The following is a 115,343-nucleotide window of genomic DNA, read 5'->3' as shown; positions in this document are numbered from 1 at the left end:
GCCCGATCCGGCGTCTCGATCGCGACGGTGTCGCGCACCCTGCGCGAGCCGCACCGGGTCTCGGCCGACACCCGCGAGCGCGTGCTCGCCGCAGTCAGCGATCTCGGCTACCGGCCCAACCGCGCCGCCGCCAGTCTGCGCCGCGGCCGCACCGGGGTCATCGCCCTCGTGGTGCCCGACATCGAGAACCCCTACTTCTCCTCCCTCACCAAGGGGGCACAGGCCATCGCCCGGTCGCGCGGCTACGGCCTCGTCGTGGTGGACACCACCGAGCAGGCCGACGTCGAGGCGGAGGAGATCGCGGCGCTGCGGCCGCAGATCGACGGCATCATCCTCGCGTCGTCGCGGCTTCCCGATGCCCGCCTGGCCGAGGCCGTCGACGGCATCCGCTGCGTGCTCATCAACCGCGACCTCACCGCCGCCGGTCTGCCGGTGCCCACCGTCACCATCGACGAGCGGGCGGGTGGCGCGGCGGCCATCGGCCACCTGAGCGGCCTGGGGCACCGCCGCATCGCGTACGTCGGCGGTCCCGTGAGCTCGTGGTCGCAGCAGCGACGCGTGCAGGGCGTGCGGCAGGCGGCGCAGGATGCCGGAGTGACACTGCTGGAGGTGGGCAGCTTCGCCGCCGACGCCGACGGAGGGCGCGCGGCCGCCGAGGCGGCGCTCGCCGAGGCGCCGACTGCCGTGATCGCGTACAACGACCTGGTGGCGCTGGGTCTGCTCGCCCAGTGGTCGGAGCGTCGCCTGCGGGTGCCCGAGGACGTCAGCCTCGTCGGCTTCGACAACACCTTCGTCGCCGAGCTGTCGTCGCCGCGGCTGACCAGCGTCGGCGCGGATCTGCGGGCGTTCGGAGAAGAAGCCGTCGGTCTGCTGCTCGAGCACGTGGACGGCCCCCGCGACGAAGCCGGCGCGCACCGCGAGCTGTCGCCGCGGCTCGTCGTGCGCGACTCCACCGCGGCCGTCGCCGCGCAGTGACGGGAGGGCGAGGGAGCGGCCCGGCCGCACCCTCGCCCGGGCCGATCAGTCGACGGGGAACAGCGACAGCGTCATGGTCGCCCGGTAGGTGCCCGAAGGCGTCTCCACCGGCAGGTCCAGGCGCAGGCCCGCCGTCAGCGCCGTCGACCCCGCCCGCCCATCGGAGTCGGCGCCGGCCAGCCTCGCGGGGGAGGAGAGCCCGGGGCCACCCTGCGGGGCGGTCGCCACGGTGCCGCCCGCGGCCACGCCCGGTCTGGGGGTGACCACGCGCGGCGTCCAGCCCAGGTGCGACGACGCCACGGTGGCTTCGTCGGCGGTGAAGTCCCCTACCTGGCCGGTGACCTGCCAGCCGCCGCCGTCCGCCTGCGCGTCGGTGCGGGAGTCGGTGACGGTGACCGTGGGGAGCGCGCCGTCGAACCGCAGGCTGGTGCCGGCGTTGCGGACTTCGCTCAGCTCGACGCGGTCGCCGTACTCCGCCACCGTCAGTGCCAGCGTGCCCGGCTCCTGCCCCTCGGGCACGGTGGCCTCGATCGGGATGCCGTCGCCGGAAGGCGCCTCGGGATCGACGACCAGCGTGACCAGGGACCGCGCCGGCAGGGCCAGCGCGGTGGTGCCGTCGGCGGTCGTGGCGATGCCCTCCATCTCCTCCAGCCGGTGCTCCTGGCTGTTGACGAACGCGCGCGGCTGCGTCGCCAGGTCGATGTCGGTGCTCACCGGAGACGAGGTGGTGTTGAGCAGCTGCACGACGCGCGTCCCGTCGGCGTTGTCGAAGGCGGCGACCTTCAGTCCGTCGACGGCGTGGACCGCGTCGAAGCGGGTCGCGCCCGGGCGGATGAAGCGGCTGAAGGCCGCCATCCCGTACAGCCGTGCGCCGACGGTGAAGGTGTCGTTCTCGACGTCCACGATCATGAGCGACCCCGACCCGCCCTGGCTCACCCCCAGCCACCAGAGATAGCCGGTGGCGTTGGCGCGGGTGAGCGTGTCCATCATGTGGTCGACCATGCGGATGCCGTCCGACCCCGCGCCGGTCGGCCCGTCCCAGTCGGCGTTGAATTCGGTCAGGCCGGCCACCGAGGCGGCCCACTCCGACATCCACAGCGACTTGTCGGTCTCGAACGCGGTGTCGGACCGGCTCGCGTACGAGTGCGCCGTGAGGACGTCGACCCACCGGGAGGCCTCCGCGTCCTCCAGCAGGGCGCTGTGGTAGTTCTTCCCCTGGTTCCAGCCGAACGACTCGCAGCACAGCACGTCGTAGCCGGCCGCATCGGCGACAGGGCCGAGCACCTTGGTGAAGTCGGCCGCCTGGGCCGGTGTCAGCCGCATCGCCTCGTACGACGTCGTGTAGTCCGGCTCGTTGGTGAAGGCGAGGCCGTCGATCTCCACCCCCTCCTGCTTGTAGAAGTCCGCCCAGGCCACGAGGTAGTCGGCGTAGGCGGCCCGCCAGTCCCCGCTCGCGCAGTCGGTGCCGGGGACTCCGCAGAGGACCCCGCCATCGGTGGGGATGCCGTTGGTCTTCATGTAGCCGGGGGCGCTCCAGGCGTTGCCGTAGATGTACTCGACCCCGGCCGCCTCGGCCTCCTGCGCGAACCAGACCTGGCCGTTGTCGTAGCCGTCCCACCGGTAGTCGGGTGCCGCGTCCGGGCCACCTGGATCCTCCGGCTGGATGGAGACCATCACGTCGTACGTGTCGTGGGTCTGCGCGCCGATGCCCAGTCGCAGGATGGACGGATCCACGCCGCTGTCTCCGAGCAGCAGTTCGACGGCCTCGGCCTTCTTCTCGTCGGACAGCAGGTTCAGGCGATGCGTCCGCTGGAACGCCGCCGAGTATCCGAATCCGTCGATCGTCTGCTGCGTGTTCTGTGGCTGCAGGTCGATGGCGGTGGGGCCGGGATCGGCCGCGGCAGCGCTCGGGACGACGAGCGCCGCGCCGACGAGGAGGAGGGTGCTCACCAGGGACAGAGTCTTCTTCACTTCGCAGTCTCCTTCGACGCGGTGGGAATGTAAACGTTAACCTAGGGGTGCCGTCGTCTGCGGTCAAGGGTGCCGGACGTGGCCGCCGACAGGGTGGCGCGTGGTGCGCCGTCGCACTGGACGCGGCATCCGTTCTGCTATACGTTGTCGTTAACAACATTTAGCGCGACCAACGAAGGAGCGTCATGCCCACCCCCACCCGCGACGACAAGTTCTCGTTCGGACTCTGGACGATCGGCTACAACGGCGCCGACCCGTTCGGCGGCCCCACGCGCCCCGCGCTGGACGTCGTGCACGCCGTGGAGAAGCTCGCCGAGCTCGGCGCGTACGGCCTCACCTTCCACGACGACGACCTGTTCGCCTTCGGCTCCAGCGATGCCGAGCGCCAGACGCAGATCGACCGCCTGAAGGGCGCCCTCGCCGATACCGGCCTGATCGTGCCGATGGTCACCACCAACCTCTTCTCCGCTCCGGTGTTCAAGGACGGCGGCTTCACGTCCAACGACCGGGCCGTGCGGCGCTTCGCCCTGCGCAAGGTGTTCCGCCAGCTCGACCTCGGTGCCGAGCTCGGTGCGAAGACGTTCGTCATGTGGGGTGGCCGCGAGGGTGCCGAGTACGACTCGGCCAAGGACATCCGTGCGGCCCTCGAGCGGTACCGCGAAGCCGTCAACCTGCTCGGCGACTACGTCACCGACAAGGGCTACGACATCCGGTTCGCCATCGAGCCCAAGCCGAACGAGCCCCGCGGCGACATCCTGCTGCCGACGCTCGGTCACGCGCTGGCGTTCATCGACTCGCTCGAGCGCCCGGAGCTGGTGGGGCTGAACCCCGAGGTCGGCCACGAGCAGATGGCGGGGCTCAACTTCGCCGCCGGCATCGCGCAGGCGCTGTACCACGGCAAGCTCTACCACATCGACCTCAACGGTCAGCGGGGCATCAAGTACGACCAGGACCTCGTCTTCGGTCACGGCGACCTGCACAACGCGTTCGCGCTGGTCGACCTGCTGGAGAACGGCGGCCCCGGCGGCGTCCCCGCCTACGACGGCCCCCGCCACTTCGACTACAAGCCCTCGCGCACCGAGGACGAGAACGGTGTCTGGGACTCGGCGGCTGCGAACATGCGCACCTATCTGCTGCTCAAGGAGCGCGCCGCGGCCTTCCGCGCCGACCCCGAGGTGCAGGAGGCGCTCGCCGCCGCTCGCGTCGACGAGCTCTCGGTGCCCACGCTCGGCGAGGGGGAGTCGTACGACGACTTCCTCGCCGACCGCTCGGCGTACGAGGACTTCGACCCGTCGGTGTACTTCGGCGGCAAGGGCTTCGGCTTCGTGAGGCTGCAGCAGCTGGCCACCGAGCACCTGATGGGTGCCCGCTGACGCGATGACGACAGGCGGGGCGTCGCTGCGGCGGCGCCCCGCCTCGTCCGCGCCGGGGTTCGAAACGAGAGAGGGAGCCGACATGGCACTGGTGATGGGTGTCGATTCGTCGACGCAGTCGTGCAAGGTGGTCGTGACGGATGCCGCGACGGGCGCCATCGTGCGGGAGGGGCGCGCCGCCCACCCCGACGGCACGAGCGTGGACCCGGCGGCGTGGTGGGAAGCGCTGCAGGCGGCGATCGCCGCGGCGGGGGGTCTCGGCGACCCCTCGTCGTCCGACGGCGTGGTCGCGTGGGCCGTCGGGGGGCAGCAGCACGGCATGGTGGCGCTCGACGCCGACGGCCGGGTGGTCCGTGACGCGCTGCTGTGGAACGACACCCGCTCGGCGGGCGCGGCGGCCGACCTCATCGCGGAGTTCGGCGCGGAGGAGCTCTCCCGGCGCACGGGGCTCGTGCCGGTGGCATCCTTCACCATCACCAAGCTCCGCTGGCTGCGCGACCATGAACCCGACAACGCCGCACGGGTGGCCGCGGTGGCGCTGCCGCACGACTGGCTCACCTGGCGGCTGCGCGGCTTCGGCCCGGCCGGCGAGTCGCCGCTGGGGCCGCAGCTGGACGAACTGGTGACCGACCGCTCCGATGCTTCCGGCACCGGGTACTGGGATCCCGAGACCGGCGGGTACGACCGTGAGCTGCTCATCGCCGCGCTCGGCCACGACGCGGTGCTGCCGCGGGTGCTCGGTCCGCGCGAGAGCGTGACCGACGCCGCCGGTCGGCTGGTGGGCGCCGGTGCCGGCGACAATGCCGCGGCTGCGCTGGGCGCGGGCGCCCGCACCGGGGACGTGGTGGTGTCGATCGGCACGAGCGGCACCGTCTTCGCCGTCAGTGCCGAGCGCACCGTCGACCCCACCGGCACGGTCGCCGGGTTCGCCGCCGCCGACGGCGGGTTCCTGCCGCTGGTGGCGACCCTCAACGCCTCACGCGTGCTCGACGCGATCGGCCGGCTCCTCGCGGTCGACCACGCCGAGCTGTCGCGCCTGGCGCTGGCCGCTGCGCCCGGCGCGGGCGGTCTCTCCCTCGTGCCGTACTTCGAGGGCGAGCGCACCCCGAACCTGCCGGATGCCACCGCGTCGCTGACCGGCATGACGCTGGCATCCACGACCCGGGAGAACCTCGCCCGCGCCGCGGTGGAGGGGATGCTCGCCGGGCTCGGCGCCGGCCTCGACGCGCTGCGCGGCCTCGGCGTGCCGCTCGAGCGCGCCCTGCTGATCGGCGGAGGCGCACGGTCGCAGGCGGTGCGCGAGATCGCGCCGCAGGTGTTCGGCATGCCCGTGCAGGTCCCGGAGCCCGGCGAGTACGTCGCCCTCGGCGCCGCCCGGCAGGCGGCGGGGCTGCTGCGCACCTGACCCCGCCATGGCGGCGGGCGCGCGGCCGCTCACAGCGGACGCCTCATTGGGCGTCGTAGGGTCGTGACATGGCCATCCCCGTGGGCGAGGAGCCCGTGTCCCTGTCGGCGCGGGAGCTGCGCGACCTGCGTGACGACCTGCAGCGGTTCCTGCTGGAGTACCGCTTCGGCCTGCAGGAGGTCGAGACGAAGATCTCGATCCTGCGCGACGAGTTCGCGCTGATGCACGACTACAACCCCATCGAGCACGTGAGCAGTCGCGTCAAGACGCCCGACAGCCTCGTGGCGAAGGTGGCGCGCAAAGGCGTCGACACGTCTTTCGAGAGCATCCGCACCCACATCACCGATGTCGCCGGGGTGCGCATCACCTGCAGCTTCCGCGCCGACGCCTACCGACTGTTCGATCTGCTCACCGCGCAGCCCGACATCACGGTGATGGAGGTCAAGGACTACATCGCCGAGCCCAAGCCCAACGGCTACAAGAGTCTGCACGCCATCGTCTCGGTGCCGGTGTACCTGTCCACGGGTCCCGTGCAGGTGCCGGTGGAGATCCAGTTCCGCACGATCGCCATGGACTTCTGGGCGAGCCTCGAGCACAAGATCTACTACAAGTACGCGCAGCAGGTGCCCGACTCCCTGCTGGACGAGTTGAAGGATGCCGCCGACTCGGCCTCGGCCCTCGACGAGCGGATGCAGCGGCTGCACCAGGAGCTGCACGGCGAGCGGCGCCGCCCGCCGCAGATCCGCCCGGTCTGAGCGCGGCGCGCCCCCGTCCGGGCAGAATGGGCGGGTGGCGGACGACGACCTCGACGACGTGGCGGCGGAGCTCTACGCCCTCACGCCGGCAGAGTTCACCGCCGCCCGCAACGCCCGCGCGGATCGGGCGTCGGGGGACGCCGCCCGGGCCATCCGGGCTCTGCGCAAGCCCGTCGTGGCCGCCTACGCCGTCGACCTGCTCGCGCAGGCGGGCGCGCTCGGCGAGGCGCTGGAACTGGCCGCCGCGCTCCGCGAGGCCCAGGACGACCTCGATGCCGCCGAGATGACCCGCCTGGGCAGGCAGCGCCGCGCGCTCGTCGCGGCCCTCTCCCGGCAGGCCGCCGACCTGGCCCGCGACCGCGGGGTCGCCGTCAGCGCGGCTGCCCTCGGCGACGTGGAGTCGACGATCGACGCCGCGGTGCGCGACGACGCGGCCGCAGCGGCGGTGCTGACGGGCCGCCTGGTGCGCCCGCTCGCAGCGACGGGGGTCGACCCGGTCGACCTCACCGACGCGGTCGGCGGCTCCATCCCCGGCATCGCCGATCGGCCGGCGAGGCCGCCGGCGCCGCGCGACGACCTGGCCGAGCGCCGCGCGCGCCGCGCCGCCGAGAAAGCGCTGCGTGAGGCCGAGCGCGCGGCGGCCGACGCCGACCGCCGTCTCGGCCGCGTCGAGGCCGCCGTCGCCAAGGCGCGGGAGCGGGCCGGACACCTCGCCGAGCGCACCGATGAGCTGCGGGCCGAACTCGAGCGACTTCAGGCGGATGCGGCGAGGGCTGAGGCCGCCGTCGCCGCGGCGGAGGACGAGCGCACGGCTGCCGCCGAAGGGGCGCGCGCCGCGCGTCGCGTCGCCGACGAGGCCCGCCGCGCCGTGGATGCTGCGACCCGGCCGTCCGGAAAGGGGACGGGCGAGTGAGCGAACCGACGCCGACCGCGCAGATCGTCGCCGACGCGCGTGCGCGACTGGCGGGGCTCCCGCGCGAGCGGCTGGGCGCGGCGCCTCCCGCGCGGCGCCTGCGCCTCTTCCCGCGCGCCCCGCGGCTCGTGCCGGTCGGCGAGGCATGGCACCTGGGGGTGCTGCTCATCACCGACGACGCGGTGCTGGCCACCGGCGACATCGTCCGCGCGCGCCGTGAGGTGCGCCGCGGGTACACGGCCCAATCGCAGCGGGAGCGCGCCGAACTGGCCGCCGCCGCGTTCCGTGGTGGTTTCGCCGAGGGGGAGACCGTGCACGTGGGGTGGCGGCGCATCGACCTGGAAGCCGTCGCCGACGGCGCGGCATCCGGTCCGCTGGCGATCGTCGACGGCGCCCCGGTCGTGCGGTGGAGCGCGGCCGGCGGCTACCGCGCGCTGACGGACTACCTCGCCGAGCGCATCGCCCTGCTGCGCGAGCCGCCCACCGGCGCCACCTGACAGGCGGGGGCACGCAGGGCTTTGTCAAGCGCTCCGGGCCATGTTCTCGGCCGGTCTATCGTGTGAACGTGCAGACATGGCCTGGATCCGCCTACCCGCTCGGAGCGACGTTCGATGGCAATGGGACGAACTTCGCGATCTTCAGTGAGGGGGCGGAGCGCGTCGAACTGTGCCTGTTCGGGGACCGCGGCAGGGAGACCCGGGTGGACCTCGTCGACGTCGACGCCTTCGTCTGGCACGCCTACCTGCCCAACGTCCAGCCGGGCCAGCGGTACGGCTACCGGGTGCACGGCCCGTACGATCCGGCCACCGGCAAGCGCTTCAACCCGAACAAGCTTCTGCTCGACCCGTACGCCAAGGCCGTCGACGGTCAGGTGACGTGGGGTCAGGAGGTGTTCGCCTACCCGTTCGGCGACCCCGACGGGCGCAACGACGCCGATTCCGCCGCGCAGATGATGAAGGGCGTCGTGGTGAACCCCTTCTTCGACTGGTCGGGGGACCGCCAGCCGAAGACGCCCTACGCCGAGACCTTCATCTACGAGGCGCACGTGAAGGGGCTCACCCAGCTGCACCCCGACATCCCGGATGACATCCGCGGCACCTACAGCGCGATCGCGCATCCGGTGATCATCGAGCACCTGAAGAAACTCGGCGTCACGGCGATCGAACTCATGCCGGTGCACCAGTTCGTCAACGACTCCACCCTCGAGGACAAGGGGCTGTCGAACTACTGGGGCTACAACACGATCTCGTTCTTCGCCCCGCAGAACACCTACTCCGCGACAGGTCAGCGCGGCCAGCAGGTGCAGGAGTTCAAAGGCATGGTGCGGGCGCTGCACGCGGCCGGCATCGAAGTCATCCTCGACGTGGTCTACAACCACACCGCCGAGGGCAATCACCTCGGCCCCATGCTCTCGATGCGCGGCATCGACAACGAGGCCTACTACCGCCTCGAGGACGACGACAAGCGGTACTACACCGACTACACCGGTACCGGCAACAGCATGAACGTCGGCAGCCCGCACACGCTGCAGCTGATCATGGATTCGCTGCGCTACTGGGTGCTGGAGATGCACGTCGACGGCTTCCGCTTCGACCTGGCGGCGACCCTGGCCCGGGAGTTCTACGACGTCGACCGCCTGGCGGCGTTCTTCGAGCTCGTGCAGCAGGACCCGGTGGTCTCCCAGGTCAAGCTCATCGCCGAGCCGTGGGACATCGGTCCCGGTGGCTACCAGGTCGGCAACTTCCCGCCGCAGTGGACGGAGTGGAACGGCAAGTACCGCGACACGGTGCGCGACTTCTGGCGCGGCGAGCCGCAGGCCCTGGGCGAGTTCGCCTCGCGCATCACCGGCTCGGCCGACCTGTACGAGCACTCCGGCAGGCGGCCGGTGGCATCCATCAACTTCGTCACCGCCCACGACGGGTTCACCCTGCGCGATCTGGTGTCCTACAACGACAAGCACAACGACGCCAACGGCGAGAACGGCCGGGACGGCGAATCGCACAACCGGTCGGAGAACTTCGGCGTCGAAGGCCCCACCTCCGTTGCCGAGGTCCTCTCGGCGCGCGCGCGCCAGCAGCGCAATTTCATCGCCACGCTCCTGCTGAGCCAGGGGGTGCCGATGCTGCTGCACGGCGATGAGCTCGGCCGCACGCAGCAGGGCAACAACAACGGCTACGCGCAGGACAACGAGCTGACGTGGGTGCACTGGGATGCCGTGGACCAGCCGCTCGTGGAGTTCACCTCCGCGCTGGCTCGTCTGCGCCGCGAGCACCCCGCCTTCCGGCGCAGCCGCTTCTTCGACGGCCGCCCGGTGCGGCAGGAGGAAGGGGCGCCTGTACCCGACATCGTCTGGCTGCGCCCGGACGGCACCCGCATGCAGCCCGAGGACTGGGACTCGGGCTTCGGCCTGGCCATCGGCATGTTCCTCAACGGCAACGGCATCCGTGAACGGGATCGCCGCGGCGAGCGGATCACCGACGACGATTTCCTGGTGCTCTTCAACGCCGGCGACGAGACCGTCGACTTCGACATCCCCGACCGCGAGTTCGCCCCGAGCTGGGACGTGATGGTCGACACCGCGGGCCTGCTCGCCGACAGCGCGACGATCGAACCCGGTGGCACCGTGCCGGTGCAGGGGCGGTCGCTCGTGGTGCTGCGTGAGCACTCGCTGCCGGAGGTCGAGCCCGATCACTCCGTCGCGGCGTCGCTCGCGGCGACGACCGGTGTGATCGACGAGATCCCGGCGGCCTCGCCGCGCAGTGAGGCGAGCCGGTGACGCCCGCCACCTCCACCTACCGGCTGCAGATCCGGCCGTCGTTCGACTTGGATGCCGCAGCGGACCTCACCGGCTACCTGCGCCGACTCGGGGTCGACTGGGCGTACCTGTCGCCGCTGCTGCGCGCCACGACCGGCTCCGACCACGGGTACGACGTCGTCGACCCCACCCAGGTCGATCCCGCCCGAGGCGGCGCCCAGGGTCTGCACCGCTTCGCCGGAGCCGCCCGCGCCGCCGGCCTCGGCATCCTCATCGACATCGTCCCCAACCACATGGGCATCTCGCAGCCGGCGGAGAACCCCTGGTGGTGGGACGTGCTGCGCCGGGGGCGGGAGAGCGAGCACGCGGGCGCGTTCGACATCGACTGGGAGTACGGGCAGGGGCGCGTGCGCGTGCCGATCCTCGGCGCGGAGCCGGCGGAGGTCATCGCCGCCGGCGAGATCATCGTCGACGCCGATGCCGACGTCGTGCGCTATCACGAGCACGCGCTGCCGCTGGCTCCCGGCTCCCTCGACGGGCTCGACCCCGCCGACGTCGCCGCGGTCCTCGCGCGACAGAACTGGGAGCTGATCTTCTGGCGGCGGGAGGCGGCGGAGCTGAACTACCGCCGCTTCTTCGCCGTGACGACCCTCGCCGGGCTGCGCGTGGAGGACCCCGAGGTGTTCGAGCGGTCGCACGCCGAGATCCTCCGCTGGGTGCGCGAGGACCTCGTCGACGGGCTGCGGGTGGACCACCCCGACGGGCTCGCCGACCCCGGCGCCTACCTCGACCGGCTCGCCGCGGCCACCGGCGACCTGCCCGTGCTCGTGGAGAAGATCCTCGAGCACGCCGCGACCGACCACCCCGAGGCGCTGCCGGGCTGGTGGCGCACGACCGGCACGACCGGCTACGACGCGATGGCCGAGATCGACCGGCTGCTCATCGACCCGGCGGGCGAGGCAGGGCTCGACCGCCTCGACGCAGCACTCCGCGCGGAGAGCGGCCTGCCGCCCCTCACCGGCTACGCCGACCTGATGCATGACACCAAGCGCATGATCGCCGACACGATCCAGCAGGCCGAGATCGCGCGCCTCGTGCGCACGCTGCGCGCTGAGGCCGCGGGGGAGGCGGCCGCGGCCGATCCCGCGCTCGCCGACGACGCGCAGGTGACTGACGCCCTGGCCGAGCTGCTGGCGAACTTTCCGGTGTACCGCTCTTACCTGCCCGCCGGCATCGAGCACCTCGACCACGCCGTCGCCGAGACCGCGCGCCGCCGGCCCGACCTCGCCGCGACCGCCCTGGCCCTCGCGGCGCTCGTCTCGCGCCCGGGCACGGAGCTGGCGCGCCGGTTCATGCAGACCACCGGGCCGGTCATGGCCAAGGGCGTGGAGGACACCGCGTTCTACCGCATGACGCGCCTGGGCACCCTCACCGAGGTGGGCGGCGATCCGTCGGTGTTCGCCCTCGACGTCGAGCGCTTCCACACCGCGCAGGCGCGGCGGCAGGCGCAGTGGCCGCACGCCATGACGTCGCTGTCGACCCACGACACCAAGCGCGGCGAGGACGTGCGCGCCCGCCTGTCGGTGCTCGCCGAGATCCCGGACCGCTGGGCCGAGGTCCTGCAGCGGCTGCGGGGCGTGGCATCCACCGGTCACGGACCCTTCGACTCCCTGCTGTGGCAGGCGATCATCGGCGCCTGGCCGGCGAGCGCCGAGCGGCTGCACGCCTACGCCGAGAAGGCGGCGCGCGAGGCGGCCGAGCGCACGGGCTGGTGGGACCCGGATCCGGCCTTCGAAGGGCGCATGCACGCCCTGGTCGACGCGGCCTTCGACGGCGCGCACGAGATCGTGGACTCCTTTGCGACCGAGATCGCGATGCCGGGATGGTCCAACTCGCTGGCCGCGAAGCTGGTGCAGCTGACCGCTCCCGGCGTGCCCGATGTCTACCAGGGGTCGGAGCTGTGGGAGACCTCGCTCGTCGACCCCGACAACCGGCGCCCCGTGGACTTCCCCGCGCGCGGTCGTCTGCTGGCACGCATCGACGAGGGGTGGATGCCGCGGGTGGACTCCAGCGGTGCGGCGAAGCTGCTGGTCGTCTCGCGGGCGCTGCGGCTGCGCCGCGACCGACGCGAGCTGTTCACCCACTATCGACCGGTCACGGCGGTGGGCGCGGCATCCGACCACCTCGTGGCGTTCGACCGGGGCGGTGCGATCACCCTCGCCACCCGTCTGCCGGTGGCGCTCGCCGCCCGCGGCGGCTGGGGCGACACCGCGGTGATGCTCCCGGCGGGGCCCTGGCGCGACGAGTTCACCGGGCGCATCATCGAGGGCGGTGCCGCGTCGGTCGGCGACGTGCTGGCGACCTACCCGGTGGCGCTGCTGACCCCTGCCACCGATGCGGGGAGCGACGAGAGGAGACGGGCATGAGCGTCGACGTGTGGGCGCCGCGGGCGCAGCGCGTGCGGCTGCGCCGCGAGGGCGCGGACGACCTCGACCTGATCGCGGGCGACGACGGGTGGTGGGCGGCCGACGTCGACCTCGCCGACGGTGAGCGGTACGGCTTCGTGCTCGACGACTCGGACGCGGTGCGGCCCGATCCCCGTTCGCGGCGCCAGCCCGATGGCGTACACGGCACGTCGGCGCACGTGGACGTGTCGCAGTTCACCTGGACCGACCACTCCTGGACGGGCCGGCAGCTGGCCGGCGGACTCGTGTACGAGATGCACGTGGGCACGTTCACGCCCGAGGGCACGCTGGATGCCGCGATCGGCCGTCTCGACCATCTGGTCTCGCTCGGGGTCACCCACGTGGAGCTGCTGCCGGTGAACGGCTTCAACGGCGTGCACAACTGGGGCTACGACGGCGTGCTCTGGTACGCCGTGCATGAGGCGTACGGCGGTCCCGACGCCTACCGCCGCTTCGTGGACGCCGCCCACGCGGCGGGCCTGGCCGTCGTGCAGGACGTCGTGTACAACCACCTCGGCCCGAGCGGCAACTACCTCCCCGAGTTCGGACCGTACCTGCGCGATGCGTCCCGCAACACCTGGGGGATGAGCATCGACCTCGACCAGGATGCCGTGCGCTCGTTCATCGTCGAGAACGCGATGATGTGGCTCGGCGATTACCACGTCGACGGGCTGCGCCTGGATGCCGTGCATGCCCTGCACGACGACCGTCCGCGCCACGTGCTGCAGGAGATCGCCGAAGCGGCCGACGCGCTGTCTGCTCATCTCGGCCGGCCGCTCACCCTGATCGCCGAGTCCGACCTGAACGACCCGACGCTGATCCTCCCGCGCGAGGCCGGCGGCTTCGGCCTCACCGCGCAGTGGAGCGACGACTGGCACCATGCCGTGCACGTCGCCCTCACCGGGGAGACCAGCGGCTACTACGCCGACTTCGCGGCGCTGGAGGCGCTGCCGAAGGTGTGGACGCGCGGATTCTTCCACGACGGCACGTATTCCTCGTTCCGCGGGCGCGACCACGGGCATCCGCTGCCGGCCGAGGTGCCCACGTGGCGCCTCGTCACCTTCGCCCAGGACCACGATCAGATCGGCAACCGGGCCGAGGGCGACCGCCTGACGGCGACCCTGCCGCCCGAGCGCCTCGCGATCGCGGCGGTGCTCACCCTCACGGCGCCCGGCACGCCCATGCTGTTCATGGGTGAGGAGTGGGGGGCATCGACGCCCTGGCAGTTCTTCACGTCGCATCCCGAGCCCGAGCTCGCCGAGGCGACCGCCAAGGGTCGCACGGAGGAGTTCGCGCGCATGGGCTGGGACGAGTCGCTCGTGCCGCACCCGAACGACCCCGAGACGTTCCGCCGCTCGAAACTGGACTGGTCGGAGCACCTGTCCGACGGGGTGGCCTCCGCGCCGCACCGGCGCCTGCTGGAGCTGTACCGCGACCTCGCGCGGCTGCGCCGGCGGCGGCCGGAGCTGACCGATCCGGCATCCGCAGGCCTCACCGCCGACGCGGCCGACGGCCCCGGCGGCCGCCGCTATCGCCTCGGACGCGATTCCCTGACGGTCCTGGTGAACCTCTCCGCCGAGACGTGGACGGTCGGCCTGACCGCGGGCGATGTCGTGCTGCTGACGACGGATGCCGGCAATGCCGTGACCGAGGGCGCGCTCACCGTCGCCCCCGACTCGGCGGTCGTCGTCGGCCCGCCCCTTCCCTGAGGCCGCCGCCCTGTCAACCCCGTGCTCCGGCGGCGATCGCCGCCTAGCGTGAGGGGATGAGCGCCACGACCACGACTCGTCCTCGGGCGGCGGAAGCCGAGGCCCGGCCCGCCGACCTCGTCCGCCAGATCGCCGTCATCAGCGCGGTGGTCTTCATGCTGATCTCCGCCGTCGTGGGGGTGGGCGTGCTGGGCGGTACGCCCGTGGAGGATGTGCAGGGCGGGTCGCTGGATTCGGACGCGTCGTATCTCGCCCCGGCCAGCCAGGCGTTCTCCATCTGGAGCGTCATCTACGTGCTCATGACCGCCTACGCGATCTGGCAGGCACTGCCGTCGCAGCGCGCCGACGCGCGCCAGCGGCTACTGGGCTGGTGGATCGCCCTCACCGCCGTGCTGAACGGACTGTGGCTGGTCGCCGCGCAGTTCGCCACCCTCCCGCTCACGGTGCTGGTCATCGTGCTGCTGCTGATCGCCCTCGCGTGGACCTTCCGCCTCGCGGTGTCGATGCCGCCGCGGGGCGTGCGCCAGGCGCTGTTCACCGACATCACGGTGGGACTGCACCTGGGATGGGTGGCGCTGGCCACGGTGGCGAACACCGCCGCGTGGCTCACCACGATCGCACCGGCGGAGTGGGAGCAGGCGGCGGAGCCGGTGGGCATCGCGGTGCTCATCGTCGTCGCGATCATCGGCGCGGGCATCGCGATCGCCAGCCGCGGCCGCATCGCCCCGGGCCTCGCGATGGGATGGGGACTGACGTGGATCGGCATCGGCCGGTTCGCCGATGAGCCGGTCAGCGATCCGATCGCCTTCGCCGCATGGGCCGCGGCCGCCGTGGTCGTGCTCACCCCCATCGTGGTGACGGCGGTGCACTTCTCCCGCAACCGCGCCTGACAGGCGGCGTCAGGCGCCGAATGCGCGTGCGAACTGCTGCAGCAGGCGCACCGGCTCGGTGAGGGAGGCCCGCACCACCCGCGCGGCGATGGCGTCGTAATCGTTCGCGGAGAAGTACCCGTCGTCGCGGTAGACCGCCATGCGCTCGGTGAACGCGCTCCCGGTGGGCTCGGGGTGGAACTGGGTGGCGTAGAGGGTGTCGCCGACGCGGTAGGCCTGCACCGGACAGGCGTCGTTCGTGGCGAGCAGCGTCGCACCGGGGGGCACGTCGCCCGACCCCTCCTTGTGCGCGGTGAGCGCCGTGAACTGCGCGGCGAGACCACCGAAGACGCGATCGGATGCTGCCGCGGGAGTGAGTCGGATGACACTGGGTCCGGTGTCCTCGGGGTAGGCCCTCGAGACCTCGCCGCCCAGCATGCGCGTGACGATCCCGATGCCGTAACAGGTGAACAGCGCCCCGGTGGCTGCGGAGGCGGCGCGCTCGGCGATGCGCTCGAGATCGCCTTCGACCCTCAGCTGCACGTCGGTCTTCGTCGAGCGCGGGTCGGTGACGTTGAAAGGGCTGCCGCCGACGACGAAGCCGGCGTACCGGTCGAAGGCGTCGGCGGGGAGCCCATCGCGCACGAGGTCGATGCGCTCGAGGTCGTCACGGCGCATCGCCGCGCGGAAGGAGGCGTACTCCCCGGCGGCGGCGCCCGCCTGCGGTCGCGCACACACGTACGCCAGCGTCACCATGCCGTGATCCTAGCCGCGGGACGAGTTCGCCGTACGACCGCGCACGATGCCGATGAACGTCTCGACGAGGGGCGTCGTCGCCTCCGTCGGCCAGGCGAGCGCCACCGGCGACGTCGGTCCATCCCGCAGCGGGCGGAAGGTGATGTCACGGCGGTGATGCAGTCGGGCGAGCGACATGGGAACGATCAGGATGCCGACGCCCGCCGCCACCGTCTCCACCGCCTCCGCGGTGTCGGTGGGCGCCGCGAACGAGGGCGGGACGGCCCCGGGCACCTTCGCGTCGACCACGGCGTCGTCGGGGACGATCAGCACCTCGCCGGCGAGGTCCTCGAGCGTCAGCTCCTCGGCGGCGGTGAGGTGCGAGTCAACGGAGCAGACGACGACGGGCTGCTCATCGTAGAGGGGGATGGCCGAGAGCCCGACGGCATCGATCGGCGTGCGCACCAGGGCGGCGTCGACCTCGCCCGAGGTGAGGGCCTCGCGCTGCCCGGCCACCGTCAACGGCACGAGCTCCAGCGGGTTGCGCGGCATCCGCTGCGTCCAGAGGTCGATCCACTTGCCGGGGGTGGCGCCGGGGATCGCGCCGAGGCGGAACGGGCCGGGCGCCACGGCCGCCTCGGGGGAGGGCTCGGCGCGCGGCGCCGCAGGGCGTTGCGGCCGGTGCGCGCCCTTCGCCGCCTTGCCGGCCTGCGCGGCCTTCGCGCCCTTGCCGGCGGGCCGTGCGGCGGGCCGGCGGGGGGTGCCGTGGGATCGTCCGCTGCCGCCTCGTGCCATTACAGAAGCGTAGCCCGCGCGCTAGGGTCACGGCATGGCGATCGCAGGAATCGTGGTGGCGGCGCTGGCGGCGGTGCTGCACGTGGTGATCTTCACGATGGAGAGCGTCCTGTGGACGCGCCCGCCTGTGTGGCAGCGCTTCGGAGTGGCAGACCAGGCGGCAGCGGAGACGACGCGGTCGATGGCCTACAACCAGGGCTTCTACAACCTCTTCCTGGCGGTGGGGGCGGCGCTGGGGGCGGTGCTGTACGGCGCCGCAGGCGCGGGTGGGGACACGCCGATGGCCGTCGCCGGTTACACGCTCATGCTTTTCAGCCTCGGTTCGATGCTCGCCGCCGCTGTCGTGCTCGTCACGACGGGGGCACGCTACCTCCGTCCGGCCGCCGTGCAGGGCACCCTGCCGCTGATCGGCATCGTGCTGCTGCTCGTGGCGCGCTGAGGGGCCTCAGCCGCACGCCCCCCACATCCCGGTGCCCGCCTGCTGGGCGGCGGCGACCGAGGCGGCCAGCGTGGCCGCGTGCGTGGTGTTCGGGGCGATGCTCAGCGTGTCCGCGGCGCCGGCCGCGGCCAGTTCGAGGTTCACGAATCGCCCGTCCGGAGTCCACAGGTAGCGCAGCAGCCGGTCGTACCGGTCGCGGTCCTCCACATCGGGGGCCGCCCAGACGGTGGAGCCCGGCGGGATGAGCGCCGCGAGGGCATCGGTGGCCTCGGGCGCCCAGCACTGCGTGGGATCCATCTCCGGGGTGTCGATGCCGATGAGGCGGATGCGCAGTGACTCGCCGTCGCCACCGGGTGCGACGGCGCGGATGGTGTCGCCGTCGACGATGCGCTCGACCGTGAGCGCGACGGCGTCGGCGGGCAACGGCACCGCCACCGGGGCGGCCTCGACAGGAGCGACATCGCGGGGCTCGGGCACCCCGACGAGGGCATCGGACGGCCTCGGCGTCAGCGAGTCTGCTCGGTCCTCCGGCTCGGCGAACTGTTGCCAGAGGCCGAAGACCAGGGCGAACACCACGAGCATCGCCGCCATCGTGGTGAGGATGATGCGGGTCACGTCGCGAGCCTATCGGCGGCGGCGGATGCCGCGTGACCGGCGCCGGCGAGGCTCAGCGGCCAGGCCGGGCGCCCGGGCTAGGCCGCGAGACGCAGCCCGCGACGGTCGGTGGCGACCCTCTCGCCGTCGCCGACGATCTCGCCGTCGCCGATGAGCGACCCGGTGACCACCTGCGCGTGAGCGCCGACAGAGGTGCGGATGCCGATCTTCGCGCCCGCACCGATCGCGGCTCCCGAGCCCACGTGGGCCAGTTCTGCGATCTCGACGTTCGGGCCGATGACGGCGTCGGGTTCGATCCACGCACCGCGACGGATGCGCACACCCGCGCCGACTTCGCAGCCGGGCTCGACGTACGCTCCTGCTTCGACGAGCGCCGTCGCGTCCACCTTCGCCCCGTGCGCGATCAGCCCGCGCCCATTGACGTGCTTGCGGTAGCGCAGCGTCTCGCCGCGGTCGTTCTCGATGTCGACGTAGTTCTTTCCCACAGTCCCCTCCTGCAGCGCCTGTTGGCGCCGGACTTGGAATAACGCCGATCCAGAGGGATTCATTCCCGCACATGGACATCCTGCGAGGATGGGGGTGTGACTGAGACCGGGCCCTCGCTGGTGTTCGACCGCACGCAGGTGGTGCACAGCGTGCCCGAGGACATTCTGGGCATGCTGACCGGCACTTTCACGGCATCCTTCGGGCTGTTCCTGCTCAACGCCTCCGAGGCGGTGACGGGCGGCACGGCGGGCCTGTCCCTGCTGCTGGGCTTCGCCACCGCATGGCCGTTCTGGCTGCTGTTCGCCGTGATCAATCTGCCGTTCGCGGTGCTGGCGATCTGGAAGAAGGGGTGGCGGTTCACCCTGCGTACGGTCGTCGCGATCGCGCTCGTGTCGGGGTTCTCCGTCGTGCATGAGGCGTTCTTCGCGATCGCGGAGCTGAACCCGGTCTACGGCACGCTGGCCGGCAACCTCATGTGCGGCATCGGGCTGCTCATCGTCTTCCGCCACGGCGGGAGCCTGGGCGGGTTCAACATCGTCGCCCTCGTCGTGCAGGACGCCACGGGCTTCCGTGCCGGCTGGACGCTCATGGTCTTCGACGTGCTCGTCGTGCTGTCCGCACTGCTGGTGGTGCCGTGGCCGAACGTCGTGCTCAGCGCGCTCGGTGCGGTGCTGCTGAACCTCGTCCTGGCGCTCAACCACCGTCCCGGGCGGTACATCGGTCGATGACGACGGCGGGCGCGCGGCCCGTCAGTGCTGGCAGACCGGACACCAGAACACGTTGCGATCCGAGGTGGGCCGCGCGCCGAGCGAGCTCGAGCGCACGAGGGTGCCGCACCGGCGGCAGGGTTTGCCGTCGCGGCCGTAGACCCACATTCCCTGCCCCGGGCGCGCATCGCCGGTGAACACCCGCCGCGATCGATCGCGGTTGGTGCGGATCATGCGTGCGCCGGTGTCGATCACCCCGGCGACGTCGACCGTCGAGGCGGGGGTGTCGGGCAGGATGCCGCGGACGAACAGCACCTCGTTGGCGTACACGTTGCCGAAGCCGGCGACGTTGCGCTGATCCAGCAGCGCGACGTGCACGGCCCTGTCGTCCGCCGCGAGACGGCGCGCGGCTTCGGCGGCGTCCCAGTGATCGCTGAGCGGATCAGGCCCGAGGTGGCCGACGACCCTGTCCTCGGCGGAGGTCGGCAGCACCTCGACCATCGCCAGGTCGAAGCCGACGGCATCCGCCTCGGCGGTGCCGACGATCGCCCGCGCGGTGTACCCGGGGCGGCGCCACCGGCCGTCGGGGGAGTAGACGTGCCACTCGCCCTCCATCTTCAGGTGGGAGTGGAGGCTCATGGCGCCCGCCCGCAGCAGCAGGTGCTTGCCGCGGGCGACGACGTCGTGCACCGTCTCACCGCGCAGATCCGCGGTGGCGCTGCCGGGCACCCGGATGTCGAACCGCGTGATGACCCCGCCGGCGAGGGCGTCGTTCAGGCGCCGGGCGGTGCGGAAGACGGTGTCGCCCTCAGGCATCCGTCGCCCCGCGTGCGCCCGTCGGCGCCGTGCCGTGCGGGGAGCGCAGCGCCGTGCCCGCCGTGACCTTGCGCAGGGTCAGCCCGCGCGTCGCCTCGACGAAGCCGGCGGTCCGGAGGGCGCGGCCGACCGCGGTGCCGTAGACGAACTCGCCGTTGACCTGCTCGATCGTCAGGGTGTCCAGCCGCCGCGCGCGCGCCGTGGCGACGAGGTCGGCGGCCGCGGCGGAGAGCGCGGCCTCGTCGTCGGTGAACGCCAGCGCCGATCGGCCGCCGCGCTCGAGGTAGAGAGTGAGGGTGCCGTCGACGAGCACCACGAGACCCCCCGCCTTGCGGCCGGGGCGGTGGGAGACGCCGTCCAGCGCCGGCCAGCCCAGCGCCGCGCCGTACGGGTTGGCCGGGTCGGTGGCCGCGAGGGTCACCGCGCGCAGCGGCGGCGGGTCGGCGACGCCGGCGAACTCGCGCAGCCGGTCGACGGTCGCCGAGGCCGCGAACTGGGCGGCGCCGAGCTTCTCGATGACGTAGCCGCGGCGGCAGTGTCCGGCCTCTTCGAAACCGGCGAGCACCCGGTAGGTCTGGGCGAAGCCGCCGGGGACGCCCTCGGACTGCACGCTGCCGCGGGTGACGACGCCGTAGCGGTCCAGCAGCAGGCTCGCCGTCGCCGTCGCCCGGGCGGAGGCGTCGGATTCGGGCGAGGGCAGCAGCGACCACCGGCCGCCGAGCGCGGGAGGGCGGGGCGGGGCGGCGCCGGTCGGACGCGGCAGCGCCGTTCCCCGGTACAGCCGCGCCCGGGGGGTGCGTCGCGCGGTGCGGTGGGCCTGCGAGCCGCCGGCGAGGAGCGTGCGCACCGGGGCGAACGTGTCGTTGGTGATGCGGCCCTGCCAGGTGAGGTTCCACAGCGCCTCGATGACGGACTGCTCGTTCTCGGCATCCGCCAGCTGGCGCAGCTGCGCCGCGAAGTACGCGCCCCCGCCGGCGAGGGCGGCGACGATGCGGGCTTCGAGGCCGTCCGCGCCGGACTCCCGGGCTTCGGCGAGGTCGTCGTCGGGAGCGGCGAGGGTCAGGGGCGCGGCGTCGGCCACATGCAGGGCGATCCACCCGTCGCGGCCGGGGAGCGAGCCGTGCCCCGACCACAGCACCTCGCCGGTGGCGGTGAGTTCGTCGAGCATGCCCGGCGCGTAGTCGCGCACGCGCGACGGCAGCACGAGCGATTCCCACGCGCTGGCGGGGATCGGCACCCCGGCCAGCTGCTCGATCACGGCCACGACCCCGTCGATGCCCTCCAGCGGCCGGGTGACGTGCTGCCACACCGGCAGAAAGCGGGCGTACGCCTCGGGGGAGACCGGCTCGACGCTGCCCCGGATCGCCGCGAGCGAGCGCATGCGCAGGCGCCGCAGCACCTCGCTGTCGCACCACTCGCCCTCGTCGGCGGCGCCGGTCGACATCGTCTCGGGGAGGAAGAACCCGGCCGACACCCGCCCCTGGGATTCCAGCCGCTGCAGCGCCTGACGCGCCACCGCGGGGCCGAGGCCCAGGCGCGCGGCCACGGCCGACGCGCGGAACGGGCCGTGCGTGCGCGCATGCCGGGCGACGAGGTCGGCCAGCGGGTCGGCGATCGGTTCGAGGAACGCGGTGGGAAGCCCCACCGGCAGGGCGGTGCCGAGGGCGTCGCGCAGGCGCGCGGCATCCTCGATCGCCGCGACGCGCTCCACCCCGCCGACGGTCACGCGGATGGCGCGTCGTGCCGTCACCAGGGTGTCGAGGTGGGCGGTGGCGGCGGCCAGGCGCCCTTCGTCGGCGTCGGTGCCTCCGGCCGCATCGGGGTCGGTCTCGGTGTCGAGCCGGGCGGCGACCTCGCCGGCGTCCAGGGGCCCGAGCAGGCGCAGCAGGTCGGCGACGCCCTCGACGCCCCGCACGTGGCGCTCCGGGTCGAGCCGCTGCACCTCCCGTTCGAACTGCGCGATGACCTCGGGATCGAGCAGCTCGCGCATCTCGACCTTGCCCAGCAGCTCCGCCAGCAGCGCCGGGTCGACCGAGAGCGCGGCGGCGCGTCGTTCGGCGAGGGGCGAGTCGCCCTCGTACATGAAGGCGCCCACGTAGCCGAACAGCAGGTCCCGCGCATAGGGCGAGGGCTGGGCGGGATCGGTCTCGACGAGGCGGATGCGGCGGTCGCCGATCGACCGCGCGATGCGCAGCAGGGCGGGGAGGTCGTAGACGTCCTGCAGCACCTCGCGGAGCGTCTCGAGGATGATCGGGAAGGTCGGATGCCGCCGGGCGACCTCCAGCAGCTGCGCCGAGCGCTGGCGCTGCTGCCAGAGCGGCGCGCGCTTGTTGGGGTTCAGCCGCGGCAGCAGCAGCGCCCGGGCGGCGCACTCGCGGAACCGGGACGCGAAGAGAGCCGATCCGCCCACCTCGTCGGTGACGATCTGCTCCAGCTCCTCGGGGTCGAAGACGAACAGGTCGGCGCCCGGCGGCTCGGCAGCGGCGTCCGGGACGCGGGCGATGATGCCGTCGTCGCTCGCCACGGCGGCACCCTCGACCCCCAGCCGCTCGCGGATGCGGGCGTTGACCGCCAGCGCCCACGGCGCATGGACGTGCATGCCGTAGGGGGAATGCAGGATGATGCGCCAGTCGCCGACCTCATCGCGGCCGCGTTCCACGGTGAGCGTGCGGTCGGTGGGAAGGCTCCCCGTCGCCTCGCGCTGCTCGGCGAGGTAGCCGAGCAGGTTGACGATGGCGTTGTCATCGAGCCCCGAATCGGTGAGCCGTGCGACGGCCTTCTCATGCGGGGCGGTGGAGACCTCGCGCGCGAACCGGCCGAGAGCCTCGCCCAGCTCCGCGGGACGCCCCAATCCGTCGCCGTGCCAGAAGGGGAGCTTGCCCGGCTGGCCGAACGCCGGGACCACGTTGACCCGGTCATGGGTGATCTCCACGATGCGCCAGCTGGTCGTGCCGAGCGTGAACACGTCGTTGACGCGCGACTCGTAGACCATCTCCTCGTCGAGCTCGCCGACACGGGCGTTGCGCGCCTCGCCGGCGACGAAGACGCCGAACAGGCCGCGGTCGGGGATGGTGCCGCCGCTGGTCACCGCGATGCGCTGGGCGCCGGGCCGGCCGGTCAGGGTGCCCTGATCGCGGTCCCACACGATGCGGGGCCGCAGCTCGGCGAACTCGTCGGAGGGGAACCGGCCCGCCAGCAGGTCGAGCGTCGCTTCGTAGGCGGACCGCGGGAGGGTGCGGAACGGGGCGCTGCGCCGCAGCGTCTCGAACCATCCCTCCACGTCGATCGGTCCGGTGGCGCACGCGGCGACCGTCTGCTGCGCGAGGATGTCGAGCGGGTTCTGCGGCACGGCGATCGCCTCGATCTGCCCCGCCAGCATCCGCTCGGTCACCACGGCCGTGTGCAGCACGTCGCTGCGGTGCTTGGGGAAGAGGGCCGCCCGGCTCACCTCGCCCACCTGGTGGCCGGCGCGTCCCACGCGTTGCAGACCGGATGCCGCCGACGGCGGCGCCTCGACCTGGATCACCAGGTCCACGGCCCCCATGTCGATGCCGAGTTCAAGCGAGCTGGTCGCCACGACGCAGCGCAGCACCCCCGATTTCAGCTCGTCCTCGACGAGCGCCCGCTGCTCCTTGGAGACCGAGCCGTGGTGGGCCTTCGCGAGCACGGGCTCCACCCCGGCGGTGGAGCCCGCCTGCGCCATCAGCTGCGCGGGCACGGTCGGTGCGGGCGGCTCCAGCCCGAGTCGCTCGGCGTAGATCTCGTTGAGTCGGCCGGTGAGGCGCTCGGCGAGGCGCCGGGAGTTCGCGAAGACGATCGTCGAGCGGTGGGCCAGGATGCGATCGACGATCGCCTCTTCGACGTGGGGCCAGACCGATCCGGTCGCCTCGGTCGATTCCCCGGCCGGGCGCGGCCGGGATGAGGGGGTGAACCAGTCGCCGTCGCCGTCACCGGCTGCGGCGTCGCCACCGGGGGCAGCGGGATCCGCCTCGGCCGATCCGGGAGGGGGCGGTGGGTTCAGCATGTCGTCGACGGGCACCACGACGCGCAGGTCGAACGCCTTCGTCGCCCGCGGCGCGACGATCTCCACCGGGGCGGCGCCGCCCAGGAAGCGGGCGACCTCGTCGATCGGCCGCACCGTGGCCGACAGGCCGATGCGCTGGGCGGGGGCGAGGGTCTCGGGGGCGTCGGCGTGCTCACGGCGGAGGGCCTCGAGCCGCTCGAGGCTCACGGCGAGGTGGGCGCCGCGCTTGGTGGCGGCGACGGCGTGCACCTCGTCGACGATGACCGTGTGCACATTTCGCAGCGTCAGGCCGGCCTGACTGGTGAGCATGAGGTACAGCGATTCGGGGGTCGTGATGAGGATGTCCGGCGGGTCGGCCACCAGTTTGCGGCGGTCGGCGCTCGGGGTGTCGCCGGAGCGCACGCCGACCGTCACCTCGGGGACGGTGATGCCCAGCCGTCGGGCCGACTGGCCGATGCCCACGAGAGGGGAGCGCAGGTTGCGCTCGACATCGACGCCGAGGGCCTTCAGAGGCGAGACGTACAGCACGCTGGTGCCGGGCGACGGCTCGCGGCGACGGCGCGCCGGCTTCTTCGCGGGGGCGGCGTCGGGCGCGGCGTCCGCCGGCGCCGGCTTCTCGTGGAAGATGCGGTCGATGGCCCAGAGGAATGCCGAGAGCGTCTTGCCCGAACCCGTCGGGGCGACCACCAGGGCGTGCTTGCCGTGGGAGATGGCATCCCAGGCGCCGACCTGCGCGTCGGTCGGTCGGGGGAAGGCGCTGTGGAACCAGTCCTGCGTGGCAGGACCGAACCGCGCGAGCACGTCGTCCACCCTCTTATCCTCCCCCCAGTCGCCGACACCCGGGCAGGCCACGCGGTGCGTCCGCCCCGAACCGCGAGCCCTCATGGTGTGCACGAGCCCACGCGCAGCACCCGCGCGGGACGTGTGGGCCGGTAGGGAGGATGTGGGTTCGCGACGCCGCAGGACCGCCGCCCCCGCCGCGCGTTGGCCTTCCGCGCCGCAGGGCGATAGGCTGGAAGATCTTTGCCACGGGCGGGAAGGGGCAGTCATGTCAGATCAGAAGGACACCGTGTGGATGACGGCGGCGACGCTGGCGTCGCTGGAAGCCGAGCTCGAAGAGCTGGGCCGCCGCGCCGACGCCGACGCCGACCGGCTGCGCGAGATCGAACTGCGTGACCTGATCCGCCGCGCCGAGGTCGGCGCCAAGCCCGATGACGGACTCGTCGAGCCCGGCATGACGGTGACGGTGCGGTTCACGCGCGACGGCTCGGAGGAGACGTTCCTCCTCGGCAGCCGCGAGCTGGTGAAGCAGGGCGGCCAGGTCGACCTCGACGTGTACTCCCCGTCGTCGCCGCTCGGAGCGGCCATCACCGGCCGCTCTGTGGGGGAGACGGTGAGCTTCGCCGCGCCGAACGGCTCGACCCTCGAGGTCGCCGTCGTCTCGGCCGTTCCCTTCGGCTGATCTCACCCGCGCTCGGACATCGTGCCGTCGGCGGCGAGGTGCAGCACCAGGTCGGGGCGGAGCCTGGCGAGGAACGCGTCGTCGTGGCTGACCACGAGCACGGCGCCGCGGTAGGCGCCCAGCGCCACCACGAGCGCATCGACGGTGTCGAGGTCGAGGTTGTTCGTCGGCTCGTCCAGGATCAGCAGCTGCGGTGGCGGCTCGGTCAGCAGCAGTCTGGCCAGGGCGACCCGAAAGCGCTCGCCGCCTGACAGGCTCGCCACCGGGCGGTCAACGGTCGCTCCGCGGATGAGGAACCTGGCCAGCCGGTTGCGCAGGTCGGCGGGAACAGCGTCCGGCGCCGCGGCCCGCACGTTGTCGATCACCGACGCGGCCTCGTCGAGCCCGTCGATGCGCTGCGGCAGGTAGCCGATGCGGTCGGTGTGCGCCTCGGCGCGTGCACAACGTCGCCAGAACGGCGCAGTGCGGCCAGATGCGGGCGGTCCGGCCGCGTCCCGGCCCGGATCGGCGACGTCGTGCACGCCGCCCGCGCCACGACCGGGCGCGTCTTCCGCCACCAGTCGCTCCAGCAGGGTCGTCTTGCCGGCGCCGTTCGGCCCCACCAGCGCGGTGCGCTCGGGCCCCTGCAGCACCCAGGCGCGCTCGCCGTCGCCGAGGGTGGCGATCCGGCGGGCGGCAGGCACGCCGGGGTCGGGGAGGTCGATGCGCACCGGCTCGTCGTCGCGCACCCGTCGCTCTGCGGCGTCCCATGCCGCACGCGCGTCGGACTCCCGCTCGGCGACCATCCCGCGCAGACGCCCCGCCGAGACCTGCGCGGCCGAGTGGCGGTTGCCGGAGACGATGCCGGGCACGCGCTTCTCGCGCTGCGCCTTGCGTCCCATCGCGGCACGCGAGGCGAGGGTCGTTTCGGCGGCGATGCGGTCGCGCTTCTCCCGGCGGACGCTCTGCGCGGCGGCCCGCTCGGCCTGCCGCGCGGAGGTCTGCTCGCGCTCGATCGCCTCGCGCCACACCGAGTAGGGGCCTCCGAAGGTCGACAGGGTGTGGGCGTAGAGCTCGGCGGTGTCGTCCATCGTCTCCAGCAGGGCAGCGTCGTGGCTCACCACGATCAGCGCACCGGGCCAGTCGCGCACCATCGCCGTCAGCCGTGCCCGCGCCTCCCGGTCGAGGTTGTTCGTCGGCTCGTCCAGCAGGGTGACTGCAGCGCGCTGACGGCGGAGGCCGGCCACCGCCGTCAGCACCGCCTCGCCGCCGGAGATCTCGCCGACCCGCCTGTCCAGCGCGTCCGGTGGCAGCCCGGCGTCGGCCAGGGCGGCGACGGCGCGGGACTCGACGTCCCAGTCGTCGCGGACGGCGTCGAAGTGAGCGGGGTCGGCATCGCCGGATTCGATGGCCCGCAGCGCCCGCAGTGTGGGACCCATGCCCAGAAGATCGGCCACGGGGTGGTCGACGGACAGCGTGAGCGTCTGGGGCAGGCGGGCGACGTCGCCGGTCACGGCGAGCTGACCGCCCGTGGGGGCGACGTCGCCGGCGATCAGCCGCAGCAGTGTGGACTTGCCCGCGCCGTTGCGGCCGACGAGTCCGGTGCGTCCGGCGCCGAACGCACCGGACACCTCGGTGAGCGCGGGTGTGCCGTCCGGCCAGGCGAACGAGACGCGGTCCAGGACGACCGACGGGGTGGGGGGAGTGGGAATGGGCATGAGCGTCCTTCGTGTGTCGGCCCTGTGGATGCAGGGGTGCGCTGACACGAAGGGCGCGGTCACGGCGGGCGAGGAATCGGGCCGGAGGCGACGGGATCGACGGGTCAGCGCAGGGATGCGCCTCCGCGTCGAAGGATCGACGGTCAGCGCGTGTGCTGCGCGGCCACGATCTTCGTCATTTCATTCCTCACGTCCGGGACGAGGTCGTCGACAGCATAGCCCTGCGGTCGAAGGCGGGCTACTCTGCCCGGCATGGACGGCGGGCGGGGCAGGGAGGCATGGGCGACGGCGGGCGCCTGGGCGTTCGGGCTGCTGCTCGGCGCCGTCATCGGCACCGCGATGGGCGCGATTCTGAGCAACGTGGCGCTCGGCATCGGGCTGGGTGTGGCCTTCGCGCTCGTGTTCGCGGTCGCGTTCCAGCCATCGGTGGACCTCGACCCCGACGAGGTGCCGACGGCCGGTGGCCGCTCCGTCACGGCGGCCGCGGCTACCGCGGCGGCCCCGGCGGATGCGCCGGCACCCCCACCCGACGAGCGCCTCATCGCGGGCGACCCGCATGTGATCGACGGGGACGGTGCCGGTTCGGATGCCGGGCAGGATGCCGGCCCCGACCGTTACGACGGGGATTGAGCGGCGGCCTCGAGGCGCTTGCGCAGGAACGTCACGACGTCGTCGAGTTCCTCCTGGGAAACACTGTGGGCAAGGCCCGTGTAGACCCGGCCGCTCAAGTCGACGTGTTCGGGGAGCCATTGCACCGTGTGCTCGATCTGGGCGAGCGGGATCACATCGTCATGCGTGCCGCGGCCCCAGAACACGGGCGGTCGCAGCTCCGCGAGGTGCGCGTCGCCCGGCAGCGCACCGGGGGCCACATAGCCGCTCAGGTTCACCGCGAACGACACGAGGTCCGGCTGCAGCCGCATCGCCTGCAGCGCGACCGACGCACCCTGCGAGAACCCGAGGAGTCCGACGGATGCAGCATCCGTTTCGGCATCCAGCCATTGCACGAGCCGCTCCGCGGCCGCCGTGACGTCTTCGGGCCGTCGGCTCTGGAGCCCCTCGATCGGATACCAGGAGTACCCGGGCGTCGGGAACGGCGGCAGCAGCGGCGCACGCACGGCCGCCACCACGAAGTCGGCCGGCAGGTGCGGTGCGAAGGCGAACAGATCGTGCTCGTCGGCGCCGTACCCGTGCAGCATCACCAGCAGCGGCCGCCCCGCTCTCTCGGCGGGCGGCGCCGACCAGCGCACGGCATCGGGATCGAGGGCGGGAACGGCGACCATGCCTCCATCCTGACAGGACGCACCGACACCGGGAGGGTATACATAAGTGCATGGCCGTCCGTACCCCCGACCCCGAACCCGGCGACCGCGACGACGACGACTCGCCGCGCGATCCCCTCCGCCCCGGCGGTGCGCCCTACGACCGCCCCGGTCACCCGCTCGGCGGCAGCAGCTTCGGGTCGCCCGTCTCGGGCTCGGCGCAGAATCCCGGGTGGCTCACCGAGGTGGAGCTGGCCGAGGCCCGCCGCCGCCTGCCCATGCTCTACGTCGAGGCCGTGCCCGTGCGCACCGACGGCGTGGGTGCGGTGACCGAGGTCGGCATCCTGCTGCGTGCCACCCCGCTGGGGGAGATCACCCGCACCATCGTCTCGGGACGCGTGCGCTACGGCGAGACGGTGCGCGATGCCCTCTTCCGCCACGTCGAGAACGACCTGGGTCCGATGGCCTTTCCCCTGCTGCCGCCCCAGCCTGTGCCGTTCACGGTGGCCGAGTACTTCCCGATCCCCGGCGTCAGCGCGTTCCACGACGACCGCCAGCATGCGGTTTCGCTGGCCTTCGTGGTGCCGGTCTCGGGCACCTGCGAACCGCGGCAGGACGCCCTCGAAGTCACCTGGATGACCCCGGAGGAGGCATCCAGTGACGCGCTGTCGGCGGAGATGGAAGGCGGCAGGGGCACGCTCGTGCGTCTCGCCCTGGCCTCGGTGGGCGCCCTGCGCTGAAGCGGATGCCGCCTCGCGGGTTCCCGTCTGATCCAATTTCCAATAGGATCGGCGCATCCTGCTTCCCGCCAGAGGAGACCGCGATGACGCGCCTGTTCAACGATCCCGACGACTTCGCCGAGGAGATGATCGAAGGCTTCGTCGCGGCATCCGCGCGCTGGGTGCGTCCGGTCACCGGCGGCGTCGTGCGCTCCACCCGCGGCTCTGAGCCGACGGTCGCCGTCGTCATCGGCGGCGGGAGCGGCCACTACCCGGCGTTCGGCGGCCTGGTCGGGCCCGGGCTCGCCCACGGCGCGGCGATGGGCAACCTCTTCGCCTCGCCGTCCGCTCACCAGGTGCAGTCGGTCGCCACCGCGGCGCACGAAGGACGCGGCGTGCTGCTGAGCTTCGGCAACTACGCCGGTGACGTGCTGCACTTCGGGCAGGCGCAGGCTCGCCTGCGGGACGCGGGGATCGACTGCCGCACGGTGCTCGTCACCGACGACGTCTGGAGCGCGCCGAAGGACGACCTCGACCGCCGCCGCGGCATCGCGGGCGACCTCGTGGTGTTCAAGGTGGCGGGGGCCGCCGCCGAGGAGGGCGCCGACCTCGACGACGTCGAGCGCGTCGCCCGGCTCGCCAACGCGCGCACGCGATCGTTCGGCGTCGCCTTCGGCGGGTGCACGCTGCCCGGCGCGGACGGACCGCTCTTCGACGTTCCCACCGGTCGCATGGCGGTGGGGCTCGGCATCCACGGGGAGCCGGGCATCGACGAAGTCGACGTCCCCACCGCCGCGCAGCTCGCGGAGATGTTCGTCGCGAAGCTGCTCGACGAGCTGCCCGACGGTGTCAGCCTTCCCGGCGCCCGCGTGGTGCCGATCCTCAACGGCCTCGGGAGCGTGAAATACGAGGAGCTCTTCGTCGTCTATCGCTCGATCGATCGCCTCTTGACCGCGGCGGGCGCCGTCGTCGTCTCGCCGGAGGTGGGCGAGTTCTGCACGAGCTTCGACATGGCCGGCGCCTCCCTCACCCTGCTGTGGCTCGACGACGAGCTCGAGCGCCTCTGGCTGGCGCCGTGCGACACGCCCGCCTTCCGTCGCGGCGCGGTCCCCGACCGCCGTGCGGTGGGCGACGACGAGATCGCCGCGCTGGACGAAGCCCAGGAGATCGGCGAAGCCACCGACGCCTCGCGCGCCGCTGCCACCGTGATCGCCCGCGCCGTGAGCGCGACGGCGGTGATGCTCGACGCCCACGCCGACGAGCTCGGGCGCCTCGACCGCGTCGCCGGCGACGGCGACCACGGCATCGGGATGCAGCGCGGCAGCCGGGCGGCGGCTGAGGCCGCCCAGGCCGCCGTCGACGCCGGAGCGGGCGCGCGCACCGCACTCGAGCACGCCGGCGAGGCGTGGGCGGACAAGGGCGGCGGCACGTCCGGCGCCATCTGGGGCGAGATGCTCAGCGCGCTCGGCGCCGTGCTCGGCGATGACGACGCCGTCACCGCGGAGCGCGTGACGACGGGCGTCGTGGGGATGAAGGACGCCGTCATGGCGTTCGGCGATGCCCGCCCGGGCGACAAGACGATGATCGATGCGATCGTCCCGTTCGTCGACGACCTGGCTGAGAGGGTCGCCGCAGACGACGCGCTGACGGATGCCTGGGCGCACGCGGCCGAGGTGGCCACGGCGGCCGCGCAGCAGACGTCGGAGCTGACCGCCAGGCTGGGACGGGCGCGGTCGCACGGCGACAGGAGTCTCGGAACCCCTGACCCCGGGGCGGTGTCCTTCGCGCTGGTGGCGCACACCGTACTCGACGTTCTGAAGGAGGAGGACTGACATGGCACTACGACTGGTGATCGGCTCGGACGACGCGGGCTTCGAGTACAAGGAACGACTCAAGGCCGACCTCGAGGCCAACGACCTGGTGGCCGAGGTCGTGGACGTGGGGGTGGATGCCGATGGGCACACGAACTATCCCGCGATCGCGATCGCGGCGGCCGAGCGCGTCGCCGCCGGTGACGCCGACCGGGCCCTGCTCATCTGCGGCACGGGGCTCGGTGTGGCGATCGCGGCGAACAAGGTCAACGGCATCCGCGCGGTGACGGCGCACGACCCCTACAGCGTGGAGCGTGCGGTGCTGTCCAACGATGCGCAGGTGCTGTGCATGGGGCAGCGCGTGGTCGGGCTGGAGCTCGCGCGACGACTCGTGCGCGAATGGCTGACCTACACCTTCGACCCCGAGAGCGCCTCGAACGAGAAGGTGCAGGAGATCTGCGCGTACGAAGAGGCCTGACCGGCAGCGGCGCGGGGGAGTTCGGATGCTCATCGGCACGAGCCTCAAGATGTACTTCTCGCACGCCCGCACCGTGGCGTGGACGCAGGAGGTGGCCGCCCAGGTGGCGGCGCACCCCGCCGTCGCCGCAGGCCGGGTCTCGGCGTTCGTGATCCCGCAGTACCCGTCCATTCCGGCGTGCGTCGAGATCGGCGCCCCGGTGGGGCTGTCCGTCGGGGCGCAGGACATCGCCGCACACGACGAGGGGCCGTACACCGGTGAGGTCAGCGGCGCGGTGCTGGCAGAGCTCGGATGCCGCTACGTCGAGGTCGGCCACGCCGAACGTCGGCGTCTCTTCGGCGACACCGACGAGGTGGTCGCGGCCAAGGTGGCGGCCGCCCAGCGCAACGCCCTGGTGCCGATCCTGTGTGTGGGGGAGGCGGAGCGCGGCAGCGCCGCGGCTGCGGCGACGGAGGTCGCGCGGCAGATCGACTCCGGCCTGGCCGCGGCGCGGGCGGCGGGTCTTCACGGCGAGATCGTGGTCGCCTACGAGCCGATCTGGGCGATCGGGGCGGCGGAGCCGGCGCGCGCCGACCACATCCGTGCCGTCTGCGCGGCACTGCGCACCCACCTCGCTGCGGCGCCCGAGCAGGCGTCGGTCATCTACGGCGGAAGCGCCGGTCCCGGCCTCCTCTCCGACATCGCCGACGCGGTCGACGGGATCTTCCTCGGCCGCTTCGCGCACGAGCCGGCCGCATTCGGCGAGATACTCGATGAGGCGTCTCATCTGACGCCGGCATCCCAGGAGGACACCCGATGACCTTGCAGCAGGACCCCCGCGGGCTCAGTGCCCTCACCGGCACCATCGAACGGCGGGGACTGCGCGACCACGTGTACGAGCGCATCCTGCAGCTGCTGCTCAGCGGCGACGTCGCCCCCGGGGCTCGGCTGTCGATCGACACGATCGCCCGTCAGCTGGAGGTCTCCCCCACCCCCGTGCGCGAGGCGATGGTGCAGCTCGAGCGCACCGGGCTGGTCAGCCGGGAGGCACTCAAGGGGTACCGTGTGGCTCCGCTGCTGAAGCCGTCCCAGCTGGCCGAGCTGTTCGACGCGCGGCTCATGCTCGAGGCGACCGCCGCGCGGCTGGCCACGCCCGCCTCGGCGGCGATGGTGGCCGAGCTGCGCGACGCGCAGGAGCACCACCGCAGCGTCGGCGAGCAGGTCATCGCCACGATGGCCTCCGGTGACACCGATGTGGCGCTGACGACGGCCTACTTCGCCGCGGATGCCGCCTTCCACCGGGTCGTGTTCGATCACTGCCGCAACCACTACCTCACCGAGATGTCCGACGCCCTCGCGGCGCAGCTGCACCGCATGCGCCAGGCGGCGCTGCACGGTGTCACCGATGTGCGCGAGGCGATCGCCGAGCACGCCGCGATCGTGGAGGCGTTCGCCGGCGACGATTCCCGCGCGCCGGAGCGGGCGATGCGCCGGCACATCGAGCTGGTGCGCTCCCGGTCCCTCGACGTCGAGCGCGGCTGACTGCACCGGCGGGTCCCGGGTCGTTGAGCGAGGGAGCGCAGCGACCGAGACGAAACGTGGCGGGCGGGCGTTTCGTCTCGCTGCGCTCGCTCAACGACCGGAAGGGTGTGGGCGTTTCGTCTCGCTGCGCTCGCTCAACGACCGGAAGGCGCGGGGGTCGTTGAGCGAGGGAACGCAGCGACCGAGACGAAACGTGGCGGGCGGGCGTTTCGTCTCGCTGCGCTCGCTCAACGCCCGGGAGGGCGTGGGGCGTTTCGTCTCGCTGCGCTCGCTCAACGACCGGGGTGATCTGCCCCTTCCCTCTGGGCCTATTTCCTGTAGGATCGACGAACCGAGCCCGAGAGCGCCTCGGCAGACACGCCAATGGAGACGTCATGACAGATTCGCCACCCCCCGCCCTGGACAGCCGGACGTGGCCGATCGCCGTGTGCATGCACGGATTCCCGCCCGTCCGACGCGATGGGACGGCGCTGCACGATGCGGCGCCGGAAGTCTGGGACGACATCTTCGCCCAGGTCGCTCGGCTGGGCTTCACCGCCATCGAGCTGGCCGACAGCCACATCCGCCCCGCCGACCTGGAGCCGTCGCGCCGCGATGAGCTGCTGGCCATCGCCGGCGCCCACGGCGTGACCCCGATCTCGGTGCACGTGCAGCGTCAGAGCGTCATCCAGCCCGGTCGCGGCGAGGAGAACCTCGCTTACGCCCATCGCACGATCGACGCGTCGGCCGAACTCGGCCTGCAGGTGTTCTCCACGGGCCTGCACCAGCCGTTCACCGAGGCCCAGCGCCGGGCACTGTGGTTCTGGACCGCGCCCGGGCCCGTCGACCCCGACGATGCCGACACCCGCGCCCTCGCGGTGAAGCGCCTGCGCGAGCTCGGCGAGCACGCGGCATCCGTCGGGCTGCCGATGTCACTGGAGATGTACGAGGACACCTACCTCGGCACCGCAGACAGCGCGGTGCGCCTCATCGAGGAGATCGGGCTCGACAACGTCGGGCTCAACCCTGACATCGCCAACCTCATCCGCCTGCACCGGCCCATCGAGGACTGGCGCGAGATGCACGAGAAGACGCTGCCCTACGCCAACTACTGGCATGTCAAGAACTACACCCGCGACGAGGCCGTCGACGGCAGCTGGTTCACCTCGGTGCCCACGACGATGGAGCAGGGCCTCATCAACTACCGGGCCATGGTCTCCCTCGCCATCGAGGTCGGCTTCCGCGGCCCCTTCCTCATGGAGCAGTACGGAGGCGACAGCCTCGGGGTCTGCGCCACCAACCGCACGTACCTGCAGTCGCTGCTGCCCGACCCCGCGAGCGAATGAGCCGCACGACGTCGAAGGAGACGCCATGACCGAAACCACCCGTCCCGTCTACGCCGTGATCGGCAGTGGCTACATGGGCGGCGGCATCGCCCAGGTGCTGGCGCTGTCGGGCGCCGACGTGCGCATCGCCGACGTCGACCTCGCCATCGCCGAGGGCAACCGCGAGCGCCTCATCGCCGAGGCCGAGCAGTTCGCCGCCGATGGGCTGTTCCCCGCCGACGCGCCGGCGATCATCGCCGCACGCGTGACGGCGACCACGATCGAGCAAGCCGTGTCCGGGGCGACCTTCATCGAAGAGGCGGTGCCGGAGAAGATCGAGATCAAGCACGCCACGCTCCGCCGCATCAGCGAAGCCGCCGCCCCCGACGCGATCATCGGCAGCAACACGTCGACGATCCTCATCGGCAAGCTCGCCGAGGCGGTGGTCAACCCCGAGCGCTTCCTCGGCGTTCACTTCTCCAACCCGGCACCGTTCATCCCCGGCGTGGAGCTCATCCCACATGCCGCCACGGATCCCGCGATCATCCCGGTCGTCGAGCAGATCGTCGCCGCGACCGGCAAGCAGACGGCTCGCGTGAAGGATGCCACCGGGTTCGTCCTCAACCGACTGCAGTACGCGCTGTTCCACGAGGCGACGCAGCTGGTCGAGGAGGGTGTCGCCACCCCGGAGGATATCGACACGATCGTGCGCACGACCTTCGGATTCCGGCTGCCCTTCTTCGGGCCGTTCGCGGTCGCCGACATGGCCGGGCTCGACGTGTACGCGTTCTGCTACGCGTCGCTGCAGACGGAGTTCCCCGAGCGGTTCGCCACCCCGAAGATCCTCGAGGACCTCGTCACAGCAGGCAAGCTCGGCACGAAGTCCGGAGCGGGCTTCCTCGATGTGCCCGCTGAGCGCACCCCCGAACTCATCGCCTACCGCAACAAGGCGTACGTGGCGATGCAGAAGCTCCTCGATGAGCTCGGTCCCGCCCCCATCCAGCCGGCCGCCGCCGGTGAGAGCTGAAGGACCGGCGATGGTGACTCCCTTCCCCGCTGACCGCACCGTCATCCTCACCGGCGCCGCGAGCCCCCGCGGCATCGGCAGGGCGACCGCCTACCACCTGGCCGGACTCGGCTGGAACGTCGGCATCATCGACGTCGACGGTGAGGCGGCTGCGGCCACCGCACGGGACGTCGCCGCCACCCACGGTGTGAAGGCCGCGGGCGTGGGCGCGAACCTCGCCGACCGCGAGCAGGCCGTCGCCGCCGTCGACACGCTCGAGGCTGAGCTGCCGCAACTGGTGGCCCTCGTGAACTTCGCCGGCGTGTCCTCGCCGGTGCCCTACCTCGAGGTCACCCCCGAGGAGTGGCACCGGGTGCTCGGCGTCAACCTCGAAGGCGTGCACTGGGTGACCCAGCGCGTGGCGGCATCCCTCGTCGCGTCGGGGGTCGGGCGCATCATCGGCATCTCGTCGGTATCGGCCCAGCGGGGAGGCGGAACCTTCTCCAAAACCCCCTACTCGGCGTCGAAGGCCGGCGTCATCGGCCTCATGCGCTCGATCGCGCGGGAGCTCGGGCCGCTCGGGATCACCGCCAACGTCATCTCGCCCGGGCCCATCGACACCGACATCATGGGCGGCACGCTCTCGGACGAGCGCAAGCAGGCCATGGCCGCCGACGGCGTGCTGCCGCGCATCGGCAACCCCCTCGACATCGCGGCAGCGGTGGCGTATCTCATCAGCGAAGACGCCGGATTCGTGACGGGTCAGACCCTGAACGTCGACGGCGGTCTCTACATGCACTGAGGAAACCCATGTCCCGTTCCTGGTCGAAAGGTCGTATCGCCTACCTCGTCATCGGAGTGATCTGCCTCGCCGTCGGCGTCGCACTCATTCTGCCCGGTCTCGGCGGCTAGCCGGGGCGCCCCGTTCCACACACTGCTCGAAGGAGAGTCGGACCGTGTCAACCACCTCGGACAGCGCCGCCGCGCGCGCATTGCTGGACAGCCCGCACCTGAACAGCGGCATCAAGAAGGCGACCTATCGCCTCATGCCGATGCTCATCATCCTGTACTTCGTCGCGTTCCTGGATCGCACGAACGTCGGGTTCGCCGAGGAGGCCCTCTCGGTCGACCGCGGCATCACCGCCGGGGCCTATGCCCTGGGAGCCGGCATCTTCTTCATCGGCTACGCGATCTTCGAGATCCCGTCGAACCTGCTGCTGAACAAGTTCGGCGCCCGATTCTGGCTGGCCCGCATCGCGATCACCTGGGGCATCGTCGCTGCGCTGTTCGCCTTCGTCACCAACGACACGATGTTCGTGTGGCTGCGGTTCCTCCTCGGCGTCACCGAGGCGGGGCTCTTCCCCGGCGTCATCATGTTCCTGGCGCAGTGGTTCCCCAACAAGCGCCGCGTGCAGATGTTCGCGCTGTTCTACCTCGCGCAGCCGTTCTCGCAGATGATCGGCGCCCCGCTGTCGGGTGGCCTCATCAGCTTCGGCGAGCAGTTCACCCCCTGGGCCGGCTGGCAGGTGATGTTCTTCACCGAGGGCATGCTCGCCGTCGTGGCCGGAATCGCCGCGATCTTCTTCCTCGTCGACTCACCGCAGAAGGCGAAGTTCCTCAGCGACGACGAGAAGTCCGCGATGAAGGCGGTGATGGACCATGAGGATGCCATCAAGAACGACGACGGCCCCCGAGGTATCGGCGCGGCCTTGGTGAACTGGAAGGTCTGGTACTTCACCGTCATCTACTTCTGCCTGCAGATCGCGGTGTACGGCACCACTTTCTACCTGCCTCAGCAGGTTTCCGGACTCATCGGCAAGGCCGTGGGCTGGGAGGTGGGTCTGGTGACCGCCATCCCGTGGGCGGTCGGCCTCTTCGCCTGCTACTACGTCGGCAAGCACGCGCACACCCTGCGTCGCCGGCGCACGTGGGGGACGGCATTCTTCATCATCACGGGCCTGTCGATCTTCGTGTCGGCCTGGGCCGGCGCGAACGGGCTGGCGCTGCTGGGCATCGCCGCGATCACCGTCGCCGTGGCATCGTTCCTGTCGACCGGTCCCATCACGTGGTCCTTCCCCACGGCGTTCCTCACCGGCGCGGCCGCGGCCACCGGCATCGGCCTCATCAACTCGCTCGGCAACCTCGGCGGCTTCGTCGCGCCCATCATGCGCACCGGCATCAACGAGGCCTTCCCGACGGACTCCGGGGCGTGGGGCGTGGTCTCGCTCGGTGTGTTCGGATTCCTCGCGGCGATCATGATGGCGTGCACGAAGTTCTTCCGTTCCCGGGCGGACGCGCTGCTCGAAGACGCGGAGGCCGCGCCCGTCCCCGGTCACTGACGCCGGTGCGGGGCGCCTGAGCGCCCCGCACCGCGGTGCCCCCGTCGTCCGGAAGAGGAGATCCCATGGCCCGTCACCCCCAGGTGGCCTTCGTCGGACTCGGCGCGATCGGGCTGCCGATGGCCGAGAGCATCGTGCGCGCGGGACTGCCGCTCGTGGGGGTGGAGCCCGTCTCCGCCGGCCGGGAGCGGGCAGAGGCGGCCGGCGTGCGCGCCGTCGCCGACATCGCCGACGCCGGTGACGTCGAGGTCGTGGTCGTCATGGTCGCCACCGGCGCGCAGCTGGCGGCGGTGGTGGATGCCGCGCTCGCCGCGGATGCCGCGGCCGGCCGCACCTGGATCATCTCGGCCACCGTCGGCCCCGATGTCGTGCGCGCCGAGGCCGCGCGGCTGGAGGCGGCAGGGGCCGCGGTCGTCGACGCGCCCGTCAGCGGCGGAGTCGCCCGCGCCGGCCGCGGCGACCTGGTGCTGTTCGCGTCGGGGTCCCCGGCCGCGCTCGCCGACGCCGCCCCGGTCCTCGACGCCCTCGGCACCGCCCGCGTGGTGGGCGGCCGGGTCGGTGAGGGGCAGGCGGTGAAGGTCGTCAACCAGCACCTCGCCGCGGTGCACATCGTCGCCGCTGCGGAGGCGCTCGCCCTGGCCGAGCGGCTGGACCTCGACCCCGCGTTCGTCCTCGACGTCGTCGGCGGGGGAGCGGCGGCATCCTTCATGCTCGGTGACCGCGGGCCGCGCATGCTCGCCGGCGAGGACGCCCCGGTGCTCAGTCAGGTGGGCATCTTCGTCAAGGACACCGGGCTCGTCGCCGAGGCGGCCGAGGCGGCGGGGATCGACCTGCCCGTGCTGCGGTCGGCGCGTGAGCGGTTCCTTGCCGCGGAGGCGCGTGGTCTGGGGCGGCGCGATGACTCCAGCGTGATCGAGACCTACCGGGAGGGCAGTGCCTCGTGAAGACCGTGGTGCTCGACGACGACCCCACCGGCACGCAGTCCGCCACGGGGGTCGACGTGCTGCTCGCGGTCGACGCCGACGGCATCCGCGAGGCGCTCACCCACGCCGACAGCGTGTACGTGCAGACGAACTCGCGGGCGATCGACGAGGATGCCGCCGTCGCCCTCGTGCGCGACGTGCGCGACGCCGCGCGGGCGGCCGCCGCCGCACTGGGCGAAGACGTGCAGTTCGTGCTGCGGGGGGACTCCACCCTGCGGGGGCACGTGTTCGCAGAGACCACGCAGTTCGTCGGCGACGGATCCGTCATCGTCTTCTGCCCCGCCTTCCCCGCGGGAGGCCGCACGACGGTCGACGGCGTGCACCTCGTGCGCATCGGCGACGAGACTCTTCCCGCGCACGAGACGGAGTACGCCGACGACCCGGTCTTCCCCTTCACCACCGGTGTGCTGGTGGACTACGTCGCCGAGAAGTCCGGACGCCCCGCCGTCGCCGTGCCGCTGTCCGACCTGCGCGCCGGGGGTCTCGCCGACACGATCGCGACAGCGCCGGCCGGAGCGGTGATCATTCCCGATGCGGCGGACGACACCGACATCGATCTCGTCGCCGCCGGCATCCGCGAGGCGCGCGCGGCGGGCAGGGACGTGGTGGTGCGCAGCGCGGCGCCTCTCGCGGCGGCGCTCGCGGGAGTGGCATCCGACGGCCTGCTGCCCACCCCGCTCGTGACGCAGCCGGCACGCATGATCGTCGCGTGCGGGTCGCACACCGCGGGGGCGTCTGCGCAGCTCGCCCCGCTCGAGGTGCGGCACGGGCCTGCGGTCGTGATCGCCACCGACGACGCGTTCGCCGACCCCGATGCCGCCGGGCGCGCGGCGGCCGCCGAGGCGAGGCAGCGACTGGCTGAGACCGGGCTCGCGATCATCTCGACCGAGCGCACGCGACGGCCCGAGCACAACACCCTGCGCCACGGCGAGCTCGTGATGCGCGCCCTCACCACCGCGGTCAAGACGCTCGTCCCCGACGTCGAGGCGGTCGTCGCCAAGGGCGGCATCACGTCGGCGGAGCTGGCCCGCACCGGCGTCGGCGCCACGCGCGCCCGCGTGCGCGGCCAGGTGCTGCCGGGGGTCTCCGTGTGGGATCTCGTCTCCGCCGACGGCGAGGACCGCCTGTACGTCGTCGTCCCGGGAAACGTCGGCGGGCCGTCGACCCTTCTCGACGTGGTGGCCGCGCTCGGGCACTGACCCGTGGTCGGCGGCGCGGCGCGGCATCCGCACGCCTGAAATAATCGAGGGTGTCACCCCCGGTGAAGAAGGAGTGTTCGACGTGCCCGTCAGCTTCCATGAGGCGGCCCCCGCCGAAATGGACCCCGTCCGCTTGTACTCGATCCTGAAGCTCCGCATCGACGTGTTCGTCGTCGAGCAGCGCGCGGCCTACGACGACCTCGACGGCCGGGACGTCGAGCCGGGCGCCCGGCTGTACTGGGCGGAGGAGGACGGCCGGGTCCTCGCCACGCTGCGCGTGCTGCGGGAGACCGACGGCCGCCGCATCGGACGGGTCGCGACGGCCGCGGCGGCTCGGGGTCGGGGGCTTGCCGCGGAACTCATGCGGCGCGCCGTCGACGCGTGCGCCGAAGCGCAGATCGTGCTGGACGGGCAGCTGCAGCTCGAGGGCTGGTACGCGGGCTTCGGTTTCACCCGTTCCGGGGAGGTCTTCGTCGAAGACGACATCCCCCACATCCCGATGACCCGGCCTGCGGCGCCGTAGCGCGCGCCGGGGCCGGTCAGCCGCGCGTCAGACGCGCCAGCTCGGCGACGAACGCGTCGACGTCTTCGGGCTGCGTGTCGAACGAGCACATCCAGCGCACCTCGCGGCGCGCGGCATCCCAGTCGTAGAAGCGGAAGCTCTCGCGCAGCTGATCGGCCACGCCGTCGGGGAGCGTCGCGAAGACGCCGTTGACCTGGGTCGGCTGGGTGAACGCGACGCCGCGGATCGAGCCGTCGGCGATGCCGGCCTCGACGCCAGCACGCAGGCGTGCCGCCATGGCGTTGGCGTGGCGGGCGCTGCGCAGCCAGAGGTCGCGCTCCAGAAGGGCGATCAGCTGCGCCGAGACGAACCGCATCTTCGACGACAGCTGCATGTTGAGCTTGCGCAGGTACCGCAGTCCCTCGGATGCCGCGGGGTCCAGCACCACGATCGCCTCGCCGAGCATCGCACCGTTCTTGGTGCCGCCGAAGCTCAGCACGTCGACGCCGGCGTCGCGGGTGAAGGCGCGCAGGGGCAGGTCCAAGGCCGCGGCGGCATTGGCGATGCGGGCGCCGTCGAGGTGCAGGCGCATGCCGCGCGCGTGGGCGTGGTCGGCGAGGGCGCGGATCTCGTCGGGGGTGTACAGCGTGCCCAGCTCGGTGGACTGCGTGATGGAGACGACCAGCGGCTGGGCCCGGTGCTCGTCGCCCCAGCCCCACGCCTCGCGGTCGACCAGCTCGGGCGTGAGCTTGCCGTCGTCGGTCGGGACGGTCAGCAGCTTGATGCCGGCCACGCGCTCGGGAGCGCCGCCCTCGTCGACGTTGATGTGCGCCGTGCTCGCGGCGATGACCGCGCCCCAGCGGGGCAGCATCGACTGCAGGCCGGTGACGTTCGCGCCGGTGCCGTTGAAGACGGGGAACGCCTCGACCTCACCGCCGAAGTGGTGGGCGAACACCTCCTGCAGGCGGGCGGTGTAGACGTCGTCGCCGTAGGCGGTCTGGTGGCCGCCGCCTGCCGCGGCGATGGCGGCGAGCACCTCGGGGTGCACGCCGGAGTAGTTGTCACTGGCGAAGCCGCGGACGGTGGTGTCGTGGAGGGTCGTCACGGTGGTCCAGCCTAGCCACGCCGGCTCACCTCGCCGCGCGGACCCGCCCCGCCCGGTCTCCGCGGCGCGGGCGCTGGTCTCGGCGGCGCGGGAGCTCGCCCCCGCGCCGCGCCGGCGTGCACAACGTCGCCTTTCCGCCCCTGTGGGCGTGGTTTCGCGGCTGCGGCCCCGGCTCGGCCACGGATCAGCGACGTTGTGCACGGCCCGGCCGTCACGCCCCGCCCGGTCCCCGAGCCGTGCCCGCGCCGCTCCGGCCATGCTCCGCGCCGCTCCGGCCATGCTCCGCGCCGCTCCGGCCATGCTCCGCGCCGCTCCGGCCATGCTCCGCGCCGCGCCGGCGTGCACAACGTCGCCTTTCCGCCCCTGGGGGCGTGGTTTTCGCGGCTGCGGCCCCGGTTCGGCCACGGATCAGCGACGTTGTGCACGGGACCGGCGAGGGCCGGCCCGCAGGTGACCGGCGGGAGCCGGCCCGCAGCGACCGGGGGTCGGCGGCCGCGGAGGGGGTGTCGGGTGTCGGAGGCGGCGATTACCCTCGCCCCCATGGCGGAGAACGCCCTCCCGGCGGACGCAACCGGGAACGCCTCACCCCTCGCGCCGGCCGGCGGCATGCGCGTGTTCGTGCAGGTGCTGGTGAACACCGCGGTGGCGAACATCACCACCAGCTTCCTGTGGTTCGCCCTCACCTTCTGGGCGTACCTCGAGACCCGTTCCGTGCTGGCGACCGGCCTCATCGGCGGGGCGTACATGCTGCTCGTCGCGGTGTTCTCGATCCCGTTCGGCACGCTCGTCGACCGGCACCGCAAGCACCGCGTGATGGTGGTGTCGAGCCTGGTGACGCTGGCGGCGTTCATCGTGGCCGGCGTCCTGTACCTGCTCTTCCCCGAGGTCATCCTGATCGATCTCCGGCGGCCGTGGTTCTGGGTGTTCTCGGCCATCGTGCTGTTCGGCGCGGTCATCGAGAACATGCGCAACATCGCGCTGTCCACCACCGTGACGCTGCTCGTCCCCACCGAGCGCCACGCGAACGCGAACGGCCTCGTGGGCACCGTGCAGGGGCTCGCGTTCATCGTCACCAGCGTCTTCTCGGGCCTGTCGATCGGTCTGCTCGGCATGGGGTGGACGCTGGTCATCGCGATCGCGCTCACTGCCGCGGCTCTCGGGCACCTGCTGTGGGTGCGCATCCCCGAGGCGGCCCCGGCGCAGGTGGACGGGCGGGCGCCGCGCGTCGATCTGCGCGGCAGCATCGGGGCGATCTCCGCGGTGCCGGGCCTGTTCGCACTGATCATCTTCGCGACGTTCAACAATTTCATCGGCGGTGTCTACGTCGCCCTCATGGACCCGTACGGGCTCACCCTCTTCCCCGTGGAGATGTGGGGCGTCGTGCTCGGGGTCACCGCCACCGGCTTCATCGTCGGCGGCGCGGTCATCGCCCGCTGGGGCCTCGGGCGCAACCCGATGCGCACCCTGCTGCTGGCGGTCGTCGCCATGGGGGTGCTCGGGGCGGTGTTCACGATCCGGGAGTGGTGGTGGCTCTACGCCGCCGGCATCTGGGTCTACATGGCGCTCATCCCGGCGGTCGAGGCGGCGGAGCAGACGGTGATCCAGAAGGTCGTGCCCTTCCGCCGGCAGGGGAGGGTCTTCGGCTTCGCGCAGGCGCTGGAGTCGGCGGCGTCGCCCCTCACGGCCTTCCTCATCGCCCCGATCGCGCAGTTCTGGATCATCCCGTACATGGCGGGGGATGCCGGCGCCGACGCCTGGCGGTGGGTCCTCGGTGAGGGGGAGGCCCGTGGCATCGCCCTCGTCTTCCTCGCGGCCGGCGCCGTGCTCGTCGCTGCAGCGCTGCTGGCCTTCACCACCCGGTCGTACCGGCGGCTGTCGACGTACTACGCCGACGCCCCGGCGGCCGACGCCGTGGCATCCGACGCCGTGGCATCCGACGCCGTGGCATCCGCTCCCGTGGCATCCGACGCCGTGGCACCCGACACCGTGGCACCCGACACGGCCGCCGACGCGCCGGCGCCCGCCGCTGAGAAACCACCATCCGGCTGAGACACCCCGCACGGCGAGGCCCCAGGGGATAGCGATTCCCCAGCGGGCGGGCGAAGCGGCGTCAGTCCGTACCGCGGATGCCGGAGGTCGAGGCGATCACGTCGCGCATCTTCTTCTCGAGCGCCTCGTAGAACATCGACAGCGGGAACTCGTCGTCCAGCACCGCGTCGGTGTAGCCCTTCGGCGGACCCGCGAGCACCTCATGCGGCAGACCTCGCGCCCACGCCGAGGCGGGGTGCGGGGTCACGACCGAGCTGACCAGCTCGTACGCGGCGAGCCAGTGCGCCACCTTCGGCCGGTCGATCGACTGCCAGTACAGCTCGTCGATCGCCGCTCCCAGCGCCACGACCGCCGCGGGCACCTCATCCCAGTCGAAGGCGAGGGCCGTGTCGGTCCAGTGCAGCACCCCGCGCTGGTGCAGCCACGCGAACAGCAGCTGACCGCCGAGCCCGTCGTAGTTGCGCACGCGGCTGCCGGTGATCGCGAACCGGAAGATGCGGTCGAAGATCACCGCGTACTGGACCAGCCCGGCGTGCTCGAGCGTCTCGGCCTGAGCCGGGGACAAGTGCTCCCCGGCATCCACGCGCGCCTGCAGCTCCTGCTGGATGCCGACGCACTCCCGGAACGCGGTGAGGTCGCAGCGCAGCTCCTCCAGCGAGTAGAGGAAGAACGGCATCCGCTGCTTGATCATGAACGGATCGAACGGCAGGTCGCCGCGCATGTGCGTGCGGTCGTGGATGATGTCCCACATGACGAAGGTCTTCTCCGCCAGCTGCTGATCCTCCAGCAGACGGGCCGCCTCGTCCGGCAGGTCGAGCTTGGTGATCTCGGATGCCGCGCGCACCACGCGCCGGTAGCGTGCCGCCTCGCGGTCCTGGAAGATCGCGCCCCACGTGAACGGCGGAATCTCGCGCATCGCGACCGTCTCGGGGAACAGCACCGCGGAGTTCGTGTCGTACCCGGGCGTGAAGTCCACCAGCCGCAACGAGACGAACAGCCCGTTCGTGTACCGGGTCTCGAGGTCGGCGACGAATTCCGGCCAGATGACCTCCGCCAGCACGGCCTCGATGAACCGGTTGCGGGATCCGTTCTGCGTGTACATCGGGAACACGACGAGGTGGCGGATGCCGTCGACGCGGTTCCGCTGCGGCTGGAAAGCGATGAGCGAGTCGAGGAAGTCGGGCACGCCGAAGCCGCCCTCGACCCAGCGGTCGAAGTCCTCGATCACGGCGGTCAGGTACTCCGCGTCGTGCGGGAACAGCGGAGCGAGCGCGTCGATGGCGTCGGTGATCTCGGCGACGAGCCCGCGGGCGGCGGCGTGGTCGTCCGGGTCGGGGACCGACCCGTCCTGCGCCTGCAGCTGCTGCAGGGCGGTGGCGGCGGCGGCCAGCGCGCGCCACTCGGGGGAGTGCTCGACCCCGGCGGCCCGGCCGTCCTCGACGACCTCGGGTTCGCCGACGATGGACTTGCGCTCACGGGTGGTGGCGGCATCGATGGACATGGAACCTCCGATCTTCGGGGTCGGCCGGCGCGTCCGTGCGCCGGCGGCTGTCAGGGTTGGGCCAGCATATCGAGGCGCTGTCAAGTCGTCTCCTCGACTGTGCCCGGCCGGTAGCGTCGCGGCCATGCCCGACCACATCTCGCCCGCCCGTCCCGACGGCGACGGGCTTCTCCTCCTCGCCAACAGCAGCGCCGGCGAGGCGGTGCTGCGGGCCGACCCGCTGCCGGTGATCCGTGAGCGGCTGCCGCGCGCGCGGGTGCAGGAGCTGGGTCCCGACGGCGACCTCGACGACGCCGTGGCGACGGCGATGGCCGGCGACGATCGACCGCGCGTGCTGGGCGTGCTCGGCGGCGACGGGTCGGTGTCGCGCATGGCGCACCTGGCCCGGCGGCACGGCGTGCCCCTGCTGGTGGTCCCGGGTGGCACGTTCAACCACTTCGCCCGCTCCGCCGGTCTCGACGACGTGGATGCCGCGCTCGCCGCCTTCGCCGCGGGGACGCTGCGCGACGTGGTCGTCGCCGAGCTCTCGATCGACGACGGCGCACCGATCACCGTGCTCAACGCGGTGTCGCTGGGGAACTATCCGCAGTTCCTCGCCGAGCGCACCGAACGGGCGAGCCTGGGCAAGTGGCTGGGAGGGGTGGGGGCGATCATCGTCGCGCTGCGCGAGGCCCAGCCGGTGCGGGTGCGTCGGGACGGCCGCACCGCAACGGTCTGGTCGGCCTTCGTCGGGGTGGGGCGCAACGATCCCCAGCGGCACGCGATGATGCAGCGCGTGACGCTGGCGGACCCCGTGCTCGACGTGCGGCTGCACCACGCGCGCGGCTCCCGGGTGCGGGCGATGGCGTCGCTGGCATTCGGCCGCCGCACCCTGCGCGTGCTGCGGGCGCTGCGCGTGATGCCGCCGGCGACGGAGTTCGAGCGTGAGGTGGCCGACAGCTGGCGCGTGCGCGTGCAGCCGGACGGGGCGCCGGCGGTGTACGTGCACGACGGCGAGCTGGAGGAGGCGTCGCCGTCGGGCTTCACCCTCGCCGTGCGGGCCGTGCCCGACGGGCTGCGCGTCTACGCGCCCTGACCTGCGCGTCTACGCGCCCTGACCTGCGCGCGCGGCTGGGCCGGCGCGCCAACCGGGTCCGGCGGGCCGGTGCCGACCCGCCGGAGCCCCCGTCAGTCGTGCTGCGGGAACCCGAGGTTCAGGCCGCCGTGCGAGGGGTCGAGCCACCGGCTGGTGATGGCCTTCTCCGAGGTGAAGAAGTCGAAGCCGTGGGGCCCGTACGCCTTGGCGTCGCCGAACAGCGACGCCTTCCAGCCGCCGAAGGAGTGGTAGGCGACCGGCACTGGGATCGGCACGTTGATGCCGATCATCCCCACCTGCGCCTCCCGCTGGAACCGCCGCGCCGCGCCGCCGTCGTTGGTGAAGATGGCGGTGCCGTTGCCGTAGGGGCTCGCGTTGATGATCGCGAGGCCCTCTTCGTAGCCGGAGACCCGCACGACCGACAGCACCGGGCCGAAGATCTCGTCGCTGTACACCGGCGACGTCGTGGGCACGCGGTCGAGCAGAGTGGGTCCGAGCCAGAACCCGTCGGGGTCGCCGTCGGCCTCGACGTCACGGCCGTCGACGACGACGGTGGCGCCGTCGGCGGGCGCGCGCTCGATGTACGACGCGACACGGTCGCGGTGGGCGCCGGTGATGAGCGGTCCCATGTCGCAGCCGCGCAGGCCGTCGCCGGTCCGCAGCGTCGCCATGCGCTCGCGCACCTTCGACACCAGTTCGTCGGCGACCGCGTCGACGGCCAGCACGACGGACACGGCCATGCAGCGCTCGCCGGCCGAGCCGAAGCCGGCGTTGACGGCCGCGTCGGCGACGAGGTCGAGGTCGGCGTCGGGGAGCACCAGCATGTGGTTCTTCGCGCCGCCGAACGCCTGCACGCGCTTGCCGTGTCCGGTGGCGGTCTCGTAGACGTACCGGGCGATGGGGGTCGAGCCGACGAACGACACCGCCCGCACGTCCGGGTGCACGAGCAGCGCGTCGACGGCCTCCTTGTCGCCGTGCACGACGTTGAAGACGCCGTCGGGCAGGCCCGCCTCACGCATCAGGGCGGCCATCCAGTTCGCGGCGGTCGGGTCCTTCTCGCTGGGCTTGAGCACGACCGCGTTGCCCGCGGCGATGGCGACGGAGAAGAACCACAGCGGCACCATCGCGGGGAAGTTGAAGGGGCTGATGATGCCGACGACGCCGAGGCTCTGACGCAGCGTGTAGACGTCGACCCCGCCCGAGGCGTTCTCGGTGTAGGCGCCCTTGGTGAGGTGTCCGAGCCCGCAGGCGAACTCCACGACTTCCATGCCGCGGGCGATCTCGCCGTGCGCATCCGCCAGCACCTTGCCGTGCTCGCGGGTGAGGATTCGCGCCAGTTCGTCTTTGCGGGCGTGGAGAAGCTCCCGGAAGGCGAACATCACGGCGGTGCGCCGGGCGACGGAGGCGTCGCGCCAGTCCTGCCAGGCCTCGGATGCTGCGGCGACGACGGCGTCGACGTCGGCTGCGGTCGCCAGGCGCACCTGCGTGTGCACGGCGCCGCGGGCCGGGTCGTAGACGGGTGCGGTGCGCGTGGAGGCGCCCGCCCAGCTGCTGCCGGAGACCCAGTGGTCGAGGATGTCGGTCACGTCATGTCCTTTCCGGATGCCGGGGTGTGGCATCCGCGTCGGGTCGGGGCCGCGGTGGCGGCGCCGACGGCCGGCGGCACGACAGGCAGGCGTCCGGCGGAGCACGAGGCTGCGCTGCCGCCGGTGTCGGTCCTCGTCGACCGTTCTCCGGTACCGGCGATGCTAGTGGACGATGCCCCGCGGCGACCGCGCTGCTCCGGTGTCGCGTGCGCACGGTCCTCGTCCGCGGCACTCACCTTTCGTGACACTTGAGCCGCGCGGTGTCGCCGGCGAGGACGTGTGGCGGCGAGTGCCTGCCGCCCCCCTCGCGCTGCTCCGGTGTCGCGTGCGCACGGTCCTCGTCCGCGGCACTCACCATTCGTGACACTTGAGCCGCGCGGTGTTGCCGGCGAGGACGTGTGGCGGCGAGTGCCTGCCGCGCCCCGCCGCGCGCCGCTCCGGTGTCGCGTGCGCACGGTCCTCGTCCGCGGCACTCACCTTTCGTGACACTCGAGCAGCCCCGGCAGCCCCGCCCGCCCGGCCCGCCCGCCGCGGCCGGGTCGGCCGGATACATCCTGCGACGGACGCGGCGCTGCCCCACTCTCGCGTAGCGTCGAAGGGTGTTCCGCCCGCTGAAGCCCTATCAGATCGTCGTCGACGTGGTCGTGGCGGGGCTCTTCGCGCTGATGGCGCTGCCGTACGAGCTGGTCACCTCCTCGGCCGCCGCGTTCGGCACCGTGTCGGCGACGTTCCTGGTGCTGTCCATGGCGATCGCCCTCGCGCTGCGCCGGGCCTCGCCCGCCCTCGCTCTGGGGGTCGCCTGGGCCGGCGCCATTCTGCAGATGGGGTTCCTGCGCACGCCGGGGTTCGCCGACATCGCGATCTTCGCCGTGCTGTACGCGACCGCCGCCTACGGATCGCGACGGGTGTTCTGGGCCGGGCTCGCGTCGTCGATCCTCGGTGCCGTCGTCATCACCGTCTATGTGTTCGGCTTGCTGCCGGGGGTCAACATCCTCAGCTGGTCGAACCTCCCCACCGCGGTCGCCCTGCTCATCGCCGCGGCCTTCGGGCTGGGGCTGTGGTGGACCCTGGGTGCGCTGGTGCGCACCGGCATCCGCGCCCGCGAGAATCGCCAGGCGCAGCGGGCGGCGGAAGCTGAGACCGCCGCCGAGCAGGAGCGGGTGCGCATCGCCCGCGATATGCACGATGTCGTCGCCCACTCGCTGGCCGTCGTGATCGCCCAGGCCGACGGCGCCCGTTATGCCGCGGCGGCCGATCCGCAGGCCGCCACGACGGCGCTGGCGACCATCTCCACCACCGCCCGTTCGGCGCTGGCGGACGTGCGGCTGCTGCTGACGCAGCTGCGCCACAGCCAGGGGGAGGGGCCGCAGCCGACGATCGCCGACCTCGAGGAGCTCTACGCGCAGGTGCGCTCGGCGGGCGTCAACCTGCGGGTCGACGTCGACCCCGTGCCGCCCGGGGCCCCGCCCGCGGCGATCCAGCTGGCGGTCTACCGCATCCTGCAGGAGGCCCTCACCAACGCGCTGCGTCACGGTGCGGGCGGTGCGGTCACGGTGAAGCTGGCGTGGCATCCTGACCGGGTGACGATCCTCGTGGACAATCCCGCCGGCGATGCCCCCGCGACCGACGAGCCCGCGCGCGGGCACGGGCTCATCGGCATGCGCGAGCGCGCGCTGCTGGCCGGCGGCACCCTCGACGCCGGACGTGAGAACGGCGCGTTCGTCGTGCGCGCGTCCCTTCCGATCGGCGGTGCGGCGTGAGCGCCCCGGTGCGCGTCGTGCTCGTCGACGACCAGGCCCTGTTCCGCGCCGGCATCCGCATGCTCGTCGACTCCCAGCCCGACCTCGAGGTGGTCGGTGAGGCCTCCGACGGACGCGAGGCGATCGGGGTGGTGCGCGGCACCTGCCCGGATGTCGTGCTGATGGACATCCGGATGCCGGTCATGGACGGCCTCACCGCGACCGCCGCGCTGCTGGACGACCCGGTCTTCGACGGGTCGCCGCCGCGCATCGTGATGCTCACCACTTTCGACCTCGACGAGGCCGCAGCCCGGGCGATCCGGCAGGGGGCGAGCGGGTTCCTCCTGAAGGATGCCGACCCCGAGTTCCTGCTCGCGGCGATCCGCACCGTCCACGCCGGATCCGCCGTCATCGCGGCGGCGGCCACCACGCAGCTGTTCGCGCACTTCGCCGAGCCCGTGCAGGCCGTTCCGCCCCAGTTCGCCTCGCTCACCGATCGGGAGAAGGAGATCTTCGCCCTCGCCGCTCGCGGCCTCAGCAACGCCGAGATCGCCGGACGCGAGTTCCTCTCCGAGGCGACCGTGAAGACCCACATCAGTCGCATCCTCGCGAAGCTGGGACTGCGCGACCGCGTGCAGCTGGTGGTCTTCGCGTTCGAGCACGGCCTGGCCTGACGCGCCGCCCCCCGCAAGCCGCGCGGGGGAGTGCAGATCATCCTTGCGATGTACCCCGCAGCAGCCTCTGGGCGGACGCGGCCGACGGGGGTGGCTCCGTAGCGTCGATGTCATGGAGATCACCACGACAGAGCTGGGGCTCGCTGCCCGGGTGCAGGGCCTCACCAAGACCTATGGCGAGGGGAGCACCGCGGTGCGCGCCCTCGACGGCGTGAGCGTCGGCATCCGCCGCGGAGAGTTCACCGCGATCATGGGGCCGAGCGGCTCGGGCAAGTCGACGCTCATGCACATCATGGCCGGACTGGATGCCGCGACGAGCGGCCGCGCCTGGATCGGCGACACCGAGATCACCGGGCTGAGCGACCTCGAGCTGACGGTGCTGCGCCGTCGCCGCGTCGGCTTCGTCTTCCAGGCGTTCAACCTCGTGCCCACCCTCGACGCCCTCGGCAACATCCTGCTGCCGTTCGACCTCGACGGCCGGCGCCCGAGCGCGATCGAGCGGGCCCGCATCGACGGTCTCATCGACACGCTGGGCCTGGGCGCCCGCCTGGGGCACCGGCCGCACGAGCTCTCGGGCGGTCAGCAGCAGCGCGTCGCGATCGCCCGCGCCTTGGCGACGGGGCCCGACCTCGTCTTCGCCGACGAGCCCACCGGCAACCTCGACTCCCGCAGCGGGCGAGAGGTGCTGGCCCTGCTGGCCACCGCCGCGCGCAGCGCGGGCCAGTCGATCGCGATGGTCACCCACGACCCCGTCGCTGCCTCGCACGCCGACCGCGTGCTGCACCTGGCCGACGGTCGCATCGTGGCCGACAAGCCCCGGCAGACGGCGGAGGAGATCTCGGCGTTCATGCTGGCCGCCGAACTCGGCGGCGTCGGCGTGGCCGCGGACGCGGATGCCGGGGTGCGGTCGTGACCGCGTTCGCCGACGTGGCGACGGCACCGCACCCCGGTGCCGTCGAGTCGGCCCGGCGGGTGCCGGGTCGACTGGCCTGGCTGCGCGAGCGCGGCATGGGGGCGACCGTGCTGGTCTCGGGGATCTCCGCCGGGTTCGGTGTGGCGCTGCTGACGGCCACCGGCTACATCGCGACGGTGTTGCGGGCCGACCCCTTCTTCGGCGACTCCGAGACCCTGGCGGCCGTCATCGGCATCCTGAGCGTGCTGCTGGCAGGCGTGGCGGTCTACGTCGGCGCGATGGTGACGGCCAACACCTTCGCCACGATCGTGGCGGGCCGCACCCGCCGCATCGCGCTGATGCGGTTGATCGGGGCCTCGGCACGGTCGCAGCGCGCCGAAGTGGCGGGGCAGGGTCTGGTCGTCGGGGCGATCGGCGCCTTCGGGGGGCTCGCGCTCGGCACGGTCACCTGCATCCTCGTGGTGCCCCTGCTCGACCGGCTGGTCGGCATCGACAGCGGCTACGTCGTCGCGCAGCCGGCGCTGCCGCTGCCGGCGATCGCGGTGGCGCTGACGACGTGGGCGGCTGCCTGGGTCGGCTCGCGACGGGTGCTCTCGGTCACGCCGCTGCAGGCGCTGGGCGGGTCGGTCGAGGTGTCCCGTGCACAGGTCGCGGGGCGGCGTGGCCGCACCGTCACCGCGCTGGTGCTGCTGGGGGTCGGCGTGGCACTGCTGGCGCTGGGCGTCGTCGCGGGCTTCGTCACACCGCTGGGCGTGGTGATCTCGTTCTTCGGCGGGCTGCTGTCGTTCACCGGGCTGACCCTCGCGGCACCGGTGATCATGCCGCCGCTGCTGCGGCTGACCGCGCGGGCGTTCGGCCGCTCGGCGCCGGCGCGCCTGGCCGCCGAGAACGCGTTGCGCTACCCGGAGCGCTCCAGTCGCATGGCGATCGGCGTCGTGATGGGCGTGGCGCTGGTGACGATGTTCGCCGTCGCGGCGGAGTCGGTGAAGGTGCTGGTCGCGGTCTCCGCCGGCGGCGAGATCGACGCCTCGTTCGCGGGGATGCTGGACTCGTTCGCCGCGGTGATGATGGCGCTGGTGGGGGTCAGTGCCGTGATCGCGGCGGTGGGGCTGGTGAACCTGCTCACGATCGGCGTCGTGCAGCGCCGCCGGGAGCTGGGACTGCTGCGGGCGCTCGGTCTCAGCGGCGGGCAGGTGCGCCGCATGGTGCTGCTGGAGGCGGCGCACGTCACGGTGACGGCGCTGGCCTTCGGACTGCTGCTCGGCGTCGCGTACGGCTGGGTGGGGGCCCAGTCGCTGCTCGGCTCGGTGAGGATTCCGCCGGCGTGGTCGGCGCCGACGTTCATCCCCCCCGCGCTGCCGCTGCTGCCGGTGCTCGTGGTCGTGATCGCCACGGCCGTGCTGACGCTCGTCGCCGCGGTGGTGCCGACACGGCTCGCGACGCGGGTCGCCCCGGTCGCGGCGCTCGCCGACTGACCGTGAGGGTGGCGGGCGGTCAGTCCGCGGCGGCGGCGCCGTCGCCGGGCTGGGCGCCGTCACCCGGCGCGGCGGCCGGCGGGTCGTAGGCCCACGTGGGGGCGAGGGTGCGCAGCCGCGCCGCGCGCCACTGCCACACCCCCCACAGCACCGGCCACAGCAGGGGAGCGGCGGCCCCGCCGATCACCAGGCGCTCGCGCCAGAGGGTGCGGTCGGGGTCGCCGGGGGCGGGGGAGACCGCCATCTGGTGGTCCCAGGTGTCGAGTGCCGCCAGCGGACCGGTGAGCGGGATGCCGCTGTCGCGCAGCACCCGCACCGGACCGCGGGTGTCCTCGAGGCGCCGGTCGCTCACATGGATCAGCTGTTGGCCCACGGCGACGCCGGCGGCGCGCAGCGACACCGGCACGTCGGCTCCCGGTTCGAGCCGCGACGGCAGGCCCGCGGCATCCATGGGGTGCATCTCGAGGAGCGGGCCGTAGAGCTCGGCGACCGCCCGCGGCGAGTGCAGAGCACGCCAGGCGGCATCGGCATCGCAGTCCAGAACCAGCTTCAGCAGAATCCGCATCCACGCAGTCTTCCACGCGGTAGTGTGGGAGCGCTCCCACGTTGCTCACTCTCAAGGACGACCGATGACCACGAATCCCGCCACCGAGTCCGGCGACCGCTCCCACGCGCGCCCGCCCGTCGAGTCCGTCGCGCAGATCTCCGCGCTGCTGCTCGACACCGACCCGAGCCTCGACCCGCAGCTGGCCGGCGTCGCACGCCAGGCCGCCGCCGAAGGCGCCGTGCTGCTGCGCAACGACGGCGTGCTGCCGCTGGGCACCGAGCGCCCCGTTGCGGTGTTCGGCCGGGTGCAGATCGACTGGTTCGCGGTGGGCTACGGCTCGGGCGGCGACGTGAAGGTGCCCTACATCTGGAACCTGCTGGCGGGACTGCGCGATGCCGGTGTGCAGGTCGATGGCGAGATCGCCGACGTCTACACGGCGTGGACCTCCGCGAACCGTCCTTCTTACGACGGCACGTGGGGGCAGTGGCCGCACCACTTCCCCGAGATGCCGCTCGACGCCGGGCTCGTGACGGCCGCCGCCTCTCGCGCGGGCACGGCCGTCGTCGTCATCGGCCGGGCCGCCGGCGAGGCGCGCGAGAGCGTGCTCGAGCCGGGCAGCTTCTACCTCACCGACGACGAGCGGGCCATGCTCGACCTCGTCACCGGTGCGTTCGAGCGCACCGTCGTGGTCCTCGACGCGGGCAACGTCATGGACCTGTCGTGGCTCGACACCTACGGCGAGCGCATCGGCGCCGTGCTCTACGCCTGGCAAGGCGGCATGGAGGGCGCCCGCGCGATCGCGTCGCTGCTGGCAGGCGACATCGCGCCGAGCGGCAAGCTGACCGACACTATCGCGCACACCTACGCCGACTACCCCAGCGCCCCCAACTTCGGCGGCCTCGACGCCAACGTCTACGCCGAGGACGTCTTCGTCGGCTACCGCTACTTCGAGACGTTCGCCCCCGAGCGGGTGCAGTTCCCGTTCGGCTTCGGGTTGGGCTACGCCGCCTTCGAGGTCACCGTGGTCGAGGCGGGGTCGGAGGGCGGCACGGTGCGGCTGGCCGTCGAGGTGCGCAACACCGACGCGGTGCACAGCGGCAAGGAGACGGTGCAGGCCTACCTCGCCGCTCCCGACGGCGCGCTGGGCAAGCCCGCTCGGGCACTGGCGGCGTTCGCCAAGACGCGGCTGCTGGCACCGGGGGAGTCCGAGCGGCTGACGCTGGAGTTCCGCCTGTCCGACCTCGCCTCCTACGACGACTCCGGGGTCACCGGCAACCGCAGCGCCTTCGTGCTGGAGCCCGGGGATTACGTCGTGCACGTCGGCACCGACGTGCGCTCGGCGCGCCCGGCGCTGACGGTGACCCTCGACGCCCTCGAGGTGGTCCGGCAGGTCACCGAGGCCGCCGCCGCGCAGACCCTGTTCCCGCGCATGACGCTCGCTCGCGACGCCGACGGCACCGCCGTCGTGGCGTGGGAGGACGTGCCCCTGGCCACCGTCGACCGCCGCGAGCGGGTGCTGGCCGGCCTTCCCGCCGAGATCCCCGCCACCGGCGACCGCGGCATCGTGCTCGACGACGTCGCGGCCGGCCGTGCGAGCCTGGATGAGTTCGTCGCCCAGTTGTCCGCTGAGGAGCTGGCGCTGCTCGCACGCGGTGACGTCACGATGCACAGCCCGCTCGGCGCCCCCGGCAACGCCGGCGTGCTGGGCGGCGTCTCGCCGTCGCTGCGTGCCAAGGGCGTGCCGCCGGTGACCACCACGGACGGCCCCAGCGGCCTGCGGCTGTCGGCCTATGCCTCGCTGCTGCCCTCCGGGACGGCGCTGGCGTCGACGTGGAACACCGCGCTCGTGGCGGAGATGGCGGCCCTCCACGGCCAGGAGATGCTGCGCAAGGGCTCGGACGTGCTGCTGAGCCCGGGCATGAACATCCACCGCGACCCGCTGTGCGGCCGCAACTTCGAGTACTTCTCCGAGGACCCCCTGGTGACCGGTCGCTTCGGCGCCGCCATCGTGCAGGGCGTGCAGTCGGTGGGGGTGTCCGCGTGCCCGAAGCACTTCGCCGCCAACAACCAGGAGACCAACCGCACCCGCAACGACTCCCGCGTCTCCGAGCGCGCCCTGCGGGAGATCTACCTGCGCGGGTTCGAGCTCTGCGTGGCCGAGGCCGCTCCCCGCACGATCATGACCTCGTACAACCAGGTCAACGGCGTCTGGGCGCACTACCACTACGACCTCGTCACGACCATCCTGCGCGGGGAGTGGGGCTACGCCGGCTGCGTCATCACCGACTGGTGGATGGAGGATGCCGTCGACCCCGACTTCCCCGATCTCGCCGACAACGCCTACCGCGTGCGCGCCCAGGTCGATGTGCTCATGCCGGGCGGTGTGAAGACCGAGGCGGGGCCCGCGGACTACGCCGACGACACGATCCTCGAGTCGCTGGCGCGGCCCGACGGCATCACGCTGGGCGAGCTGCAGCGCGGCGCCCGCAACGTGCTCGGGCTGGCGCTGGCCCTGCGGCCGGTGATCGCCGCTCGCGCCGACGCGTAGCCTGGATCGATGCCCTCGCCGTTCGACCAGTCCCGCTACCAGGTGCGCTTCGAGTGGGGGGAGGCGGGGAGCGCGCGCCTGGCCCCCGCCGACGTCACCGTGGTGGTCGACGTGCTGCGTTTCTCGACCGCCGTGGCCGACCGGGTCGCGGCGGGTGAGCAGGTGACGGCGGATGACGCTGCCGCCACCGGATCGCGCAACGGCGCTCCGCTGGCGGCATCCCTCGCCGGCACCGGCACCACGGTGCTGCTGGGGAGTTTGCGCAACGCCTCCGCCGTGGCCGACGCCGTGTTGGCGGAGCAGGTGCGGCGGGGCACCCGCACGAGCGTCGTGGTGCTCGCGGCCGGCGAGCGCGAGTCGGCGGATGCCGGAGCGCCGGTGCGCTTCGCCGTCGAGGATCAGCTCGGCGCCGGCGCGGTGATCGACGCCCTCGCCCAGCGGGGGCTCGACCACTCCTCGCCCGAGGCCGCGGCGGCCTGTGAGGCCTTCCGCGGCCTGCGCGCCGCCGCGCGCCACCTGCTCAGCGCGAGTGGATCGGGCCAGGAGCTGGGGGAGCACGGCCGGGGCGACGAGGTGCGGGCCGCGGCCGAGATCGACGCCGTCGATGCGGTGCCCGTGCTGCGCCAGGGGGTCTTCGAGCGGTTCTGATCCGGGCGGTGCCCCGGTGCCCCGGTGCCCGGGTGCTTCCGGTCCGCGTGGTGGGCGCCCGGCCGCGCGGGGACGGACGCCGTCAGCGCGGGGTGAGCGCGGCGAGCCGGGTGGCGGTCGTGATCTCGCGCCGGTGCCAGCGGAACAGGTGCCGCTCGTCGAAGGTCGGGGCGCACTTCGCACACGAGGTGGCGCGGCTGACGCGCCGGTGCCGGTAGGCCACGTGCCCGGCGGGGCACTCGCCCACCCAGGGCGCGAGGTCGTTGGCCGGCTCGCCGTGGTGGGTCGTTCCCCCGGTGTAGCCCAGGCTGCGTGCGGTGCGCCGCCAGGCGGCGCCGTGCCCGGCCGGGGCGCCCGCCAGTGCGTGGGCGACCTCGTGCAGCAGCGTCTGCCGGTTGGTTTCGTCGTCGTAGCGGGCCGCGAGGTAGCGCGAGACGCTGATGCGGCGGTCGCGGTAGTTGCACAGTCCCGCGCGACGCTTGGCGTTGTCGAACCCGAAAGACCACGACTCTTCGAGGTGGGCGGCGATGAGCTGCTGCGCCATGCGCCGCACGTCCTGCAGATCTGACATGACGAAAGGGTAGAACGTACCTACGACACTCAGCCGGCGAGTGCGCGGCCGCGCCGACGCTCGGCGGCGTCGATGGCCAGCAGCGTCGACTCGAGCTCGTCCTCTGGAGCGCCCGCCTCCTGTCGCAGGAACAGCGCCCTCTTGAAGTCGACACGGGCGGCGGCGAAATCGCCGGCGTCGAAGTGCACCTTGCCGCGGTGCTGGTAGGCGAAGGCCCCGAGGGCGGCCCAGCCCTGCCCGTCGGCCTCTTCGGCGCAGGTGGTGAGCTCCTGCTCGGCTGCGGCGAAGGCGCCACGGAACTGCATCACGGTGGCGTGCAGCACGCGCGCCCGCAGCAGGTCCTTGCGGGTGCCGGCCATGCGGGCCAGGCGCACCGACTGCTCCGACACGGCCAGGGCGTCATCGAGCCGGTCGAGCACCTTCAGCAGCCACACGCGCTCGAGCAGCGCCGCCAGGCTGCGCTGCTCGCCGATCTCGTCGAGGCGCGCCTGACACGCTTCCGGATCCACCTGCTCGCGCAGGGTGTCCGGGTCGTACCCGAGGATGTAGCTCACGATCGACTCCTTCCGTGCTCGCTCGCCCTACAGTCTCACCCGGCTCACGGCGACCGGCCCGAGGGCACGCCGACGCCCCGGCATCCGCGCCGGGCGACCGTCGACCCCGGCCGTCCCCGCCGCGCGTCAGCGGGCGAAGACGGATGCCGACGGCTTGGGAGACGGCGTCGCATCGGCGTCGGTGGCCACCTTCGCCCCGCGCACGAACTCGTCCAGCTCCGCGCCCTGGGCCACCTTCGCCGGGTGGGGGCCGGCGGCCATCAGCCGCGGCAGCCACTCGGTGGGAAGGGGTGCCGCCGAAGCGGCGATGACGAGGTTGCCGAACCGGCGTCCCTTGAACAGCTGCACCTCGGCGAGCACGATGACGTGCGCGAAGACCTCCCGCACCGTGGCCACCTGGCGGCGCGCGAACGCCAGCCCCTGACCATCGGCGACGTTGACCAGCAGCACGCCGTCGGGGGAGAGGACGCGGGCGGCGGCACGGTAGAACTCCACCGTCGTCAGGTGCGCCGGGGTCTGCGCGCCGGCGAAGACGTCGGACACCAGCAGGTCGGCGTTGCCCACCAGCGCCGGCGGCAGGCGGTCCAGCCCCGCGCGGGCGTCACCGATGCGCATGCGCACCTGCGCGCCGCGCGGCAGCGGCAGTTCGGTGCGCACGAGGTCGGCGAGTGCTTGTTCCAATTCGATGACCTGCTGGCGCGAGCCGGGCCGCGTCGCCTCGATGTACCGGGGGAGCGTCAGCGCGCCCGCCCCCAGATGCACCGCCGAGAGCGGCTGTCCCGGCATCCGCAGCCGGTCGATCACCGCGCCCATGCGGGCGATGTACTCGAAGTGCAGATGGGTGGGGTCATCGAGGTCGACGTGGGACTGCGGCGTGCCGTCGACGTCGAGCTCGTACCCCGAGACGTAGCGCGACGGCACGATCCGCGCGAGCGTGCCGTCCGACAGTCGCGCCTGCGGCGGGGGTTCCTCGATGCTCGCTCGGGCCATTCCTCCACGCTACCCGCGGGCGTGCGGCATCCGCCTCGCCGCAGACGAAACAGGATCGAGACAAAGGTGTAATCAACCCGACCGTGCCGCAGCGGTAGCGTCGGAGATCATCTCACGTGCCGTCGCGTTGCTCCCGAGCGGCTCTGCGGCTTCGCTCTCAGGGAAGGTTCACGACCCATGATCCACTCACGTAACCGACGCGGGGCCATGATGGCCGCCGCGGGTGTGGCCTTGGCCGCGCTCGTGCTGTCGGGCTGCTCGAGCCAGCGGGACACCGGCACCGACGACGCGACCACCGACGCTGAGGTCGACGGCACGTTCGTCTTCGGTGCGTCCGCGGACCCGGCCAGCCTCGACCCCGCCTTCGCCCAGGACGGCGAGACGTTCCGCGTCGCCCGCCAGATCTTCGAGGGCCTCGTCGGCACCGAGCCCGGCACGGCCGACCCCGCGCCGCTGCTGGCCGAGTCGTGGGAGTCGTCGGAGGACGGACTCACCCACACCTTCTCGCTCAAGGAGGGCGTGACCTTCCACGACGGCACCGACTTCAACGCCGAGGCCGTCTGCGCCAACTTCGACCGCTGGTACAACTGGGAGGGCCTGGCCGCCAGCGAGGCGCTCGGCTACTACTACAACAAGCTGTTCCGCGGCTACGCCTCCGACCCGGAGTCCGCGGTCTACGCGTCCTGCACCGCCGATGACGAGACGACGGCGACCGTCACGCTGAACCAGCCCTTCGCCGGGTTCATCCCCGCATTGTCGCTGCCGGCGTTCTCGATGCAGAGCCCCGCCGCGATGGAGGAGTTCGCCGCCGACGAGGTGGGCGGCACCGCCGAGGCCCCCACGCTGTCGGAGTACGCGATGGGCCACCCGTCGGGCACGGGACCCTACGTCTTCTCGGAGTGGGCACCGGGCGAGCAGCTCACGCTCGTGGCCAACGAGGACTACTGGGGCGACACCGGCCAGATCGACGAGATCATCTTCCGCGTGATCGACGACCCGACCGCACGACGTCAGGCTCTCGAGGCCGGCTCCATCGACGGCTACGACCTCGTCGGCCCCGCCGACACCGCCGCCCTCGAGGACAAGGGCTTCACGATGGTCTCGCGCCCGCCGTTCACGATCCTCTACCTCGCGTTCAACCAGGCCGTGCCCGAGCTGCAGGACCCGCTCGTGCGTGAGGCGCTGTCGTACGCGATCGACAAGGACGCGCTCATCTCGCAGGTGCTCCCCGAGGGCACCGAGAAGGCGACGCAGTTCATGCCCGACACGGTCAACGGCTACAACGACGACGTCACCACCTATGAGTACGACCCGGCCAAGGCCCAGGAGCTGCTCGCCGAGGCGGGATACGACGAGGCGAACCCGCTGACGCTGACGTTCAACTACCCCGTCAACGTGTCGCGGCCGTACATGCCGGACCCGGAGCAGATCTTCACCGTGCTCTCCGCCCAGCTGGGCGAGGCCGGCGTCGTGACCAACCCGGTCTCGAACGAGTGGGGCGACTACCTCGACCTCATCACCGGCGGCACCGATCACGGCATCCACCTGCTGGGCTGGACCGGCGACTACAACGACACCGACAACTTCGTGGGTGTGTTCTTCGGCGGCAAGTCGGCCGAGTGGGGCTTCGACAACCCCGCGCTGTTCCAGGCGCTGCAGGAGGCCCGCGGCATCCCGAACCTCCAGGAGCAGTCGGCGCTGTACGAGGACATCAACGAGATGGTCGCGAGCTTCATCCCGGGCGTGCCGCTGGCCCACCCGGCGCCGACCCTGGCGTTCGACCCGCGCGTGGAGAGCTACCCCGCCAGCCCGGTCAACGACGAGGTCTTCAGCGAGATCGTCCTGACCGAGTAAGCGCGGCCGTGCCGTAAGGTGCGGTGGGGGGGGGGGGGCCCCCCCCCCCCCCCCCCCCCCCCCCCCCCCCACGCCCGATGACGACGACGACGAGAGATCACGCATTGCTGCGCACCATCGGCAAGAGGCTGCTGCTTCTGATCCCCACCCTGTTCGGCTTGAGCCTGCTGCTGTTCTTCTGGGTCCGGGCGCTGCCCGGCGGCCCCGCGGTGGCCCTGCTCGGTGAGAAGGCCACTCCCGAGGCGGTGGAGCGCATCAACGAGCTCTACGGCTTCAACCGGCCCATCATCGAGCAGTACCTCGTGTGGATGGGCAGGCTCCTCTCCGGAGACTTCGGCACGTCGCTGCAGACCGGCCGCCCGGTCACGGAGGAGTTCTTCCGCCGCTTCCCCGCCACCATCGAGCTGTCGCTGCTCGCGCTGATCATCGCGGTGGGCATCGGCATCCCGCTCGGCTACTGGGCGGCCCGTCGCCACGGCCGCTTCACCGACCACGCCGCGGTCGTGTTCAGCCTCGTCGGCATCACCATCCCGGTGTTCTTCCTGGCCTTCATCCTCAAGTACATCTTCGCCGTGCAGCTGGGCTGGCTCCCCAGCGACGGCCGGCAGAACCCGCGCATCGACGCGACGCACTACACCGGGTTCTATGTGCTCGACGGGCTGCTGACCGGCGAGTGGGATGCCGCTGGCGACGCTCTCCTGCACCTGCTGCTGCCGGCGCTCGCGCTCGGCACCATCCCGCTCGCGATCATCGTGCGCATCACCCGGGCCTCCGTGCTCGAAGTGCAGAACGCCGACTACGTGCGCACCGGCAAGGCCAAGGGGGTGGCGCAGAGGACGCTGCGCGAGCGCTTCATCCTGCGCAACGCCATGCTGCCGGTCATCACCACGGTGGGTCTGCAGGCGGGCCTGCTGCTGTCGGGGGCGATCCTCACCGAGACGGTGTTCGCCTTCCCCGGCATCGGGTCGTTCCTCGCCCGCGCCATCTTCACACGCGACTTCCCGGTGCTGCAGGGCTTCATCATCTTCATCGCCATCGCCTATGCGCTCATCAACCTGCTGGTCGACGTGTCGTACAGCGTGATCGACCCGAGAGTGAGGGTCTCGTGAGCTCCAGCATCCTTCCCCCCGCCCCGAGCGGCGGACCCGTCGACGACACCGCCGTCGTCGATGGGCAGCTGCTCGCCGCCACGACGCAGGGCGGCTTCTGGCGCGACGTCTTCCGCCGCCTGCGGCGCAACCCGACGGCCTGGATCGGCGCGGTCATCGTGTTCCTCTTCGTGGCGGTCTCGGTTCTCGCGCCGTTGTTGGCGCCGTACCCGCAGCTGGCGCTGCCGGGCGCACGCTTCATCACGCCGACGTCGATCCCCGGGCCGGGGGAGCTGGCCGAGTTCCCGCTGGGGCTGGACCGCTTCGGAGGCGATGTGCTGTCCAAGCTGATCTGGGGTGCGCAGGCGTCGCTGCTCATCGGCGTCATCTCCACCGCGTTCGGGCTGGCCGGCGGCGCGCTGCTCGGACTCGTCGCCGGCACATTCGGCGGCTGGGTCGACAACGTCGTGATGCGCTTCGTCGACATCCTGCTGTCGGTGCCGAACCTGCTGCTGGCGGTGTCGATCGCCGCGGTGCTCGGCCAGTCGCAGCTGGCGGTGATGATCGCCATCGGTGCATCGCAGGTGCCGATCTTCGCACGGCTGCTGCGGGCGTCGATGCTGCAGCAGCGCTCGAGCGACTACGTCCTGTCGGCGCAGACGCTGGGGCTCGGCCGCGGCCGCATCACGATGACCCACGTGCTGCCCAACAGCCTCGGACCGGTCATCGTGCAGGGCACGCTCACCCTCGCCACCGCCGTGATCGACGCCGCGGCGCTGTCGTTCCTCGGCCTCGGCGGCGGACGCCCGGAGACGGCGGAGTGGGGCCGCATGCTCACCTACGCGCAGGCGGAGCTGGCCATCGCGCCGTGGCTGGCCTTCCTCCCCGGCATCTGCATCGCCATCACGGCGCTCGGCTTCACGCTGCTGGGCGAGTCGTTGCGCGAGGCGATGGACCCCCGCACCCGCGCCCGCTGACCCCCGGTCGTTGAGCGAGCGCAGCCCCCGGTCGTTGAGCGCGCGCAGCCCCCGGTCGTTGAGCGAGCGCAGCGAGACGAAACGCCCGCCCCCGCTGCCCCCCCGGTCGTTGAGCGAGCGCAGCAAGACGAAACGCCCGCCCCCGCTGCCCCCCGGTCGTTGAGCGCGCGCAGCGAGACGAAACGCCCGCCCGGCGGGTCAGACCGCGATGTCGAGCTCGTTGCCGGGGATGGATGCCAGCAGCTTGCGGGTGTACGGGTCACGGGCGTTGGTGAAGATCTCCTCGGAGGTGGCAGCCTCGACCAGCACACCGTCCTTCATGACGCAGACGTAGTCGCTGATGAGGCGCACCACGGCCAGGTCGTGGGAGATGAACAGGTAGCTCTGCCCGTACTCGCGCTGCAGGTCGCCCAGCAGCGTCAGGATCTGCGCCTGCACGAGCACGTCCAGTGCGGAGACCGGCTCGTCGCACACGATGAGGTCGGGGGAGAGGGCCAGCGCCCGCGCGATCGCGACGCGCTGCCGCTGGCCGCCCGACAGCTCCGCCGGGTAGCGGCGCAGCATCGACTGCGGCAGGGCCACGTCGTCCATGAGCTTGCGCACGCGCGCGCTGCGCTGCTTCGCCGAGCCGCGCTTGTAGAACGACAGCGGCTCCTCGATGATCCGCTCGATCGTGAACATCGGGTTCAGCGACGAGTAGGGGTCCTGGAAGATCGGCTGCACCCGCTGGCGGAAGGTGCGCAGCTCGCGCCCCTTCAGCGACGCGACGTCCTGGCCGTCGAACCGGATCGACCCCGAGGTCGCCTCGACGACCTTCAGCACCATGCGCGCCGTCGTGGTCTTCCCCGAGCCCGACTCGCCGACCACCGCCACCGTCTCCCCCCGGGGGATCGCGAAGGAGACGTCCTTCACCGCGGTGAAGTCCTCCTTGCTGCCGCGCACCGGGAACACCTTGGTGAGGCCCTCGACCTCGAGGATGTTGTCGACGGCGGATGCCGCACCGGCGTCGGCCGCCCCGGCGGCGCCGGTGCGCGGGGTCGTCGTCGCCGCCCTCGCGGTGGGGATCGGCGCCGGTCCGGTGCCCGTGCCCGCGGCATCGGAGCCCGCGGCGGGCTGCGCACCCGTGGCATCCGGTCGGCGGAACACCTGCGGGCGCAGACGAACGGCGGCCACCGAGGGCGCTGCGGCGACGAGCGCCTTGGTGTACTCCGCCTGCGGGTCCTCGAGGATCTGACGCGCGGGACCCTGCTCGACGATGCGGCCGCGGTGCATGACGATCACCCGGGAGGCGCGCTCGGCGGCGAGTCCCAGATCGTGGGTGATGAGCATGAGGGCGGTGCCGAGGTCGGCGGTCATGCGCCCGAGCTGATCGAGGATCGTCTTCTGCACGGTGACGTCCAGGGCGCTGGTGGGCTCGTCGGCGATGAGCAGTCGCGGGTTGCAGGCCAGTCCGATGGCGATGAGCGCGCGCTGGCGCATGCCGCCGGAGAACTCGTGCGGGTACTGCTTCGCGCGCTTCTCGGCGTCGGGCAGGCCCGCGGCGGCGAGGGTCTCCACCACTTTCTGCGCGACGTTGGCGCGGGTGGCCATGCCGTGGGCGAGGAGGGTCTCGGCGATCTGCGTGCCGATCTTCGACACCGGATTGAGGTTGGACATCGGGTCCTGCGGCACGAGGCCGATCGTCTTGCCCCTGATCCCGCGCATCACGGACTCCGAAGCGCCGACCAGCTGGCGTCCGTCCAGCAGGATGCTGCCCTCCGCGACGCGGCCGTTGCCGGCGAGCAGCCCGATCACGGCCATCGCGGTGGTGGACTTACCCGATCCCGACTCTCCGACGATCGCGAGGGTCTCCCCGGCGGCGAGGTCGAACTCGACGTGCTCGATCGCACGCACCGAGCCGTCCATGGTGCGGAAATCGACGGCGAGATCTCGAACCTGCAGCAGCGGTGCGGCGTCCTGGGGCATGCGCTCCATCCTGCCGTGCCGCCGCCCCCGCCGCACCGGTCGGTGGGAAGCCTTTACGGGTTCGTAACGCGCGCCGTGTCGCGCGCCGGCGGGGGAGGGCCACGCCGCTGCGGTGGGTGCGCGCTCCGCGGGGACGACGGAACGGATCGCTGCCGCCGTGCGGGCTACCGTGGGGGCATGCGCGCGATCGACCTCAACGCCGACCTGGGTGAGACGGTCGACGGTGTGCCCACCGCCGACGACGCCGCGATGTTCGCCGTCGTCTCCAGCGCCAGCATCGCGTGCGGCGGCCATGCCGGGGATGCCGCGTCGATGCGGGCGGCGGTGGCCGCGGCCGCCGCGAGGACCGTGGCGGTGGGCGCCCACCCGTCGTTTCCCGACCGGGCCAACTTCGGGCGCGTGCACATGGCCACCGATCCCTCGGCGCTGCGGGCGGAGGTGACGGGTCAGCTCGCCGCGCTCGCCGCTGCCGGCGCCGACATCCGCTACGTGAAGCCGCACGGAGCGCTGTACCACGCCGTCTCCGCCGACTCCCGTGCGGCGGCGGCCGTTGCGGCATCCGTCGCGGAGCTGTCCGACCGCCTCGGCCGCGCGGTGCCCGTCCTCGGGCTCGGCGGCGCGATCGCCGCGGCCGCCGCCGGGGCGGGGCTGGAGTTCGTGCGGGAGGCGTTCCTCGACCGCGGCTACCGCCCCGACGGCACCCTCGTGCCGCGCGGCGAGCCGGGGGCGCTGCTGCACGAGGCCGACGCAGTGGCGGAACGGGCCGTGCGCCTGGCGGTGGAGGGCGTTGTCACCACCGTCGACGGGTCGACGGTGGTGACGGATGCCGCCTCGCTCTGCGTGCACGGCGATTCGCCCGGTGCAGTGGGCATGGCCCGCGCGGTGCGGGCGGCGCTGGCGGCGGCGGGCATCGTCGTGCGGGCGCCGTGGTGAGCGGCGCCGCGCCGGCCGCGCGGCTGCTGCCGATGGGGCGCGACGGCGTGCTGGCCGAGGTGGACGGCACCTCCGAGGCGGTCGCGCTGTTCTCTCGGTTGCAGGCGTCGCGACCCGCGGGGGTGGTCGACCTCGTGCCGGCGGCCTGCACCGTGCTGGTGCGGGTGGATCCGGTGGTGCTGTCCGTCGCGGCGGCGCGCACCTGGATCGCCTCCGCGCCGCCGGTGCCGCCGGAGCGCACCCGGGGGGAGACGGTCACGCTGGAGGTCGTGTACGACGGCCCCGACCTCGCCGCGGCGGCCGATCTGCTGGGGATGAGCGTCGAGCAGCTGGTGCGTCGGCATCGGGAAGCGCGCTGGTCCGTCGCGTTCACAGGCTTCGCGCCGGGGTTCGGCTACCTCGTCAGCGAGGACTGGTCCTTCGACGTGCCGCGGCTGTCGACGCCGCGCACCCGGGTGCCCGCCGGCAGCGTCGGGCTCGCCGGCGCGTTCACCGGCGCCTACCCCCGCGCCACCCCGGGTGGATGGCGGCTCATCGGGCGCACCGACGCAACGCTGTTCGACCCCGCCGCGGCATCCCCGGCCCTGCTCGCCCCGGGCGGCCGCGTGCGCTTCGCCGCCGTCGCGGCATCCGTCGACGCCGCCCCCGCCGCTTCGCTGAGACCGCATCTGGCGGCCGAGACCGTGGGAAACTCCCCACGTCTCGCGCGCCAGATGCAGTCTCACGGGGAGGAGGCGGTCGAGGTTGTCGCGCCGGGTCCGCTCGCGACCGTGCAGGACCTCGGCCGCCCGGGGCGCGCCGCCGAGGGCATCGCCCGCTCCGGCGCCGCCGACCGCGGGGCACTGCGCACGGCCAACCGCCTGCTCGGCAACGCCGAGAACGCCGCGGCGATCGAGGTGACGATGGGCGGATGCCGCCTGCGGGCCGGCCGCGACCTCGTCGCCGTCGTCACCGGCGCCTGGGGCCCGCTCGTCGTGGCGGGGCGGACGGTCGACCCGTACGTGCCGTTCCCGTGGCCCGCCGGCGCCGAGCTGCGCCTCGACCGGTTCACCGCCGGTGCCCGGGCCTACCTGGCGGTGCGCGGCGGGTTCGACGCGCCCCGCGCGGCCGGCTCCCGGGCCACCGACGTGCTCGCCGGTCTCGGGCCCGCACCGCTCGCCGCGGGCGACATCCTGTCGCTCGCGGGAGACGTCGCCGGCGGCATCCCCGCGCTGGACGTGCATCCCTGGGGGCCCCCGCCGCACGCGCTGGTCGAACTCGAGCTGGCTCCCGGGCCGCGTGCCGGGTGGTTCGCCCCGTCGGCCCTGGAGACCCTTTATGCGGCCACCTGGACGGTCACCGCCGAGGCCGACCGCGTCGGCATCCGCCTGGACGGCCCGGCCCTCGCCCGTACCCGCGCCGGCGAGCTTCCCAGCGAGGCGATGGTGCCGGGCGCCCTCCAGGTGCCGCCCGGCGGCCGTCCGACGGTCCTCGGCGTCGACGGCCCCGTCACGGGCGGCTACCCCGTGATCGCCGTCGCGACCGACGGCGCCCTCGATGCCCTCGCCCAGCTGCTCCCCGGGCGGAAGGTGCGGTTCCGCCATGCCCGTCCCGCACCGTGACCCCTGCGGGCCGCCCGCGAAAGTCGCGTGGTTCGGCCCCCGGCACGGCGCGGAACCGCACAGCCGAACGTCAGGTCGGGGCGCGAGAATGAGGACGCCGCGCGGTTATACCTCAGCATCCAGACCTCGTCAAGAATTCGGCTGGACATGGCGCGTCGCGCGGCATATAGTTGTTCTTTGCGCTCCCTCCCCTTGCCCTCATATGGTGGTCGGCTGTGCCTGCGTTCCCCCGCTTCATCGCGGCGTGCGGTCGTCAGGCTTCGGGATCTACAGGGAGCACTCCACCTGACGACAAGGAAAACGAGCCCTCGCCCGGGCCCACGGAGGTAATCCCCTTGGCTGCTGCGCGCAACGCATCCACCCCCACCACCAACCTCAAGAACGGACGCGGAGCTTCGCGGCTCTCGTTCGCGAAGATCTCCGACACGCTGGAGGTCCCCGACCTCCTGGCGCTGCAGACGGAGTCCTTCGACTGGCTCGTCGGCAACGACGCCTGGAAGGCCCGCGTCGCTCAGGCGCAGGCCGAGGGCCGCACCGATGTCCCCGAGATCAGCGGTCTGGAGGAGATCTTCGAGGAGATCTCCCCGATCGAGGACCTCGGCGAGACGATGCAGCTGTCGTTCACGAACCCGTACCTCGAGCCGGAGAAGTACTCGATCGAGGAGTGCAAGGAGCGCGGCAAGACGTATGCCGCCCCGCTGTACGTCGAGGCCGAGTTCATGAACCACCTCACCGGTGAGATCAAGACCCAGACCGTCTTCATGGGGGACTTCCCGCTGCAGACCGGCAAGGGCACCTTCATCATCAACGGCACCGAGCGCGTCGTCGTCTCGCAGCTCGTGCGCTCTCCCGGCGTCTACTTCGACAAGACGCCCGACAAGACCTCCGACAAGGACATCGTCTCGGCGCGCGTCATCCCCAGCCGCGGTGCCTGGCTCGAGTTCGAGATCGACAAGCGCGATCAGGTGGGCGTGCGCATCGATCGCAAGCGCAAGCAGTCCGTCACGGTGTTCCTGAAGGCCCTGGGCCTGTCCAGCGAGGACATCATGGCGGAGTTCGCCGGCTTCGACTCCATCGAGGAGACGCTGTCCAAGGACACCATCCTCACGAAGGAAGACGCCCTCCGCGACATCTACCGCAAGCTGCGTCCGGGCGAGCAGGTCGCCGCCGAGGCCGCCCGCGCGCTGCTGGACAACTTCTACTTCAACTCCAAGCGCTACGACCTCGCGAAGGTCGGTCGCTACAAGATCAACCAGAAGCTCGGCCTCGACAGGCCGCTGAGCGACTCGGTGCTCACCGTCGACGACATCGTCGCGACGATCAAGTACCTGGTGCGCCTGCACCGCGGCGACGTCACGTTCGACGGCATCCGCAACGGCCAGCCCGCCGAGATCCGCCTGGACGTCGACGACATCGACAACTTCGGCAACCGTCGCATCCGCGCCGTCGGCGAGCTCATCCAGAATCAGGTGCGCACCGGACTGTCCCGCATGGAGCGCGTCGTCCGCGAGCGCATGACCACGCAGGACATCGAGGCGATCACGCCGCAGACCCTGATCAACGTGCGCCCCGTCGTCGCCGCGATCAAGGAGTTCTTCGGAACGTCGCAGCTGTCGCAGTTCATGGACCAGAACAACCCGCTCGCGGGTCTGACCCACAAGCGCCGCCTGTCGGCGCTGGGCCCCGGCGGCCTCTCCCGTGAGCGTGCCGGCGTCGAGGTCCGTGACGTCCACCCCTCGCACTACGGCCGCATGTGCCCGATCGAGACCCCGGAAGGCCCGAACATCGGCCTGATCGGCTCGCTCGCGTCCTTCGCGCGCATCAACGCGTTCGGCTTCATCGAGACCCCGTACCGCAAGGTCGTCGACGGTCGCGTGACCGACCAGATCGACTACCTCACCGCCAGCGAGGAGAGCGACTTCATCGTCGCCCAGGCCGGTGTGGAGCTCAAGGAAGACGGCGCCTTCGCCGACGAGCGCGTTCTCGCCCGTCGCGGCCAGGGCGGCGAGGTCGACCTGTTCCCCGCCGACGAGATCGGCTACATGGACGTCTCGCCGCGCCAGATGGTGTCGGTGGCGACCTCGCTCATCCCGTTCCTCGAGCACGACGACGCGAACCGCGCCCTGATGGGTGCGAACATGCAGCGTCAGGCCGTCCCGCTGCTGCGCAGCGAGTCGCCCGTGGTCGGCACCGGTATGGAGGGCTACGCCGCGATCGACGCCGGTGACGTCGTCACCGCCGAGAAGGCCGGTGTCGTGCTGGAGGTCTCGGCCGACGTCGTGACCGTGCAGCTCGACGAGGGCGGCACCCAGGACTACTTCCTGCGCAAGTTCGACCGCTCCAACCAGGGCACGAGCTACAACCAGCGCGTCATCGTCTCGGCGGGCGACCGCATCGAGGCCGGCGAGGTCATCGCCGACGGACCCGCGACGGAGAACGGCGAGCTCGCGCTCGGCAAGAACCTCCTCGTGGCGTTCATGACGTGGGAAGGCCACAACTTCGAGGACGCGATCATCCTCAGCCAGAACCTGGTGAAGGACGACACCCTCTCCTCGATCCACATCGAGGAGTACGAGGTCGACGCCCGTGACACCAAGCTCGGCAAGGAGGAGATCACCCGTGATCTGCCCAACGTCAGCCCCGAGCTGCTGAAGGACCTCGACGAGCGCGGCATCGTCCGCATCGGCGCCGAGGTCCGCCCCGGCGACATCCTCGTCGGCAAGGTCACGCCCAAGGGCGAGACCGAGCTGAGCGCCGAGGAGCGCCTGCTGCGCGCGATCTTCAACGAGAAGAGCCGCGAGGTGCGCGACACGTCGCTGAAGGTCCCCCACGGTGAGCAGGGCACGATCATCGCGGTCAAGGAGTTCAACGCCGAGGACGGCGACGACGAGCTCGGCTCGGGCGTCAACCGCCGCGTCGTGGTCTACATCGCCCAGAAGCGCAAGATCACCGAGGGCGACAAGCTCGCCGGCCGTCACGGCAACAAGGGCGTCATCGCCAAGATCCTCCCGATCGAGGACATGCCCTTCCTCGCCGACGGCACGCCGGTCGACGTCATCCTCAACCCGCTGGGCATCCCGGGCCGCATGAACTTCGGTCAGGTGCTCGAGCTCCACCTCGGGTGGATCGCGCAGCAGGGCTGGAAGGTCGAAGGCACCCCGGAGTGGGCGGCGAACCTCCCCGCTGAGGCGCTCGAGGCCGCTCCCGGCACGAAGGTCGCCACCCCGGTGTTCGACGGCGCGTTCGAGCAGGAGATCGCAGGTCTGCTGGACTCCACGCTGAAGAACCGCGACGGTGAGCGCCTGATCGACTCCACCGGAAAGACGCTGCTGTTCGACGGCCGCTCCGGCGAGCCGTTCCCGGCGCCGATCTCGGTGGGCTACATGTACATCCTGAAGCTGCACCACCTCGTGGACGACAAGATCCACGCGCGCTCCACCGGTCCGTACTCGATGATCACGCAGCAGCCGCTGGGTGGTAAGGCGCAGTTCGGCGGTCAGCGCTTCGGTGAGATGGAGGTGTGGGCCCTCGAGGCCTACGGCGCCGCATACGCGCTGCAGGAGCTCCTGACGATCAAGTCCGACGACATCGTGGGCCGCGTGAAGGTCTACGAGGCCATCGTCAAGGGCGAGAACATCCAGGAGCCCGGCATCCCCGAGTCCTTCAAGGTGCTGATGAAGGAGATGCAGTCGCTCTGCCTGAACGTGGAGGTGCTCTCGGCAGACGGCACCGCGGTCAACCTCCGCGACGGCGAGGACGAGGCGTTCCGCGCCGCGGAGGAGTTGGGCATCAACATCTCCACCCGCTTCGAGTCGACCTCGATCGACGAGATCTGATCCGGCCGATCACGCAGGGCCGCCCGCGGGCGGCCCGATCACCGAAAACTTTTTGAGACACAGGAGAACTAGTGCTCGACGCAACATCTTTCGATGAGCTTCGCATCGGTCTGGCCACCGCCGACGACATCCGTCGTTGGTCCTTCGGCGAGGTCAAGAAGCCCGAGACCATCAACTACCGCACGCTCAAGCCCGAGAAGGACGGCCTCTTCGGCGAGCAGATCTTCGGGCCCTCCCGCGACTGGGAGTGCGCCTGCGGAAAGTACAAGCGCGTCCGCTTCAAGGGCATCGTCTGCGAGCGCTGCGGCGTGGAGGTCACCAAGAGCTCCGTCCGCCGCGAGCGCATGGGCCACATCGAGCTCGCCGCGCCCGTCACCCACATCTGGTACTTCAAGGGCGTCCCGTCGCGCCTGGGCTACCTGCTGGACATGGCGCCGAAGGACCTCGAGAAGGTCATCTACTTCGCCGCCTACATGGTGATCTCGGTCGACGAGGATGCTCGTCACCGTGACATGCCCACGCACGAGGCCAACCTCCGCCTGGAGATGAAGAACCTCGGCGACCGCCGCGACGCCCGCGTCGCCGCCCGCCTGGCGAAGCTGGAAGAAGAGCTCGCCGCGCTGGAGGAGGAAGGCGCGAAGGCCGACCAGAAGAAGAAGGTCAAGGATGCCGCCGAGAAGGAGATGGCATCCATCCGCAAGAACTTCGACGAGCAGATCTCGAAGCTCGAGCGGGTCTGGGAGGAGTTCCGCACCCTCGAGGTGGGCAACCTGAAGCAGGAGGACGACGTCTTCCACGAGCTCCAGGACCGCTTCGGCCAGTACTTCGAGGCCTACATGGGCGCCGAGTCCATCAAGCGCCGCCTCGAGGCGTTCGACCTGGCCGCGGAGGCCGAGAACCTGCACCTGCAGATCTCCGAGGGCAAGGGTCAGCGCAAGATCCGCGCGATCAAGCGCCTGAAGGTCGTCAACTCGTTCCTGTCGACGGGCATGAGCCCGGCCGCCATGGTGCTGGACGTCGTCCCGGTGATCCCGCCGGAGCTGCGCCCGATGGTGCAGCTCGACGGTGGCCGCTTCGCCACCAGCGACCTGAACGACCTGTACCGCCGCGTGATCAACCGCAACAACCGTCTGCGTCGTCTGATCGACCTCGGGGCCCCTGAGATCATCGTCAACAACGAGAAGCGGATGCTGCAGGAGGCCGTCGACGCGCTGTTCGACAACGGCCGTCGCGGTCGTCCCGTCACCGGCACGGGCAACCGTGCGCTGAAGTCGCTGTCCGACATGCTCAAGGGCAAGCAGGGCCGGTTCCGTCAGAACCTGCTCGGCAAGCGCGTGGACTACTCGGGCCGTTCGGTGATCATCGTCGGACCCCAGCTGAAGCTGCACCAGTGCGGTCTGCCCAAGCAGATGGCGCTGGAGCTGTTCAAGCCGTTCGTCATCAAGCGCCTGATCGACCTGGGTCACTCCCAGAACATCAAGGCCGCCAAGCGCGCCGTCGAGCGCACCCGTCCCGAGGTCTGGGACGTGCTCGAGGAGATCATCCGCGAGCGCCCCGTGCTGCTGAACCGTGCGCCCACGCTGCACCGCCTCGGCATCCAGGCGTTCGAGCCGCAGCTCGTCGAGGGCAAGGCCATCCAGCTCCACCCGCTGGTGTGCGCCGCGTTCAACGCCGACTTCGACGGTGACCAGATGGCCGTGCACCTGCCGCTGTCGGTCGAGGCCCAGGCCGAGGCCCGCATCCTGATGCTGGCGTCGAACAACATCCTGAAGCCGTCGGACGGCCGCCCGGTGACCCTGCCTTCGCAGGACATGATCATCGGTCTGCACCACCTGACCACGGTCAAGGAAGGCGCCACCGGCGAGGGTCGCGTGTTCGGCTCGGTCGGCGAGGCCATCCTGGCCAAGGACGAGGGCACCCTCGACCTGCAGGCCAAGGTGCGCATCCGCATCCCCGGCCTGTCGTTCCTCGAGGGCGAAGCGCCCGAGGGCTACGAGCGCCACGGTCTCGTGGACGCCTCGCTCGGCCAGGCGATCTTCAACGACACGCTCCCCAAGGGCTACCCGTTCGTGCGGGAGCAGGCCGACAAGGGCAAGCTGTCGCAGATCGTCAACAAGCTGGCCGAGGAGTACCCCAAGGTCGAGGTCGCCGCATCGCTGGACCGCATCAAGGACGCCGGCTTCTACTGGGCCACCCGTTCGGGTGTCACCGTCGCGCTCAGCGACGTGCTGACGCCGCCGAACAAGGCCGAGATCGTCGCCGGCTACGAGAAGCAGGCCGCCAAGGTGCAGGGACAGTTCGAGAAGGGCCTCACGACCGACGCCGAGCGTCGTCAGGAGCTCATCAAGATCTGGACCGAGGCCACCGACGAGGTGCAGAAGGCGATGCGGGACAACTTCCCGGCCGACAACACCATCAACCGCATGGTCAGCTCCGGCGCCCGTGGTAACTGGCTGCAGATCCGCAACATCGCGGGTATGCGAGGCCTGGTGAACAACCCCAAGGGTGAGATCATCCCCCGCCCGATCATCTCCTCGTACCGCGAGGGTCTGTCGGTGGCGGAGTACTTCATCGCCACCCACGGTGCCCGAAAGGGTCTGGCCGACACGGCTCTGCGTACCGCGGACTCGGGTTACCTGACCCGTCGTCTCGTGGACGTCTCGCAGGACGTCATCATCCGCGAAGAGGACTGCGGCACCGGCAAGGGCCTGGAGTTCACCATCGCCGCCCCCGGGGCGGACGGCACGCTGCGTCGCGACGACAACGTCGAGAACTCGGTGTTCGCCCGTACCCTCGCCGCCGACGTGGTCGACGCGCAGGGCACGGTCGTGGCCGCCGCGGGTGACGACGTGGGCGACGTGCTCATCGACAAGCTCGTCGAGGCCGGCATCGAGACCATCAAGGTCCGCTCGGTCCTGACCTGCGACTCGGCCGTCGGCGTCTGCGCGAAGTGCTACGGCCGCTCGCTGGCCACCGGCAAGATCGTCGACATCGGCGAGGCCGTCGGCATCATCGCGGCCCAGTCGATCGGTGAGCCCGGCACGCAGCTGACGATGCGTACGTTCCACACCGGTGGTTCGGCCTCGGCCGACGACATCACGCAGGGTCTGCCCCGCGTGCAGGAGCTCTTCGAGGCCCGTACCCCCAAGGGTGCGTCGCCGATCGCAGAGTCCGCCGGACGCATCACGATCGACGAGACGGACAAGGCCAAGAAGGTCATCCTGACGCCCGACAACGGCGACGAGCCGCACGTGTACCCCGTGCTCAAGCGCGCCACGCTGCTGGTCGAGGACGGCCAGCACGTCACGGTCGGCCAGCCCCTGCAGGTCGGCACGCTCGACCCCAAGGAGGTCATGCGCGTCATGGGCGCCCGCGAGGTGCAGAAGTACCTCGTGAACGGCGTGCAGGGCGTGTACCGGTCGCAGGGTGTGCCGATCCACGACAAGCACATCGAGGTCATCGTGCGCCAGATGCTGCGCAAGGTGACGGTCGTCGACCACGGCGAGACGAAGCTGCTTCCGGGTGAGCTGGTGGACTTCAAGCGCTACCAGAGCATGAACCGCGAGGCGGTCGCCGAGGGCAAGCGTCCCGCATCGGGCCGTCCCGAGCTGATGGGTATCACGAAGGCGTCGCTCGCGACGGAGTCGTGGCTGTCGGCGGCGTCGTTCCAGGAGACCACCCGCGTGCTCACGCAGGCGGCGATGGAGGGTCGCAGCGACCCGCTCGTCGGTCTCAAGGAGAACGTCATCATCGGAAAGCTCATCCCCGCCGGCACGGGACTTGCGAAGTACCGCAACGTCGCCGTGGAGGCGACGGAGGAGGCCAAGAGCGAGCGGTACCCCAACCGCATCTTCGCCTCGGACGGGACGTACAGCGACACCGACCTGAGCTACGTCGACTTCGACAGCTTCTCGACGGACGACTTCACGCCCGGCACGTACAACTGAGCGATCCGGGCGGGCGCGGCGGCGCCCGCCCGGAACCGCACGAAGGCCCCCGGCTCGCGCCGGGGGCCTTCGTCGTCCGCGTGCCTCCCCACCGCGACCCCGCGAGGTTCTAGCGTGGTCTGCGGAGAGGTGAGGCATGGCGAGGACCGGTGGACGCAGCACCTGGCTGGCGTGGACGGCGGGCGTGCTTTCCGCGGGGATCGTGGCGGCGCTGGTGTGGTTGGCGCTTCCCGGGCTGCCCGCGGTGGTGGGACTGACCGGCGACTCGCTGCGCGACGGTCAGCAGGTTCAGCAGGCCGAGGCGGCGGATGCCCCCGAAGCGGTCACCCCGGGGGAGTGCCGAAGGCTCTACTCCGACGCGCTGTGGGCCGGCCTGTCGTGGCAGCCGGGTTCGGAGCTGGATCAGGACCGCTCGGTGCCGAAGACGTCGGCCACCGTGCTCGTGGACTCGCTCGCCCCGGATGTGCGCTTCACCTGCACGTGGACGTCGGAGGCCGGGAGCATCTCGACCACCCTCGCCGCCGTGGGCTCCGACGCCGGCGCGATCGCGCAGGCGGCTCTCCCCGACCTCGGCTACGGGTGCGGTGTCGTCGCGGACGGGCGGGTGCGCTGCACGAAGGCGGCCGACGAGGTGTACGAGACGCTGGAGTTCGGCGAAGGGCTCTGGCTGTCGACGACCGAGACCGCCTGGCACCCGGAGCGCTACGCCTCGCGCGTGGCCGAAGCGGTGTGGCGCGGCTGATCAGCCGAACACGGCCTCGACGACGGCGTCGGTGAAGCCGGTGGGTGCCAGGTTGGAGTAGGTCGTGTCGATCAGCACGCCCTCGCGGTAGTACAGCGTGCGTCCGTCGGTCACCGGGTACCGCTCGTTCTGCCAGCTCTTCTCGCAGCGCACGCCCTCGTCGGGCTGGTAGCAGAGGTACTCATCCTCGGCGACGAGGCCGTTGAGGGCATCCATCGTCGGGTTGTGCTCGACGGCGGAGATGACGGTGCGGAGGTTCGTCGTCGCGGCGTCGGCAGCGCCCCAGACGCACACGAGGGTGCCGTCCGGCTGGGTGCCGGTGTCCGCGAACGCGGGGTCGTTCAGCGGGGTGTCGCCCAGTTGCGCCAGCACCGACCCCGACACGATCGCGCGGCAGTCGCGCGGCAGGTCGGCCGCCCCCGGCAGCGGCGTGGCCGACGGCGTGGGCGTGCTCGTCGCGGCAGGGGGAGTGGCGACGACGGTGGATGCCGGGGCGGGCTGCTCCGCCGCGCAGCCGCCCAGCGTCGCGGCGGCGAGGGCGAGGGCGGCGAGGGAGCAGGCGCGCGCGGCCCTCCGGGTGGGCGTCGGGTCAGCCATGCCGCAACTCTAGATCGGGCATCCGCTCGCATCGGAGTGCGACACACGGCGGCACGCCTGCGCGGGTGAGGGGTTCGCGCGCGTTAGCCTCTCCACTGCGGTGGCGTGTGCCTCCGCGGGAGGAGTGCATCCCATGACCGACCCCAAGTACGGCGAGCCGGTGGAGGAACCCACCACGGTGGACGACGTCGTCGGGCGCGCCCACGAGGGTCTGGCCGATGCCGAAGCCGCCGGGCGCGACGCGGTGGCCGACGGCTACCCGGCCGAGCCGGCGTCGACGAACGCCGACGCCCCCCGCACCGCAGACCCGCTGTCGCCGGACTACGAGCCCACCGAAGACGACTACGCCGCGGCGGGCTACGACCCCGCCGACCCCGTGGCGCCGGTGCGCGACCTCAGCGACGCCGCACCCGCCGCCACCGCAGGGGCGGCCGGCGACCGGTCCGAGACGTTCGCCCGCGACGAGCGGGCAGAGACGTACGAGACCGACCGCGAGGTGGCGGCCGTCAGCTACGACGCCCCCGCGACGACGGCCTACGAGCCGCCCGCAGCGGCCGCGTACGACGCCCCTGCGGCCTCGCCGGCGGCCGAGGTGCCCGCGGCGACGGCATACGACGCCCCTGCCGCGACGGCATATGACACGGCCGCTCCCGACGCCTACCCGGCAGCGCCCGGGCCGCAGCCCATCTTCGTGCAGGCGCCCGAGGCGCCGCGTCCGCGGGGCAACCGGGGCGCCGCCGGAGCGATCGGCCTGCTCGCGGCGGTGGCGTTCGGCGCCCTGTACCTGGCAGCCTGGCTCGGCTTCGCCGCGATCGCCGGTGACATCACCGAGGAGAACCTCGTCGAGGTCACGCTCGGCGCGCTCACGACCTGGGCGCTGTGGATGCCGGTCATCTCGTTCTTCCTGGCGTTCTGGCTGCTCGGCGCGATCATCAACCGCGGCCGCTGGGGCCTGTGGGTCATCTTCGGCCTGCTGGTCGGTGTCGCCGCCTACGGCGGTCACCTGCTCGGCCAGCTGATGGATGCGCCGTTCTGGACGCTCACGGCCTCCCAGGGTGCGGCGCTGGTCGAGAGCCAGCTGCTCGTGCCGCTGGCCGCCACCGCGTTCATCCTGGGACGTGAGCTGACGATCTGGTTCGGCGCCTGGGTCGCCGCACGCGGCCGTCGAGTCACCGAGCTCAACGCCGAGGCGCAGCGCGAGTACGAGCGCACCCTCGAGGCCGGGCCGCAGCTCTACCGCCAGTGATGTCCGAGCGTCAGGGGGTCCCGCCGGCGACGGCGGTGGCCCTCGCGCTCGTCGGCTATCTCGCCCTCGCGATCGCAGGGCTGGGCGTGGCGAGCCTCGTGACGTCCCGGGACGTGCTCGAAGCCCCCGGCGCCGGTCCGCTGCCGGGAGTCGTGGCGATGGCCGTGTCCGCCGGCGCGATCGCGGTGGGCCTGGTGGTGATGCTGCGCTCGGCGCGCCCGTCCTACGGTGCCGCGTTCGTCTCGGCCCTGCTGGGCTTCCTCGGATACCTCCTGGGCCTGGTGGTGGGCGCCGTGCTCGGGGGTGTCCCGTCGTCGGCCCTCACGGCGGCGATCGGCAGCTTCGTGCTGTCGTGGTTCTCGGTCGTGCTGGCCCTCGCGGCAGCCGTGGCGGGGTGGTCGGCCGTGGCGCTCGTGCGCACGCGGGCGGAGCGACCGCGCTGGCCGTGGGAGAGCGACGAGGACGAGTGATCGGCGCGGTCACGGCGGGGCGCACCGTGCGCCCCGGGCGCGCACAGGCGAGAATGTGACCGTGGAGCGCTCGCTCGAGACGCAGGTCGGCCAGGCCGTGGATGCCTGGCTGCGCTGGCTTCCCCGCTGGGAGCCGGCCACTCACCGCGGGCGCGTGGCCCCGTGCCGTCGCTGCTTCGGCTCGCCCGTGCTGTCGGCGGCGGGGCTCGGCTCCGATGTGCCGCACGGTGTGCAGCACGGCCTGTCCACCCGCATCAAGGCGATCGTCGATGGCGCGGTGGCCGCATACACCGCGCAGAACCTGCCGCTCCTGCAGGCGGAGCTCGACCAGCAGGCGGCCCGCAACCGCGCGCGCAGCTATCGGCCCGCCGAGAACCTCGAGCCCGAGTTCGAAGGACTGCCGCTGGATCCGGAGCCTGTTCCCGGCGCCCCGTTCCTGTTCACCCTCGCCGGCATGGCGGAGCAGGCCGACGCCGACGTCCCCGACCTCCCGCCGCTCACCCCCGAAGCGAAGGCCGCCCTGCGCCAGGAGGTGGGTCTGGCCGACGACTACGCCAACATGATCGGCCGCGAGATCTGCGCCGTGCTGCTGCGGCACCGTCTGCGCATCCAGGCCGGGGTCGCCCAGTACGTCGAGCCCCAGGTCGCCGCGATGCTCGACGAGCTCACCCGTTCGCTCGACGCGCCCTTCGGACCCGACCCCGGCCCCGGGCTCGACTCCGGTCTCGATGGAGCGGAGCCCGCGTGATGCCCGCTGCGCACAGCGGCGCTGCCGCGCGCCCTAGGGTGGAGGCATCTCGAAGCGCGGTGTCGCACCGCACAACCCGCCGGGAAGGAGGTGCGGGCGCTCCCCAGCGCCCCTGATCATCGTGTCCGACGTCTCTCCCGCCGTGTTCGTGCTGATCCTGCTTGTCGCGGTCATCCCCACCGTCGCCGTCTACATCTGGACCGCCCTCGGGCTCTCCGCGGTGTTCGGCAAGATCGGCCAGGAGCAGTGGCGCGCCTGGGTGCCGATCGTCAACCAGATCACCCTGCTGATGGTCGCGGGCATGTCGGGCTGGCTGTTCCTGCTGGTGCTCGTGCCGGTGCTCGGATGGATCGCCTTCTGGGTCGCGACCATCGTGGCCGTGCACCGCATCAACCGCGGCTTCGGTCTGGGCGGCGGCATGACGGCTCTGGCCGCCGTGCTCTTCCCGGTGTGGGCCAGCGTCGTCGGGTTCGGCGTGGCCCGCTGGCAGCGCACGGACACCGTCTCGGCGCCCGTCTACGCCCGCACGCGCGACGTCGAAGCCTCCGGCGGCACCCTGCCGCCCGCGCGCGCCGAACGGTACGCCGCCCCCGCCCCCGAGCCTCACCGCTCAGCCGCGGTCGCGTCCGTCGAGCCCGATCCGTGGGCGCAGCCGGCCGCAGGAACTGCGCCTGCCGTCCCGGCGTCGGCGGTCCCCGAGTCGGCGGAGGGAGCGGCGATGGATGCCGCGATCGCGGATGCCGCCGCGATCGGGGATGCGGCGGCGTCGGCCTGGGCGCCCCCGACATCGTTCCCGGCTTCCGCTCCGGCCCCGGCGCTCCCCGGTCTGCACACGGCGCCGGTCGCCGTCGTCGCGTCGGACGCCATGCCGGATGATCGGTTCGCGCCCCCGCCGGAGCGCCCCGCAGATGGCGCCGGGGCGGTGCCGTGGACGCCCACCGGCGAGCCGGCAGCGCCCGCCGCTCAGGCGTTCGACGAGCGGTGGGCCAGCGGCTTCGATGAGGTGTCGGCGATCTCGCAGCCGCCGCAGGGCGATCCGATCGCCGCGCGTGCCGTCCCCACCGGGCTCCCGCCGCTGGCGGAGGACGGCAGCACCGGACCCGAGCGCGCTCGCTCCGGTGGTGCGGTGCCCGCCACGCCGCCGCGCGTGCCCACGGCGCCGGTGACGTCGCTGCGCACCTCACCCGTCGACATCGACCCCTCTTTCCCCGCCGTCACCCGCGCGCCGGTGGGCACACCGCGCACGCCAGCCGGTCCCGGCCCCGAGTTCCCCCTCGACACTGCAGACGAGGTCTCCGCGGTCGCCGGCGCACCCGTGGCGGGAGCACCGCGCTCCGCCCTGGTGGCCGCGGCGCAGACCGATCCCGCATCCTCCCATGAGGACTTCGCCGAGGAGACGGTGCTCACGCGCCGCCGCCGCGCCCGGTGGACGCTGCAGCCGGCATCCGGACCGGGCATCGACCTGACCGCCGACGTCGTCATCCTCGGCCGCCAGCCTGCGGGCGACCCCGCATACCGCGGCGCGCAGCTCGTGGCCGTCCCCGACGACACCCGCACCGTCTCCAAGACCCACGCGCGGCTCGAGCTCGCGGGCGACCGCTGGCGGGTCACCGACCTCGGGTCCACCAACGGCGTGCTCCTGCCGACCCTCATGGGCACGGAGGTGGAGGCGGACCCGGGTGCGGAATTGGCGCCGGGGGAGAGGTTCCTGCTGGGCGACGCTGTGTTCCGCCTCGTGCGCGCCGACGCCTGAGAGAGCCTCGTTTGACCGGCACCCGGGCGCGACGTATCATGGATCGGGTGTGCGCATTGCGCGCCCTGCGTCGTGCCATGGCACGGAACGGGGTCGGGACGCGCCGCACCTGAGGGACCGGCCTGCGAACAGGCCACCCCCACGGCATATCCACCCTCGAAACGTTCGGCCGCTTCGCGCCGCGCCGGTGGATCTGTGGTGAAACCACGACGCTGTCACCGTGCAGCACAACAAGGAGAGAACGTGCCAACCATTCAGCAGTTGGTTCGCAAGGGGCGCTCGCCGAAGGTCGTCAAGACCAAGGCTCCCGCGCTGAAGGCGAACCCGCAGCAGGCCGGGGTCTGCACCCGCGTCTACACGACCACGCCCAAGAAGCCGAACTCGGCCATGCGCAAGGTCGCCCGTGTCAAGCTCCGCAACGGCACCGAGGTCACCGCCTACATCCCCGGCGAGGGCCACAACCTGCAGGAGCACTCGCTCGTGCTCGTGCGCGGCGGTCGTGTGAAGGACCTGCCGGGTGTGCGCTACAAGATCGTCCGCGGCGCCCTGGACACCCAGGCCGTCAAGAACCGTAAGCAGGCTCGCAGCCGCTACGGTGCGAAGAAGGGTTGAGTTAGATGCCTCGTAAGGGACCCGCCCCGAAGCGCCCCGTCGTCAACGACCCGGTTTACGGCGCACCGATCGTCAGCCAGCTGGTGAACAAGATCCTCGTCGACGGCAAGAAGTCGCTCGCCGAGTCGATCGTCTACACCGCGCTGCGCGGCGTCGAGGCCAAGAACGGCCAGGACGCCGTGGCCACGCTCAAGAAGGCGCTCGACAACGTGCGCCCCACGCTCGAGGTCAAGAGCCGCCGTGTCGGTGGCTCGACCTACCAGGTGCCGGTCGAGGTCAAGCCTCACCGCGCCAACACGCTGGCCCTGCGCTGGCTGGTCAGCTACGCGAAGGGTCGTCGTGAGAAGACGATGACCGAGCGCCTCCAGAACGAGATCCTGGATGCCTCGAACGGCCTGGGTGCCGCGGTCAAGCGCCGCGAGGACACCCACAAGATGGCCGAGTCGAACCGCGCCTTCGCCCACTACCGCTGGTAAACCCCTGTCGACGGTCCGGGGGTCGGATGCAGATCCGACCCCCGGCCTCGACGGCGGTGCCGGCCCCCGCGACATCCGCAACGAAACGTAAGGACACCCCGTGGCACAAGACGTGCTCACCGACCTCAACAAGGTCCGCAACATCGGCATCATGGCGCACATCGATGCCGGCAAGACGACGACGACCGAGCGCATCCTGTTCTACACGGGCGTCAACCACAAGCTCGGTGAGACGCACGACGGCGCTTCGACGACCGACTGGATGGAGCAGGAGAAGGAGCGCGGCATCACGATCACGTCTGCCGCCGTGACCTGCTTCTGGAACAAGAACCAGATCAACATCATCGACACCCCCGGCCACGTCGACTTCACGGTCGAGGTCGAGCGCTCGCTGCGCGTGCTCGACGGCGCCGTCGCCGTCTTCGACGGCAAGGAGGGCGTCGAGCCCCAGTCGGAGACCGTGTGGCGTCAGGCCGACAAGTACGACGTCCCCCGCATCTGCTTCGTCAACAAGATGGACAAGCTGGGCGCCGACTTCTACTTCACGGTCGACACCATCATCAAGCGCCTGGGCGCCAAGCCGCTCGTGTTGCAGCTGCCCATCGGCGCCGAGAACGACTTCGTCGGCGTCATCGACCTCGTCGAGATGCGCGCGCTGGTCTGGCCCGGCGACTCCAAGGGTGACGTCACCATGGGCGCCAAGTACGAGGTGCAGGAGATTCCCGCCGACCTCGCCGACCGCGCTGCCGAGTACCGCGAGAAGCTGCTCGAGACGGTCGCCGAGACCGACGAGGCGCTGCTCGAGAAGTACTTCGCCGGTGAGGAGCTCACGCTCGCCGAGATCAAGGGCGCCATCCGCAAGCTCACCGTCAACGGTGACCTGTACCCCGTGCTCTGCGGCTCCGCGTTCAAGAACCGCGGCGTGCAGCCCATGCTCGACGCCGTCGTGGACTACCTCCCCTCGCCCCTGGACGTGCCGGCCATCGAGGCCCACGACCCCAAGGACGAAGAGAAGATCATCGAGCGTCACCCCGACGCCAACGACCCGTTCGCCGCGCTGGCGTTCAAGGTCGCGGTGCACCCCTTCTTCGGTCGCCTGACCTACATCCGCGTGTACTCCGGTCACCTGGACTCGGGCGCTCAGGTGGTCAACTCCACCAAGGGCAAGAAGGAGCGCATCGGCAAGATCTTCCAGATGCACGCCAACAAGGAGAACCCGGTCGACTCGGTCACCGCGGGCAATATCTACGCCGTCATCGGCCTGAAGGACACCACCACCGGTGACACCCTCGCCGACCCGGCCGCCCCGGTCGTGCTCGAGTCGATGACCTTCCCCGAGCCCGTCATCGAGGTCGCGATCGAGCCGAAGACGAAGGCCGACCAGGAGAAGCTGGGTCTGGCGATCCAGAAGCTCGCCGAGGAGGACCCGACCTTCCGCACCGAGCTCAACCCCGAGACCGGTCAGACGGTCATCAAGGGTATGGGCGAGCTGCACCTGGACATCCTCGTGGACCGCATGAAGCGCGAGTTCCGCGTCGAGGCCAACGTCGGCAAGCCGCAGGTGGCGTACCGCGAGACGATCAAGAAGGCCGTCGAGCGTCACGACTACACCCACAAGAAGCAGACCGGTGGCTCGGGTCAGTTCGCGAAGATCCAGTTCGCGATCGAGCCCCTCGAGGTCACGGCCGACAAGACGTACGAGTTCGAGAACAAGGTCACCGGTGGCCGCATCCCGCGCGAGTACATCGAGCCGACCAACCAGGGCTTCCAGGACGCGATGAACGTCGGCGTGCTCGCCGGCTACCCCATCGTGGGTGTCAAGGCGACGCTGCTCGACGGTGCTTCGCACGACGTCGACTCCTCGGAGATGGCGTTCAAGATCGCCGGTTCCATGGGCTTCAAGGAAGCGCTGCGCAAGGCCAACCCGGTCATCCTCGAGCCGCTCATGAGCGTCGAGGTGCGTACGCCCGAGGAGTACATGGGCGACGTCATCGGCGACCTGAACTCGCGTCGTGGCCAGATCCAGTCGATGGAGGATGCCGCAGGCGTCAAGGTCGTGCGGGCGCTGGTGCCGCTGTCGGAGATGTTCGGCTACATCGGAGACCTGCGCTCGAAGACCTCGGGTCGCGCCGTCTACTCGATGGAGTTCGACAGCTACGCCGAGGTGCCCCGCGCCGTGGCCGACGAGATCGTCCAGAAGAACAAGGGCGAATAACCCTGGTGCCGGGGCTCGCCTCACCTTCGCGGTGAGCTCCCGGCATCCACCCAACTGAATACCGACCTGTCTACTAGACTGAACCAATCCCCGTAGCGCCCCGGTCGCAATCCAGCGCCCGTGCACTACACGACTGTCCTGAGGAGGACCCAGTGGCTAAGGCCAAGTTCGAGCGGACCAAGCCGCACGTCAACATCGGAACCATCGGTCACGTTGACCACGGCAAGACCACGCTGACCGCGGCGATCTCCAAGGTGCTCGCCGACAAGTACCCGTCGGCCACCAACGTGCAGCGCGACTTCGCGTCGATCGACTCGGCCCCCGAGGAGCGTCAGCGCGGCATCACGATCAACATCTCGCACGTCGAGTACGAGACCCCCAAGCGTCACTACGCGCACGTCGACGCGCCCGGTCACGCTGACTACATCAAGAACATGATCACCGGTGCCGCTCAGATGGACGGCGCGATCCTCGTGGTCGCGGCGACCGACGGCCCCATGGCTCAGACGCGTGAGCACGTGCTGCTCGCCAAGCAGGTCGGCGTGCCGTACCTGCTGGTCGCGCTGAACAAGTCGGACATGGTCGACGACGAGGAGATCCTGGAGCTCGTCGAGCTCGAGGTGCGCGAGCTCCTCTCCTCGCAGGACTTCGACGGCGACAACGCCCCCGTCGTGCGCGTCTCGGGCCTGAAGGCTCTCGAGGGCGACGAGAAGTGGGTTCAGTCGATCGTCGAGCTCATGGAGGCCGTCGACGAGTCCATCCCCGACCCGGTGCGTGACAAGGACAAGCCGTTCCTCATGCCCGTCGAGGACGTCTTCACCATCACCGGCCGTGGCACGGTCGTCACGGGTCGCGCCGAGCGCGGCACCCTGGCCATCAACTCCGAGGTCGAGATCGTGGGTCTGCGCCCGACGCAGAAGACGATCGTCACCGGTATCGAGATGTTCCACAAGCAGCTCGACGAGGCCTGGGCCGGCGAGAACTGTGGTCTGCTCCTGCGCGGCACCAAGCGTGACGACGTCGAGCGCGGCCAGGTCATCGTGAAGCCCGGTTCGGTCACGCCGCACACCAACTTCGAGGGCACCGCGTACATCCTCTCGAAGGAGGAGGGTGGCCGTCACAACCCCTTCTACACGAACTACCGTCCGCAGTTCTACTTCCGCACCACGGACGTCACCGGTGTCATCACGCTGCCCGAGGGCACCGAGATGGTCATGCCCGGTGACACCACCGACATGACGGTCGAGCTGATCCAGCCGATCGCCATGGAAGAGGGCCTCGGCTTCGCGATCCGTGAGGGTGGCCGCACCGTCGGCGCCGGCACGGTGACCAAGATCATCAAGTAACTCTTTCGAGTTCCTTCACGAAACCCCCTGGAGCGATCCGGGGGGTTTCGTGCGTTCGGGCGCGGGGTGATGATGAACGCGAGCGGATCGTCCGCGCACCGACAAGGGAGTCCTCATGGGCATCGACGACGTGGTGAACAAGAGCAAGCAGTTCCTCGAGCAGAACAAGGAGAAGATCGAGCAGGCGCTGCACTCCGACAAAGCGGAGCAGGTCAGTGACAACGTCATCAATGCGGCCGCGGAGTTCGTCAAGAAGATCACCCCCGACTCGGCCGACGCGAAGGTCGACGACGTGCGCGACAAGGTGGACGGCGCGGTCGGCAATGACGGTTCGGCGCAGGCCCAGGCGGGCGACCAGCGGGATGCCGCGCCGAAGGCGGACGGAGCGAACTGAGCGCCGCACGCACGACACCCCCGGAGCACGCTCCGGGGGTGTCGTGCGTGCGGCGGGGCGACGCGAGACCCCCCTTGACGGTTTGACAGGCCCTTTGTAGCTTGTCCGTGAGCACGTGCTGCGAGCGGTCCTGGGGGGCCACACACCCGCAGAACAACACGCGACTTGGGAGGTCCGACCGGGCCATCCGGACGTCGGCGGTGCGATGAGGGTGTGGACATGAACGGTGATCGGCGTGCGCGCAATTCCGAACGACGGACTCCCCGACGTCTCCGCGAGGGGCACGTGGGAAGGGTTGGTCTCCGCCAGCCGAGCGCTCTGCTCGCCGTGCTGCTCGCCGCCGCACTGACCTTCGCCGGTGCCGTTCCCGCCGGCGCGGCGACCGTGACACCCCCACCGACCGAGCCGCCCACGTCTGCGGCGGCGGAGGCCCCCGCCGAGGAGGCCCCGGTCGATCCCGGTCCCGTCGCACCCGCGCCCGAGGAGGAGCCGTCCGCGCCGCCCACCGCACCACCGGATCCTGCGACCGACACACCCCGGCCGCAGGATCCGGCTCTGCCGCCGACCGCTCCCGCCCCCGCCCCCGGCGACGCGGAGCCCTCGACGCCAGCAGCCCCGGACGCCGTCGACCCCGAACCCGTGGCCCCCGCGCCGGAGGCCGAGGTCGCCCCGGAGCCCGGAATCGTGACGCCCCTCGCCGCCGTCCCCAACGACTGCGTGGGAGGGAACTCCGTCTGCGGCACGCTCAGCATCGTCAACGTCGTGCAGGGAGGCGCCGCCACGACCGCGGACTGGGAGTTGCGCGCCAACATCGTGGGCAGCACCGACTGGTACACGTTCGCGAGCGGCCAGAGCCGCCGGGTGCCCAAGCCGGGCTCGTACACGCTCCAGGCGATCGGCACCCCTGGGGTGACCGACGACTACACCACGACCGTCAGCTGCTTCCTCAACGACACCACGGGTGGCACTCGCCTGCAGTTCACCGAGGCGGAGGCGCTGCTGCAGTACATCGGCACCGGAACCGCCTCGCTCGTCGCCTCGTGCACCTTCACGCACACCTCCGTCGAACCGACCACGCTGGTGCTGAGGAAGGGTGGCGAGCGCACGGGCGCTCAGACTGTCGGGCCGCTGGCCGGGGCGACGTTCTCGGTCTACAGCGGCGGGACGGACACCGAGCCCGACACCGATCCCGCGAACCTCGTCGGGACCTGCGTGACGGGGGCGGACGGCTTGTGCGACGTGACGGTGTCCTCCGGCGCACAGTACTGGGTGATCGAGACCGGGGCGCCTGCGGGATACCGCATCATCGACAGCTTCGACCTCGGCACCGGCACGGAGGTGGTCCAGCAGCCCTACCGCCTGCGTACCGAGGTGATCCCGCCCGGCGAGAGCGTGACCTACCCCCAGCAGACCACCGGCGCAAGCAACCTGCAGGCGCGCGGCAGTCAGTGGGCGAACGAGGCCGAGAATCCGACGCTGGCCCAGACCTGCGGACTGCGGGTCGGCCTGCTCGTCGACCTCTCGAACTCCCTGCTGAGCTCACAGCAGGACCTCCGCAACGCAGCCGCAAGCTTCGTCGACACGCTCGAGGGCACCCCGTCCTCCATCGGCATCTGGACGTTCGCCGGCGGCGCCCCCGCCGCCGGTGCCGCGAACACCACCCTGCCCCTCACGCCCGTGTCCACCGCGTCGGGCGCGGCCACGGTGCGCAACAAGGCGAACGGCCTCACGGTCGTCAACACCGGCGACTGGCGGCAGGGGACGAACTGGGACCAGGGGCTCTGGCAGGTCACCCAGGCCAGTGCCGCCGACACCCTCGACGTCGTACTCGTGCTCACCGACGGCAGCCCCACGTTCTACGGCCCCCCGGGAACCGGCGCGGGTGGGGCGCCTTCGGGGCCGGGGAGCACGACACGCATCGTGGAGATGGAGAACGCCGTCTTCTCCGCCAATGCCCTGAAGCTCGACCGCGGCACGAGCGTCGTCGGTGTCGGGATCGGCGCGGCCTCGGCTGCGGAGGTGCAGAACCTGCAGGCCATCTCCGGCCCCACCCTCGGCGCGGACTACTTCCTCGTCGACAACTACGAAGACCTCCGGGAGTTCCTCGAGGAACGGGCGCTGGGCGAATGCGCCGGAACGGTCAACGTCACGAAGCTCGTCATCCCCTCGGACGGCGACGTCGACGACGCCGTACCCGCGCCCGGGTGGACGTTCGCAGCGACCACCGACGCCGCCGGCGTCACGGTGGAACCCGCGACCGGCCAGACCAACGACACCGGAGCGGTCAGCTTCGCTGCCAGCGGCATCGCCGCCGGTGGCACGGCGGATGTCACCATCACGGAATCCCTCCAGGCCGGGTTCGAGCTCGTTCCGCAGGGAGGGGCGAACGCCGTCTGCAGAGACAACACCGGCGCGCCGGTGGCGGTCACCGACAGCGGAGATCTCGGATTCACCACAGCGGCCCAGCAGGGCGGAATCGTCACCTGCTCCGTCTACAACCGGGCACCGAGCCCCACGGTCTCGCTGCGTGTGGACAAGGAGTGGATCGTCGACGGCGTGGAATACGCCGACGGGGAGCAGCCGGTGGGCACCGCCGACCTCTTGCTCGACGGTGAGCCCCGCACGTTCGGCACCACCTACACCCAGTTCACACCCGGCGACACGGTGGCGATCGACGAAGAGGTCACGAACCTGCCACCGGGGTGCACCTACACCTCCAGCGGAGCAGGGGACTACGTCATCACCACCGATGACCCGAATGTCGTCACGGTCACCAACACCGTCACGTGCGTGAGCACCTTGACGCTGGTGAAGTCGATCGCCAATGGCGATGCGACCGCGAGCGAGTTCACTCTGACGGCGACCCCGATCGGCGGGACCGGCCTCGACGGCCCCTCCGGAGTGAGCGGCACGTCGGCCCCCGTCTCGCCGGGCGTGCGCTACCTGCTCACGGAGACGGGACCCGCCACGTACCTGCAGACGGTGGAGGAGGGCGCAACGCTGATCGATGGCGCCACCGGAAGCTGGGACTGCGTCGTCGGCGGCAGCGATTACGACGGCGCAGACGGTGGCGTCACGGTCGCGCTCGGACAGAACGTCACCTGCACCGCGACCAACCAGACGGCCGTCATCACGCTGCTCAAGGAGGTCGTCAACGACGAAGGCGGCACGCTCACCGCCGACGCGTGGGAGCTGACCGCAGACCCGGCGGCCGGCGTCCCCGGCCTCACGCCGACCACCGTCACCGGAGCGCCCAGCGCAACGGCGGCGAACACCTTCTCCGTACGGCCGGGCCAGGAGTACACGCTCTCCGAAGCCGGGGGCGGCCCCGGGTACCGACAGTTCGCGCTGGAACAGCTGATCAACGGCGTGTGGACACAGGTCGACCCGACCGTGAGCGTGCCGGCGCTGGGGGCCAACACCTACCGCTTCGTCAACGTCGACGTCGCGCCCACCCTCACGCTGGTGAAGACCGTCACCAACGACAGCGGCGGCACCGCCGCAGCGACCGATTGGACGCTGTCGGCCACGAGTCCGGGTGAGCCCGGCCTGAGCGGAGTCTCCGGCAGTGCCGAGGTGACCGGCGTCTCCGTGATCGGCGGCGTGCCGTACACCCTCGCCGAGAGCGGCCCTGATGGATACACGTGGGAGTCGCTCACGTGCGACAACGGGGCGGCCGTGTCGCCGTCGAGCCCGACGCTGACGCTCCAGGTCGGCGAAGACGTCACCTGCACGTTCGTCAACGACGACATCGCCCCCACCCTCACGCTGGTCAAGGAGGTCACGAACGCCCAGGGCGGGACGGCCGTGGCGACGGACTGGACCCTGTCGGCGACCACCCCCGGGGGGCCGGACCTCACGGGCGTCTCGGGCGCCGAGACCGTCACCGGCGTCACCGTCCCGGCGGGCGCGACCTACACGCTCGCCGAGAGCGGTGGGCCCGCCGGCTACGACTGGGTCGCGCTCTCGTGCGACAACGGGGCGGAGATCTCTCCGGAGAGCCCGACGTTGACCCTCGGTCTCGCCGCGGACGTCACGTGCACCTTCAGCAACACCGACCTCGCCGGCAGCCTCACCCTGGTCAAGGAGATCGTCAACGACAACGGGGGCACAGCCGTGCCGGAAGACTGGAATCAGCGGCTCACCGCGCAGCCCGCCACCGGCGACACCCTGGTCTTCGACCACAGCGAGACGATCGGCGTGCCGGGCGGAACGTACACCCTCGCTGAGATCGACCAGCTCGCGGGCTACGAGTTGACCGGCCTGTCCTGCACCACGGGCCAGACCTCCCTGACCTCGCCGACGGTCACGGTGCCCAACGGGGACAACGTCACCTGCACCTTCGTCAACGACGACATCGCGCCCACGCTCACCCTCGTCAAGACCGTCGTGAACGACAACGGCGGCACCGCGGCCGCGACCGACTGGACGCTGTCGGCGACGACCCCGGGCGGACCCGACCTGTCGGGTGCGAGCGGCGCGACCGCCGTCACCGCGGTCACCGTCCCGGCCAACAGCGAGTACACGCTCGCCGAGACCGGACCGGATGGCTACGACTGGTCGTCGCTCGCGTGCGACAACGGCGCCGATGCCTCGGTGGCCGACCCGACGGTGACCCTGGCGCTGGACGAGGACGTCACCTGCACGTTCGTCAACGACGACGTGCCGGGAACCCTCACCCTGCTCAAGCAGGTCGTCAACGACGACGGCGGCACCGCCGTGCCGGCGGACTGGAACCAGGCACTCACGGCGCAGCCCGCCGGGGGGACGGCCATCGCCTTCGACCACGACGTGTCCCAGCAGGTCACCGCCGGTGAGTACACCCTCGCCGAGTCCGGTGGCCCGGAAGGCTACGAGTGGACGGCACTGACCTGCAGCACCGGGTCGACGACGCTGGAATCGCCCACCGTCACCGTCGCCAACGGCGAAGAGGTCACCTGCTCCTTCACCAACGATGACGTCGCACCCACCCTGACGCTGGTGAAGACCGTCACCAACGCCAACGGCGGCACCGCGGAGCCCACCGAGTGGACGCTCGCGGCGAGCACCCCCGGCGGACCCGCACTCAGCGGCGTCACCGGCACGCCCGCCGTCACCGCCGTTGCCGTCCCGGCCGGCGCGGAGTTCACCCTCGCCGAATCCGGCGGTCCGGCAGGATACGACTGGACCTCTCTCGCCTGCGACAACGGCGCGACCATCTCGCCCGAGGATCCGACCCTCACACTGGGCATCGCCGAGGACGTCACCTGCACGTTCGGCAACACCGACGTGCCCGGCTCCCTCACCCTGGTCAAGGACGTCGACAACACCCTGGGCGGCAGCGCGGTACCGGCCGACTGGAACCAGCGACTGACGGCCCAGCCCGCCACGGGCGAGGCGCTCGTCTTCGACCACGCGCAGACCCAGTCGGTGCCCGCCGGCAGCTACACGCTGGCCGAGGTCGACCAGATCGCGGACTACGCGTGGACGGCGCTGTCGTGCGACACCGGCGGCGTCACCCGCGACGCTCCCGTCGTGACCGTCGCCAACGGCCAGTCCGTCACGTGCACGTTCACCAATGCGGCCATCGCCCCGACGCTCACGCTGGTGAAGAACGTCGACAACCAGGGTGGCGTCGGCACCGCCACGCCCGAGCAGTGGACGCTCAACGCCGTCGCGGGCGAGAGCGACCCCGTGCTGTCGGGCGAAGGCACCCGCACCGGGACGACCACCGCCGCGGTGTCCGGGCAGGTCGCCGCCGACGTCGACTACGCACTGTCGGAGACGTTCGGGCCCTCCGGATACACCGCCGGCGACTGGGCCTGCGTCGAGACCGACGGCGGCGCGGAGTACCCGCTCGTCTCGGCCGGAGTGGTGCGCCTCAGCCTCGGCGTCGACGTGACCTGCGAGATCGTCAACACGGCGATCCGGGCGGAGGGGACGATCGACAAGCAGGTGACGGACGGTTCGCCGGTGCAGAACGCCGACGGCACGTGGACCATCTCCTACGACATCGTCGTCACGAACAACTCCGACACCTCGACGTACATCTACAGCCTCGCCGACGCCCTGCAGTACGGCGAGGGGATCACGCCGACCGCGGCCACCTGGACCGGCCCCGACGGCACCTCAGGCGAGTTCACGCTGCCGGCCGGGACCGCCACCCTCGCCACCGACGTCTCGCTGCCGACCAGCGGTGACCCCGCGGCGCGGGCGACGCACACCTATACCGTCACCGTGACGGCGACGATCGCGAACGGAACCCAGGACGGCGATGCCTGGCGGTGCGACGCGTCGCCCGGCGAGCCCGAAGCGGGCGGCTTCCTCAATGCGGCGACACTGTCGGCGACCGGCGAGGACGACCAGACGGTGTTCGGCTGCGGAGAGCCGGCGTTCCCGGCACTGGTGAAGACGGGCGTCGACCCCGCCACGCAGAACCCCGACGCCTCGTGGAACGTCTCGTACACGCTGACGCTGAGCAACCCGGGGGCGGTGGCGGTGCAGGCAGCACTGACCGATACGCTCCCGAGCGTCCCCGGCGGCTGGGAGCTCGACGGAGACGTGTGGACCATCGCCGCTGTCGGCGAGGCGCCGGCCCCGACCGCCACGACCGCGGGCCCCGGGGAGACCGCGGCGGTGTTCACCGGGCAGGTGCAGCCGGCGGCATCCCTGTCGTACACCGTCAGCGGCGTGCTGCGTCCGACCGTCGAGGCGACGGACCCGGGCCCGTGCGCCACCACCGGCGGCGGAATCGTCAACACCGCAGGTGTCACCTCCGGCGAGATCGTGGTGGATGCCGAGGGCTGCGTGACCGTGGAGACCGCCCCGGTGACCGTCGACAAGAGCGACGGTGCGGCGCAGCAGCTTCCCGACGGCCGGTGGCAGATCGACTACGTCGTGACCGTCGCCAATACCAGCGACACCGTCGCGACGGTCTACACCCTCACCGACGCCCCCGACCTGGGCGAGGGCCTCGTCCTCGAGTCGGGCGATTGGGTGGGAACCGCCCCCGCGCCGAACATCCCTCTCGCGGCAGGAGGGACCGCCGAGTACACCTACCGCATCGTGGCGACCGTCGACGCCGCGGACGACCCGTCGCTGGTGTGCGAACCCGGTGAGGGCGGAGCATTCTTCAACACCGCCACGGTCGCCTTCCCCGGCGGCACCGCAGAGGACGACGGCTGCGCCGAACCGGGCGGGCCGACCGTGGACAAGATCGCCCAGCCCGCCACCCCGCTCGGCGGTGGAGTCTGGAACGTCTCGTATGCCGTGCTGGTGTCCAACACCAGCGGCGTCACCGTCGCGTACACGCTCGACGACGTCCCCGAGTCGCTCACCGCCGCGATCACGCTCGTGACGGCGTGGACGGTGACCGGCCCGGAGATCGATCCGGCCGGCGCGGGCTCCGCCGCACTCACCCCCGGGTGGGACGGCACTGCGCAGACCCAGGTCGCGACGGGCCTCCTTCCGGACGGCGCGGTGCACACCTACATCGTGAGTGCGCAGGTCAGCGCCGTGGACGCGGCTGCCGACGACCTGGTCTGCGGTGATTCGCCCGACACCGGCGGCGGCGTGTGGAACCTCGCCAGGGTGGAGAACGGCGTGACCGATTCCGTCGCCACGGACTGCAGCGAGCTCGTCGTGGTCCCGGTGGTGCTGGAGAAGTCCGATGGCACGGTGACGACCCTCGGCGAGGGACGGTGGCGCATCGATTACCTGGTCACGGTCACCAACCCGGGTCTGCTCCCGACGACGTACACGCTCACCGACGCGCCGCAGTTCGACGCCGCGTTCGCCATCGTGGCGCAGGGGTGGGTGGGATCGCCGCCGGTCGCCGACGTCGTGATCGAGCCCGGCGGGGTGGACACGTACACCTACCGGGTGGATGCCACCTCGTCGCAGAACCCGCTCCCGGCGACGGCACGGGAGTGCACCGCCGACGGCGGCGGATTCTTCAACACCGCCACCGCCACGCAACCCAGCGGTGCGGTCACCGACAGCGGCTGTGCGGTGCCCGTCATCCGTCCCGCACCGGCACCCGTGCCGGGCCTCGCCGGCACCGGCGGCACCCCGCCCATCGCGGCCGGCTGGCTGGGTGGCACGGCACTGGTCGGCGGTATCCTGCTGCTGATGATCCTTCGCCGCAGACGCCAGGAGGCGTGAGAGGGCGGGCGGATTTCGCCGACACGCCCGAGTTTGCGACACGCCCGGGCGCCGCGTACACTAGTGAAGTTCCACATTCCGGTGGCCGCTGAGCGTGCCCCGGATCACTGTCACGGCAGTGCATAGGCGGCGCGAACGCGCAGGGTCCTAGGCCGCGGGCAGCAGAACACCACATCCCACACACCCCAACCCGGTCACCCGGGTCGCATTGCATGCGCACGGGGGAGTGAGGAGCCGGACGTCGATCGGCGTGCGGTTTGACAGCAGAACAGCGGTGCAGCATCCCCGTCCTCCGGCGGTGGACAAGTGCCCGGCGCGACAGAGCGCCACCGTGCGTCCAATGCGCTCACGACCCGTGAGACGTAAGACGCGGAAAGAGAGTGAGCAGACAATGGCGGGACAGAAGATCCGCATTCGCCTGAAGTCGTATGACCACGAGGTCATCGACACGTCGGCGCGGAAGATCGTCGACACCGTGACCCGTGCGGGCGCGACGGTCGTGGGCCCCGTGCCCCTGCCGACCGAGAAGAACGTCGTGTGCGTCATCCGGTCGCCCCACAAGTACAAGGACAGCCGCGAGCACTTCGAGATGCGCACCCACAAGCGCCTCATCGACATCATCGACCCGACGCCCAAGGCTGTCGACTCGCTGATGCGGCTCGACCTGCCGGCCGACGTCAACATCGAGATCAAGCTCTGAGGTCCGACATGGCTGACATCAACAACAAGGTTTCGAAGGGTCTCCTGGGCACGAAGCTCGGCATGACCCAGGTCTGGGATGAGAACGGCAAGCTCGTTCCCGTCACCGTGATCGAGGTCGCCCCCAACGTGGTGACCCAGGTCCGCACCCCCGAGAAGGACGGCTACAAGGCCGTTCAGATCGCGTACGGGCAGATCGACCCCCGCAAGGTCAACAAGCCGCAGACGGCCCACTTCGAGGCTGCCGGCGTGACCCCCCGCCGCCACCTCACCGAGGTGCGCACCGCCGACGCCGCTGACTACTCACTCGGTCAGGAGCTCACGGTGGACGGCACCTTCGAGGCCGGCCAGCTGGTCGACGTCGTCGGCACCAGCAAGGGCAAGGGCACCGCGGGTGTCATGAAGCGTCACAACTTCAAGGGTGTCTCCGCTTCGCACGGTGCACACCGCAACCACCGCAAGCCCGGCTCGATCGGCGCCTCGTCGACTCCGAGCCGCGTCTTCAAGGGCATGCGCATGGCCGGCCGTATGGGTGGCGAGCGCGTGACCGTCCTCAACCTCACGGTGCACGCCGTCGACGCCGAGAAGGGTCTGCTGCTCGTCAAGGGCGCCGTCCCCGGCGCGCGCGGCCGCATCGTCTACGTCCGCAACGCAGTGAAGGGTGCCTGATCATGGCTGACTCGACTCTCGCGCTCGACGTCCGTACTGCCGACGGCAAGAAGGCCGGCTCTGTGGAGCTGCCCGCCGCGCTGTTCGACGTCAAGACGAACATCCCCCTGATCCACCAGGTCGTCGTCGCGCAGCTCGCCGCTGCCCGCCAGGGCACCCACTCGACCAAGCGTCGTGGTGAGGTCTCCGGTGCGGGCCGCAAGCCGTTCAAGCAGAAGGGCACCGGTAACGCTCGTCAGGGCTCGATCCGTGCTCCTCAGATGACCGGCGGTGGCATCGTGCACGGCCCCAAGCCGCGCGACTACTCGCAGCGCACCCCCAAGAAGATGGTCGCCGCCGCCCTGCTGGGCGCGCTCAGCGACCGCGCTCGCGGGGAGCGTCTGCACGTCGTCGAGTCCTTCGGGATCGACGGTGCCCCCTCGACGAAGGCCGCTGCCGCGGTGCTCTCCGGGCTCTCGGCCACGAAGAACGTCCTCGTGGTCATCGAGCGCGGCGACGAGATCACCGTGAAGAGCGTGCGCAACCTCGCGTACGTCCACGTGCTGACCTTCGACCAGCTCAACGCCTACGACGTGCTCGTCTCCGACGACATCGTCTTCACCAAGGCCGCCTACGACGCCTTCGTCGCGTCGAAGAAGGCCACCACCGAGGAGGTCTCGGCATGACCACGGCGAACATCGCAGTGAACAAGGACCCGCGCGACATCATCCTCAAGCCGGTCGTCTCGGAGAAGAGCTACGGGCTCATCGACGAGGGCAAGTACACGTTCCTCGTGGACCCCCGTGCCTCGAAGACCGAGATCAAGCTGGCCGTCGAGAAGATCTTCAACGTCAAGGTCGCCTCGGTGAACACCCTCAACCGCCCCGGCAAGGCGCGTCGCACCCGCTTCGGGATGGGAAAGCGCAAGGACACCAAGCGCGCCATCGTGACGCTCAAGTCGGGCACCATCGACATCTTCACGGCAGTCGGCTGACGGTCGGGACAGAGGACTAGAGAACATGGCTATTCGCAAGTACAAGCCCACGACCCCGGGTCGCCGCGGCTCGTCGGTGGCCGACTTCGCCGAGATCACCCGATCGACGCCTGAGAAGTCGCTCCTCCGCCCGCTCTCCAAGACCGGTGGCCGCAACAACCAGGGCCGCATCACCACCCGCCACATCGGCGGTGGCCACAAGCGCCAGTACCGCGTCATCGACTTCCGTCGCAATGACAAGGACGGCGTCAACGCCCGGGTCGCTCACATCGAGTACGACCCCAACCGCACCGCGCGCATCGCGCTGCTGCACTACTTCGACGGCGAGAAGCGATACATCATCGCGCCGAACAAGCTGGCGCAGGGCGACATCGTCGAGTCGGGTGCCGGCGCTGACATCAAGCCGGGCAACAACCTGCCGCTGCGCAACATCCCCACGGGTACCGTCATCCACGCCATCGAGCTCCGCCCCGGCGGCGGCGCGAAGCTGGCGCGTTCGGCGGGCACCTCCGTGCGCCTCGTCGCCAAGGACGGCCCCTACGCGCAGCTTCGTCTGCCCTCGGGTGAGATCCGCAACGTCGACGCACGCTGCCGCGCCACGATCGGCGAGGTCGGCAACGCCGAGCAGTCGAACATCAACTGGGGCAAGGCCGGCCGCAACCGCTGGAAGGGCATCCGCCCGACCGTCCGCGGTGTCGCGATGAACCCGGTCGACCACCCCCACGGTGGTGGTGAGGGTAAGACCTCCGGTGGTCGTCACCCGGTTTCTCCTTGGGGTCAGGCTGAGGGTCGCACCCGCCACGCCAACAAGGAAAGCGACAAGTACATCGTCCGTCGTCGCAACGCCGGCAAGAAGCGTAAGTAGGAGTAGAGGAAGATGCCTCGCAGCCTTAAGAAGGGCCCCTTCGTCGACGAGCACCTGCTTCGCAAGGTCGTCTCGCAGAACGAAGCCGGTTCCAAGAACGTCATCAAGACCTGGTCGCGCCGTTCGATGATCATCCCGGCAATGCTGGGTCACACCATCGCCGTGCACGACGGTCGCAAGCACATCCCCGTGTTCGTGACCGAGACCATGGTCGGTCACAAACTGGGCGAGTTCGCGCCCACCCGCACCTTCCGCGGCCACGTGAAGGACGACAAGAAGGGCCGCCGCCGCTGACGCGGTGGCGCAGAGAGGAGAGAGAGATGGTGGATTCCATCGCCCGCGTGCGACACATCCGCGTGACCCCTCAGAAGGCTCGTCGTGTCGTCGCTCTCATCAAGGGCAAGCAGGCTCAGGAGGCTCTGGCCATCCTGAAGTTCGCGCCGCAGAGTGCGTCCGAGCCGATCTACAAGCTCGTCGCTTCCGCGATGGCGAACGCACGCGTCGCCGCCGACAAGAACGGCGAGTTCCTGGATGACCAGGACCTGTACGTGAAGAACGCGTACGTCGACGAGGGCTCGACGCTCAAGCGTTTCCGCCCCCGTGCGCAGGGTCGTGCCTTCCAAATTAAGAAGCGCACCAGCCACATCACGGTGGAGCTGGCGACCCCCGAGGTCGACGCTGCTGCCCCCGCCACGAACACGAAGAAGGCGAGTAAGTAATGGGACAGAAGGTTCACCCCTACGGCTTCCGCCTCGGCATCACGACCGACCACGTGTCGCGGTGGTTCTCCGACTCGACCAAGCCGGGCCAGCGCTACGCCGACTACGTCGCCGAGGACATCAAGATCCGCAAGCTCCTGCAGACGCAGCTCGACCGCGCCGGCGTGAGCAACATCGAGATCGAGCGCACCCGTGACCGCGTGCGCGTCGACATCCACACCGCCCGCCCGGGCATCGTCATCGGCCGCCGTGGCGCCGAGGCCGAGCGCATCCGCGCCGACCTCGAGAAGCTCACCGGCAAGCAGATCCAGCTGAACATCCTCGAGGTCAAGAACCCCGAGGCCGACGCCCAGCTGGTCGCGCAGGGCATCGCCGAGCAGCTCTCCGCACGTGTGGCGTTCCGCCGCGCGATGCGCAAGGGCCTGCAGGGCGCCCAGCGTGCCGGTGCCAAGGGCATCCGCATCCAGGTCTCCGGCCGCCTCGGCGGCGCCGAGATGAGCCGCTCGGAGTTCTACCGCGAAGGCCGTGTGCCCCTGCACACCCTGCGCGCGAACATCGACTACGGGTTCTACGAGGCCAGGACCACCTTCGGCCGCATCGGCGTGAAGGTCTGGATCTACAAGGGCGACCTCACCAACAAGGAGCTCGCTCGCGAGCAGGCCAACGCGCCCAAGTCCCGCGGTCGCGACGACCGCGGCGGCGACCGTCGTCGTGGCCCGCGCAACGAGGCACCCGTCGCAGAAGGAGCATCGGCGTAATGCTTATCCCCCGCAAGGTCAAGTACCGCAAGCAGCATCACCCGGGTCGCTCAGGCCAGGCCACCGGCGGCACGAAGGTCTCCTTCGGCGAGTTCGGCATCCAGGCCCTGACCCCCGCGTACGTGACGAACCGTCAGATCGAGTCCGCTCGTATCGCCATGACCCGTCACATCAAGCGTGGTGGAAAGGTGTGGATCAACATCTACCCCGACCGTCCGCTGACCAAGAAGCCCGCCGAGACCCGCATGGGTTCCGGTAAGGGTTCCCCGGAATGGTGGGTCGCAAATGTCAAGCCGGGTCGCGTCCTCTTCGAGGTCGCCGGCGTCAACGAGCAGCTCGCTCGTGAGGCACTGACCCGTGCCATCCACAAGCTGCCCCTGAAGGCACGCATCATCAAGCGCGAGGAGGGCGACGCGTAATGGCCGTCGGCACCAAGACGCTCGCACCGAGCGAGCTCGATACGTTCGAAGACCAGCGCCTCGTGGAGGAGCTGCGCAAGGCCAAGGAAGAGCTGTTCAACCTGCGCTTCCAGTCGGCCACCGGCCAGCTCGACAGCCACGGCCGCATCCGTGCGGTCAAGCGCGACATCGCGCGGCTGTACACCGTGATCCGCGAGCGCGAGCTGGGCATCCGTGCCACGCCCGCCCCCGCCGAGACCGCGACGAAGGCGAAGAAGACGAAGGCCAAGAAGGCGGATGCCGCTGACGAGGCCGTGAAGGAAGAGGCCGAGTGATGGCTGAGACCACCGAGAAGAAGACCGCCGCCAAGGCGGCGCCGGCCACCGAGGCCGCCGGCCACGAGTCGGCCGCGCGCGACGTGCGCGACGAGAACGCCCGTGGTTACCGCAAGTCGCGCCGCGGCTACGTCGTCAGCGACAAGATGGACAAGACCATCGTCGTCGAGGTCGAGGACCGCGTGAAGCACCCGCTGTACGGCAAGGTCATCCGCCGCACGTCGAAGGTCAAGGCCCACGACGAGGGCAACACCGCCGGCATCGGCGACCTCGTGCTCATCAACGAGACCCGCCCGCTGAGCGCCACCAAGCGCTGGCGCCTGGTCGAGATCCTCGAGAAGGCCAAGTAAGGCCTCGGCCTTCTTGGAATCCAAGGAGTAAGAAGTGATTCAGAACGAATCCCGACTCAAGGTCGCCGACAACACCGGCGCCAAGGAGCTGCTCACGATCCGTGTGCTCGGCGGCTCTGCTCGCCGGTACGCCGGTGTGGGCGACATCATCGTCGCGACGGTGAAGGATGCCATCCCCGGCGGAAACGTCAAGAAGGGTGATGTCGTCAAGGCCGTCATCGTGCGCACCGTCAAGTCGACCCGTCGTCCCGACGGTTCGTACATCAAGTTCGACGAGAACGCCGCCGTGATCCTGAAGAACGACGGGGAGCCCCGCGGCACCCGCATCTTCGGACCCGTCGGTCGTGAACTTCGCGACAAGAAGTTCATGAAGATCGTCTCGCTCGCCCCGGAGGTCATTTGATCATGGCGAAGATCAAGAAGGGCGACCTGGTTCAGGTCATCACGGGCGCCAAGCCCGAGCGCGGCGGAGACCGCGGTAAGCAGGGCAAGGTCCTCGAGGTCCTTGTCGAGCGCAACCGCGTCATCGTCGAAGGCGTGAACTACGTCACCAAGCACACCCGCGTGGGTCAGACCCAGCGCGGCACCAAGACGGGCGGTCTCGAGACGTTCGAGGCTCCCATCCACATCTCGAATGTCGCCCTGGTCGACCCCGAGACGAAGAAGCCGACCCGTGTCGGTCGACGCGTCGAGGAGCAGGTCAAGGACGGCGTCAAGCGCACGGTCCGCGTGCGCTACGCGAAGAAGTCAGGCAAGGACCTCTGAGAATGAGCACTGCACCTGCCGCGGAGGCTGGCAAGATCCAGCCCCGCCTGAAGCAGAAGTACAAGAACGAGATCCAGAAGGCGCTGCAGGAGGAGTTCGGCTACTCGAACGTCATGCAGACCCCGCGGATCGTCAAGGTCGTCGTCAACACCGGTGTCGGTGAGGCTGCGCGTGACAGCAAGGTGATCGATGGTGCGGTCGACGACCTCACCAAGATCACCGGCCAGAAGCCGGTCGTCACCAAGGCCCGCAAGTCCATCGCGCAGTTCAAGCTGCGCGAGGGTCAGGCCATCGGCGCGCACGTCACCCTTCGTGGGGACCGTGCGTGGGAGTTCCTGGACCGTCTCGTGAACCTGGCGCTGCCGCGCATCCGCGACTTCCGCGGTCTGTCGCCCAAGCAGTTCGACGGTCACGGAAACTACACCTTCGGCCTGCAGGAGCAGTCGGTGTTCCACGAGATCAACCAGGACAAGATCGACCGCGTTCGCGGCTTCGACATCACCGTGGTCACCACGGCGTCCACCGACGAAGAAGGCCGCTCGCTGCTGCGTCAGCTGGGCTTCCCCTTCCGTGGGGACGACGCCCAGGCGTGATCCGATAGAGTGGGGCGTTTGGTCCCGGGCTTCGTGTCCGGGACCGAACGCCCGCTACAACTGAACATCGCAAGTCATCGAAGGTCGGCTGTCGCGTAACGGCATCCGAAACCTCGTGAACAAAGGAAACAACACATGACAATGACAGACCCGGTCGCAGACATGCTGACCCGTCTGCGCAACGCGAACTCGGCCCACCACGAAACGGTGTCCATGCCGAGCTCCAAGCTCAAGACTCACATCGCCGAGATCCTCCAGCAGGAGGGCTACATCGCCGGTTGGGAGGTCTCCGACGCCCGTGTCGGCCAGACCCTCACGCTGTCGCTGAAGTACGGCCCCAACCGCGAGCGGTCCATCGCCGGCATCAAGCGCGTCTCCAAGCCGGGTCTGCGCGTGTACGCACGCTCGACCGAGCTGCCCACCGTTCTCGGTGGCCTCGGCGTCGCGATCCTGTCCACCTCCTCTGGTCTCCTCACGGACCGCCAGGCTGAGTCGAAGGGCGTCGGCGGGGAAGTCCTCGCCTACGTGTGGTGATCTGAATGTCCCGCATCGGTCGTCTTCCCATCGACATCCCCGCCGACGTGACCGTCGAGGTCTCCGGCCAGGATGTCTCCGTCAAGGGCCCCAAGGGTGAGCTCAAGCTCACCGTGGCGCGCCCCATCGAGGTCGCTGTCCAGGAGAACCAGGTTCTGGTCTCCCGTCCCGACGACGAGCGCGAGTCGCGTTCGCTCCACGGTCTGACGCGCACGCTCATCAACAACAACATCATCGGCGTCACCCAGGGCTACACCAAGGGCCTTGAGGTCGTCGGCACCGGTTACCGCGTGGCCCAGAAGGGCGGCTCGGTCGAGTTCGCCCTCGGCTTCTCGCACCCCGTGCTCGTCGACCCGCCGGCCGGCATCACGTTCACGGTCGAGGGCAACAACAAGCTCACGGTGAGCGGCATCGACAAGCAGGCCGTCGGTGAAGCCGCCGCCAACATCCGCAAGATCCGCAAGCCCGAGCCGTACAAGGGCAAGGGTGTGCGCTACGCCGGCGAGGTCGTTCGGCGCAAGGCCGGAAAGGCTGGTAAGTAACCATGGCTGTGACTTCCAAGTCCGTCGCACGCGCGCGTCGTCACGCGCGTCTGCGCAAGAAGGTCGTCGGCACCGAGGCGCGTCCGCGTCTTGTCGTCACCCGTTCGGCCCGTCACGTCTTCGTCCAGCTGGTCGACGACAGCAAGGGTCACACCCTTGCGTCGGCGTCGACCCTCGAGACCGACCTGCGCGCCTTCGACGGTGACAAGACCGCCAAGGCCCGCAAGGTCGGCGAGCTGGTCGCCGAGCGTGCCAAGGCCGCCGGCGTCACCGACGTCGTGTTCGACCGTGGTGGCAACCGCTATGCGGGCCGCGTCGCCGCGATCGCCGACGGCGCCCGCGAGGGAGGCCTGAACCTGTGAGCGAGAACAAGGAGAACGAAGTGACCGAAACCGCTCCGGCTGCGGCCGAGGCCGCGCCCGAGACGGCGACTGCGGAGCGCGAGCCGCGCCGCGGGGGTCGCGAGCGCAGCCAGACCCGCGACCGCAACTCGCGCGACCGCAACGACAGCCAGTTCCTCGAGCGCGTCGTCACGATCAACCGCGTGTCGAAGGTCGTCAAGGGTGGCCGTCGCTTCAGCTTCACCGCCCTCGTGGTGGTCGGCGACGGCAACGGTCTCGTGGGTGTCGGCTACGGCAAGGCCCGCGAGGTGCCCCTGGCCATCTCGAAGGGTGTCGAAGAGGCCAAGCGCAACTTCTTCCGCGTGCCCCGCGTCGGCTCCACCATCCCGCACCCCGTGCAGGGTGAGGCCGCCGCCGGTGTGGTGCTGCTGCGTCCGGCTGCCGCCGGTACCGGTGTCATCGCCGGTGGTCCCGTGCGTGCCGTGCTCGAGTGCGCCGGCATCCACGACGTGCTGTCGAAGTCGCTGGGTTCGTCCAACACGATCAACATCGTGCACGCGACCGTCGAGGCCCTCAAGAGCCTCGAGGAGCCCCGTGCCGTTGCCGCCCGTCGTGGTCTGGACTACGACGCGGTCGTTCCGGCGATCATCATCCGCAACGAGGCCAAGGCCGCTGCGGCGAAGAAGGTAGGTGCCTGATGGCTGCCCGTCTGAAGGTGACGCAGGTCAAGTCCAAGGTGAGCGAGAAGCAGAACCAGCGTGACACGCTGCGCAGCCTCGGTCTCAAGCGGATCGGCGACTCGGTCGTCCGTCCCGACGACGCGCAGACGCGCGGCTACGTCAAGACCGTCGCCCACCTCGTCAAGGTTGAGGAGATCGACTAATGGCTGAGAAGGCCGAGAAGAAGGACGAGGCCGTCACGACGGCCGCGCCCAAGAAGGCTGCCGCCAAGAAGTCGGCTGCCCCCAAGGCTGCGCCGAAGAAGGATGCCCCGGCATCCCGTCCCGGCGTGCTGAAGGTCCACCACCTGCGCCCGGTCCCCGGTTCCAACACGGCCAAGACCCGTGTCGGCCGCGGTGAGGGCTCGAAGGGTAAGACCTCGGGCCGTGGCACCAAGGGCACCAAGGCCCGCTACAGCGTGAAGGTCGGCTTCGAGGGCGGCCAGATGCCGCTGCACATGCGCACTCCGAAGCTGCGCGGGTTCAAGAACCCGTTCCGCGTCGAGTACCAGGTCGTGAACCTCGAGAAGCTCGCCGAGCTGTACCCGCAGGGTGGCGACGTCACCGTGGGCGACCTGGTCGCCAAGGGCGCCGTTCGCAAGAACGAGAAGGTCAAGGTGCTCGGCACCGGCGACATCTCGGTCCCGCTCACGGTGTCGGTGGACAAGGTCTCCGGCTCCGCTGAGCAGAAGATCGTCGCCGCCGGCGGCACCATCAAGTAATCGCGCCACAGGGGCCGGAGCAGCGCTCCGGCCCCTGTGCCGTACTCTGGTTGACGGCGCGCCTTGTGCCGCCGCCGATCTCACTGGAGGAATCCGACTTGTTCAGCGCCATCGCGCGGGTCTTCCGCACACCCGACCTGCGGCGGAAGATCGGCTTCACGCTCGCGATCATCGCCATCTATCGCCTGGGCGCGCACGTGCCGACGCCGTTCGTGGACTTCCCGAACGTGCAGTCGTGTCTCGCGCAGTCCGGCAGCACCGAGGGCCTGCTCTCACTGGTGAACCTCTTCTCCGGTGGCGCCCTGCTGCAGCTGTCGATCTTCGCGCTCGGCGTGATGCCGTACATCACCGCGACGATCATCGTGCAGCTGCTGCGTGTGGTCATCCCGCACTTCGAGGCCCTGTACAAGGAAGGCCAGGCCGGCCAGGCCAAGCTGACCCAGTACACGCGCTACCTCACCATCGCGCTCGCGATGCTGCAGTCGACCACGCTCATCACCGTGGCCCGCAGCGGCCAGCTCTTCGGCATCACCGGCATCGCCGACTGCGAGCAGGTGCTCACCAACGACGCGTGGTGGGCCCAGCTGCTCATGATCATCACGATGACCGCCGGCACCGGCCTCATCATGTGGTTCGCCGAGCTCGTCACCGAGCGCGGCGTCGGCAACGGCATGTCGATCCTCATCTTCACCTCGATCGCCGCGACCTTCCCCTCGGCCATGTGGTCGATCTGGCAGGCACGCAGCTTCGAGATCTTCCTCCTGGTGCTCGCGGTCGGCATCCTCACCGTCGCGCTGGTCGTGTTCGTCGAGCAGTCCCAGCGGCGCATCCCGGTGCAGTACGCCAAGCGCATGGTCGGTCGGCGCACCTACGGCGGCACCAACACCTACATCCCGATCAAGGTGAACATGGCCGGCGTCGTGCCCGTCATCTTCGCCTCGTCGCTGCTGTACATCCCCGCCCTGATCGCGCAGTTCAACCAGACGCCCGATGCCGACGGCAACATCCCCGGCTGGGTGGCCTGGATCCAGCAGTACTTCACCACCGGTGACAGCCCGTTCTACATGGCGGTCTACTTCCTGCTGATCGTCGGCTTCACCTACTTCTACGTCGCCATCACGTTCAACCCGGTCGACGTCGCGGACAACATGAAGAAGTACGGCGGATTCATCCCCGGCATCCGTGCCGGCCGGCCGACCGCCGAGTACCTCGACTACGTGCTGACGCGCATCACACTGCCGGGATCGATCTACCTGGGTCTCATCGCCCTGCTCCCACTGCTGGCCCTCGCGACGGTCGGCGCCAACCAGAACTTCCCGTTCGGTGGCGCGTCGATCCTCATCATCGTCGGCGTGGGTCTGGAGACGGTCAAGCAGATCGACGCCCAGCTGCAGCAGCGCCACTACGAAGGACTCCTCCGATGACCATCCCTCGTCTTCTCATCGTCGGACCGCAGGGCTCGGGCAAGGGCACGCAGGGCGTGCGCGTCGCCGAGGCCTTCGGCATCCCCGTCATCTCCACCGGCGACGTGTTCCGCGCCAACGTGAAGGCCGGCACCGAACTCGGCAAGCAGGTGCAGGCCATCATCGAGGCCGGCAACCTCGTCCCCGACGAGCTGACCAGCGCGATCGTGCGCGACCGGCTCACGCAGGACGACGCCGCCGCCGGCTTCCTCCTCGACGGCTACCCCCGCAATCTCGGCCAGGTGGCCGACCTCGACGCGTTCCTGGATGGCCGCGGCGAGGAGCTCACCGGCGTGATCGAGCTGAGCGTGCCCCGCGATGAGAGCATCTCGCGGCTCACGCTGCGCGCCGCCGAGCAGGGCCGCACCGACGACACCGAAGAGGTCATCGCGAACCGCCTCGGCATCTACGAGCGGGAGACCGCGCCGATCCTCGACGTCTACCGCGGGCGCGGCATCGTCGACACGATCGACGGCGTCGGCACGCTGGACGAGATCACCGAGCGGATCCGCGCCGCGCTGGCCGCGCGCGATCTCGTCGGCGCCTGATCGACGTGCTGCGCCGCTCCATCTACAAGACCCCCGCGCAGCTGCGGTCGATGGTCGAACCCGGACTCATCACCGCCGCCGCGCTCGACGCCGTGCGGGCGCTGGTGGCGCCGGGGGTGACGACGCTGCAGCTGGATGCCGCCGCGTCCGAGGTCATCCGCGCACGCGGGGCCGAGTCGAACTTCCAGCTGGTGCGCGGCTACCGCCACACCGTCTGCACGTCGGTGAACGAGCAGGTCGTCCACGGCATCCCCAGCGACCGCGCACTCGAGCCGGGCGACATCGTGTCGATCGACGCCGGGGCCCAGTACCGCGGGTGGAACGGGGACTCGGCGATCACCGTCGTCGTGCCCGACCCGTCGCGGCCCGAACTCGTCGCCGCCCGCGAGCGGCTGTCCGAGGTGACCGAGGGGTCGCTCTGGGCCGGCATCGCCGCGCTCGCGCACGCCCGTCACATCGGTGAGGTCGGTGCGGCCGTGCAGGGGTACATCGAGGATTCCGGCGAGGACTACGGCATCCTGCGCGACTATGTCGGCCACGGGATCGGCCGCAAGATGCACGAGGCGCCGTCGGTGTTCAACTACCGGGTCGCCGACCGCGGACCCGAGGTCAAGCCGGGTCTGTGCCTGGCGATCGAGCCGATGGTGGTCGCCGGCAGCGAGGAGACCTTCGTCGAGGACGACGACTGGACGGTCTCGACCATCGACGGCTCGGCCGGCTCACACTGGGAACATAGCGTCGCGGTGCATGATGAAGGCATCTGGGTGCTCACGGCGCCCGATGGAGGAGCAGCGGGCCTCGCGCCGTTCGGCGTGGTCCCGCGCAAGATCGGATAGGGGCGGCTCGTGGCAGCGGCAGGCAACAAGACCAACTGGTTCGCGATCTGGGTGAGTGTGGCGGTCGTCGTCGTGCTCGTCGGCGTCGGCGCGCTGGTCTGGTTCATGAACAGCTCGGCGACCTCGCCCGGCTCCCCGCCGGAGAGCGCGGCCGTCGAGGCCGAGACCGGCGCCATCATCGTGGGCGACGGGCCCGACGAGGTCGAGGTGTGGGCGGACTTCTTCTGCCCCCACTGCCAGGACTTCGAGGACCTCTACGGCCCTGAGATCGCGTCGCTGGTCGAGTCCGGCGAGATCACGCTGCGTCTGCAGCCGGTCGCGCTGTCGGGGCTGAACGCGGCATCCGGCACCGAATTCTCTGCCCGCTCCGCCGGCGCGATGTACTGCGTCGCCGAAGAGGCCGGAGGCGAGGCGGCCTACGACTTCATGCAGGCCGTGTTCGCCGAGCACCCGACCGGCCAGGGCCTCAGCAACGAGCTGATGGCGTCGATGGCCGCGGATGCCGGGGCCCCCGACGCCGCAGCCTGCATCGAGGACGGCACTTACAACAAGTTCGTGCAGGCCCAGTCGCAGAAGCTCCCCGCCAATGAGCAGGGCCAGGCGGGCACCCCCACGCTGCTGGTGAACGGCGAGTACGTCACCATCAGTGGAAACGTCGCCGCCGACATCACCGACCGCCTGGGTCAGTAGTTCCCGCGGGCGCGCGCCGGCCCGGCATCCTGGCCGCCGGCATCCGCGAGCCCCGGCATCCGGGAGCCCCGGTGTCCGGGAGCCCCGGCATCCGCGCATCCGCACCGCGAACCCACACGCAACGCACGAGACCACACCCCCCGAACGCGCGGGAGGTGTGGTTTCGTGCATTCGGTGTGGGGTGGCCGCGCACAGAGCCGCGCGAAGGAGCTGCCGGGACTGGGCCGGGCGGGCCCGGGCGGGGGCGGCGTCGGCGAGCGGGATCGGAGCTGCGCGAAGGACGTGCCGGGACCGGGGCGGCGCCGGGGCGGGGTGGGCCCGGCCGGGGCCGGGGCGGGGCGAGCGGGATCGGGGCGGGGCTTGGGCGGACCCGGGCGAGGGCGGGGCGGGGCCGGGGCGGGGCTTCGGCGGGGCGGAGGTAGGACCGGGGGCTCGCGTCGGTCCGGCGGGGCTCGTGGCTCGCGATCTGTCGCAGACAGGTACCGCGACGTCTCGAACCCACATGCAACGCACCAACCCACACGCGGCGAACGCGCGGGAAGTGTGGGTTCGTCCTCTCGGTGTGGGCTGGCGAGCCCGAATCGTCGTGCGCGGCCGCCTCGCGGACCGGCCGCGGGGGTGCGGGGTGGTGGCGGCGATGTCTCCACAAGCGGCCATCACGCGGGAACCTGCGCGGAACTGGGGGATGCCGCGGCACGCGTCTCCGGAGTGGGCCACCGTGGGGGCATGGATGTTCCCGAGGCCCGCGGCCACCTGCTGTCCCGCAGCCGACTCGAAGCGACCGGCATGTCGCCCCGCCGGTTGGCCGGCGCGGTCGAGGCGGGGGAGCTGCGCCGAATCCACCGTGGCTGGTACGTGCCGGATGCGACCTGGCGTGCCGCCTACTCCGAGGACCGCCACCTCCTCCGCGTCGTGGCCGCGCACGAACGCCGGCGCGGGACGGATGCCGTCTTCTCCTTCGTGTCCGCGGCGGTGCTGCACGGTCTTCCCCTGCTGCGGCTGCGGCCGCAGCGGGTGCATGTGAGTGGCGCCAGAACGAACGGTCTCGTCGCAGGCGGCGACCGGATCGTCGCACGCCACGAGATCGAGGTGCCGATACACGACCGCACGGTCGTGTGCGGCATCCCGTGCACGACGCTCTCCCGCACGGTGGCGGACGTCATCCGTCTCGCGCCCGAGGCAGCAGGCCTCGCCATCGCCGATGCCGCCCTCCATCAGGTCGCCTACACGGCGCGCACCCGCACCTACGACGACGATGCCGACGCCGCGTTCCGCCGGGAGGTGGCGGAGCACCTCGTCCGACATCCGCGCGCACGGGGTGTGCGGCTGGGCCGTCGAGTGCTGACCTTCGCCGACGGCCGCGCCGAGACCGCAGGCGAGACGCTGTGCCGCCTGTTCCTGCGGGACCTCGGCTTCACCGCGCTGGTGCCGCAGGTGCCGGTCCGCGCGCCGCGCGGCGGCTGGTTCTGGATCGACATCGGCTTGGAGGCGGTGCCCGCCTGGTTCGAGTTCGACGGCAGGGGCAAGTACACCGACCCGGCGCTGCGGGGGGCCGTCGACCTCGAGGCGGTGCTGCTGGCCGAGAAGGAGAGGGAGGACTGGATCCGCGGCACGACCGGGCGACCCTTCGTCAGAGCAGGGCAGGCCCACCTCGAGAGCGCCGACACGCTGGGGGAGCGGCTTGCGCACTTCCGGGTCTTCCCTGCGTGAACCCCACGCGTCCCCCGGCGACACGCCGCGACCGACACGCCCGAGTTGCCGCCGCGGTCACTACCACGTATGCTTGACGTTTGGTGCGTTGCGCCCGCTTTGGCGTGTCGCCGCACCGAATCCCATCCACCGCAGACCGACCGGTCCGCACAACTGTAAGCGAGCGTATGGCGAAGAAAGACGGTGTCATCGAGATCGAGGGTGTGATCTCCGAGGCTCTCCCGAACGCGATGTTCCGCGTGGAGCTGAGCAACGGACACAAGGTGCTCGCGACCATCTCCGGCAAGATGCGGCAGAACTACATCCGCATCATCCCCGAAGACCGTGTCGTCGTCGAGCTCAGCCCGTACGACCTCACGCGCGGTCGCATCGTCTACCGCTACCGCTAGACCGGTCGAGAAGTAACGCCCCAGGGCATGCCTGTGCCCTGCCCGGCGAAGACAGCGAACAGGAAGAACCATGAAGGTCAACCCCTCCGTCAAGCCCATCTGCGACCACTGCAAGGTCATCCGCCGCCACGGCCGCGTGATGGTCATCTGCAAGTCCAACCCGCGCCACAAGCAGCGCCAGGGCTGACGCGGCGGGATGCCACGGCATCCCCGCCCACCCAGTCGTACAACTGAACACATACACACGGCAGGATCAGAACCCGCGCGAGCGGGGGACACCTCGGGGCGGAGGCCCGGGCACCGATCCTGTTCCACACCTCCACTCACTCCTAGGAGAGCCGCATGGCACGTCTTGCCGGCGTCGACATCCCGCGCGATAAGCGCGTGGTCATCGCCCTGACCTACATCTACGGCGTTGGCCGTACCCGTTCCCACGAGATCCTCAGCGCCACCGGGATCGACGAGAGCATCCGCGTCAAGGACCTCAGCGACGATCAGCTCGTCGCGCTCCGCGACTACATCGAGGGCAACTACAAGGTGGAGGGTGACCTTCGCCGCGAGGTGGCCGCCGACATCCGCCGCAAGGTCGAGATCGGTTCGTACGAGGGCCTGCGCCACCGCCGCGGCCTGCCGGTGCGCGGCCAGCGCACCAAGACCAACGCGCGTACCCGCAAGGGCCCCAAGCGCACGGTCGCCGGCAAGAAGAAGGCGCGCTAGGCCTCCGCCGGCGCCCCAGGATTTAGGGAGAACGCACAACATGGCACAGGCCAAGAGCGCCGCGCGCAAGCCGCGTCGCAAGGAGAAGAAGAACATCGCGCTGGGCCACGCCCACATCAAGTCGACGTTCAATAACACGATCGTCTCGATCACCGACCCGTCCGGCGCCGTCATCAGCTGGGCTTCGTCCGGCGGTGTGGGCTTCAAGGGCTCGCGCAAGTCGACCCCCTATGCCGCAGGCATGGCTGCGGAGTCGGCTGCGCGCCAGGCTCAGGAGCACGGCGTCAAGAAGGTCGACGTCTTCGTGAAGGGTCCGGGTTCGGGCCGCGAGACCGCGATCCGCTCGCTGACGGCCGCCGGCCTCGAGGTGGGGTCCATTCAGGACGTCACCCCGCAGGCGCACAACGGCTGCCGCCCGCCCAAGCGTCGCCGCGTCTGATTCCTCGACAGGCTCAGGGGGCGGGACGGCCATTCGAGCCGTCCCGCCCCGAGCCGGTCGAACTCGCGCTTTCCGGATGCCGCGACGCGCGGCATCCTCGAGACAACTCAACACCTCACCACACCCACGTGTCATATAGCGGTCACGTGATTGAAAGGAACACATCGTGCTCATCGCACAGCGTCCCACTCTGACCGAGGAGAAGATCGGCGAGTTCCGCAGCCGGTTCATCATCGAGCCGCTCGAGCCTGGATTCGGCTACACGATCGGCAACGCGCTGCGTCGCAGCCTGCTGTCGTCGATTCCCGGCGCCGCCGTCACCAGCATCCGCATCGACGGCGTGCTGCACGAGTTCAGCACCATCCCCGGGGTGAAGGAGGATGTCACCGAGATCATCCTCAACATCAAGCAGCTCGTCGTCTCGAGCGAGCGCGATGAGCCCATCACCGCTTACCTGCGCAAGACGGGTGCGGGCGAGGTCACCGCGGCGGACATCTCCGCCCCGGCCGGTGTCGAGGTGCACAACCCCGAGCTGGTCATCGCGACGCTCAACGACACCGCCAAGTTCGAGCTCGAGCTGACGATCGAGCGTGGCCGCGGCTACGTCTCGGCCACCCAGAACCGCAACGAGTACGCCGAGGCCGGGGTCGTCCCGATCGACTCGATCTACTCGCCGGTGCTCAAGGTGAGCTACCGCGTCGACGCGACCCGTGCCGGTGAGCGCACCGACTTCGACAAGCTCGTGCTCGACGTCGAGACCAAGGCTTCGATGGCTCCCCGTGACGCCGTCGCATCGGCCGGCCGCACCCTGACCGAGCTGTTCGGTCTGGCGCGCGAGCTGAACGTCGAGGCCGAGGGCATCGAGATCGGCCCCGCGCCCGTGGAGACGGTGCTCTCCAACGAGCTGTCGATGCCGATCGAGGACCTCGACCTGTCGGTGCGTTCGTACAACTGCCTCAAGCGCGAGGGCATCAACACGGTCTCGGAGCTGGTCGCCCTGTCCGAGACGCAGCTGATGAACATCCGCAACTTCGGTCAGAAGTCGGTCGACGAGGTGCGCGACAAGCTCGTCTCGCTCGGCCTGTCGCTGAAGGACTCGGTTCCCGGGTTCGACGGCGCGCACTTCTACGGCGGCTACGACGACGAGAACATCTGATCGGTCCCCGATGCCGCGACTCGGCCTGAAGCCGGGAAGCGACATGCAGAGCCTTCTTCTTTCCAACTGGAGTAATTGACATGCCCAAGCCCACCAAGGGTCCCCGCCTCGGAGGCGGCCCCGCCCACGAGCGCCTGCTTCTCGCGAACCTGGCCGCCGCGCTGTACACCCACGGCTCGATCACGACCACCGTGACCAAGGCCAAGCGCGTGCGTCCGCTTGCAGAGCGCCTCATCACGTTCGCCAAGCGCGGCGACCTGCACGCACGCCGTCGCGTGCTGTCGGTCATCGGCGACAAGACGGTCGTGCACACCCTGTTCACGGAGATCGCGCCGCAGGTCGCCGAGCGTGAGGGCGGCTACACCCGCATCACGAAGATCGGCAACCGCAAGGGCGACAACGCCCCCATGGCCGTCATCGAGCTCGTGCTCGAGCCGGTGAACCCGAAGCCGAAGTCGGCGAAGAAGTCGGGCGCGGCCGCTGCTGCTGCTCCGGCCGCCGAGGCCGAGGCTCCCGCCGAGGAGACCGTGGTCGAGGAGACCCCCGCCGAGGAGACCCCGGTCGCCGAGGCCGGCGCCGAGTCGCCCGAGGAGGGCGCTGCCGCTGAGGCCGCCGCCGAGGACGCCGTCGAGGAGCCCGCGAAGTCCGAGTGACTCGCGGCATCCGCTGCATCACGAAGCCCGCTCCGGTTCGCCGGGGCGGGCTTCGTCGTGTGCGGGCCCCGAAAAGCGCCCTACGTGATCGCGAGGCGGACGATCGCTCCGACGACGCAGGCCCACAGCAGGCTGGCGAGCGTGCCGACGATGAAGCGCTCGCGCGCGGCGGGGGTCGCCAGTTCCGAGAAGCGGCCGATGCCCTTGAGGGCCACGACCACGGCGATCGCCTCGGGGAAGCCGGCGATGATGCCGAGCACGACCCCGAGCCGCTCGAGGTAGCCGATGGTGGTGCCGCCGCGCAGGATCTCCTGCATCGAGCCCGGGTCGTCTCCGGCATCCGCACGCGCCGAGACGAGGATGCCGCCGGCGACGCCTTCGCGCACGGTGCCGTGCGTCGCGATCGCGAGCACGCGGCGCACGACCGGGTCGCCGCCGAGCACGGCCAGCGCGACCGCGGGCAGCGCGACGATGAGGCCGAGCAGACCGGGTGCGTTCCACGGCAGCACCGCGACGACCAGCAGGCACAGCACGACGATGCCGCCGGCGACCGCCAGCGTGGTGTTCCGGGGCCTGCGCAGGTTCACCACGATGAGCGCCAGCGCCGCTGCGAGCGCGAGGAACAGCGAGATCGTCACGAAGGCGGAGACGAGGGCATCGGGGAACACGACCGGCATGCGGCACAGTCTCGCACGGCCCTCCCGCACGCTCGCGAGATGCGACTCTTGCCTCCCCGTGTCGCCTAGGCCATCCTCTGACCATGGCGAAGATGGAGCACTTCGAGATCCCCGCAGACGACATCGGCCGTGCGCAGGAGTTCTACCGTGAGGTCCTCGGGTTCGAGTATGAGCCGTGGGGCGACGACATGGGCATGCTGCGACAGCCCGATGGCGAGGGCGTCAGCGGCGACCTGCACCAGCGCGGCACCGCCCCGCATCCGACCGTGGTCTTCACCGTCGACCGCATCGAGGACACCGTGGCCCTCGCGCAGGCCCGCGGTGGCGAACTGGTGGGGGCGATCCAGCCGCTCGATGAGACGTCGCGGTGGGCGTACATCCGCGACAGCGAGGGCAACCTGATCGGCCTGTACGACGAGGTGGCGGCGGCCTGATCCGACGGGCTCGCCGCCCCGGCGCTGATAGCCTGGAGCGCGTGTCAACCGAAGCCTTGACGGTCGCCGAGCCTGCCATCGACCCCACGTTCGAGAACGTCTGGGACGAGCTCGTCTGGCGCGGCCTCGTGCATGTGTCCACGGATCAGCAGGCGCTGCGCGAACTGCTCGCGGGCGACCCGATCACGTACTACTGCGGTTTCGACCCGACGGCGCCGAGCCTGCACCTGGGCAATCTGGTGCAGCTGCTGACCCTGCGTCGCATCCAGCTCGCCGGGCACCGCCCCCTCGGGCTGGTCGGCGGATCGACCGGTCTCATCGGCGACCCGCGGCCATCGGCCGAGCGCACCTTGAACACCCCCGAGGTGGTCGCCGAGTGGGTGACGCGCCTGCGCGGACAGGTCGAGCGGTTCCTCAGCTTCGAGGGGGACAACGCCGCGCGCATCGTCAACAACCTCGACTGGACGGCCCCGCTGAGCGCCATCGACTTCCTCCGCGAGGTCGGCAAGCACTACCGCGTCGGCACGATGCTCAAGAAGGACGCGGTCGCGGCGCGGCTCAATTCCGACGCCGGCATCAGCTACACCGAGTTCAGCTACCAGATCCTCCAGGGGATGGACTACCTCGAGCTCTACCGCCAGTACGACTGCGTGCTGCAGACCGGAGGCAGCGACCAGTGGGGCAACCTCACCAGCGGCACGGATCTCATCCACCGCGTGGAGGGCGTCTCGGTGCACGCGATCGGCACGCCGCTGATCACCAACAGCGACGGCACGAAGTTCGGCAAGAGCGAGGGCAACGCCGTCTGGCTCGATCCCGAGATGTGCAGCCCGTACCGGATGTACCAGTTCTGGCTCAACACCGACGACGCCGACGTGGTCAGCAGGCTGAAGGTGTTCACATTCCTCACGCGCGACGAGATCACGGAGTACGAACGTCTCGTGGCCGAAGAGCCTTTCCGGCGTGCGGCGCAGAAGCGGCTCGCGCTGGAGGTGACGGCGCTCGTGCACGGCACGGACGCCGCGGCAGCCGTCATCGCGGCATCCGAGGCGCTCTTCGGCAAGGGCGACCTGACGACGCTGGATGCCGGCACGCTCCGCTCCGCGCTCGAGGAGCTTCCCCACGCCGAGGTGCCCGCCGGCACGACGGTGGTGCAGGCGCTCGTCGACACCGGCCTGACGGCGAGCCTCTCGGAGGCGCGTCGCGCGATCGCGCAGGGCGGGGTGTCGCTCGACGGCGTGCGTGTCGAGGATGAGGCGGCGCTGGTGACCGGCGGGCTCCCCGGGGGCGTGTCGGTGCTGCGGCGCGGCAAGAAGACCCTCGCCGGGCTGTTCCCGGCGCCGGCCGCGGTCTGACCCGGTAGGCGGCCGGGGGAGCGAAGGATGCCGTTCACTCCCAGTCACGCCGTCGTCGCGCTGCCGTTCATCCGCACCCCGCTGATCCCGGCGGCGATCGCGATCGGGGCGATGACGCCGGACCTCCCGCTGTTCCTGCGCGGGACGCCGCTGACCTACGGCCTCACCCACTCGGTGGGCGGCCTGCTCGTCACCGTGCTCACCGCGTTCGTCCTGCTGCTGGTGTGGCGGTGCGTGCTGCGCCCGGCCGTGCGCGAACTCTCCCCGGCCTGGCTGGCCGTGCGGCTGCCGCCGGAATGGGACAGGGGAGCGGCCGCGGCCGCACGGGACACGGTGGGGCGGCTGCCGGGCGGCCGCTACGCCCGCGGTCACCTCGTGCTGGTGGCGCTCTCGCTGCTGCTGGGCGTGCTGACGCACATGGTGTGGGATGCCTTCACGCACGAGGGGCGCTGGGGCGTCGCGGTCTTTCCGGCGCTGGGTGACGCGTGGGGTCCATTCACCGGCTTCAAGTGGCTGCAGTACGGCTCCGGCGTGGTGGGTATCGCAGTGATCGCGGCCTGGGCGCTGCTGCGCCTGCGTACGCAGGAGGCGACCGGGCTCCCGGCGCGGATGCTGCCGCGTGCCGTGCGTGCGGCATGGTGGCTGTCGCTTCCCGCCGTGCTCGTCGGTGCCTGGGTCATCGGCCTTGCGCTCTACGGTCCGCTCGATGCGGAGTTCACTGTGGCGCACCTGGCGTACCGGGTGCTTCCGCCGGCCTGCGCGCTGTGGGGCGCGGGGACGGTCGCGCTCGCTGCGGCCGTGCAGCTGCTGCGCCGCCGGAGCTCCCCGAGGGACGGGGCCGGCACCCCCGCGACTTCCGCGTGATTCCGGGCGACACGCCCGGGGGGCGGCCCGGATTTGCCGGGCCCCCGGATCCCGCGTAATGTTTTCTCTGTTGGCCCCAAAGGGGAAAGCGAAGCGGCCGGAAGGCCCCGCTCCCCTCATGCAGCCAACATCCCCCATCCTGGTTACGCCTCACTGAGGTTGTGCTACGATAGGGACTCCGGTTCGCAGAACCAGGTCAGGGACCACTGGCAGGCAACCGCCCGCCGAAGCGCCGATCTGGAACGTCGGACCGCAAACATGAAACGACGCCCTTCAGGGCAGGCCGAGAGGTCTGTCGGGAGGAGCATCCGATCCTTGAGAACTCAACAGCGTGCACTTGTCAAATGCCAAATAACCTCGTCCCGGTTTTTACCGGGTGAGATTCCTTTGGATCAAAGTCCGGCACTTCGGTGTCGGCAACGGATAA

General features: G+C 71.1%; 105 protein-coding genes (1 of these 105 running past the window's edge). 86 read left to right on the top strand and 19 right to left on the bottom strand.

What is annotated here, in order from left to right; genetic code table 11:
- Positions 1–975: the 3' portion of a LacI family DNA-binding transcriptional regulator gene (locus tag NQ165_RS12335; protein ID WP_257533660.1), read on the top strand. Its footprint begins 21 nt before the window's first position; only the last 975 of its 996 coding nucleotides appear in the window; its start codon lies off the left edge, out of view; its stop codon occupies positions 973–975.
- A 45-nt stretch (positions 976–1,020) separates the two neighbouring features.
- On the opposite strand, the gene NQ165_RS12330 is transcribed toward NQ165_RS12335, so the two are convergent.
- Positions 1,021–2,946 carry a glycoside hydrolase gene (locus NQ165_RS12330; RefSeq protein WP_257533659.1) on the bottom strand — a complete coding sequence of 642 codons (1,926 nt, stop codon included), beginning with the start codon at positions 2,944–2,946 and terminating at the stop codon, positions 1,021–1,023.
- A 185-nt stretch (positions 2,947–3,131) separates the two neighbouring features.
- Here NQ165_RS12330 and xylA point away from each other — a divergent pair, with 185 nt between their 5' ends.
- From xylA to NQ165_RS12285, 9 genes are all read left to right on the top strand, one after another.
- Positions 3,132–4,319: a xylose isomerase gene (xylA, locus tag NQ165_RS12325; protein WP_257533658.1), complete on the top strand. Its 1,188-nt coding sequence runs from the start codon at positions 3,132–3,134 to the stop codon at positions 4,317–4,319.
- 82 nt (positions 4,320–4,401) lie between these two features.
- Positions 4,402–5,724 (top strand): xylulokinase, encoded by a 1,323-nt coding sequence (gene xylB, locus NQ165_RS12320; protein ID WP_257533657.1) that lies wholly within the window; start codon positions 4,402–4,404, stop codon positions 5,722–5,724.
- A gap of 68 nt (positions 5,725–5,792) precedes the next feature.
- Complete coding sequence (locus tag NQ165_RS12315) at positions 5,793–6,479, top strand: GTP pyrophosphokinase family protein (RefSeq protein ID WP_257533656.1); 687 nt, start codon at positions 5,793–5,795, stop codon at positions 6,477–6,479.
- 34 nt (positions 6,480–6,513) lie between these two features.
- Entirely contained in the window at positions 6,514–7,392 is an 879-nt protein-coding gene (locus NQ165_RS12310; RefSeq protein WP_257533655.1) for a transposase, read from the top strand.
- Positions 7,389–7,889, top strand: coding sequence for a glutaminase (locus tag NQ165_RS12305; protein WP_257533654.1), 501 nt, complete (start codon positions 7,389–7,391; stop codon positions 7,887–7,889). The genes NQ165_RS12310 and NQ165_RS12305 overlap by 4 nt, the downstream gene beginning before the upstream one ends.
- Before the next feature lie 68 nt (positions 7,890–7,957).
- Positions 7,958–10,168, top strand: coding sequence for a glycogen debranching protein GlgX (glgX, locus tag NQ165_RS12300; RefSeq protein ID WP_257533653.1), 2,211 nt, complete (start codon positions 7,958–7,960; stop codon positions 10,166–10,168).
- Positions 10,165–12,573, top strand: coding sequence for a malto-oligosyltrehalose synthase (gene treY, locus NQ165_RS12295; protein WP_257533652.1), 2,409 nt, complete (start codon positions 10,165–10,167; stop codon positions 12,571–12,573). The genes glgX and treY overlap by 4 nt, the downstream gene beginning before the upstream one ends.
- Entirely contained in the window at positions 12,570–14,321 is a 1,752-nt protein-coding gene (gene treZ, locus NQ165_RS12290; RefSeq protein ID WP_257533651.1) for a malto-oligosyltrehalose trehalohydrolase, read from the top strand. Before treY ends, treZ begins: the two co-directional genes overlap by 4 nt.
- 56 nt (positions 14,322–14,377) lie before the next feature.
- Positions 14,378–15,211, top strand: coding sequence for a tryptophan-rich sensory protein (locus tag NQ165_RS12285; protein WP_257533650.1), 834 nt, complete (start codon positions 14,378–14,380; stop codon positions 15,209–15,211).
- 9 nt (positions 15,212–15,220) lie between these two features.
- On the opposite strand, the gene NQ165_RS12280 is transcribed toward NQ165_RS12285, so the two are convergent.
- A complete protein-coding gene (locus NQ165_RS12280) occupies positions 15,221–15,946 on the bottom strand; it encodes a GMP synthase (protein WP_257533649.1) in 726 nt (241 codons plus the stop codon).
- A gap of 9 nt (positions 15,947–15,955) precedes the next feature.
- Positions 15,956–16,720 carry a LysR family substrate-binding domain-containing protein gene (locus NQ165_RS12275; RefSeq protein WP_257533648.1) on the bottom strand — a complete coding sequence of 255 codons (765 nt, stop codon included), beginning with the start codon at positions 16,718–16,720 and terminating at the stop codon, positions 15,956–15,958.
- 34 nt (positions 16,721–16,754) lie between these two features.
- Here NQ165_RS12275 and NQ165_RS12270 point away from each other — a divergent pair, with 34 nt between their 5' ends.
- Positions 16,755–17,159: a DUF1304 domain-containing protein gene (locus tag NQ165_RS12270; protein ID WP_257533647.1), complete on the top strand. Its 405-nt coding sequence runs from the start codon at positions 16,755–16,757 to the stop codon at positions 17,157–17,159.
- Positions 17,160–17,165: 6 nt separating this feature from the next.
- Here the strand turns inward: NQ165_RS12270 and NQ165_RS12265 are convergent, their stop codons facing one another.
- Entirely contained in the window at positions 17,166–17,774 is a 609-nt protein-coding gene (locus NQ165_RS12265; RefSeq protein WP_257533646.1) for a thermonuclease family protein, read from the bottom strand.
- Between the two features lie 77 nt (positions 17,775–17,851).
- The gene (locus NQ165_RS12260) at positions 17,852–18,259 is read right to left on the bottom strand and encodes a transferase (protein WP_257533645.1); all 408 of its coding nucleotides are present in this window, start codon (positions 18,257–18,259) and stop codon (positions 17,852–17,854) included.
- A gap of 96 nt (positions 18,260–18,355) precedes the next feature.
- Here NQ165_RS12260 and NQ165_RS12255 point away from each other — a divergent pair, with 96 nt between their 5' ends.
- Positions 18,356–18,988, top strand: a complete 633-nt coding sequence (locus NQ165_RS12255) for a YitT family protein (RefSeq protein ID WP_257533644.1) — start codon at positions 18,356–18,358, stop codon at positions 18,986–18,988.
- Positions 18,989–19,009: 21 nt separating this feature from the next.
- Here NQ165_RS12255 and NQ165_RS12250 read toward each other — a convergent pair whose 3' ends face one another.
- Complete coding sequence (locus tag NQ165_RS12250; RefSeq protein ID WP_257533643.1) at positions 19,010–19,783, bottom strand: DNA-formamidopyrimidine glycosylase family protein; 774 nt, start codon at positions 19,781–19,783, stop codon at positions 19,010–19,012.
- Positions 19,776–24,617, bottom strand: coding sequence for an ATP-dependent helicase (locus NQ165_RS12245; protein WP_257533642.1), 4,842 nt, complete (start codon positions 24,615–24,617; stop codon positions 19,776–19,778). The genes NQ165_RS12250 and NQ165_RS12245 overlap by 8 nt, the downstream gene beginning before the upstream one ends.
- A gap of 238 nt (positions 24,618–24,855) precedes the next feature.
- On the opposite strand from NQ165_RS12245, the gene NQ165_RS12240 reads away from it, so the two are divergent.
- Positions 24,856–25,269 carry a GreA/GreB family elongation factor gene (locus NQ165_RS12240; RefSeq protein ID WP_257533641.1) on the top strand — a complete coding sequence of 138 codons (414 nt, stop codon included), beginning with the start codon at positions 24,856–24,858 and terminating at the stop codon, positions 25,267–25,269.
- Positions 25,270–25,271: 2 nt separating this feature from the next.
- Here NQ165_RS12240 and NQ165_RS12235 read toward each other — a convergent pair whose 3' ends face one another.
- Positions 25,272–26,966, bottom strand: coding sequence for an ABC-F family ATP-binding cassette domain-containing protein (locus tag NQ165_RS12235; RefSeq protein WP_257533640.1), 1,695 nt, complete (start codon positions 26,964–26,966; stop codon positions 25,272–25,274).
- A 252-nt stretch (positions 26,967–27,218) separates the two neighbouring features.
- Between NQ165_RS12235 and NQ165_RS12230 the strand changes: the two genes are divergently transcribed.
- Positions 27,219–27,596, top strand: a complete 378-nt coding sequence (locus NQ165_RS12230) for a hypothetical protein (RefSeq protein ID WP_257533639.1) — start codon at positions 27,219–27,221, stop codon at positions 27,594–27,596.
- Here the strand turns inward: NQ165_RS12230 and NQ165_RS12225 are convergent.
- Positions 27,581–28,246, bottom strand: coding sequence for an alpha/beta hydrolase (locus NQ165_RS12225; RefSeq protein WP_257533638.1), 666 nt, complete (start codon positions 28,244–28,246; stop codon positions 27,581–27,583). The two genes, NQ165_RS12230 and NQ165_RS12225, sit on opposite strands and share 16 nt — an antisense overlap.
- A 50-nt stretch (positions 28,247–28,296) precedes the next feature.
- Here NQ165_RS12225 and NQ165_RS12220 point away from each other — a divergent pair, with 50 nt between their 5' ends.
- The 12 genes from NQ165_RS12220 to NQ165_RS12165 all read left to right on the top strand — a co-directional run bounded on the left by NQ165_RS12220 (position 28,297) and on the right by NQ165_RS12165 (position 40,108).
- A complete protein-coding gene (locus NQ165_RS12220; RefSeq protein ID WP_257533637.1) occupies positions 28,297–28,965 on the top strand; it encodes an NUDIX hydrolase family protein in 669 nt (222 codons plus the stop codon).
- An 83-nt stretch (positions 28,966–29,048) separates the two neighbouring features.
- Entirely contained in the window at positions 29,049–30,776 is a 1,728-nt protein-coding gene (locus NQ165_RS12215) for a dihydroxyacetone kinase family protein (RefSeq protein WP_257533636.1), read from the top strand.
- Position 30,777: 1 nt separating this feature from the next.
- Positions 30,778–31,233 carry a ribose-5-phosphate isomerase gene (locus NQ165_RS12210; RefSeq protein WP_257533635.1) on the top strand — a complete coding sequence of 152 codons (456 nt, stop codon included), beginning with the start codon at positions 30,778–30,780 and terminating at the stop codon, positions 31,231–31,233.
- A gap of 25 nt (positions 31,234–31,258) precedes the next feature.
- Positions 31,259–32,032, top strand: a complete 774-nt coding sequence (locus NQ165_RS12205) for a triose-phosphate isomerase family protein (RefSeq protein WP_257533634.1) — start codon at positions 31,259–31,261, stop codon at positions 32,030–32,032.
- On the top strand, positions 32,029–32,754 hold the full coding sequence (locus NQ165_RS12200; protein ID WP_257533633.1) for a GntR family transcriptional regulator: 726 nt from the start codon (positions 32,029–32,031) through the stop codon (positions 32,752–32,754). Before NQ165_RS12205 ends, NQ165_RS12200 begins: the two co-directional genes overlap by 4 nt.
- A gap of 374 nt (positions 32,755–33,128) precedes the next feature.
- On the top strand, positions 33,129–34,079 hold the full coding sequence (locus NQ165_RS12195; RefSeq protein WP_257533632.1) for a sugar phosphate isomerase/epimerase: 951 nt from the start codon (positions 33,129–33,131) through the stop codon (positions 34,077–34,079).
- Positions 34,080–34,104: 25 nt separating this feature from the next.
- Positions 34,105–35,085 (top strand): 3-hydroxyacyl-CoA dehydrogenase family protein, encoded by a 981-nt coding sequence (locus NQ165_RS12190; protein ID WP_257533631.1) that lies wholly within the window; start codon positions 34,105–34,107, stop codon positions 35,083–35,085.
- A 10-nt stretch (positions 35,086–35,095) separates the two neighbouring features.
- Positions 35,096–35,866, top strand: coding sequence for an SDR family NAD(P)-dependent oxidoreductase (locus tag NQ165_RS12185; RefSeq protein ID WP_257533630.1), 771 nt, complete (start codon positions 35,096–35,098; stop codon positions 35,864–35,866).
- Positions 35,867–36,020: 154 nt separating this feature from the next.
- Positions 36,021–37,403, top strand: a complete 1,383-nt coding sequence (locus NQ165_RS12180; protein WP_257533629.1) for an MFS transporter — start codon at positions 36,021–36,023, stop codon at positions 37,401–37,403.
- Positions 37,404–37,468: 65 nt separating this feature from the next.
- The gene (locus NQ165_RS12175) at positions 37,469–38,347 is read left to right on the top strand and encodes an NAD(P)-dependent oxidoreductase (RefSeq protein ID WP_257533628.1); all 879 of its coding nucleotides are present in this window, start codon (positions 37,469–37,471) and stop codon (positions 38,345–38,347) included.
- The gene (locus tag NQ165_RS14675) at positions 38,344–39,585 is read left to right on the top strand and encodes a four-carbon acid sugar kinase family protein (protein ID WP_257533627.1); all 1,242 of its coding nucleotides are present in this window, start codon (positions 38,344–38,346) and stop codon (positions 39,583–39,585) included. The genes NQ165_RS12175 and NQ165_RS14675 overlap by 4 nt, the downstream gene beginning before the upstream one ends.
- A gap of 82 nt (positions 39,586–39,667) precedes the next feature.
- Positions 39,668–40,108, top strand: coding sequence for a GNAT family N-acetyltransferase (locus NQ165_RS12165; RefSeq protein ID WP_257533626.1), 441 nt, complete (start codon positions 39,668–39,670; stop codon positions 40,106–40,108).
- A gap of 16 nt (positions 40,109–40,124) precedes the next feature.
- Here NQ165_RS12165 and NQ165_RS12160 read toward each other — a convergent pair whose 3' ends face one another.
- Positions 40,125–41,192, bottom strand: coding sequence for a low specificity L-threonine aldolase (locus NQ165_RS12160; protein ID WP_257533625.1), 1,068 nt, complete (start codon positions 41,190–41,192; stop codon positions 40,125–40,127).
- Positions 41,193–41,798: 606 nt separating this feature from the next.
- Between NQ165_RS12160 and NQ165_RS12155 the strand changes: the two genes are divergently transcribed.
- Entirely contained in the window at positions 41,799–43,241 is a 1,443-nt protein-coding gene (locus NQ165_RS12155) for an MFS transporter (RefSeq protein ID WP_257533775.1), read from the top strand.
- A gap of 61 nt (positions 43,242–43,302) precedes the next feature.
- On the opposite strand, the gene NQ165_RS12150 is transcribed toward NQ165_RS12155, so the two are convergent.
- Positions 43,303–44,742: a DUF6421 family protein gene (locus NQ165_RS12150; protein WP_257533624.1), complete on the bottom strand. Its 1,440-nt coding sequence runs from the start codon at positions 44,740–44,742 to the stop codon at positions 43,303–43,305.
- A 124-nt stretch (positions 44,743–44,866) separates the two neighbouring features.
- Between NQ165_RS12150 and NQ165_RS12145 the strand changes: the two genes are divergently transcribed.
- Positions 44,867–45,817: a diacylglycerol kinase family protein gene (locus NQ165_RS12145; protein ID WP_257533623.1), complete on the top strand. Its 951-nt coding sequence runs from the start codon at positions 44,867–44,869 to the stop codon at positions 45,815–45,817.
- 92 nt (positions 45,818–45,909) lie between these two features.
- Here the strand turns inward: NQ165_RS12145 and NQ165_RS12140 are convergent, their stop codons facing one another.
- Positions 45,910–47,403, bottom strand: coding sequence for a CoA-acylating methylmalonate-semialdehyde dehydrogenase (locus NQ165_RS12140; protein ID WP_374940946.1), 1,494 nt, complete (start codon positions 47,401–47,403; stop codon positions 45,910–45,912).
- A 599-nt stretch (positions 47,404–48,002) separates the two neighbouring features.
- Here NQ165_RS12140 and NQ165_RS12135 point away from each other — a divergent pair.
- The 4 genes from NQ165_RS12135 (at position 48,003) to NQ165_RS12120 (ending at position 52,204) form a co-directional block, all read left to right on the top strand.
- Complete coding sequence (locus tag NQ165_RS12135) at positions 48,003–49,163, top strand: sensor histidine kinase (protein WP_257533621.1); 1,161 nt, start codon at positions 48,003–48,005, stop codon at positions 49,161–49,163.
- Positions 49,160–49,816 carry a response regulator transcription factor gene (locus tag NQ165_RS12130; RefSeq protein WP_257533620.1) on the top strand — a complete coding sequence of 219 codons (657 nt, stop codon included), beginning with the start codon at positions 49,160–49,162 and terminating at the stop codon, positions 49,814–49,816. Before NQ165_RS12135 ends, NQ165_RS12130 begins: the two co-directional genes overlap by 4 nt.
- Positions 49,817–49,928: 112 nt before the next feature.
- Entirely contained in the window at positions 49,929–50,729 is an 801-nt protein-coding gene (locus tag NQ165_RS12125) for an ABC transporter ATP-binding protein (protein WP_257533619.1), read from the top strand.
- Positions 50,726–52,204: an FtsX-like permease family protein gene (locus NQ165_RS12120; RefSeq protein WP_374940945.1), complete on the top strand. Its 1,479-nt coding sequence runs from the start codon at positions 50,726–50,728 to the stop codon at positions 52,202–52,204. The genes NQ165_RS12125 and NQ165_RS12120 overlap by 4 nt, the downstream gene beginning before the upstream one ends.
- A 19-nt stretch (positions 52,205–52,223) precedes the next feature.
- Here the strand turns inward: NQ165_RS12120 and NQ165_RS12115 are convergent, their stop codons facing one another.
- Positions 52,224–52,769, bottom strand: a complete 546-nt coding sequence (locus NQ165_RS12115) for a hypothetical protein (RefSeq protein WP_257533618.1) — start codon at positions 52,767–52,769, stop codon at positions 52,224–52,226.
- Positions 52,770–52,833: 64 nt separating this feature from the next.
- Here NQ165_RS12115 and NQ165_RS12110 point away from each other — a divergent pair, with 64 nt between their 5' ends.
- Together NQ165_RS12110 and NQ165_RS12105 are read left to right on the top strand one after the other, a co-directional pair.
- On the top strand, positions 52,834–55,299 hold the full coding sequence (locus tag NQ165_RS12110) for a glycoside hydrolase family 3 N-terminal domain-containing protein (protein WP_257533617.1): 2,466 nt from the start codon (positions 52,834–52,836) through the stop codon (positions 55,297–55,299).
- Between the two features lie 9 nt (positions 55,300–55,308).
- Positions 55,309–55,947: a 2-phosphosulfolactate phosphatase gene (locus NQ165_RS12105; RefSeq protein ID WP_257533616.1), complete on the top strand. Its 639-nt coding sequence runs from the start codon at positions 55,309–55,311 to the stop codon at positions 55,945–55,947.
- 82 nt (positions 55,948–56,029) lie between these two features.
- Here the strand turns inward: NQ165_RS12105 and NQ165_RS12100 are convergent, their stop codons facing one another.
- The 3 genes from NQ165_RS12100 to NQ165_RS12090 form a co-directional block, all read right to left on the bottom strand.
- Positions 56,030–56,518 (bottom strand): SprT-like domain-containing protein, encoded by a 489-nt coding sequence (locus tag NQ165_RS12100; protein WP_257533615.1) that lies wholly within the window; start codon positions 56,516–56,518, stop codon positions 56,030–56,032.
- 29 nt (positions 56,519–56,547) lie between these two features.
- On the bottom strand, positions 56,548–57,072 hold the full coding sequence (locus tag NQ165_RS12095; protein ID WP_257533614.1) for a hypothetical protein: 525 nt from the start codon (positions 57,070–57,072) through the stop codon (positions 56,548–56,550).
- Between the two features lie 126 nt (positions 57,073–57,198).
- Complete coding sequence (locus NQ165_RS12090) at positions 57,199–58,062, bottom strand: spermidine synthase (RefSeq protein WP_257533613.1); 864 nt, start codon at positions 58,060–58,062, stop codon at positions 57,199–57,201.
- 177 nt (positions 58,063–58,239) lie between these two features.
- Here NQ165_RS12090 and NQ165_RS12085 point away from each other — a divergent pair, with 177 nt between their 5' ends.
- The 3 genes from NQ165_RS12085 (at position 58,240) to NQ165_RS12075 (ending at position 61,981) form a co-directional block, all read left to right on the top strand.
- Positions 58,240–59,916 (top strand): ABC transporter substrate-binding protein, encoded by a 1,677-nt coding sequence (locus tag NQ165_RS12085; RefSeq protein WP_257533612.1) that lies wholly within the window; start codon positions 58,240–58,242, stop codon positions 59,914–59,916.
- A gap of 104 nt (positions 59,917–60,020) precedes the next feature.
- Positions 60,021–61,025, top strand: coding sequence for an ABC transporter permease (locus NQ165_RS12080; RefSeq protein ID WP_257533773.1), 1,005 nt, complete (start codon positions 60,021–60,023; stop codon positions 61,023–61,025).
- The gene (locus NQ165_RS12075) at positions 61,022–61,981 is read left to right on the top strand and encodes an ABC transporter permease (RefSeq protein WP_374679395.1); all 960 of its coding nucleotides are present in this window, start codon (positions 61,022–61,024) and stop codon (positions 61,979–61,981) included. The genes NQ165_RS12080 and NQ165_RS12075 overlap by 4 nt, the downstream gene beginning before the upstream one ends.
- Before the next feature lie 198 nt (positions 61,982–62,179).
- On the opposite strand, the gene NQ165_RS12070 is transcribed toward NQ165_RS12075, so the two are convergent.
- Complete coding sequence (locus tag NQ165_RS12070) at positions 62,180–63,946, bottom strand: ABC transporter ATP-binding protein (protein ID WP_257533611.1); 1,767 nt, start codon at positions 63,944–63,946, stop codon at positions 62,180–62,182.
- Positions 63,947–64,123: 177 nt separating this feature from the next.
- Here NQ165_RS12070 and NQ165_RS12065 point away from each other — a divergent pair, with 177 nt between their 5' ends.
- The 5 genes from NQ165_RS12065 (at position 64,124) to NQ165_RS12045 (ending at position 75,005) form a co-directional block, all read left to right on the top strand.
- Complete coding sequence (locus NQ165_RS12065) at positions 64,124–64,879, top strand: LamB/YcsF family protein (protein WP_257533610.1); 756 nt, start codon at positions 64,124–64,126, stop codon at positions 64,877–64,879.
- Entirely contained in the window at positions 64,876–66,480 is a 1,605-nt protein-coding gene (locus NQ165_RS12060) for a 5-oxoprolinase/urea amidolyase family protein (protein WP_257533609.1), read from the top strand. The genes NQ165_RS12065 and NQ165_RS12060 overlap by 4 nt, the downstream gene beginning before the upstream one ends.
- A 335-nt stretch (positions 66,481–66,815) precedes the next feature.
- Positions 66,816–70,316 (top strand): DNA-directed RNA polymerase subunit beta, encoded by a 3,501-nt coding sequence (rpoB, locus tag NQ165_RS12055; RefSeq protein WP_257533608.1) that lies wholly within the window; start codon positions 66,816–66,818, stop codon positions 70,314–70,316.
- A 71-nt stretch (positions 70,317–70,387) separates the two neighbouring features.
- Positions 70,388–74,263, top strand: coding sequence for a DNA-directed RNA polymerase subunit beta' (locus tag NQ165_RS12050; RefSeq protein ID WP_257533607.1), 3,876 nt, complete (start codon positions 70,388–70,390; stop codon positions 74,261–74,263).
- 136 nt (positions 74,264–74,399) lie between these two features.
- Complete coding sequence (locus NQ165_RS12045; RefSeq protein ID WP_257533606.1) at positions 74,400–75,005, top strand: hypothetical protein; 606 nt, start codon at positions 74,400–74,402, stop codon at positions 75,003–75,005.
- Here NQ165_RS12045 and NQ165_RS12040 read toward each other — a convergent pair whose 3' ends face one another.
- Complete coding sequence (locus NQ165_RS12040) at positions 75,006–75,602, bottom strand: DUF3558 domain-containing protein (protein ID WP_257533605.1); 597 nt, start codon at positions 75,600–75,602, stop codon at positions 75,006–75,008.
- A 133-nt stretch (positions 75,603–75,735) separates the two neighbouring features.
- On the opposite strand from NQ165_RS12040, the gene NQ165_RS12035 reads away from it, so the two are divergent.
- The 41 genes from NQ165_RS12035 (at position 75,736) to rplQ (ending at position 111,586) form a co-directional block, all read left to right on the top strand.
- On the top strand, positions 75,736–76,848 hold the full coding sequence (locus NQ165_RS12035; RefSeq protein WP_257533604.1) for an ABC transporter: 1,113 nt from the start codon (positions 75,736–75,738) through the stop codon (positions 76,846–76,848).
- Positions 76,848–77,318, top strand: a complete 471-nt coding sequence (locus NQ165_RS12030; protein ID WP_257533603.1) for a hypothetical protein — start codon at positions 76,848–76,850, stop codon at positions 77,316–77,318. The genes NQ165_RS12035 and NQ165_RS12030 overlap by 1 nt, the downstream gene beginning before the upstream one ends.
- A gap of 61 nt (positions 77,319–77,379) precedes the next feature.
- Positions 77,380–78,066, top strand: a complete 687-nt coding sequence (locus NQ165_RS12025; RefSeq protein ID WP_257533602.1) for a spermidine/putrescine ABC transporter substrate-binding protein — start codon at positions 77,380–77,382, stop codon at positions 78,064–78,066.
- 121 nt (positions 78,067–78,187) lie between these two features.
- Entirely contained in the window at positions 78,188–79,819 is a 1,632-nt protein-coding gene (locus NQ165_RS12020) for a DUF5684 domain-containing protein (RefSeq protein WP_257533601.1), read from the top strand.
- 243 nt (positions 79,820–80,062) lie between these two features.
- Positions 80,063–80,431, top strand: coding sequence for a 30S ribosomal protein S12 (gene rpsL, locus NQ165_RS12015; RefSeq protein ID WP_137845679.1), 369 nt, complete (start codon positions 80,063–80,065; stop codon positions 80,429–80,431).
- 5 nt (positions 80,432–80,436) lie between these two features.
- The gene (rpsG, locus tag NQ165_RS12010) at positions 80,437–80,907 is read left to right on the top strand and encodes a 30S ribosomal protein S7 (RefSeq protein WP_137418066.1); all 471 of its coding nucleotides are present in this window, start codon (positions 80,437–80,439) and stop codon (positions 80,905–80,907) included.
- Positions 80,908–81,007: 100 nt separating this feature from the next.
- The gene (fusA, locus tag NQ165_RS12005; protein ID WP_257533600.1) at positions 81,008–83,122 is read left to right on the top strand and encodes an elongation factor G; all 2,115 of its coding nucleotides are present in this window, start codon (positions 81,008–81,010) and stop codon (positions 83,120–83,122) included.
- A gap of 152 nt (positions 83,123–83,274) precedes the next feature.
- Positions 83,275–84,468 carry an elongation factor Tu gene (gene tuf, locus NQ165_RS12000; RefSeq protein ID WP_257533599.1) on the top strand — a complete coding sequence of 398 codons (1,194 nt, stop codon included), beginning with the start codon at positions 83,275–83,277 and terminating at the stop codon, positions 84,466–84,468.
- A gap of 115 nt (positions 84,469–84,583) precedes the next feature.
- On the top strand, positions 84,584–84,862 hold the full coding sequence (locus NQ165_RS11995; protein ID WP_306816760.1) for a hypothetical protein: 279 nt from the start codon (positions 84,584–84,586) through the stop codon (positions 84,860–84,862).
- Between the two features lie 285 nt (positions 84,863–85,147).
- Positions 85,148–93,004, top strand: coding sequence for a SpaA isopeptide-forming pilin-related protein (locus NQ165_RS11990; protein WP_257533598.1), 7,857 nt, complete (start codon positions 85,148–85,150; stop codon positions 93,002–93,004).
- A 391-nt stretch (positions 93,005–93,395) separates the two neighbouring features.
- Positions 93,396–93,704 carry a 30S ribosomal protein S10 gene (gene rpsJ / locus NQ165_RS11985; RefSeq protein ID WP_005050520.1) on the top strand — a complete coding sequence of 103 codons (309 nt, stop codon included), beginning with the start codon at positions 93,396–93,398 and terminating at the stop codon, positions 93,702–93,704.
- 8 nt (positions 93,705–93,712) lie between these two features.
- Positions 93,713–94,372, top strand: a complete 660-nt coding sequence (rplC, locus tag NQ165_RS11980; protein ID WP_257495796.1) for a 50S ribosomal protein L3 — start codon at positions 93,713–93,715, stop codon at positions 94,370–94,372.
- 2 nt (positions 94,373–94,374) lie between these two features.
- Positions 94,375–95,037: a 50S ribosomal protein L4 gene (rplD, locus tag NQ165_RS11975; RefSeq protein ID WP_257533597.1), complete on the top strand. Its 663-nt coding sequence runs from the start codon at positions 94,375–94,377 to the stop codon at positions 95,035–95,037.
- Positions 95,034–95,345, top strand: coding sequence for a 50S ribosomal protein L23 (gene rplW, locus NQ165_RS11970; RefSeq protein WP_257533596.1), 312 nt, complete (start codon positions 95,034–95,036; stop codon positions 95,343–95,345). The genes rplD and rplW overlap by 4 nt, the downstream gene beginning before the upstream one ends.
- A gap of 25 nt (positions 95,346–95,370) precedes the next feature.
- Positions 95,371–96,210, top strand: coding sequence for a 50S ribosomal protein L2 (gene rplB / locus NQ165_RS11965; RefSeq protein ID WP_257533595.1), 840 nt, complete (start codon positions 95,371–95,373; stop codon positions 96,208–96,210).
- Between the two features lie 12 nt (positions 96,211–96,222).
- A complete protein-coding gene (gene rpsS / locus NQ165_RS11960) occupies positions 96,223–96,504 on the top strand; it encodes a 30S ribosomal protein S19 (RefSeq protein ID WP_135063327.1) in 282 nt (93 codons plus the stop codon).
- A gap of 26 nt (positions 96,505–96,530) precedes the next feature.
- Positions 96,531–96,929, top strand: a complete 399-nt coding sequence (gene rplV, locus NQ165_RS11955; protein WP_257533594.1) for a 50S ribosomal protein L22 — start codon at positions 96,531–96,533, stop codon at positions 96,927–96,929.
- Positions 96,929–97,687, top strand: a complete 759-nt coding sequence (gene rpsC / locus NQ165_RS11950) for a 30S ribosomal protein S3 (RefSeq protein WP_257533593.1) — start codon at positions 96,929–96,931, stop codon at positions 97,685–97,687. The genes rplV and rpsC overlap by 1 nt, the downstream gene beginning before the upstream one ends.
- The gene (gene rplP / locus NQ165_RS11945) at positions 97,687–98,106 is read left to right on the top strand and encodes a 50S ribosomal protein L16 (RefSeq protein WP_029145865.1); all 420 of its coding nucleotides are present in this window, start codon (positions 97,687–97,689) and stop codon (positions 98,104–98,106) included. The genes rpsC and rplP overlap by 1 nt, the downstream gene beginning before the upstream one ends.
- Positions 98,106–98,420, top strand: a complete 315-nt coding sequence (gene rpmC / locus NQ165_RS11940; RefSeq protein WP_257533592.1) for a 50S ribosomal protein L29 — start codon at positions 98,106–98,108, stop codon at positions 98,418–98,420. Before rplP ends, rpmC begins: the two co-directional genes overlap by 1 nt.
- The gene (rpsQ, locus tag NQ165_RS11935; protein ID WP_257533591.1) at positions 98,420–98,770 is read left to right on the top strand and encodes a 30S ribosomal protein S17; all 351 of its coding nucleotides are present in this window, start codon (positions 98,420–98,422) and stop codon (positions 98,768–98,770) included. Before rpmC ends, rpsQ begins: the two co-directional genes overlap by 1 nt.
- A gap of 34 nt (positions 98,771–98,804) precedes the next feature.
- Positions 98,805–99,173 (top strand): 50S ribosomal protein L14, encoded by a 369-nt coding sequence (gene rplN, locus NQ165_RS11930; protein WP_191719471.1) that lies wholly within the window; start codon positions 98,805–98,807, stop codon positions 99,171–99,173.
- Positions 99,174–99,175: 2 nt separating this feature from the next.
- Entirely contained in the window at positions 99,176–99,535 is a 360-nt protein-coding gene (gene rplX / locus NQ165_RS11925) for a 50S ribosomal protein L24 (RefSeq protein ID WP_257533590.1), read from the top strand.
- Between the two features lie 2 nt (positions 99,536–99,537).
- A complete protein-coding gene (gene rplE / locus NQ165_RS11920) occupies positions 99,538–100,128 on the top strand; it encodes a 50S ribosomal protein L5 (protein WP_257533589.1) in 591 nt (196 codons plus the stop codon).
- Between the two features lie 135 nt (positions 100,129–100,263).
- Positions 100,264–100,662, top strand: coding sequence for a 30S ribosomal protein S8 (gene rpsH, locus NQ165_RS11915; RefSeq protein ID WP_257533588.1), 399 nt, complete (start codon positions 100,264–100,266; stop codon positions 100,660–100,662).
- Between the two features lie 5 nt (positions 100,663–100,667).
- Entirely contained in the window at positions 100,668–101,204 is a 537-nt protein-coding gene (gene rplF / locus NQ165_RS11910) for a 50S ribosomal protein L6 (protein WP_257533587.1), read from the top strand.
- Positions 101,205–101,206: 2 nt separating this feature from the next.
- The gene (gene rplR / locus NQ165_RS11905) at positions 101,207–101,566 is read left to right on the top strand and encodes a 50S ribosomal protein L18 (protein ID WP_257533586.1); all 360 of its coding nucleotides are present in this window, start codon (positions 101,207–101,209) and stop codon (positions 101,564–101,566) included.
- Entirely contained in the window at positions 101,563–102,243 is a 681-nt protein-coding gene (gene rpsE, locus NQ165_RS11900) for a 30S ribosomal protein S5 (protein ID WP_285181658.1), read from the top strand. Before rplR ends, rpsE begins: the two co-directional genes overlap by 4 nt.
- Positions 102,243–102,428, top strand: a complete 186-nt coding sequence (gene rpmD / locus NQ165_RS11895) for a 50S ribosomal protein L30 (RefSeq protein WP_023954062.1) — start codon at positions 102,243–102,245, stop codon at positions 102,426–102,428. The genes rpsE and rpmD overlap by 1 nt, the downstream gene beginning before the upstream one ends.
- On the top strand, positions 102,428–102,985 hold the full coding sequence (gene rplO, locus NQ165_RS11890; RefSeq protein ID WP_257533584.1) for a 50S ribosomal protein L15: 558 nt from the start codon (positions 102,428–102,430) through the stop codon (positions 102,983–102,985). Before rpmD ends, rplO begins: the two co-directional genes overlap by 1 nt.
- A 98-nt stretch (positions 102,986–103,083) precedes the next feature.
- Positions 103,084–104,409 (top strand): preprotein translocase subunit SecY, encoded by a 1,326-nt coding sequence (gene secY, locus NQ165_RS11885; protein ID WP_257533583.1) that lies wholly within the window; start codon positions 103,084–103,086, stop codon positions 104,407–104,409.
- Complete coding sequence (locus tag NQ165_RS11880) at positions 104,406–104,996, top strand: adenylate kinase (protein ID WP_306816758.1); 591 nt, start codon at positions 104,406–104,408, stop codon at positions 104,994–104,996. Before secY ends, NQ165_RS11880 begins: the two co-directional genes overlap by 4 nt.
- A gap of 5 nt (positions 104,997–105,001) precedes the next feature.
- Positions 105,002–105,832 carry a type I methionyl aminopeptidase gene (gene map, locus NQ165_RS11875; RefSeq protein WP_257533582.1) on the top strand — a complete coding sequence of 277 codons (831 nt, stop codon included), beginning with the start codon at positions 105,002–105,004 and terminating at the stop codon, positions 105,830–105,832.
- 9 nt (positions 105,833–105,841) lie between these two features.
- Positions 105,842–106,522, top strand: coding sequence for a DsbA family protein (locus NQ165_RS11870; protein WP_257533581.1), 681 nt, complete (start codon positions 105,842–105,844; stop codon positions 106,520–106,522).
- 726 nt (positions 106,523–107,248) lie between these two features.
- A complete protein-coding gene (locus NQ165_RS11865; protein ID WP_257533580.1) occupies positions 107,249–108,232 on the top strand; it encodes a type IV toxin-antitoxin system AbiEi family antitoxin domain-containing protein in 984 nt (327 codons plus the stop codon).
- A 167-nt stretch (positions 108,233–108,399) separates the two neighbouring features.
- On the top strand, positions 108,400–108,621 hold the full coding sequence (gene infA, locus NQ165_RS11860) for a translation initiation factor IF-1 (protein ID WP_017201569.1): 222 nt from the start codon (positions 108,400–108,402) through the stop codon (positions 108,619–108,621).
- A 70-nt stretch (positions 108,622–108,691) separates the two neighbouring features.
- Complete coding sequence (rpmJ, locus tag NQ165_RS11855) at positions 108,692–108,808, top strand: 50S ribosomal protein L36 (RefSeq protein ID WP_005050492.1); 117 nt, start codon at positions 108,692–108,694, stop codon at positions 108,806–108,808.
- A 155-nt stretch (positions 108,809–108,963) separates the two neighbouring features.
- Complete coding sequence (gene rpsM, locus NQ165_RS11850; protein ID WP_257533579.1) at positions 108,964–109,338, top strand: 30S ribosomal protein S13; 375 nt, start codon at positions 108,964–108,966, stop codon at positions 109,336–109,338.
- A 40-nt stretch (positions 109,339–109,378) separates the two neighbouring features.
- Positions 109,379–109,777 carry a 30S ribosomal protein S11 gene (gene rpsK, locus NQ165_RS11845; protein WP_023954078.1) on the top strand — a complete coding sequence of 133 codons (399 nt, stop codon included), beginning with the start codon at positions 109,379–109,381 and terminating at the stop codon, positions 109,775–109,777.
- A 166-nt stretch (positions 109,778–109,943) separates the two neighbouring features.
- On the top strand, positions 109,944–110,933 hold the full coding sequence (locus NQ165_RS11840; RefSeq protein WP_257495819.1) for a DNA-directed RNA polymerase subunit alpha: 990 nt from the start codon (positions 109,944–109,946) through the stop codon (positions 110,931–110,933).
- A gap of 80 nt (positions 110,934–111,013) precedes the next feature.
- Positions 111,014–111,586 (top strand): 50S ribosomal protein L17, encoded by a 573-nt coding sequence (gene rplQ, locus NQ165_RS11835; RefSeq protein WP_257533578.1) that lies wholly within the window; start codon positions 111,014–111,016, stop codon positions 111,584–111,586.
- 80 nt (positions 111,587–111,666) lie between these two features.
- On the opposite strand, the gene NQ165_RS11830 is transcribed toward rplQ, so the two are convergent.
- Positions 111,667–112,263, bottom strand: coding sequence for a hypothetical protein (locus tag NQ165_RS11830; RefSeq protein ID WP_257533577.1), 597 nt, complete (start codon positions 112,261–112,263; stop codon positions 111,667–111,669).
- A gap of 83 nt (positions 112,264–112,346) precedes the next feature.
- Between NQ165_RS11830 and NQ165_RS11825 the strand changes: the two genes are divergently transcribed.
- The 3 genes from NQ165_RS11825 to NQ165_RS11815 are packed head-to-tail and all read left to right on the top strand — an operon-like array spanning position 112,347 to position 114,916.
- A complete protein-coding gene (locus NQ165_RS11825) occupies positions 112,347–112,697 on the top strand; it encodes a VOC family protein (RefSeq protein ID WP_257533576.1) in 351 nt (116 codons plus the stop codon).
- 41 nt (positions 112,698–112,738) lie between these two features.
- On the top strand, positions 112,739–114,052 hold the full coding sequence (gene tyrS, locus NQ165_RS11820) for a tyrosine--tRNA ligase (protein ID WP_257533575.1): 1,314 nt from the start codon (positions 112,739–112,741) through the stop codon (positions 114,050–114,052).
- A gap of 27 nt (positions 114,053–114,079) precedes the next feature.
- Positions 114,080–114,916 carry a DUF4184 family protein gene (locus NQ165_RS11815; protein ID WP_257533574.1) on the top strand — a complete coding sequence of 279 codons (837 nt, stop codon included), beginning with the start codon at positions 114,080–114,082 and terminating at the stop codon, positions 114,914–114,916.
- Positions 114,917–115,343 lie beyond the last annotated feature (427 nt).

This window comes from Microbacterium sp. zg.Y1084 (genome assembly GCF_024623595.1).
Taxonomy (GTDB): Bacteria; Actinomycetota; Actinomycetes; order Actinomycetales; family Microbacteriaceae; genus Microbacterium; species Microbacterium wangruii.
Note: the sequence above shows the minus strand (reverse complement) of the source record. Positions and strands in the feature narration are given on the sequence as shown.

Bases quoted from the DNA above. Each gene is read 5' to 3' on its own strand.
- rpsJ (WP_005050520.1), top strand. From the start codon at position 93,396: ATGGCGGGACAGAAGATCCGCATTCGCCTGAAGTCGTATGACCACGAG.
- NQ165_RS12175 (WP_257533628.1), top strand. From the start codon at position 37,469: ATGGCCCGTCACCCCCAGGTGGCCTTCGTCGGACTCGGCGCGATCGGG.
- NQ165_RS12225 (WP_257533638.1), bottom strand. From the start codon at position 28,246: ATGGTCGCCGTTCCCGCCCTCGATCCCGATGCCGTGCGCTGGTCGGCG.
- rplX (WP_257533590.1), top strand. From the start codon at position 99,176: ATGGCGAAGATCAAGAAGGGCGACCTGGTTCAGGTCATCACGGGCGCC.
- rplB (WP_257533595.1), top strand. From the start codon at position 95,371: ATGGCTATTCGCAAGTACAAGCCCACGACCCCGGGTCGCCGCGGCTCG.
- NQ165_RS12220 (WP_257533637.1), top strand. From the start codon at position 28,297: ATGGCCGTCCGTACCCCCGACCCCGAACCCGGCGACCGCGACGACGAC.
- NQ165_RS12185 (WP_257533630.1), top strand. From the start codon at position 35,096: ATGGTGACTCCCTTCCCCGCTGACCGCACCGTCATCCTCACCGGCGCC.
- NQ165_RS11830 (WP_257533577.1), bottom strand. From the start codon at position 112,263: ATGCCGGTCGTGTTCCCCGATGCCCTCGTCTCCGCCTTCGTGACGATC.
- NQ165_RS12150 (WP_257533624.1), bottom strand. From the start codon at position 44,742: ATGTCCATCGATGCCGCCACCACCCGTGAGCGCAAGTCCATCGTCGGC.
- NQ165_RS12090 (WP_257533613.1), bottom strand. From the start codon at position 58,062: ATGGCCCGAGCGAGCATCGAGGAACCCCCGCCGCAGGCGCGACTGTCG.
- rplV (WP_257533594.1), top strand. From the start codon at position 96,531: ATGGTGGATTCCATCGCCCGCGTGCGACACATCCGCGTGACCCCTCAG.
- rpsH (WP_257533588.1), top strand. From the start codon at position 100,264: ATGACAATGACAGACCCGGTCGCAGACATGCTGACCCGTCTGCGCAAC.
- rplO (WP_257533584.1), top strand. From the start codon at position 102,428: ATGGCTGAGAAGGCCGAGAAGAAGGACGAGGCCGTCACGACGGCCGCG.
- NQ165_RS12230 (WP_257533639.1), top strand. From the start codon at position 27,219: ATGGACGGCGGGCGGGGCAGGGAGGCATGGGCGACGGCGGGCGCCTGG.
- NQ165_RS12270 (WP_257533647.1), top strand. From the start codon at position 16,755: ATGGCGATCGCAGGAATCGTGGTGGCGGCGCTGGCGGCGGTGCTGCAC.
- NQ165_RS12125 (WP_257533619.1), top strand. From the start codon at position 49,929: ATGGAGATCACCACGACAGAGCTGGGGCTCGCTGCCCGGGTGCAGGGC.
- rplC (WP_257495796.1), top strand. From the start codon at position 93,713: ATGGCTGACATCAACAACAAGGTTTCGAAGGGTCTCCTGGGCACGAAG.
- NQ165_RS12215 (WP_257533636.1), top strand. From the start codon at position 29,049: ATGACGCGCCTGTTCAACGATCCCGACGACTTCGCCGAGGAGATGATC.
- rplW (WP_257533596.1), top strand. From the start codon at position 95,034: ATGACCACGGCGAACATCGCAGTGAACAAGGACCCGCGCGACATCATC.
- NQ165_RS12045 (WP_257533606.1), top strand. From the start codon at position 74,400: ATGGCGAGGACCGGTGGACGCAGCACCTGGCTGGCGTGGACGGCGGGC.
- NQ165_RS12155 (WP_257533775.1), top strand. From the start codon at position 41,799: ATGCGCGTGTTCGTGCAGGTGCTGGTGAACACCGCGGTGGCGAACATC.
- rpsM (WP_257533579.1), top strand. From the start codon at position 108,964: ATGGCACGTCTTGCCGGCGTCGACATCCCGCGCGATAAGCGCGTGGTC.
- xylA (WP_257533658.1), top strand. From the start codon at position 3,132: ATGCCCACCCCCACCCGCGACGACAAGTTCTCGTTCGGACTCTGGACG.
- rpmD (WP_023954062.1), top strand. From the start codon at position 102,243: ATGGCTGCCCGTCTGAAGGTGACGCAGGTCAAGTCCAAGGTGAGCGAG.
- NQ165_RS12070 (WP_257533611.1), bottom strand. From the start codon at position 63,946: ATGCCCCAGGACGCCGCACCGCTGCTGCAGGTTCGAGATCTCGCCGTC.
- rplE (WP_257533589.1), top strand. From the start codon at position 99,538: ATGAGCACTGCACCTGCCGCGGAGGCTGGCAAGATCCAGCCCCGCCTG.
- NQ165_RS12100 (WP_257533615.1), bottom strand. From the start codon at position 56,518: ATGTCAGATCTGCAGGACGTGCGGCGCATGGCGCAGCAGCTCATCGCC.
- rpmJ (WP_005050492.1), top strand. From the start codon at position 108,692: ATGAAGGTCAACCCCTCCGTCAAGCCCATCTGCGACCACTGCAAGGTC.
- NQ165_RS12035 (WP_257533604.1), top strand. From the start codon at position 75,736: ATGACCGACCCCAAGTACGGCGAGCCGGTGGAGGAACCCACCACGGTG.
- NQ165_RS11880 (WP_306816758.1), top strand. From the start codon at position 104,406: ATGACCATCCCTCGTCTTCTCATCGTCGGACCGCAGGGCTCGGGCAAG.
- xylB (WP_257533657.1), top strand. From the start codon at position 4,402: ATGGCACTGGTGATGGGTGTCGATTCGTCGACGCAGTCGTGCAAGGTG.
- treZ (WP_257533651.1), top strand. From the start codon at position 12,570: ATGAGCGTCGACGTGTGGGCGCCGCGGGCGCAGCGCGTGCGGCTGCGC.
- NQ165_RS12200 (WP_257533633.1), top strand. From the start codon at position 32,029: ATGACCTTGCAGCAGGACCCCCGCGGGCTCAGTGCCCTCACCGGCACC.
- NQ165_RS12115 (WP_257533618.1), bottom strand. From the start codon at position 52,769: ATGCGGATTCTGCTGAAGCTGGTTCTGGACTGCGATGCCGATGCCGCC.
- NQ165_RS12065 (WP_257533610.1), top strand. From the start codon at position 64,124: ATGCGCGCGATCGACCTCAACGCCGACCTGGGTGAGACGGTCGACGGT.
- NQ165_RS12030 (WP_257533603.1), top strand. From the start codon at position 76,848: ATGTCCGAGCGTCAGGGGGTCCCGCCGGCGACGGCGGTGGCCCTCGCG.
- rplP (WP_029145865.1), top strand. From the start codon at position 97,687: ATGCTTATCCCCCGCAAGGTCAAGTACCGCAAGCAGCATCACCCGGGT.
- rpsG (WP_137418066.1), top strand. From the start codon at position 80,437: ATGCCTCGTAAGGGACCCGCCCCGAAGCGCCCCGTCGTCAACGACCCG.
- NQ165_RS12145 (WP_257533623.1), top strand. From the start codon at position 44,867: ATGCCCGACCACATCTCGCCCGCCCGTCCCGACGGCGACGGGCTTCTC.
- NQ165_RS12205 (WP_257533634.1), top strand. From the start codon at position 31,259: ATGCTCATCGGCACGAGCCTCAAGATGTACTTCTCGCACGCCCGCACC.
- NQ165_RS12240 (WP_257533641.1), top strand. From the start codon at position 24,856: ATGTCAGATCAGAAGGACACCGTGTGGATGACGGCGGCGACGCTGGCG.
- rplR (WP_257533586.1), top strand. From the start codon at position 101,207: ATGGCTGTGACTTCCAAGTCCGTCGCACGCGCGCGTCGTCACGCGCGT.
- rplF (WP_257533587.1), top strand. From the start codon at position 100,668: ATGTCCCGCATCGGTCGTCTTCCCATCGACATCCCCGCCGACGTGACC.
- rplD (WP_257533597.1), top strand. From the start codon at position 94,375: ATGGCTGACTCGACTCTCGCGCTCGACGTCCGTACTGCCGACGGCAAG.
- infA (WP_017201569.1), top strand. From the start codon at position 108,400: ATGGCGAAGAAAGACGGTGTCATCGAGATCGAGGGTGTGATCTCCGAG.
- rpsK (WP_023954078.1), top strand. From the start codon at position 109,379: ATGGCACAGGCCAAGAGCGCCGCGCGCAAGCCGCGTCGCAAGGAGAAG.
- NQ165_RS11865 (WP_257533580.1), top strand. From the start codon at position 107,249: ATGGATGTTCCCGAGGCCCGCGGCCACCTGCTGTCCCGCAGCCGACTC.
- NQ165_RS11815 (WP_257533574.1), top strand. From the start codon at position 114,080: ATGCCGTTCACTCCCAGTCACGCCGTCGTCGCGCTGCCGTTCATCCGC.
- NQ165_RS12190 (WP_257533631.1), top strand. From the start codon at position 34,105: ATGACCGAAACCACCCGTCCCGTCTACGCCGTGATCGGCAGTGGCTAC.
- NQ165_RS12235 (WP_257533640.1), bottom strand. From the start codon at position 26,966: ATGCCCATTCCCACTCCCCCCACCCCGTCGGTCGTCCTGGACCGCGTC.
- NQ165_RS12285 (WP_257533650.1), top strand. From the start codon at position 14,378: ATGAGCGCCACGACCACGACTCGTCCTCGGGCGGCGGAAGCCGAGGCC.
- NQ165_RS12110 (WP_257533617.1), top strand. From the start codon at position 52,834: ATGACCACGAATCCCGCCACCGAGTCCGGCGACCGCTCCCACGCGCGC.
- NQ165_RS12280 (WP_257533649.1), bottom strand. From the start codon at position 15,946: ATGGTGACGCTGGCGTACGTGTGTGCGCGACCGCAGGCGGGCGCCGCC.
- NQ165_RS12105 (WP_257533616.1), top strand. From the start codon at position 55,309: ATGCCCTCGCCGTTCGACCAGTCCCGCTACCAGGTGCGCTTCGAGTGG.
- rpsS (WP_135063327.1), top strand. From the start codon at position 96,223: ATGCCTCGCAGCCTTAAGAAGGGCCCCTTCGTCGACGAGCACCTGCTT.
- NQ165_RS12085 (WP_257533612.1), top strand. From the start codon at position 58,240: ATGATCCACTCACGTAACCGACGCGGGGCCATGATGGCCGCCGCGGGT.
- NQ165_RS12315 (WP_257533656.1), top strand. From the start codon at position 5,793: ATGGCCATCCCCGTGGGCGAGGAGCCCGTGTCCCTGTCGGCGCGGGAG.
- NQ165_RS12250 (WP_257533643.1), bottom strand. From the start codon at position 19,783: ATGCCTGAGGGCGACACCGTCTTCCGCACCGCCCGGCGCCTGAACGAC.
- NQ165_RS11825 (WP_257533576.1), top strand. From the start codon at position 112,347: ATGGCGAAGATGGAGCACTTCGAGATCCCCGCAGACGACATCGGCCGT.
- rpsC (WP_257533593.1), top strand. From the start codon at position 96,929: ATGGGACAGAAGGTTCACCCCTACGGCTTCCGCCTCGGCATCACGACC.
- rplQ (WP_257533578.1), top strand. From the start codon at position 111,014: ATGCCCAAGCCCACCAAGGGTCCCCGCCTCGGAGGCGGCCCCGCCCAC.
- NQ165_RS12195 (WP_257533632.1), top strand. From the start codon at position 33,129: ATGACAGATTCGCCACCCCCCGCCCTGGACAGCCGGACGTGGCCGATC.
- NQ165_RS12040 (WP_257533605.1), bottom strand. From the start codon at position 75,602: ATGGCTGACCCGACGCCCACCCGGAGGGCCGCGCGCGCCTGCTCCCTC.
- NQ165_RS12210 (WP_257533635.1), top strand. From the start codon at position 30,778: ATGGCACTACGACTGGTGATCGGCTCGGACGACGCGGGCTTCGAGTAC.
- rpmC (WP_257533592.1), top strand. From the start codon at position 98,106: ATGGCCGTCGGCACCAAGACGCTCGCACCGAGCGAGCTCGATACGTTC.
- rpsQ (WP_257533591.1), top strand. From the start codon at position 98,420: ATGGCTGAGACCACCGAGAAGAAGACCGCCGCCAAGGCGGCGCCGGCC.
- NQ165_RS11995 (WP_306816760.1), top strand. From the start codon at position 84,584: ATGGGCATCGACGACGTGGTGAACAAGAGCAAGCAGTTCCTCGAGCAG.
- NQ165_RS12275 (WP_257533648.1), bottom strand. From the start codon at position 16,720: ATGGCACGAGGCGGCAGCGGACGATCCCACGGCACCCCCCGCCGGCCC.